The organism is Streptococcus infantis (genome assembly GCF_047463175.1).
Classification (GTDB): Bacteria; Bacillota; Bacilli; order Lactobacillales; family Streptococcaceae; genus Streptococcus; species Streptococcus infantis_AC.
Window position 1 is genome coordinate 288,080 of the sequence record NZ_JASHEJ010000001.1, and the last position, 115,343, is coordinate 403,422.

The following is a 115,343-nucleotide window of genomic DNA, read 5'->3' on the forward strand; positions in this document are numbered from 1 at the left end:
TCAAGCTATTTCCGAAACGGCTACGAAGGGGTACTTTACCTGTGAAGGCCCGCACACCCAAGATTAGCTTATTAGGATTTTCAGAAGCTTTGTTAGCCGTACGAAAAATATCCCAAATCTTATGCTGACCATCTGCGTCTGCCGTTACAACCGTTCCATAGCTATTTTGTTGTTGGATATAATCAAACGCTGTTTTAAGTGCTTGACCTTTACCTTGGTTCACTTGGTGACGGAGCACCGTAGCATATTGTTGTGCTTTATCAAAGATATTTTGACACTTTGATGAACTACCGTCGTCGATAACTAGAATACGAAAATCACTCTTTTCGTGGATTTTTTCGATGAGTTTGATAAGTTTATTATCAGGTTGATAAGCTGGAATTACTATATAGTTCATACCGGCACTCCTTTCTTAGTGATGGTATAACTATACAGAACATCGCTTAAAAATACCTTATATCAGTTTTCTTTAAGAAAAAGTTCAGAATAATTTAATGTTTCGAAAAGATTGTAAATCGTTGTTTGTAATAAATATACATAATATCCTTTAAATGCTTCAAACTTCACTTAACAAATCATTCAAATAAAAAAGTCAGCCCCAAAGGGTTGACTCATGTTAAATCTTTGACTGAGACTCACTTATTATCGTGTTTCACTTTTAATAGTGAAATTCCAAAGAATCCCATTAGAATAGCTACGATTGTATAGAATAATTGAGAATTTGACTCACCTGTATTTGGTAGCTCTGTTTGGTCCGCTACAGATTTTGACTCTGCTTCTGTTTCCTTTTCGGAACTAGAAGTCTGTGCCTGTCCAGGTTCTGAACTTGAACCAGCAGTCGGTTCTACTGTGGTTGTTTTTAGCTCTACTGTCGTTGTAGTTGTCGGATCTACTGTCGTTGTTGTTGGCTCTTCTGTCGTTGTTGTTGGCTCTACTGTCGTTGTTGTTGGCTCTTCTGTCGTTGTTGTTGGTGGTTCTTCTGTCGTTGTTAGGATTTCCTTTTCATATTCATAAGTAATATGAACTGTTCCATTTTTTAACGTTCCAGTTTCCGAATCAGAAGAAGTCGAGAGTCCAACAAGACGATATGTGATTCCATCAACCATTATTTTGTCAGGACGTTCAATGCTATTATCTCCGACTTTGTATGTAACCAACTCTCCAGTTGAATCATAAATAGGAAATTCAGAAATCTTGTTGTATGTTTCTTTTAATTTTTGGTTAGTACCTTTGATAAGATAATCTATAATTACATTACCTGTATATAACGCTGAAACATCTTGGTCAGCCATATCTTCTTTTTCAGATACATAATAAACTACTTTCTTGTTTGCTCTTAACGTAAATTTATCAACATAATTGAAAAATGTTGATTTATCTATATTGGTATCTTCAGGGATTCTTGTCCAGTCACCGTTATTTGGAGTGATATAGGTACTTGGATTTGAAACTGACTTTATAAGGTGACCATTCTTTACATGACTATCATCAATCAATGAAGGATCTCCAAAACCACCAATGTTGCCACTAACCAAGTCAACCGCTAAACGATGGTTATCATAATCTTCTAAGTTTTGAGAGCCGGTTTCATAACTCATAACACCACCTTCTTGACTAGATTTCCAAACCATTCGGGCATCAATTGGTAGGTATTTGATTTTCTTAGCTTCATCAATTGGGATTGTAACTTCTACTTTGTAAGCTTGACTATTATCAAAATTGGTAAACAAACCATAAGATTCAACTTTACCATCTGTCATATAACCATATTCGTAGTTGCTGGTATTGACTACGTAAGGTGTTCTTCCTGCTTCCAGTTCCTCAACGGTCGGAGTATTAAAGGTTTCGCGATCATATTTTTCTGTATCATCAAAGCTAATCTCTGTCATTGGCTTATTGACATTGATAGGATTGCCCTTAGCATCTCGTGTACCAACAAGAGTGAATTGTACCGTAGCATTCTTAATCTTTGGAACTCGAATCAAAAGATCATTTACTGTTTGTGCATGGTCACTAGAATGCATTCTCTGGTAAGCAACTATATAGCTATAAGTGACACTCTTCCCATCTTTAGTTATAGTAGCATTCTGTCCCTCTACGTTAACATGGCCACCTTCAGAAATAACATTATCGTTTAGTTTTGTTTCTACGTTATTTTCTTCTGTTACAGCAATAGATGATTCGAATGATTTGTTAGAGTCATCAATTTGGTTTGATGTAGAAGACTCTAGTTTTGAGATGCTATTATCACTATAACCCGAATTTTCTTGGATAGCAATAGTTTCTGTACTTATATTCTCATCAGATTTAACAATGAATTGTGTATATGAATTCAATACAAAAATTGAAAATGATGTAAGCCCTAATTTTACTAATTTATTCATTTGAAAAGACTCCTGTTAAAAATACCAACTATAAAAACAAAATCACTTGTCTAAATAACCATAATCTATTGTAAACGAAAGTTAATTAAAATGCAAGGAATTATACATTTTATATACTTTATAAACGTTTTTTTTATAATTTTTTAAAAGTAACAGAGTCATAAATATTTTTAATTAACTAGCTTAAGCCCCTTCGCTTATACTGGAACAGTATTTCTTCTTTTACTCTATTTTATCTCTTAATTTCTCGACAAAGAGATAGGCTGCGGGACAAGTTAAAGTATTTTTGATAGTCAAATTATTGATTTGATAAATCTTTTTACGGTCGGTATGTGGAAATTCTCTACAAGCCTTAGGACGAACATCGTATATAGAACATAGATTGTCACCACCGAGAAATGGACATGGCATTGACTTAAAGATCTTATCACCGTCTTCATCTACCTGTAAAAATTCATCTTCGAAGGCTGGTAATTTCATTTTAAAGTACTTGGCAATGCGTGTGATATCTGCTTCCTTAAAATCCGGTCCAAGACTCTTGCAACAGTTAGCACAGGCTGTACAATCAATTTCTTCAAACACTTCTTGGTGAATCTCCAGCGCAATCTTATCTAGGTTTTTTGGAGCTTTCTTTTTCAGATTTCCAAGGAATTTACGATGCTCTTTTTGCTTTTGTAAAGCTAATTGGTGATAGTATTCGATATCGATTTCTTTTGACATAGATTCTTTTACATCCTTTTCTGAAACTAGTATACCATAACTGAAAATAAATAAAAACTACTGCCGTTAAGGCAATAGTTTTTACAAGATTAGTTAACTTCGACCACCTCAACCAAATCTTTGCCAAGTAAGATCAAATATTTTTCAACTTGATCTATTTGGTAAGAACGAGACAAGGCTTCTGCATATAGAGATAATTGACCTCTATAACGTTCAATCAGTTGACTTGGATATTCATAATGATCTGTCTTGTAGTCAAAGAGAACAATTTTATCCTCATAAACTAGATAACCATCTAAGATTCCACGAACAACAAACTCTTCCTGACTCTTAGCATCTCTTTTTAACATAGAGAAAGGTTGTTCTCGATAAAGTTTATCTTGATTTTTTAGAATCTCTTGACCAAGAGCTGTATCAAAGAAGGACAAGATTTTTTCTAGATTAACTTTATCTTTAACAGCTGAAGTTGCCTGAACTTGCTCTAAGGCTTCTGTTAGAGTTTCTATAGTTGGCTTCTGAGAAAGGTTGATTCGCTGCATGAGTTCATGGGTGGCACTACCAATCTCAGCTCCAGTGACTTTTTCTGTCTTGGAGAAGTCTGGAAGTTCAAACTGAATCAAATTATCTTTTGGTTTAGATTGACCAGCTACTACTACACCTTCCATATCCATGACTGGTTCGTAAAACTTCTTAATCTGGCTTGGGGTCTGAACACTCGGAAGATTAATCGCAGCTCTGTGGATTTCATTATACACTTCCACTTCTTTCAGCATTTGTAAAGCTTCCTTAATGGTATCAGACTGACGGTTGCTTGCCTGAGAAAGATCTTGGAGCTGGCTTTTAGTTTCCAATTTACCGATAGCTTCTTCTGTCAGTTGTTCTTCACCCTCGAAACGAACACTAAAGTGTAAGTCCTCTTTAGAAAAAGCTTGATAGATGGCCCAAATCCAGTCCTGGAAATTTTGAGCATCTAACCTGGTTTGACGAGTTAGGAGGCCTTGTCCATTTGTCGGGTATCCTTTAGACTCCAACTTTTCCCTCGATCCCTTTCCGACTAGATAAAGTTTTTTCTCAGCACGAGTCATGGCTACATAAAGTAAACGCATCAACTCAGAATAGCTTGCTAATTGGAGCTCCTCCTCATTTTGAGTATAAGTCAAGCTTGGAATGGATAACTTAATCGTAGATGGAAGATATTCCTCTTTTGCATTTGTAGCTACTCTAGCAACATACTTAAGACCAAGGCCATTCTTACGACTTAGGATAACTTCAGACATGGAATCTTGCTTGTTAAATTGCTGATCAATATTGAGAATAAAGACATAAGGGAACTCAAGCCCCTTACTCTTATGAATACTCATAAGCTCCACAGCATCCTTAGGTGGAGCTACAGTGACACTGGCAAGGTCGTGCTTAGCTTCCAAGACTTGATCAATCATAGTTATGAAACGTGATAAGCCTTTAAAATTACTCTTTTCAAACTGGTCAGCTCGTAGTGCTAGAGCATATAAGTTGGCCTGTCTAGCCTGACCATTTGGTAAAGCACCAACATAATCATAGTAGAAACGTTCGCTATATATTTTCCAAATAAGGTCATAAAGCGAATGAGTTTTTGAGAACAAACGCCAAGAATTAACAGTTTCCAAGAAAAGGTTAAGCTTTTTATGGAGTTCAGATTTTATTAAATCCTTTTGGATACTAGTTTGTGCTTGAGCATTGACTAGTTTTTCATAAAAGTTCTCTTGAAGCTTATCCTTTGAATTTTGAAGAGCTAGACGAGCCAATTCATCTTCATCAAAGCTAAACATCGGAGACTTCATGAGAGCTACTAAAGCGAAGTCTTGCAGAGGATTATGGATGACACGAAGAGTATCCAACATAACCTGAACTTCTAAAGATTGCAAATAATTGTTTAGAGCGCCGTCAGTTTTAACTGGGATCCCATATTCCGACAAAGCAAGTAAAACCTGGTCATTCCGACTTCTGCTGGCAGTCAAGAGAGCAATGTCATTGAAAGGAACCCCTTTATCATTATGAAGATGCAATATCTCCTTAATGACCATTCGCATTTCACCAGTCAGTTTGTTGGTCGAAAACTCTTCCTCTTCCTTAGAATCACCGTCAACATCCTTATCATACAAGAGGAGTTCTGCCTTGTTTTCTGGATCAGGGTGTAAATCAGTATTTCCGAAAACAAGTTGATGCATGCCGTCATAAGAAATCTCTCCAACTTCCTCATCCATGAGATGCTTAAAGACATCATTGGTAGCATTTAGTACTTCTGAACTACTACGGAAGTTTTCCTTGAGCAGTATTAACTGACCTTCTTCACTATCTTGAGCAAAACTTTGGAATTTCTCATTGAAGATTTGGGGATCTGCCTGTCTAAAACGATAAATAGACTGCTTGATATCTCCCACCATAAAACGATTATGCCCGTTAGAGAGGAGCTCCAACATTCTTTCCTGGATATGGTTGGTATCTTGGTACTCATCGACCATGACTTCGTGGAAGCGTTCCTGATACTCTTGTCGCACCTGAGGGAAGTTTTCCAATATCTCAATGGTATAGTGGCTGATATCCGCAAATTCAAAGGCATTCTCTTCGCGTTTACGCTTTCGATAGGCGTCAACAAAATCACTCATAAAAACTTGAAAAGTCTTTGCTAAGTCCCAAGACTCTTGATGATATTTTTCCTGGAATTTCAATAAAGTAAGTTGGTCATTTAATGCAATTAACTTTTCAAACTTATCTTTTCTCTCTTGGTTGTACGCTTCTTTCAGTTCTAGGAGTTCAGCCTTGCGACTAGCATTTGTGAGAGCACGGCCACCCTTATCCTTAGAAATACTCACAACTCGCTCTAGGACTTCTTGATATTGATTAAAAGTTGATTCGATGGTTAAAGCTCCAATTTCATCAAGAACTTGTTGGACAGCTTCTAAGTAGGCTGCTTTCCCAAATTCCTTAGCATCATTCTCTAGATGGTAACGGAAGAAACTTTCCAATTCCCAGAGTCTATGCTGAATTTCTTGAGCCAGCTTTTCTTTAGAACTTGTAAAATCAGCCTTTTCGAATCCTTTTAAGAAAGATTCCTGTAGCCAGGCCTGAGGATTACTAGTGGATTGTAAGAACTCATAAATCATATAGACCTGTTTACGCAATCCACGTGCATCCTTGCTTTTACCCGCAAAGTTCTTGACCAACTGACTAAACTGTTCTTGTTCCTTACCTTGGTAGTGTTTTTCAAAAACCTGTCGAAAGACTTCGTTTTTTAAGAGGAGTTGCTCACTTTCATTCTCAAGAATCCGAAAATTTGGAGCGAGGTCAATCAGATAACCATGTTTAGCCAGGAACTTCTGAGTAAAAGAGTCCATAGTTCCAATAGCAGCGTTTGGTAAATCAGCTAATTGTCTTCCAAGATGCTTTTTTAGCTCCATATCTTGAGTCTCTTGGATTTGTTGGCTGATTTTCTTTTCCAAGCGTTCTTTTAACTCGGTTGCTGCCTTTACCGTAAAGGTTGAGATAAAGAGTTGGCGAATTTCTACTCCACGCGCTAGTTGATCAAGAATTCGTTCAGCCATGACAAAGGTTTTTCCTGAGCCAGCTGAAGCGGAGACCAAAATATTTTGACCAGAACTGTAGATAGCTTGAATTTGCTCAGCAGTTTTCTTAGGCTTCTTATCAGAATTCGCTTCTGCTACTTGCAAAGCTTTAATTTCTTCTTGGGATAAAAATTTCATCGCTCTAACTCCTCTCTTATTTTATTAAACCACGCTTCCTTATCATTGCTCTTAGCCACCTTGTCTAACAATCTAGCCTGATCTAGATGGTAATTGGCTTCAAATCCTGTAATAGCTTGATATTGTTGGACATATGGCGCAATACTTCTACCGTCTTCTGTATAAGGATTGATAGCAAATCTACCAGATAAAATCTTCTCTGCTGCCTTCTTGTAGATAAGGGCGTTATAGTCCAGCAACAACTGGAATTCCTCATCAGACAACTGATAGGTCTTGTTTTTATTATAAAGTTCCCCAAGGTTCTTAATTTCTTTTTCAAGAAAAATCCCTTGATACTTCATAGTCTTAGTCGTTTCTGCTAATGCCTTTGAAAGAGTTTTAACAGATTGTAAGGACTGAACTGGCTCCGCCATCTCTAAATACATGGCACCAAAGAAGTCTGTATTTCCTTCTTTCTTAAGCGCCGCCAGATAAGTTGGTAATTGTGAATTAAGGCCGTTATAAAAGAAAGGGAAGTTAAACTGAGTTAGAGATGATTTGTAATCGACAACACCAATCGCATCACTTGTCTTTAAGCGGTCAATGCGGTCAACTTTACCACGGACATAGACATTTCTGCCGTTTTCTAACTGAATAAAAGCTTGTTCTTTACCACCAAAGACTGCTTCTTCCTGAATTGTTTCAATTTCAGAATTATGACGAAGAATGTGCCCAGTTGCACGCGCAACATCCAAGAGGACTTCCTTAGTAAATTGAGCCTCCAAACTTTCCTGATAAATAGCTTGAAACTCACGTTCTTGACTGATTTCAGAGATTGCATGCTCTAAACGTCGATCAAAGGATTCATCGCTCGGCATTTTCAATGCCCGCTCAAAGATACGATGCAAGAAATTCCCATGGCTTCGAGCATCAGGTTTCAGACGCAATTCTTCTTGCAAGCCTAATACATAACGAAGGTAATAACTGTATTCATTACGGTAAAACTCCGTTAGTCCAGAAGTAGATAGATAGAAATCTTGATCTTCAGGATACAAGGCTTTCAAAGTTTCAGAATCTAAAGTCTTGCTCTTTGGACTTGTTGGTAAAACTGGATTTTCCAAACCTTTGCCTTCCAACTTTTTACCCATCACACGTGCCAGAACTTTTACAAAGGTTAAGTCTTGGTCACTTGTCTCCATCTCACCTTGCTGATGATAGGCAACCAGACTAGACAAAAGACTGTGATAAGAACCAATATCATCCTTTGATAGGTTTTTTCGATCGATTCTCTTTTCAATCTTCGTAAAACCAAAATCCTGCAATTCTTTTAGATAAATCGACTCTTTACTCTCATTTTCATTGAGTAAACTTGGTGCAGATAAGACCAATTGCTTCTTAGCAGAGTTTACCAAAGAAAGCATGGTATAGCGATTCTTCTTAAGATTTTCATGGCTAGCAATCAATAATTGAGAGCCATCTTCAGTACCTTGGTTTAAAACTTCTCTTTCTTCATCACTCAAAAGACTCGTATTTTGGGTGATTTTAGGTAGATGATCCTGGGTTAAGCCAAGTGCATAGATGTAATCAGAAGTTAAAGGCGAAATCAAATCATAACTTTGCACCAGAACCGTATCTACAGTTGCAGGGATTGTACGATAATTTGATAAGGACATCCCTGAATGAAGAAGAGCTAAGAAATCATCTAAAGCAACCTGAGTCCCCTCAAATACGGTCGCAAATTGCTCCATTACGTGGCAAAATGCTTTCCAGACCTCTTCTTGTCTTTCTTGCTCTGTCGCATCCATCGTTTCAGATAAGGATTGTAATTGCTTGGTCACAGATGAATCCTTCAAAAAGTTGTTCCATTTTGTAAGGATATTTTCAGTCTTTTGCTTACGACTGGATAATAAAGTTTCTAGTGGATTTAGGACACGGACACGCAGCTCATTTAATTTCTCTAAATCAAATTTTCCATGATGATTTTTTGTAAATTCTTGTTTAAAGTTTGAAAGACCATCAATACCTAAATAGCGGATATATTGTTCAAAGCTATCGATTTCTTCTTGACTAAGGTCGGTATACAATCCAGTGCGTAGGAGATTAATCAAATCTTCTTGACGGAAATAGTACCGTTTGAGACGTCCCACGGATTCTACAAATTGAGTCAAAGGATGATGAGCCATAGACTCACTTTTACCCAGATAGAAGGGAATCTGATATTGATTAAAAATTGTCTGCAAGGACAATTTATAAGACTCTACGTCACCAAGTAAGATACGAAAATTCTTATAGCTCAGTTCTGGTTCTTGGTGCAATTTCTGGCGAATACTACGAGCAACGAGCTCCAGCTCTTCTTTTTGTGTCAGACAAGACCAAATTTGCAAGTCTTCTCTATCCTTAGCATCCAGTTCTAAGCTAATTTCAGAATAATCATAAGCACTTTCCAGAAGTCTTGAGGCTTTGGAAAAAACATCAAGGTTATCATGTTCCTGACATGCATCTTCTGTCTTGGTCTGATATTTAAAAGCTAAATGACGTAGAAATTCAACACTGGCTTGATAGAGGTTCCCTTCACTAAAGGAGCTATTATAGGCTTTCTTAGTCGCATATACACCAATAATAATCTCAACACCCTTACGATGAAGCAAATCCACTAGGTGTTCCTCTTCTGCAGAAAATCGGGTAAAACCATCAATGACTAGGGCGATCTTACTAAAATCACTACTTACCTTGTTTTCTTCGATAGCATCAATCAGATAGGATAATGGACTTCCTTGTGAAACTTGACCTTGATTTAAATAAGCTGTTATCTTTTCAAAAATTAAGAGTAAATCAGAGCGTTTATCAGCATCTGTCAAACTTTCCAAGTCCAAAAAATTCATATTTGCAGTTGAAATTTCATGATAAATCTCAATCAGTTGCTGGATGAATTGCGGATCTTGTTTAATAGCCCCGTAAACACGTAAATCCTTAGCATCTATCTCAGACAGACATTTATAGAAAGCCATACCAAGACCGATATCATCGAGACTTGACCTCTCAGGAATATCATTTAAAACCAGATAACGAGCCATTTGAGCGAAGCGCGTGACTGTGATAGCAAAAGAAGCCTGCTGGCTCAAGCACTCCAGCACGGCACGTTCCTTTTCAAAAGAAAGAGAGTTAGGGGCAATGTAAAAGACTCGTTTGCCTTGGGCAACTAGTCCTTGAGCCTCCTTGGTTAGGATTTCTGTCAAAGAAGTCCGAATATCGGTATAAAGTAGTTTCATCTCTGCCTCATTTGTTTTTGTCATTACCTTTTATTATACCATTTTTTAGGGTATAAACGTTTGACTAGCCTATTCTCATAAGGAAGTAATTAATTTTTTATTGACTATACGAGGACATAAAAAACTATTCTTATTATTTTCAAGAATAGTTATTTGTTGTAACTTGGTAACATTTACTTTTTAATTATTTTACTTGCAAATGAGATTGGAAGATCGTCCCTATATTATCACTTAGAAAAATAATACAAGTAAATAAGCAAAATTAGGTTTGGTCAGCGGACAAAAGAGAGTGGGACAGAAATCGGTAATTCGTTAGAATTCGATTTCGTTGTTCCACCTCCGCACAGTTGAGTAGGGCTGTAAAAGCTGATGAAATCAGCGTAGTAGAGCCCACTCAACCACTGCGTCTTGATCGACAATCCAAAGACAATTAAGAGGCTAGGACTTTTGTCCCAGCCTCTTTTTCTAACAATTGAAATAACTCTTTACAAAAGGTAACTATTTCTTCTAAGGTTGGCAAGAATGAATTTCCGAGAGTAGGTGAGTCATGGAGTTCACATACCCCGATCCCGCATTGTTAAATGCAATTTTTAAAAGAGGAATTAGAATTTGCTTCCTAAAACACTACAGCTTCAATTACAACTACTTTCAGACGAGCAACTATCTTTGGTAAAATATCACTAGAAGCGATGTAGTATTCAACCATGATTAAAGCTTTTCTTTTTTAAGACCTAATTCCCTAACATGACTTCAGACCTCATTAATCACTTCACGACTAATGAAGTGATTGTATCTCTAGTCCAGATCCAAGAAACCTTTATGAGGCGTCATGTTAAAGAAGGTCGCAATATCTTGTAATTCTTGATCTGTAATTTCTTGTTTAATGACTCCGCCTTGAGCACCAATTTGTGAAAAAATCATAGCAGCCTTTTCAATAACTTCAATCATTCCATAAGTCTCATCTAGTGAAGTACCCGATGCAAAGAGACCATGATGAGGCCAAAGAACAGCTTGAAATTCTGCCATTTTTTCTGCAGTTGCCTTCCCAATTTCAGTCGTACCTGGAGTCATGTAAGGTATGACCCCAATCCCTTCAGGAAAGACGACAATCGATTCCGCCTGCATTTTCCAGAGAAGACGTGATAAATGACGCTCCTCTAATGGTTGAGTAAATGATAGAGCGATTAAGTTTGTTGGATGACAATGGAAAACCACACGCTGATTAGGATTTACTTTCATACGTTCCATATGACTCATTAAGTGACTTGGAAATTCTGAAGTTGGTTTTCCTCCGTCATTAAAGCCCCACACCAATTCTGCATGTTGGCCATCTTCTGTGATGCGGACTAATCCAAGATCATTTTCTGGATTTCCTGCTACATTTCTAAAGTAACGGCCAGTTCCTGTTACAAGATAATAATAGCCAGCCAAAGGAGAAGCATCGAAGCTGAGATCAAGTACTTCTTTCACTTCTGTCACATCCTCAAAAGAGGAAACTTCTTCTCCTGTCAACCGAAGTGAAACATTTCCCCCATTTCGTTCGTCCCAATAGCGCTCATAAGATTCTCTTGTCACTTCTCTCATTTTTGTTACATAAATAGATTCTACAAATTTTGTCATTGTTTTCTATTCCTTTTTAATAATTTATTTTTTAATCCACGTATATTTAAAATTCTAGTTTAATTGTCACTGATTAATTTTAACAAGTCCAATCCAAACGGAACATAGTTCATTATAGAGAAGTAACTCCAAACATCACTATATGGGAAGTTCTTCAATTCTTATGTATAAACTGATCAAGATGTGAAAAGAAAGTCCAATTCCATTTGTTTCAATTGCTGACTTAGCTCAAACAATACTTTCAAGAGACCTTTTGTTGTATTTAGAGTTCCAACTACGCAAGTAATAGTACGATGGATAAATATTCCAAAAATGTATTCCCGTTTTCTGTTAGATTTTCTTAGCAAGAAACTTATGAAAAAAATTCTCGATCACTTTCCCAGTTGATTTGTCGCGATATGTGATATATTTTTCAACAACATATAGTTTACCGTAAAAGTATCAAATGTCTACTCGATGCTACAATATCAATCGCCATATTGTAAATCATCTTCACCCTCTTTCCCAATTCCATTCTAACTTTATTTAACTATTTTTAAAAATATGTTACAATGTCTCTAAAACAGTAGAATAGTATCAAATATACAGGTAATTTCAATGCAAAATCTAACCGAGTTTCTCCAGCAAGAAACAGAGATTGAAAAACAACAAAAAAAAACTCAAACATTCGTTCAAGAATTTTCTGAAATGAACCCCCAAACTCCCCATTTGCTCAATGATCTCTTTTTTCACAATCGAGATATTTACATCAGCAAAAAAAATCGCTATGCTCCTTATCCTCTTCATTCACATCAATTTTTAGAGCTAATTTATATTCATAGTGGGTGTTGTGAGCAGATCATTAATGGTCAGGTTTATACTCTTTTTCAAGGGGATATTCTCTTATTGGATGCGGGCGTTCAACATCAATGTAAAAGTTTGAATAAAGGGGATATTGTCATCAAACTACTCATCAAAGATAGTAACATTTCCTTACATGGTTTAGAAGAGATTCAAGGAAATAATAGCCTCTTGTATCATCTACTTCTTAGTCGGTATAGCCATCTAGGAATTACAGAAAATTTTATTATTCTCCGTTCCCAAGAAATCCCAAGAGTACCTCAACTACTTAACCGTATGATGGAAGAATATTTTTTCCAGAATGATTTTTCCCAGGAAATTCTCAAGCATTCTTTGAGTATCTTACTCTTCGAATTAGCGCGTTCTATGCCAAGCGCACAAGAAAAAATCCTTCAAACTAGAAAAGAACCCTTTCTACAAGTCCTTGAATTAATTGATAAAGACTACAAAAAAATTACCTTAGCGAAAGCTGCAGATCAATTGAATTTTAATAAAAACTATTTGAGTAACCTTGTGAAGAAAAAAAGTGGCCATACCTTTACAGAGTTAGTACATCAAAAGAAATTAATGACTGCGAAATTACTAATTCAATCAACGGATTTTTCTATTGAAAATATTTGTCAAACCGTAGGATTCAGCAACAAAACTTATTTTTATAAACAATTTGCACTACTGTATGGAATTAAACCTTCAGAAATCAGAAAGAGGTAAAAGAAAATTACAAATTTTTAAGATCATCCACAAATCCCAAAATGCTAAAATGTTAATCATGATATGGAGCAAAATAGGATAATAGAGAGAATGAGTTTTTCGGTAGAGAAATGCACAAATTGCTCCACCACTTGCATAGGTGAAAAAGGCGAGTGGTGTTAAACCTGAACTGACAAGCACATAGCCAAAGACACAGGCTGATAGTAAAACATCTCCATACCAAGGTGAATCTTTCAAAAAAGTATTCATCAGAACTCCTCGATAAACCAATTCTTCTGTAATTGGTCCTAGCAGACAAGTAATAAGCAATAAATATAGTAACTCTTGTCGCCCTGTCATCTCAGTCAATTCATTTAAAGCGATTTGATTGGACGTTGCAGGGGTTAAAAAGGAAAACACAATATCTGAAAGATAACTGACTCCATAAGCAAGAAGCAAATAAACTGGATATCTCCATTTCCACTTCAACTCAAAAATTCTTCTACCTTCGAATACTAGTAAATAAAGAATAGCTAGAAGAATAACGATAAACTCTAAAAAAGCAAGAATTTGAAAAAATTCTCGACTAGCAGCTACAAATCTAGCTGTAAAGTGATTAAAAATCCACCAAAACCAAGTCTTCCTATAAATGATTACTAATAAGGCTAGTAAAATCTGTACTGTTCTTCTTTTCATAATAAGCCCTCTGCTTTTTCTTCATTATCTCTATAATCTCAACAGCATTGCAAGTTTAGTATAGCATATATTTGCCAATTATCTTCTTCAAATCTTAAATTGTCATCCAAATGTCCTAAATTGACATAGTAATCCTTATTTCCTCCAAAATATGCTATAATATAGGCAAAACACGTGAAAAGGAAATACTATGATTAAACTACTTGCCCTAGATATGGATGGTACTCTTCTCAACGAGGCCAAGGAAATACCTCAGGCTCATATTGATGCCATTCATAAGGCTATCGAAAAAGGTGTCAAACTAGTTCTCTGTACTGGACGACCTCTCTTTGGGGTTCTTCCCTACTACAAGAAACTCGGTCTTGATTTGCAAAATGAATACGTTATTGTCAATAATGGTTGTTCTACCCACCAAACCAGTGACTGGAGCCTTGTTGACTGGCGGGAACTTAGCAAATCTGACATCGAATACCTGAATGACCTGGCTGAAAAGAGTGAGGTTCAGTTAACTCTCTTTGATGAGGAACACTACTTCGTTCTCGGAGGCAAACCAAATCCTATCGTTCAATATGATGCCACACTTGTTTTTGCCGATCTGACTGAAATCTCACTGGAAGAAGCTACTAGTGGTAAATATCGTATGTTCCAGGGAATGTTTTTAGGGACAAAAGAACAGACAGATGACTTTGAACAACGATTTGCTGATGAACTTTGTCAGAGATTTAGCGGTGTTCGTTCTCAACCTGTTATCTATGAAGCAATGCCACTTGGTACAACCAAGGCTTCTGCTCTTTCTCGTTTGGCTGAGATTTTGGATATCCAACCTTCTGAAATCATGGCTATGGGTGATGCCAATAACGACATTGAGATGTTGGAGTTTGCTGGGCTGGGGATCGCCATGGGAAATGCCAGCGACCACGTCAAATCTCTCGCTGATGCCATAACTGCTAGCAATGAAGAAGATGGTGTTGCACGCGCTATTGAGAAATATATTTTGTAGAAAATAAGCCCAGTCAACTAGCGTTTCTAGCCACTGGGCTTTTATTTTTTTTTAAATTTAAAAACTTTAGAAACTCTTTAGAAATGCTTGACGATTCTTTGATATCTATGCTTTATACTAGAGTTATAAAAATAAAACATCTTATACTTTTCGAAAATCAAATTCAAACTACGTCAGCTTCACCTTGCCGTACTCAAGTACAGCCTGCGGCTCGCTTCCTAGTTTGCTCTTTGATTTTCATTGAGTATTAAAGATTAAAGGAGAAAACTATGAAAACAGTCCTCGAAATCCATGGCTTGTCCAAACAATTTGGCAAACAACCCATTCTACAAGATCTCAATCTCTCAGTTAAAGAAGGAGATATCTATGGACTTATCGGAAAGAATGGGGCTGGTAAAACAACTTTGATTAAAATCATTACCCAATTATTATCTGCTGACCATGGAACTATTTCCCTCTTTTCTAGTCAAGGGTATAAGGAGTGTACGAAAGCCCTATCTCGAGTAGGTTCAGTCATTGAATCCCCAGTAGCTCACAATCATTTAACAGCCTATCAAAATCTAAGATACTATTGTACTATTCGACATATCCCAAATGCCGATCAAGTCATTCAGGAAACATTAAAGTATGTGGGGTTAACAGATACAGGTAGAAAAGTTTTTCGAGATTTCTCTCTTGGGATGAAACAACGCTTAGGCATTGCGATTGCCCTCCTATCAAAACCAGACTTCCTGATTTTAGATGAACCTATCAATGGACTTGATCCAATCGGTATTCAAGAGTTTCGTCAAATGATACAACGTCTGAATCAAGAACTAGGAATAACAATTCTCATCTCTAGTCATATCTTGTCAGAGCTCTATCTGGTTGCCAATCGCTTTGGAATTCTTGACCAAGGGAAAATCATTCGAGAAATCAGTAAGACCGAATTTGAGACATTGAATGAAGACTATATCGTTCTAAAAACAATTGACAAAGAAAAAGCTAGTCAAATCTTAAAAGACAAAGTGCATCTTGAATTTAAAGTTGTTAATTCAGATAATGAGATTCATATTTTTAGTCATGAACAAGATATCAAACGAATTCTCAAAGAACTTACTCTAGCAGATATTGAGGTTGATGAGATTTACTATGCTCGTCAAAATCTTGAAGAATACTTCACACAATTAGTAAAATAGGAGGATAACCATGATACATACTATTCAAGCAGACTTTTACCGTCTTTTCCGTTCCAAAGGTTTTTGGATTACAGAGCTCGTTCTCTTTGTACTTATGTTACTGGGAGCTGTTTTTGGGGCTACTGGTCATCTGATGGCAATCCAGACAGAAGAACCAGATATTCCAACCCAAGGTTGGAATGGTGTACAAGCCCTGATCAACGCATCTAGTCAAGGTTCAAACCTCGTTTTTCTCTGCATCGTTCTAGCATGTCTCATTCTTGGTGTTGATTTAATCGGCAAACTCTATAAAAATAATTTAACAGTGGGTGTTTCTCGTACCGAGTTTTTCCTTGCCAAAGCCTTTGTATTGACTTGTATTGCACTTTCGCAAGTCATCATCTGTCTTGTGATTGCCTTTATTCCAGCAACTATCTTGAATGGATTTGGAACTATGCCTGATGGCTTTGTTGGCAATCTACTGGTAACCATTTCCCTTCAATTTCTTTGCCTCCTTGCTTGGCTTTCCATTGTTTCCTTCATTCTCTATGTTAGTCATTCTTATATTGCGGTATTTATTGGTTATTTTGTCAGCGCTACCTTACTTTCTATGCCAATGCTCCTTTTTCCAAATATCAAAATTTTACCATATCTATCATTGCAATTTGTCTATGCTATGACTGCTAATAGTGAGTCAATTCACTACACACTTATAGTTACTTTAGTTGTTATTGTAATCTTTAATATAATTGGACTGACAGTTTTCAAAAAGAAAAGTCTATAAAAAATGACCTCCTCTGTTCAAAAAGAGGAGGTTTCTTGTTTTATACTCAATGAAAATCAAAGAGCAAACTAGGAAGCTAGCCGCAGGCTGTACTTGAGTACGGCAAGGTGAAGCTAACGTGGTTTGAATTTGATTTTTGAAGAGTATTAAAAGAGTATTTTAACTGTAAACCAAGCACCATCTGTACTTAGTTGTAGTTCTGCACCAAGTATATGGGATAATTCTTCTGTAATATAAAGACCTAAACCAGAGGATTCTTCAGTATCTGAGAGGTTTTCAGAGTAAAATCGTTGACTGAGATTTTCAATTTTACGAATGGGTTGTTTAACCAGATTAGCAATTTCCAAACAGATATGATTGTCCACTTCCTTCAGAGAAAATTTCGCTTCATCTTTACCATGTTTTAGAACATTGCCAAGCAGATTTTGTAACATACGGTCTAATAAATCTGAATCTGTCAGTAAATACAAACCAGGTTCTATTTGCAAATCAAGGTTAATCTTTGCCGTCTGAAATGAATCATAATAGGTTAGTAATTTTTGTGTCATAAATGTCGAGACTTCTAACTCAGATAAATCAGGTTTAACTGCTCCTTCCATTAACCGACGATAGTCCAAAAGAGCCTCTAGCCGTTTTGAAACTTGATTGAGATGATGGGAAATTTTTTTCAAACTCTCAGACTCAGGATTTTCTGTTTTAAGCAATTGCTGAGTATAACCTGACGCAATCGTTAAAGGTGTTCGAATATCGTGTGCAATATTGCTAATAGCCATGTCTAAAGTCTGCTTCTCTCGCTTCATAATCAAGCGTGACTGCTCAACTTCTTGAAAGAGATGATTGATTTGCTGGTAAAGATGTAAAAAATCCTTGGAGAAAGTGGACACTCCGATTCTCTTCATACTTCCAGTCAGAATCTTGTCCTCAATTTGTTGGCTCAAGTTTACGAGTGCTAAATGATAGCGAATCAAGCCTATCGTCAATAGGATAATAACCAGCAGTAGCAAAGAAAGTAAAATATAGATCATTGCTCATCTCCTTTTAACCGAACACCAACTCCCCAGATAGTTTCAATATGCTCTTGCTCTGGATCTAGTTGGCTTAATTTTTTACGGAGATTACTTAAATGAGTGTTGAGAGTATTGTCGCCTGGTAAATAAGTATCCTCCCAGACCAATTCATAGAGTTCTTCTTTCGTGAAAATTTTCTTAGGATGTCTCAGCAAGGTTTGGAGAATCAAGCATTCTTTCTTAGCTAGGCGAATAGTTTTCTGGCAATTTTTGATTTCAAAACTATCTGGATCAAATTGAATATTTTTTAACTGTTGAATCAACTTGTCAGGATGTTCCATCTCAGCTGCTTGCTTGTCACTTTTTTGACGTAATTGTACCGTAACCCTGGCAAAAACTTCATCCAAATCAAAAGGTTTTAAAATATAATCATTAGCACCATCTAAGAGATATTGACTGATGAGCTTTTTATCGCTTAGGGCAGTTAGCATGATGACAGGAACTGAACTATCGTGTCTAATGGCTTTTAAAACCTGATCACCATTTTTTCCCGGAAGCATAATATCTAGCAGGATTAGATCAATGTCACCTTGTTCAAATCGTATCATTCCTTCAGTACCAGAAAAAGCCTGAATCACCTCATGCTCCTCAGAAAGAAGAGTTCTCAAAATTTCTTGAATCTCATTATTATCTTCAACGATAAGTATTCTAGCCATAAACACCAACCTTTCTAATAGTATTATATCATGTTTTTTTAGGAATTTCGGATAAAGAAAAACTCTCCTTCATGATTAAATATGAAGAAGAGTTCACTCTATATATTTAAATTAAAGCTGTCAATGCGGTAATAAGCCCAAAAACGATACCTGGAGCATTAGCTGCTGCCAAAGGGATATCTCGTTCTTTTTTAAAGAGATCGTAGTAAACCCATAGACTACAGTTAATTGCAGCTACTGCTAGTTGGATAAAGTTTCCTTTTTGACCCGCAAGGTTGTTCATAATTTGAGGAATATAAGAAACATACATCATAATGGACATAAAAGTTGCAATCCAACCTAAAGTTTTCATTTATTTTTCAGTCATTTTTTCTCCTTTCAAAAACAGTCTCAATTATACACTATTTTTTTAGATAGTGAAGTTTAAAAAGCTATTTGTTAAAAACTAGTAAACTATCACAATCTTGTGATAAGAGAATCAAAAAAATACCCTCTTACTATTTCAAGAGGATATTTTATTCGTTTAGAAAACCTACTTCTTCTCAATCGGTGCTACACTGGCTAGGAGTTTTTTGAGGCCAACTTCTGGGAAAGTGATTTTTAATTCCTGGGTAGCTCCACTACCTAATACTTCAAGGACAGTCCCTTCACCCCATTTTTTATGAAGAGCAATATCACCAATTGACCAATTTGTCTCACTAGAAGAAGATTTACTATTAGATGCAAATTGTCCAAATGGTAAACCACTTGATTGGATCGATGTAGGCGCAGTATTCCGTTTTCGTTCTTGAAGAGCCTGTGCCAGACTCATTCCTTGACCAAATGTAGTGTTTCCACTTGTGTAAGAAGCTTTAAAACTTGTATTAGCTGGACGAGCCAAACCTTGATAGGTCAACAAATCTGAACTAATCTCGTTGATAAAACGGGTCGGACGATTGTAACTTGTACGCCCGAAAAGCAAGCGGGAGTTAGCGTTTGTTAGATAGAGAATTTTCTCGGCGCGCGTGATTCCTACGTATGCCAAACGACGTTCCTCTTCTAATTCATCAGGATCCTCAGAGGCGCGACTAAGTGGAAAGACATTCTCCTCCATACCGATAATAAAGACAACTGGAAACTCGAGTCCTTTGGCAGCGTGTAAGGTCATTAAGGTTACTTCTGACGACTCCTGACTACCAGAGTCCGTATCTGCAATTAAGGCAAGATCATTCAAGAAACGACTAAGTTTATCTAGTCCTGTTTCCTCTTCTTGGCTTTCAGGATTGTCATCGAAGTTTTTGGTAACAGAGAGGAACTCCTCGATATTTTCAACCCGAGCTTTACTCTCCAATGTTGCTTGTGCATTTAGAATATCAACGTAACCTGTTTTTTCAAGGACAGTCTCAACCAACTCCGTAATTGTTAATTGGTCCAATTGCTCCCTCAAATCAAGAATCATATTTGTAAAGTCCCAAATAGACTGGGCTGCCTTACCCTTAATTCCTGATAACATGATATTTGCTGAAGCATCCAGCATGGACATTTCTTGCAAATTAGCAAAATCACGAATCTTCTCAACAGTACCTGGGCCAATTCCACGCTTTGGTTCATTGATGATACGCTCAAAACTGATATTATCACTTAGGTTGGCAATGAGATTGAGGTAAGCAATGATATCACGGATTTCCTTACGGCTGTAGAACTTGGTCCCACCAACCATAGTATAAGGAATATTAGACTTGAGTAGAGCTTCCTCAATAGTACGTGACTGGGCATTAGTACGGTAAAGAACTGCAAAGTCTTTGTGAAGGAAATTTTGGCTTCGACCAAGTTCATCAATGGTTTTGGCTACAAAAACAGCCTCGTCTTGTTCATCATTAGCACGATAATAGACAATTTGTTCCCCATCCACATTTTGAGTCCATAGATTCTTAGGACGGCGATTTTTATTGTTTTTGATGACATCATTAGCTGCTTGGAGAATGGTTTTGGTTGAACGGTAATTCTCCTCTAACAAGACAACCTTGGCATCTGGATAATCTTTTTCAAAATCCAAGATATTCTGCATATCAGCACCACGCCATCCGTAGATAGACTGGTCAGCATCCCCAACTACACAGATATTTTTAAAGCGAGAAGCCAACAGTTTGACCAGTTGGTACTGGGCATGGTTAGTATCTTGATACTCATCAACATGGATATATTGGAACTTTTGCTGATAGTAAGTCAAGACATCGGGATTTTGATCAAAGAGACGCAAGGTCAACATAATCAAATCATCAAAGTCAACTGACTCAGATTGACGGAGTTCCTTTTGATAGGCCTCATAACACTTAGCGACAATGTTTGTATATAAATCTCCTGCTTGTGCAGCATAAGCAACATCGTCAATCAGATCATTCTTAGCATTAGAAATGGTCCCTAAAATAGAGCGTTCATTCCACTTTTTAGGATCCAAGTTTAACTGCTTGAGAATGCGTTTCATCAGTGTTCGTTGCTCACCTGGATCGATAATGGTAAAGTTACGATTGTAACCAATATGATCCGCATCACGACGTAAGATACGAACGCACATAGAGTGAAAGGTCGCAATCAAACAGTCCTGTGTAGCTGGATTGAGCCCATAGGCACGTTCTTTCATTTCACGAGCAGCCTTATTGGTAAAGGTAATGGCTAAAATATTCCAGGGATTAACCATCTTTTCATCAATTAAGTAGGCAATACGATGGGTCAACACACGCGTCTTACCAGAACCAGCCCCCGCCATGATCAGCAGTGGACCTTCTGTTGTTTGGACCGCTTCAGCCTGTCGGTCATTCATACCGTTTAATAAAGGGTTCATTTTCTCTTCCTATTCTTCAAATCAATGTTTCTATTATATCAAAAAAGACCGAAAATAACTCTGTCAGAGACAAGCTTGCTTTTTTCCTAAAAAAAGAACACTAATAAGTGTTCTTTTTATATTAATCATGAATTGATTGTAAAAGTGTCAAGAGCGCCTGAGCGGAGCGACGGCCAGCTTCGACGATAAATTCATCAAATGAGATAGAAGCTTCGTGGTTAGCATTATCACTCATAGCACGGACAACTAAGAAAGGTAGATTAAGCACGTGAGCTGCTTGAGCGATAGCCGCTCCTTCCATCTCAACCGCAAGCACCTGAGGAAAATGTTCTTTTATAGCTTTAATCTTATCTTCACCTGCAATAAAACTATCACCGGTCGCTATCAAACCTAAATGCCATTTTTGGCTAAGTTTAGACAAACTCTCTTGAATCAAATTGACAAACTTCTTGTCAGATTCGAAATAGAGTGGTTGTTGGGCCATCTGACCGTATTCATAACCAAAGGCAGTCACATCAACATCATGATAAGCTAGCTTATCAGCAATCACTACATCTCCAACTTCGATTCCTTCAGCTAGAGCTCCAGCTGAACCAGTGTTGATAACAGCATCTACTTTAAAGTGGTCGGCTAGGATAGCTACACTCATAGCAGACATGACTTTACCAATTCCACTCTCGACCAAGACAAGCTCGACTGAACCAATTTTACTCGTATGATACTTATTTCCTAATACCGTCTCTTCTTGAGCGTTTTCTAAATGTTGAATCAGATAAACTAGCTCTTCTGGCATAGCTGCTATAATTCCAATTTTCATGACATTCCCCTTAAATAAATCTCATTGCTAAAACTAGCAAAATCAAGAGAAGAATAACAGCAAATAGAATCTTATTCAGTTTTGAGTTAAAAACATTTCTCTTAGTATTTTCAATTCGACGACTTTTATGGATTTGTGGTTCAACATCAATCGTTAGGGTATCTTGACTAAAACCATGGTCACTTGAACGTGAAGCTCTATAATGTTGAGATGAAGTCGATAATATCTTTGTTTCTTGATCATCTACTAAAGTAGGACCAGAGATATCTTCACCACGATTTGCACGCTCGATTATTTCGTCTGTTAATAAAGGTTTTCCCATAGGTTCCTCCCCTATTTTTCTTGTAATTCCCAGTACTGGATAGCCATAATAGTCTTGGCATCACAGATATCACCAGACTGGATCAGTTGTTTAGCTTCTTCAAGACTAACTTCAAGTAATTCTAAAGTTTCATCTTCATCCTGCGGACGTGGATTCTTAACCTTTGTCAAATCACTTGCCAAATAAAGTTTTAATCTCTCATTACAGAAACCAATAGAAGAATAGAAATCAAACAAAAGAGTTAGTTTTCCAGTGTAGGCAGCTTCTTCTTCCAATTCGCGAAGGGCTGCTGCTTCAGGATCAGCATTTTCTCCAATTTCTAGTTTTCCTGCAGGAATTTCAACAGAAACTTTTTCAATCGCCTTGCGATATTGCTTGACTAAAACAATCTTATTTTCTGGAGTAACTGCAAGAACACATACTGCACCATTATGGAAAATCAAATCACGTTGAGCTGTCCCTATTCCATTAGGAAGTTCAACCTGGTCTTGTACCAATTGGAAAATAGGACCTTTATAGATTTCTCTACGGCTGAGTGTTTTCTCTTCAAATTCCATGATTAGCTCCTATTTGTTTTTAGGATGGTGAGGGAGATGAGTTGCATATTCGTCTTTGTTAACTTGGCGGCCACGACCGATGGCAATAGCATCAGCAGGCACGTCTTTAGTAATGGTTGAACCTGCGCCAACAAGAGAGTTATCTCCTAGTTCAACAGGAGCAATGATGGTTGAATTCGAACCAACAAAGACACTGTTGCCAATGACTGTCTTGAATTTATTTTTCCCATCATAGTTCACTGTTATAGTACCAGCACCAAAGTTGACGTCACTGCCAACTTCACAGTTACCAATGTATGTCAAATGGCCAGCTTTTGTATTTTCTCCAATGCTAGAACCTTTCACCTCAACAAAGTTTCCAATATGAACATCTTTTGCTAGGCTAGAACCTGGACGAATATGAGCGTAAGGTCCGACTGTAACACCATCAGCAACTGTGCTCTCCTCAATCATAGAGTTGGTAATCACTGCACCTGAACCGATAGTACTATCGACAATATAAGTTCCATTCGTCAAAATAGTCTCAGCACCAATTTTACTAGAACCTTTGAGGGTTACATTAGCTTCAATTTGTACATCTGGAGCAATTTCAACATCAATATCAATATAAGTCGCTTCTGGATTTACAAAACTAACGCCATTAATCATGTGAGCTTGGTTAATACGACGACGCATAACAGCTTCGGCTGTGGCGAGCGCTACACGGTCATTTACTCCGAGACTTTCATCAAAGTCTTTAAGAGTATAGGCTCCGACTTTTTCACCAGCTTCACGGAAAATACCAATCACGTCTGTAATATAGTATTCACCTTGAGCGTTGTTGGTATTGATGTTTTTAAGAGCTTCAAAGAGACGCGCATTATCAAAAACATAAGTACCTGTATTGATTTCTTTAATTTGTTTCTCGAAATCAGTCGCATCCTTTTGTTCTACGATACGTAGCACTTCAGCATTTTCATTACGGACTATACGACCATAACCAAATGGATCTTCAGCTTCTGCAGTAAGAATTGTAGCTACGTTCTTATGATTTACGTGAAAATCAATCAAGTTCTTTAAACTCTCACCAGTGATTAGCGGTGTGTCGCCAGCAATAACCAATGTTTGTCCAGAAAGGCCCTCAAGAATTGGCTCGGCCATCATAACCGCATGACCAGTTCCTAATTGTTCGGACTGTCTCACAAAATCAGTTTGATCAGCTAAAACTTGTTCAACTAGCTCTGCCTTATGACCAATAACCGTTACTGTTTTTTCAGGCTTGATTGCCCCTACACTACGAAAAACATGCTCAAGCATAGAAATTCCTGCAACCTTGTGCATAACTTTAGGTAGATCTGATTTCATACGGGTACCCTTACCCGCTGCTAAAATAATTGCATAATTTGCCATATTTTTCTCTTTTCTATAGAAATTCTTTATTATTATACCATAATTTAGTTTACGATACACAAATTTGATGAACTCAACCTAACGCTAATGACTGTCACTACTCCGTTTTGAGTAAATTTTTTGATTTTTTTTACAAATTACGATAAACTATAGGAGTATGAGAAAAAAAATTCGCCCAGCTTTTATAGTTATTATATTTGCTGCTTTTATAGGACTCTTGATTCTCAATCGTCCACGATTCGAAGAACATCCTGTAAAAACCAAACAAAATCTAGTTCAAATAGAAACACAAGCTCTACATAACTTGGATAAGCCTATCATCGATATCTCTGGTTGGCAGAGACCATCGGAAATCAATTACGATATTTTATCTCAAAATATCTCTGGTGTCATTGTTCGAGTCCACGGAGGAAATCAGATTACCACTGAGAACGATGCATCTTATACAAACGGTATTGATAAAGCTTATAAAAGTCATATCGCTGAGTTTCAAAAGAGAAATGTTCCAGTTGCTGTATATGCCTATGTATCTGGAAAAAGTGTAGAGGAAATGGAAAAGACTGCTGAAGCATTCTACAATTCAGCTTCCCCATACAATCCAAGTTACTATTGGTTAGACGTTGAAGAAAAAACAATGTCAGATATGAACCAAGGAGTTGAGGCATTCCGTGCTAAGTTAGAATCACTTGGTGCTAAAAGTATTGGTATATACATTGGTGTGTACTTCATGAAAGAACATAGCATCAGTACAGATAAGTTTTCTGCTATTTGGATTCCATCCTACGGACTTGACTCAGGCTACTTTGAAAGTTCACCAAATACAGACCTTGACTTTGATCTTCATCAATACACCTCAAAGGGTAAATTGGTTGGATTTGAACACCATCTAGACCTAAATCTTATTTCTTTGTCAAAAGATAAGGAAGAGACGTTTAGAAAATTATTCTTAAAACCTTAAATTTATTTAGCAAGCCAGATATTACTTCTGCTTGCTTTTTTTATTTCTCTTACTTTGTGATATAATACAAGAAGAGAATTTTAGAGAATAAATACGGAGAGAGTTTATGTTATCTTGGATTTCAAAAATAATTAAAGGTATTGTTATCGCACTTGGTTTTATTTTACCAGGTATTTCTGGTGGTGTTCTAGCGGCTATTTTGGGTATCTATGAGAGAATGATTCGTTTTCTTGCCCATCCATTTAAAAACCTAAAAGAAGATAGTCTTTATTTTTTACCTGTCGCTATCGGTATGTTACTAGGTATTGGGCTATTTTCTTACCCAATTGAGTACCTCCTTGAGCATTATCAAGTTTATGTTTTATGGAGTTTTGCTGGTGCTATTATTGGTACAGTCCCAAGTCTTGTAAAGGAAGCTACACAAGATTCAGAAAGAGACAAAGTCGATCTTATCTGGTTTTGGGTGACCTTTATTGTTTCCGGAATTGGTCTTTACGCTTTAAACTTTGTGGTTGGTTCACTAAGCGCAAGTTTCACAAGTTTTATCCTAGCTGGTGCTCTTCTTGCTCTAGGTATTTTAGTTCCAGGATTAAGCCCCTCAAATCTTCTCTTGATTTTAGGTCTCTATACCCCAATGTTAACCGGATTTAAAACTTTTGATTTATTTGGTACCTTCCTTCCGATAGGAATTGGAGCTGCTGCCACTCTTATTATATTTTCAAAATTGATGGACTACGCTCTTCGAGTGTACCACTCTCGTGTTTATCACTTCATCATTGCAATCGTTCTTTCAAGTACACTCTTGATATTGATTCCAAATGCGGGTAATGCTGAAAGCATTAACTACAGTGGTTTATCTCTTGTGTCTTATGTGATTGTTGCCTTCTTTTTCGCTCTTGGCATTTGGTTAGGTATTTGGATGAGTCAGTTGGAGGATAAATACAAATAATGGCTAAGAAAGTTAAAGTAAAAAAAACCTTAGTAGAGCAAATTTTGACTAAGGCAGGTGTTGATCATCAAGGCATTCAAATCAATGCTTTAGAAGGAGAACTTCCTTCTGGTTATGATAGAAATCATATCTTTAAGACATTAGCATTATTGGGTGATAAGACTGGTCCGGTAATAGAAATTGTTCCTATCACCGAACACCTTTCTGAAAAGAAATTAGCAAAGATTTCTGGTAATAAAAAAGTGGTCATGATTCCTCAAAAGGATTTAGAAAAAACGACTGGATATATCCATGGAGCTAATAACCCTGTAGGTATCCGTCAAAAACACAACTACCCTATTTTTGTTGATGAAACAGCTTTAGAATTGAAAAAAATGATTGTCTCAGCTGGCGAGGTCGGACACAGTATCATCATCGCACCTAAAGATCTGGCAAACTTTGTAAAAGCTAGATTTGTAGATATCTTGGAGGAAAGTAACTTATGAAACTTTACTTTGTCCGTCACGGTCGAACAGTCTGGAATCTAGAAGGTCGCTTTCAGGGGGCTGGTGGAGATTCCCCTCTTCTCCCTGAATCTATTGAAACTTTAAAAGACCTGGGCCGGTATCTTAAAGATATCCCTTTTGACAAGATCTATTCGAGTGATTTACCAAGAGCGGTAAAATCAGCTGAAATTATCCAAAGTCAACTGACAAATCCATGTCCTTTAGAAAGTGTTCCTGAACTCAGAGAATGGCATCTCGGTAAACTGGAAGGTCTAAAAATTGCGACTTTAAATGCTATCTACCCTCAGCAAATTCAAGCCTTTAAAACTAACTTAGCTAAGTTTGATACTCGCATGTTTGAAGCTGAATCACTCTACACTACAACTCAGCGCACTATCCAATTTATCAAGTCCTTAAAAAATTCTAAGGCAGAGCACCTATTACTAGTCGGTCATGGAGCGAACCTTACTGCTAGTCTTCGAACGCTTATAGGCTATCAGGAAGCTCTGCTTCGTAAAGACGGAGGTTTGGCTAATGCAAGTCTAACAATTATAGAAATTGATGACTTTAAAACATTTACTCTAAAGACTTGGAACGATACTTCTTATCAAAAAATATAGAACTTGATATTAACAATCAAGTTCTTTTCAGTTTTTATAGAATATCCGTGAATTTCTTGACTATTTATGATAAAATGGAGTATCGTGAAAAATTAATTTATTATTTCAAATTTCGATTAAAATTAGGAGGAACTCATGTCAACAGAACACATGGAAGAATTGAATGACCAACAGATCGTTCGTCGCGAAAAAATGGCTGCGCTCCGTGAACAAGGAATCGATCCATTCGGTAAACGATTTGAACGCACTGCTAACTCACAAGAATTAAAAGATAAATATGCTGACCTCGATAAAGAACAATTACACGATTTAAACGAGACTGCTACTATCGCTGGACGTTTGGTAACAAAACGCGGTAAGGGTAAAGTTGGATTTGCCCACCTTCAAGACCGCGAAGGTCAAATTCAAATCTACGTTCGTAAAGATGCTGTCGGTGAAGAAAACTACGAAATCTTTAAAAAGGCTGACTTGGGAGACTTCCTTGGTGTCGAAGGTGAAGTCATGCGTACTGATATGGGAGAACTCTCTATCAAGGCGACTCACATTACACACTTATCTAAGGCGCTTCGTCCACTTCCTGAGAAATTCCATGGACTAACTGACGTTGAAACAATCTACCGTAAACGTTACCTCGATTTGATTTCTAACCGCGAAAGCTTCGAACGTTTTGTTACTCGTTCAAAAATCATCTCTGAAATCCGTCGTTACCTAGACCAAAAAGGATTCCTTGAAGTTGAAACACCAGTTCTTCACAACGAAGCTGGGGGTGCTGCTGCTCGCCCATTCATCACTCACCACAATGCTCAAAACATTGACATGGTGCTTCGTATCGCGACTGAGCTTCACTTGAAACGCCTTATCGTCGGTGGTATGGAGCGTGTGTATGAGATTGGCCGTATCTTCCGTAACGAGGGAATGGATGCTACACATAATCCTGAGTTCACTTCTATCGAAGTTTACCAAGCATACGCAGACTTCCAAGATATCATGGACTTGACTGAAGGCATTATTCAACACGTTGCTAAAGCTGTTAAAGGCGACGGTCCAGTTATCTATCAAGGAACTGAAATCAAGATCAATGAACCATTTAAACGTGTACACATGGTTGATGCAATCAAGGAAATTACAGGTGTTGATTTCTGGAAAGATATGACTTTCGAAGAAGCTAAAGCTATCGCAGTTGAAAAGAATGTTCCTGTTGAAAAACACTACACTGAAGTTGGACACATTATCAATGCCTTCTTTGAAGAATTTGTTGAAGAAACATTGATTCAACCAACATTTGTCTATGGACACCCAGTGGCTGTATCACCACTTGCTAAGAAAAATCCAGAAGATGAGCGCTTTACAGACCGCTTCGAGCTCTTCATCATGACTAAAGAATATGGTAATGCCTTTACTGAGCTTAACGACCCAATCGACCAGCTCAGCCGTTTCGAAGCTCAAGCCAAAGCCAAAGAACTTGGTGACGACGAAGCGACTGGCATTGACTACGACTACATCGAAGCCCTTGAATACGGTATGCCACCAACAGGTGGTTTGGGAATCGGTATTGACCGTCTCTGCATGCTCCTCACAGATACAACTACTATCCGTGATGTACTTCTTTTCCCAACTATGAAATAAAAACTCAAATCTCCTAGTTATCTCTAGGAGATTTTTTTAATAATAACAAAAAGACAAACTCAATGTTGAGCTTGTCTTTAAATTTTCTTATTAGAATAATCCAAGAACTGTACCATCACTTTCAACATCCATGTTGAGAGCAGCTGGTCGTTTTGGAAGTCCAGGCATGGTCATAACGTCACCAGTAAGAGCAACGATGAAGCCTGCACCCAATTTTGGTACCAATTCACGAATAGTAATTTCAAAGTTTTCAGGTGCACCAAGAGCATTTGGATTATCTGAGAAACTGTATTGAGTTTTTGCCATACAGATTGGCAATTTGTCCCAACCATTTTGAACGATTTGAGCGATTTGAGTTTGAGCTTTCTTCTCGAAGTTTACTTTGCTTCCACGATAGATTTCAGTGACAATCTTTTCAATCTTCTCTTGTACTGAAAGGTCATTGTCATACAAACGTGTATAGTTAGCTGGGTTTTCGTCAATCGTTTTGACGAGAGTTTCAGCTAGAGCCACTCCTCCTTCAGCTCCGTCAGCCCATACACTAGCTAATTCAACCGGAACATCGATTGAAGCACAAAGTTCTTTCAATGCTGCGATTTCAGCTTCTGTATCAGATACAAATTCGTTAATTGCAACAACTGCTGGAATACCAAACTTACGGATATTCTCAACGTGACGTTTCAAGTTTGCAAATCCTGCACGAACAGCTTCTACATTCTCTTCTGTCAAAGCATCTTTAGCAACCCCACCATTCATCTTAAGAGCACGAAGTGTTGCAACAATCACTACTGCATCTGGTGAAGTTGGCAAGTTTGGAGTTTTGATATCCAGGAATTTCTCAGCACCAAGATCTGCACCAAAACCTGCTTCTGTCACTGTGTAATCAGCCAAGTGAAGGGCTGTAGTTGTAGCCAAGACAGAGTTACATCCGTGTGCGATATTGGCAAATGGGCCACCATGTACAAAGGCAGGTGTTCCATAGATGGTTTGAACCAAGTTCGGTTTGATAGCATCTTTCAAAATCAATGCCAAGGCACCTTCAACATGTAGATTACCCACTAAAACAGGTGTACGATCATAACGGTAACCAATGACGATATTGGCCAAACGACGTTTCAAATCTTCAATATCAGTCGCCAAGCAAAGGATGGCCATGATCTCTGAAGCAACAGTGATATCAAATCCATCTTCACGTGGAATACCGTTAAGAGGACCACCAAGGCCAACAGTTACGTGACGAAGAGCACGGTCGTTCAAGTCAACAACACGTTTCCAGAGAATACGACGCTGGTCGATTCCTAGCTCATTTCCTTGGTGCAAGTGGTTATCAATCAAGGCAGAGAGAGCATTGTTTGCAGTTGTAATGGCATGCATATCTCCAGTAAAGTGGAGGTTGATATCTTCCATTGGTAAAACTTGAGCATAACCACCACCAGCTGCCCCACCTTTAATCCCCATGACTGGTCCAAGAGAAGGTTCGCGGATAGCAATCATGGTTTTCTTACCAATCTTATTCAAAGCATCAGCAAGTCCGATAGTGATAGTTGATTTTCCTTCACCAGCAGGTGTTGGGTTGATAGCTGTAACCAGGATTAATTTACCGACTGGATTGCTCTCAACTGCACGAATTTTATCAAAACTAAGCTTAGCCTTGTATTTTCCGTATAATTCCAAGTCATCGTAAGAGATGCCAAGTTTTTCAACAACATCAACGATTGGTTTCAATTCAATACTTTGTGCAATTTCAATATCTGTTTTCATTCAAAACTCCTCTACCTCAAATGTGTTAATTCATTATATCATAAAATAAGATTTTTAACAGTCATAAAGCTTGATAACGTTCGTAAATATCACAACACTTCAGTTTTTCTTGGCTTCTTTTTAAATTTTTATATGCCTTTATAGGTTTTAACTATAGTTGAAAGCTTAGATTTCACATAATATTTTATCGCTTTCATTTTACTTACTGTTCATTTTTTTGTACAATAGTTCTATGAAAATTTTAGTTACATCTGGTGGTACAAGCGAAGCCATTGATCGAGTTCGCTCCATTACCAACCACTCTACTGGTAGACTTGGCAAAGTTATAACTGAGACTTTACTAAAAGCTGGTCACCAAGTTTGTCTGATTACTACGCAACAAGCACTAAAACCAGAGCTAAACCAGAATTTAACCATTATTGAAATAAAAAACACTTCCGATTTACTCCAAGAGATGAAACGGATTGTCCCTGATTATCAAGTCTTGATCCATTCAATGGCTGTTTCTGACTACAGCCCTGTTTACATGACTGGTCTTGACCAAGTTCAAGCAAGCCAAGATTTAAATGAATTTTTACATAAGAAAAATATGGAATCAAAGATCTCCTCTAAGGATGAGGTGCAAGTCCTATTTCTCAAGAAAAATCCAAAGATCATCTCTCTTGTTAAAGAATGGAATCCAAGTATCCATCTCATTGGCTTTAAACTCCTTGTCGATGTTACTAAGGAGCATCTGATTCAAATCGCTAGAGAAAGTCTTGTAAAGAATCAAGCTGACTTGATTGTCGCTAATGACCTCACTCAGATTAATGCTGATCAACACCTGGCATATCTAGTAGAAGAAAAAGATTATCAGATTGCTGCTAGCAAACAAGAAATTGCTGACTTTTTAGTGAAAAAAATTCAGGGATTTGATCGTTAGAAAGGAAAATTATGGCTCGTATTACACTCGCTGTGACAGGCTCTATCGCCTCTTACAAGGCTGCTGATTTGGTAAGTGGCTTGAAGAAACAAGGGCATTCTGTTACTGTACTCATGACCCAGGCTGCGACTGCCTTTATTCAACCTTTAACCCTTCAAGTCTTATCTCAAAATACCGTACATCTCGATCTTATTCAGGAACCTTATCCTGATAAAGTCAATCATATCGAGCTAGGAAAAGAAACAGACTTGTTTATCCTTGCCCCTGCAACCGCTAATACGATTGCGAAAGTCTCGTACGGTTTTGCCGACAATATGGTGACTGCTACTGCTCTTGCCTTGCCACACTATGTTCCAAAACTAGTAGCACCTGCTATGAATACCAAAATGTATGACCATCCAGCAACTCAAACAAACTTAAAAACTTTAGAAACTTATGGTTATACAATTATTGCTCCAAAAGAGTCCCTACTGGCCTGTGGCGATGTAGGACGTGGTGCTCTTGCTGATCTTGATACTATTTTACAACAGATAAAGGATAAAATTCATGAACAAACGCTCTAATATTGCTCCAATCGCTATCTTTTTTGCCATTATGATTGTTATTCATTTACTAAGCTCGATTTTATTTAATGTACTTCCCTTTCCAATCAAACCAACCATCGTTCACATTCCAGTAATTATTGCAAGTATTATCTACGGACCAAGAATTGGCGCAACCTTAGGTTTTCTGATGGGAATGCTTAGCTTAACTGTTAATACTCTCACAATCCTGCCAACAAGCTATCTCTTCTCACCATTTGTACCAAATGGTAACTTCTATTCAGTTGTGATCGCAATTGTTCCTCGTATCTTAATCGGTTTGACACCTTATTTCGTCTATAAACTAATAAAGGGAAAAGCTGGACTCATCTTTGCAGGTGCACTTGGCTCACTCACGAATACAGTATTTGTCTTAGGTGGTATCTTCTTTCTCTTTGGTAATGTTTTTGATGGAAATATTCAAAAACTATTAGCGACTGTTATCTCAACAAATTCAATCGCAGAATTAATTATCTCAGCCCTCTTAACACTCGTCATTGTTCCGAGACTTGAAAAAATTAAACAATAAAAACTGTATCAAGAGATACAGTTTTTTTAATTATTACTGGGCTAAACGAGCCTCTTCTAAAATCTTTTCAATCTTTGTTGTCAGTAAATCAATTGCTACTGTATTTGTCACTCCTTCTGGAATAACGATATCTGCATAACGCTTTGTTGGCTCGATAAATTGATGATACATAGGTTTTACGACACCAAGGTACTGATCAATGACGCTATCCAAACTACGACCACGCTCTTCCATATCACGCTTAATACGACGGATGATACGAACATCATCATCAGTGTCCACAAAAATCTTTATATCCATCAAATCACGAAGACGTTTGTCTTCCAAAACCAAAATTCCTTCTACAATAAAGACGTCTTGAGGTTCTTGGCGATAGGTTTTCGAGCTTCTTGTATGAGCTGCATAATCATAGGTAGGAATATCAACAGGACGTCCTGCCAACAATTCTTTGATTTGCGCAATCATCAAGTCAGTATCAAAAGCAAAAGGATGGTCATAATTAGTTTTAATACGTTCTTCAAAGGTTAGATGAGATTGATCTTTATAGTAGGAATCATGCTCAATCATGGCAATTTTTTCGTTGGGAAAATGCGATAAAATTGCTTTAGAAACACTGGTTTTTCCTCCACCAGATCCCCCTGTTACTCCGATAATGATTGGTCTATTTTGCATAGTTGCCTCCGTATTTTTCCTTTGTCTATTTTACCATATTTTTAGAAAATTTTACAGGTGGACTTTTGAAATTATCGTACAAAAAACCTTGTAGTTTAGTTCTACAAGGTTTTAATGTTTTTAATCAAAGTTAACGTATTCTTTAGAAAGTTCAAGAACTTCTTCCATTGTTGAACATTCAGTAAGAGCACGGTTAGCGTATTCTTGCATCTTAGCTGTGTCAAGTTTCTTCATCAAGCTACGTGTACGAAGTACTGAAGTAGCTGACATCGAGAACTCATCCAAGCCCATTCCGACAAGAAGTGGAACAGCAGTTTGGTCACCAGCCATTTCACCACACATACCAGCCCATTTACCTTCAGCATGAGCTGCTTTGATTACGTTGTTAATCAAACGAAGGATCGATGGATTATATGGTTGGTAAAGGTATGAAACTTGTTCGTTCATACGGTCAGCAGCCATTGTATATTGGATCAAGTCGTTTGTACCAATTGAGAAGAAATCAACTTCTTTAGCAAATTGGTCTGCAAGCATAGCTGCTGCAGGAATTTCAATCATAATACCAACTTGGATGTCATCTGCAACTGCAACACCTTCAGCAACCAATTTTGCTTTTTCTTCTTCAAGAATAGCTTTAGCAGTACGGAACTCCTTCAACAAAGCAACCATTGGGAACATGATACGCAATTTACCGTGAACAGATGCACGAAGCAATGCACGCAATTGTGTACGGAACATTTGGTTACCAGTTTCAGAGATAGAGATACGCAAAGCACGGTAGCCCAAGAATGGGTTCATTTCTTTAGGAAGATCGAAGTAAGGAAGTTCTTTATCCCCACCGATATCCATTGTACGAACGACAACAGGTTTACCGTTCATACCTTCAAGAACCGCTTTGTAAGCTTCGTATTGGTCGTCTTCCGTTGGGAAATCTTGAGAATCCATGTACAAGAATTCTGTACGGTAGAGACCAACAGCTTCAGCACCATTTTCGTTCACACCTTCAACATCTTTAGGTGTACCGATATTAGCTGCCAACTCAAAGTGTTTACCATCTGCAGTAACAGTTTTAGCATCTTTCAAAAGAGCCCATTCAGCTTTTTGTTTAGCGTAAGCTTCACCAGCTGCTTTGAATTCTGCAATTTGTTCTTCAGTTGGGTTGATAACCACTTCACCTGAAATACCTGAAACAGCCAAAATGTCACCATCTTTTACAAGTTCAGTGATGTTGTTTGTACCCAATACAGCTGCAATTTCAAGTGTACGAGCCATGATAGCTGAGTGACTTGTACGTCCACCAATGTTTGTTACAAAAGCTTTTACAAAGTTTTTGTCCAATTGAGCAGTATCAGACGGAGTCAAGTCATGTGCAATCACAATCACTTCTTCATTGATTGAAGCTGGGTTTGGCAATTTCTTGCCAAGAAGATTTGCCAAAACACGTTTGGTAACGTCGCGAATATCTGCTGCACGTTCCTGCATGTATGGGTTGTCTTCCATGCCTTCAAAGATTGTGATAAACATGTCTGTAACTTCTTTCAGACCTGCTTCTGCATTTACTTTCTTAGCACGGATAGTTTCTTTGATTTGACCAATCAATTCAGGGTCAGCAAGAACCATCAAGTGAGCGTCAAATACTTGCGCCGCTTCTTCACCAAGCGTACCTACAGCCTTCTCGCGGATAAGAGAAAGCTCGTTTTGAGAAGCTTCAAGAGCAACATCCAAACGAGCCTCTTCTGCATTTGTATCTTCGACTGTAATAGTCTCGAATGATAAATCCGGTTGAACGAGTAGATATGCTTTAGCAACTGCAACACCATCAGATGCTGCGATTCCTTTAAGCATTTCTGTCATATCCTTTATGCCAATCCTTCTTTTTCCATTGTTTCTGAGATAGCAGCGATAGCGTCATCAGCGTCTGCACCTTCAGCAGTGATTGTAACATCAGCACCTTGACCAACACCAAGGCTCATAACACCCATGATAGATTTAAGGTTAACTGATTTACCTTTGTACTCAAGAGTAATATCTGAAGCAAATTTGCTAGCAGTTTGTACCAACAATGTTGCTGGACGTGCGTGAATACCTGTTTCTGCCACTACGTGGAAATCTTTAGAAGCCATAATTTGACTCTCCTTTAAATGTTTTCTTTTTGAGTTATATCTGATAACCCTTACAATTTGGTATTATATCACCTTCTAGGATTTTTTTCAAGCATTTTATGGGTTTTCTTCTTTTTCCTTTCAGATAACTTGCTGAAAATCTTCTATTTTATGTATCAAAATACATCATATAGTTTTTTATGATTTTAACATTTAGAAAACGCTGTTATTTATGGGTTTTATTTTTTTACAATCACTATATATTGTGTTTAGATAACTCTCATCTAAAAAAAATCTACAATATTTAGTTTTTCTTCGTTGACAAAGATTTTTTTTCTGATATACTTAAGAAGTAATTAAATTTTGAAAGAGGAGTTACAGAATGGTAACAGTTTATTCTAAAAACAATTGTGTTCAATGTAAAATGACCAAACGATTCTTAGATAGTAACAACATCGTATATCGCGAAATTAATCTTGATGAACAACCTGAATTTATTGAACAAGTTAAAGAGCTAGGCTTCAGTGCTGCTCCTATCATTCAAACACCAACTGAAGTTTTCTCTGGTTTCCAACCAGCAAAACTTAAAGAACTTGCTTAAGTATCAGGATTAAAAGCTTCTATGTCAATCTTAGAAGCCTTTCTTTTGTAATGAATTAAAGGAAATTTTATGGGATTAAAACAACTTGAGGATGTAACTTACTTCCGTCTAAATAATGAAATCAACCGTCCTGTTAATGGACAAATCATGCTCCACAAAGATAAAGAAGCCTTGGACGCTTTCTTTAAAGAAAATGTTGTACCAAATTCTATGGTTTTTGATTCTATCACTGATAAAATCGATTACCTTATTAAACAAGACTATATCGAAACAGCGTTTATCAAGAAATATCGTCCAGAATTCTTAGAAGAGCTTTACCAATTTATTAAGGATCAAAACTTCCAATTCAAGTCTTTCATGGCAGCATACAAGTTTTACAATCAATATGCCTTGAAAACTAATGACGGAGAGTACTATCTTGAGAGCATGGAAGACCGTGTCTTCTTTAACGCTCTTTACTTTGCTGATGGTGACGAAACTATCGCAATTGATATTGCCAATGAAATCATCCACCAGCGTTACCAGCCAGCTACACCTTCTTTCTTGAATGCGGGCCGTGCACGTCGTGGTGAACTGGTATCCTGTTTCTTGATTCAGGTAACAGATGATATGAACTCTATTGGACGTTCTATCAACTCAGCTCTTCAACTTTCACGTATCGGTGGTGGTGTCGGAATTTCCCTCAGCAACCTTCGTGAAGCTGGAACACCTATCAAAGGGTATGAAGGTGCTGCTTCTGGTGTCGTACCAGTTATGAAGCTTTTCGAAGACAGCTTCTCTTACTCTAACCAATTGGGTCAACGTCAAGGGGCTGGGGTTGTTTACCTTAACGTCTTCCACCCAGACATTATTGCTTTCCTTTCTACTAAGAAAGAAAATGCTGATGAAAAAGTTCGTGTCAAGACTCTTTCACTTGGTGTTGTGGTACCAGATAAATTCTATGAATTAGCACGTAAGAATGAGGAAATGTACCTCTTCAGTCCTTATTCTGTTGAAAAAGAGTATGGTGTACCTTTTAACTACATCGATATCACAGAAAAATACGATGAATTGGTGGCAAATCCAAACATCCGTAAGACAAAAATTAAGGCCCGTGATTTGGAAACAGAAATTTCTAAATTGCAACAAGAATCTGGCTATCCTTATGTAGTCAATATCGATACTGCTAACCGTGCAAATCCTGTCGATGGTAAGATTATTATGAGTAACTTGTGTTCAGAAATTCTTCAAGTCCAAGAGCCAAGTCTTATCAACGATGCGCAAGAATTCCTTCAAATGGGTACTGACGTTTCATGTAACCTTGGTTCAACCAACGTTGTAAATATGATGACATCACCTGACTTTGGACGTTCTATTCGTGCAATGGTTCGTGCTTTGACATTTGTAACAGATAGCTCTCACATCGTTGCTGTTCCAACTATCGACCACGGAAATAGCCAAGCTCATACATTTGGACTTGGTGCTATGGGGCTTCACAGCTATCTTGCTCAGCAATTAATCGAATATGGATCTCCTGAGTCTGTTGAATTTACAAGCATCTACTTTATGCTTTTGAATTACTGGACTTTGGTAGAATCAAACAATATTGCACGTGAACGTGGTATTACCTTCCACAACTTTGAGAAATCAGACTATGCAAATGGTTCTTATTTCGATAAGTATACGTCTGGTCAATTTGTTCCAAAATCTGATCGTGTTAAAGAACTCTTTGAAGGAATCTTTATCCCGTCTGTAGCTGATTGGGCTGAACTTCGTGATAAAGTTAAATCAGATGGACTTTACCACCAAAACCGTCTTGCTGTAGCGCCGAATGGTTCTATCAGCTACATCAATGACGTGTCTGCTTCTATCCACCCAATTACTCAACGTATTGAAGAACGTCAAGAGAAGAAAATTGGTAAGATTTACTATCCTGCTGCAGGATTATCAACTGAAACTATTCCTTACTACACTTCTGCCTATGACATGGATATGCGTAAAGTTATCGATGTCTATGCTGCTGCAACTGAGCACGTAGACCAAGGGCTCTCACTTACTCTCTTCATGCGTAGTGATATCCCAACAGGTCTTTATGAATGGAAGAAAGAGAACAAACAAACAACACGTGACCTATCTATCCTTCGTAACTACGCCTTTAACAAGGGCATTAAGTCTATCTACTACGTTCGTACCTACACAGATGACGGCGGTGAAGTTGGTGCTAACCAATGTGAAAGCTGTGTGATTTAAAATCTCACTAAAATCTTGTTTACAAAGATAAGGTAACATCAAAAAGTCGGAGTACCGACTTTTTGTGCGGTAACCCAATCACACAAGGCTAGAACATTCATCACTATTTTAATAAAATCAAAAGAAAGAGATTTGTAATGGAAACTTACTACAAAGCCATTAACTGGAATGCCATCGAAGATGTCATCGATAAATCAACATGGGAAAAACTAACCGAACAATTTTGGTTGGATACACGTATTCCCTTATCTAATGACTTAGATGACTGGAGAAAGTTATCAAATCGAGAAAAAGACTTGGTAGGAAAAGTATTTGGCGGTTTAACACTTTTGGATACCATGCAGTCTGAAACAGGGGTTCAAGCGTTACGTGCAGATATCCGTACTCCTCACGAAGAAGCTGTTTTTAACAACATCCAATTTATGGAATCTGTCCACGCTAAATCTTATTCTTCTATTTTCTCAACCTTGAATACCAAGACTGAGATTGAAGAAATCTTTGAATGGACTGATACAAACCCATATCTTCAGAAAAAGGCACAAATCATCAATGAGATTTACCTTAACGGAACCCCACTTGAAAAGAAAGTGGCTAGTGTATTCCTTGAAACCTTCCTCTTCTACTCTGGTTTCTTCACTCCACTCTACTATCTAGGAAATAACAAGTTGGCAAACGTTGCTGAAATCATCAAACTCATTATTCGTGACGAGTCAGTTCACGGAACATATATTGGTTATAAATTCCAACTTGGTTTCAACGAATTACCAGAAGAAGAGCAAGAAAAGTTAAAAGACTGGATGTACGACCTCCTCTACACTCTTTATGAAAATGAGGAAGGTTATACAGAAAGCCTTTATGATGGTGTTGGTTGGACTGAAGAAGTGAAAACATTCCTTCGCTACAATGCCAATAAAGCTCTTATGAATCTAGGACAAGATCCTCTCTTCCCTGACTCAGCTGACGATGTAAACCCTATTGTTATGAATGGAATTTCAACTGGTACATCCAACCACGACTTCTTCTCTCAAGTTGGTAATGGTTATCTACTTGGTGAAGTTGAAGCTATGCAGGACGATGATTATAACTACGGATTAGACTAATTAGACTAATTAAAAAATATAAAAACATCTGAGTTAAAAACAAACACAGATGTTTTTTGTTTTTGTTTATTTTTGTTTTATTTAAGTTGCTTAGATGTTTAAAATGTGATAAAATGATATTGGATATGGGGGTGATTCAATGCTAAAACAAGAAAAACTAGATGTGATTTTAGAGATTGTCAATACAAGAGGAACCATCACAGTCAAAGAAATAATGAATCGTTTAGATATTTCTGATATGACTGCTCGACGTTATCTGCAAGAGTTAGCTGACAAGGATCTACTTGTCCGTGTTCATGGTGGTGCTGAAAAGCTTCGTACTGGTTCTCTTCTATCTAATGAGAGATCTAACGTTGAAAAACAAGGTCTTCAAATTGCTGAAAAACAAGAAATTGCTAAATTTGCTGGCCATCTAGTTGAAGAAAGAGAAACCATATTTATTGGCCCTGGTACTACTCTCGAGTACTTCGCGCGTGAACTACCAATCGATAATATCCGTGTTGTTACCAATAGTTTACCTGTTTTTCTGATTCTAAATGAACGTAAACTTACTGATTTGATATTAATCGGTGGTAATTATCGTGAAATTACTGGAGCTTTTGTAGGAACCTTAACACTCCAGGATATTGCTAGCCTTCAATTCTCTAAAGCTTTTGTTAGTTGTAATGGAATTAAAGATCAAGATATTGCTACTTTTAGCGAATATGAAGGTGAAGTTCAAAAACTAGCACTAAAAAATGCGAATAAAAAAATTCTCTTAGCCGACCACAGTAAATTTGATAAGTTTGATTTTTACACTTTCTATAACATTGCTGATATTGATACGATTATTTCAGATTCAAAACTTAGCAAAGAAACCCAAAAAGCTTTGTCCAAGCAAACTAAAATTATTAAGTCTACATCTTAAAAAGTCTCACCAATGGTGAGACTTTTTTTATTATATTTTTTACTCGGATTTACACACGTTCAGTCCATGAAGTTGCTGTTGTTTTAAGAACTTTATTGAGTTCATCAATGTTCTCAAAACCATTTGTACGAAGCCATTCTCGAGCTGCTGCTTCACCGTCTTTGATATAAGCTTCAACTGATCCGGCCCATGTTGCACGTCCACAAAGAACTCCATTGAAGTTTGCACCTGATTCGTGCGCAAATACAAGGGTTTCTTGGAAGAGCTTAGCTGATACACCTGCACTCAAGTAGATGTATGGCAAGTTAGTAGCTTCGTCTTGAGCTTTAAAGAAGTCTGCTGCTTCTTCACGTGTATGAACGATTTCGCCATCACCAAATCCTTCAACGTATTTCACGTTAACTGGAACTTCCACTTTCAAGACATCGATGTTAAAGCGTGGGTCTGAGAAGACCTTCATAGCACCGATAACCTTGCGTGGTTTTACTTTAGCGTATTCGGCAGAACCTGCGTCCGCAATCTTTTCATCGTAAGCCAAGATTTCAAGGAAGAATGGAATGTCTTCAGCTACACACTCAGAACCAATACGTTCAATGTAGGCTTGTTTTTGTTGGTTGAGTTCGTCAGAGCTATCTACGTCATAGTAAAGCAAGAACTTAACGGCATCTGCACCTTGTTCCTTGATACGTTTTGCAGACCAAACATCCAAGCAGTCTGGCAAGCGTTTTGTACTTGTTGTATCGTATCCTGTTTTCTCATAAGCAAGGAGAAGACCAGCATTTGGATCAAGAGATTTTGTAGCTGGAAGTCCATACTCAGGGTCAAGTAGCATAGATGAAGCATATTTAGTCAATTCATCTGCCACTAATACTTTTAGTTCTTCCATTTGAGCAACTGTTGGCTCTTCTGTTTGGTATTGAGCCATGAGGCGTTTCAAAGCACCACGTTGGTCAAAAGCAAGAGCTGAGATGATACCATTCTCATCAGAGAGTTTTTGCATACAAGCACGTTTATTTTCTGTTAAAACCATTTTATACCTCTTTTACAATTAATTGGTCATATAGACCTTGATAGTTAGCCATATTGACATGGCCGATCATTTTTTCTTGATCATTAAGCATACCAAGGACATTTGCCTTGATCAACAGTTCTTGATCCGTTTCTCTATGGAAAAGACCTGAAGCAATACCTGCCACTGTTGAATCTCCAGAACCGACTGGATTTACTACTTGAATTCTTGGAATATCTACTTTACCTTTAATCAAGTCTTCATTGATATCTTTTACCATAACTGCGTCACACTGTACATCGTATCCACGACTTGAGAGTTCTTCTTCTAAAGCGCGCTTTTAATTTGGCGACTTAAGTTAACACCTGCACCACATGCAGCAAGAGTTTTAATCATTTGGATTTCCTCCGTTTTATATTTACTTTTTATTTATGAATTTAAGCGGTTGCTTCTGAGATATACTGGAACAAAGCTTCTGGTTCTGTAATCTTAGAAAGTGCTTCTAGATGACCATTACCTGTAAAGAAGTCCATCAATTGAGCAAGAATATTTGTTTGACTTGAACTGGAGTTATTGATGATAAAGAAGAGCAACGATACTTCTACTTCTTTGTCAGGAGCAATCATATTGTGGAACGTTACTGGTTTTGCTAAGCGAACAACAACAACAACATTTTCAGTTAAATTATGAATCGTATCTGTGTGAGGTATTGCTACATTTGATAAGTCCTTCCCAAGAAATTCCATATCCAAACCAGTTGGGAACATTTTTTCACGTTCAATCAATGCCGATCGATAGGTATCCGTAACAACTTTCTTTTCTTCCAATAGGGTTGCAACTTGATCAAATAGTTGCTCTTGATTATCTGCTTCTAAACAAAAAACTAAGTCTTTGCTGAAGAAATGATCTAGTCCCATGACCTTCTCCCTTCATATTTAACTTTTATGATACAAGTATAACACTATATGAAACCGTTGTCAATATTTTTTTGTTGTATTTTGTTTGATTTTTATTTTTTTTGTTTGATTTTAAACAGCAAATAATTTTAAATAGTTTTGAAAAAAGATAGAAAAAAACAGGACATACATCCTGTTTTTTTTATATTAATTTTTTTTCGTAGTCCAACTTTGTTCAATCAACGGAAGCATATCCTTTAAAACTTCAGGTGTCCCTTCTAGAGAAACGTAACTAAACTTACCATCATCTGATTTAAAGATCCAGATCACTAGATATTTACCATTTTTAGCAATACAGTTTACGACATATGCGTCATAACCACCAATTTTTGACTTAGATCCCCAAACTTTAGAGAAATCCTTGCTTTGTTGTTTAGTTTGATAAACACTAGTAGAGACTTGAACAGCATCAAGAGCAGCATATTCACTTTCACTAACACCAAGGTGCTCTGGTTTAAAAGTATTTAGGGTTACGATATTGATGTCCGTTCCATCACAGTACTGAATATCATCACCACCCCCAACTTCTCTAAAATGAATCCATGATTTTGGGACTTTTACGTAGCCATAAGCATCTGACCCAATTACCTGTGTATCTTTAATTGTTGATTCGGCTACAGTTGTTGTTTCTTGAGCTGTGGTAGTTTCCTGGACTGTTGTTGTATCTGAGGCTACTTCTTTTTTAGATTTTGAAGTATTACAAGCAGCGAGGCAAAGGCAACACACTAAAAGTGTAGATAAGCTGATGATTTTTTTCATGACCCTTCTCCTTTCACTTCTATTCTAATGAAAGAAAAGATAAGTGTCAAAAGATAACTGTATTAGGAATCAATTATTCTTCATCCATACTCAAGACACTTAGGAAGGCTTCTTGAGGAACTTCTACTGATCCAATAGCTTTCATACGCTTTTTACCAGCCTTTTGTTTTTCAAGAAGTTTACGTTTACGCGAAACATCTCCTCCATAACACTTGGCAAGAACGTTTTTACGAAGAGCTTTGATATCTGTACGAGCTACAATCTTGTGTCCAATAGCTGCTTGGATTGGAACTTCAAACTGTTGACGTGGAATGATTTTCTTGAGTTTATCAACGATGAGTTTCCCACGTTCATAAGCAAAGTCCTTGTGAACGATAAAGCTGAGAGCATCCACCTTGTCCCCATTGAGAAGGATATCCATTTTAACCAGTTTAGATGGGCGATACTCTGACAGTTCATAGTCAAAGCTTGCATAGCCACGTGTTGAAGATTTGAGCTTATCAAAGAAATCAAAGACAATCTCAGCTAGTGGAATTTGATAGATAACATTGACACGATTATCATCGATATAGTCCATCGTGACAAAGTCACCACGTTTGCGCTGAGCTAGTTCCATAACAGCTCCTACAAATTCCTGTGGTACCATGATTTGTGCTTTAACATAAGGTTCTTCAATAGTTGCAATTTTAGTAGGATCAGGAAACTCGGATGGATTCGATACATCCATAGACTCACCATCAGTCTGATTGACCTTGTAAATAACGGATGGTGCAGTCATGATCAAGTCAATGTTGAACTCACGTTCCAAACGTTCTTGAATAACATCCATATGAAGGAGACCCAAGAATCCACAACGGAAACCAAAACCAAGAGCTTGCGATGTTTCGGGTTCAAACTGAAGACTAGCATCGTTCAACTGCAATTTTTCAAGGGCTTCACGAAGGTCATTGTATTTATTTGACTCGATTGGATAAAGACCTGCGAAAACCATCGGATTCATCTGCTTATATCCAGATAGGGGTTCTGAAGCAGGGTTTGCCGCCAAGGTAACTGTATCACCGACACGAGTGTCTTGAACAGTCTTGATAGATGCTGCAATATAACCAACGTCACCTGTCGCAAGGAAGTCACGTCCTACTGCTTTGGGTGTGAATATTCCGACCTCAGTAACATCAAAGGCTTTACCGTTGCTCATGAGCTGAATCTTATCACCTGGCTTAACAACTCCATCCATGACACGTACTTGGAGGATAACGCCACGATAAGTATCGTAAACTGAGTCAAAAATCAAAGCCTTCAGTGGTGCTGATACATCACCAGTTGGTGCTGGAACTTTTTCTACAATTTGCTCTAAAATATCTTCAATTCCAATCCCAGCTTTTGCTGAAGCTAATACAGCCTCACTAGCATCCAGTCCGATGACATCTTCAATTTCTGTACGCACGCGCTCTGGATCTGCAGCAGGTAAGTCAATCTTGTTAATAACTGGAAGGATCTCCAAATCATTATCTAAGGCAAGGTAAACGTTAGCTAATGTTTGAGCCTCAATCCCTTGGGCGGCATCAACAACCAAAATTGCGCCCTCGCAGGCAGCTAGAGAACGTGATACCTCATAAGTGAAGTCCACGTGTCCTGGTGTGTCAATCAGGTGGAAAATATAGGTCTCGCCGTCTTTGGCAGTATAATTAAGCTCGATGGCATTGAGTTTGATAGTAATCCCACGTTCTCTCTCTAGGTCCATACTATCAAGAAGCTGAGCTTGCATTTCACGACTAGAAACCGTCTCTGTAGCCTCCAAAATACGGTCCGCCAATGTTGACTTCCCATGGTCAATGTGAGCGATAATGGAAAAGTTTCGGATCTTCTCCTGACGTTTTTTCAATTCTTCTAAATTCAAGATTCTCTTCCTTTCAGGGTATCTATTAATTATAAATTGTTTTTATGTTTTTGACAAGACCATAATACCCTGTAGAGAGTATTAATCTTCAGCAACAAAGCCGTCATTTTCGATGAAATAGTGGTCTGTCATACCTTGGTCAGTAAAGACAATTCCATGAAGGACACCACCATAGACAGCTCCTCCATCCATTCCAATCTTTCCATCTTCTGTCATCCAAAGCTCTGGAGCACCTGGTTTTTGATCCAAAAGTCCGTAGACTGGTGTATGCCCAAAGACAATCGTTTTTCCTGTGTAATTAGGTGCCTCGTGGAATGGTTTTCTGAGCCAGACTTTCTTGTAATCTGTAGTTTCATGCCAATCATCCAAAGTTAAATCAATTCCCGCATGAACAAAGATATACTTGTCCGTTTCAATCACGAATGGCATTTGTCGGATAAAAGCAACCAAGTCTGCTGCTTCAGTTTCTACACGCTTAGCGTCTGCTACTCCATCTACTTGTACATCCAGTGGACGCCCCAGAATAGAATTAATAGTTGTATCCCCACCATTACGACGATAGTGGTCATAGCTTTCTTCAGGGTTATCCAACCAAGTTAAAAACATGTACTCGTGATTTCCTGAAATGCAAATCGCTCCTTGATTTTCTACCAAGTCCTTGACCATTTCAAGAACACGTCGACTATCTTCTCCTCTATCAATCAAATCTCCAAGAAAGAGTAATTGAGTCTTACCATCCCATGTTTTAAGAAGATCTTCGAGCATTCCTGCTTTCCCATGGACATCTCCAATAACATAATAGTCTGTCATTTATTTCTCCTTACTTTGTAACAATTCTCTCGCTTGACTAAGTGCTGCTTCAGTCACATTCTCACCAGCCAACATTTTAGCAACTTCTTCCACCCTTTCTTCAACTGTCAACAAGCGAACTGTTGAAACAGTTGAATGGTCATTACTAATCTTTTCAATAAAGAACTGATAATCTGCAATCGCAATGACTTGAGGAAGATGAGATATAGCTAATACTTGTCCATTCTGACCAATTTTATGAATCTTTTGAGCGATAGCTTGAGCCACACGACCTGATACTCCTGTGTCCACTTCATCGAATACAATACTAGTCTTACCTTCCTTACGAGAAAAAGCAGACTTGATCGCCAACATGAGGCGAGACAATTCTCCTCCAGAAGCTACTTTAACCAATGGTTTAAAAGCTTCTCCAGGGTTGGTGGAGATGTAAAATTCAACACTTTCATTTCCTTCACGAGTAAACTTACCTTTAGCAAATTGAACCTGAAACCGAGCTTTCTCCATATAGAGGTCTTTGAGTTCTTGCTGAATCTCATTTTCTAATTGTTGAGCTAAGTTATGTCGAGCAGATGTAAGCTTAGTTGCTAAGTCAACTAGACTTACTTCCAATTTTTTGAGTTCTACTTCCATATCATCTGAAGATAAATGATTTCCAGTCAGAAGGTTGTATTCTTCTGTGATTTTAGCAAAGTACATCAATACATCGTCAACATTCCCACCATACTTACGTGTGATGGCGTGAATGAGATCCAAACGGCTTTCAATCTGCATTAGACGATTACCGTCAAAATCAAGATCTTCAATAATATCCTCTAAACGTTTGGTAACATCTTCTAGAACATAATAAGATTCAGATAAGGAAGTAGAAATTTCACGATATTCTACATCATACTCTTCTATACTTTCCATATCATTCATAGCTGAACGCACGTTAGCTAGACTTGAAAATTCTTCATTATCTAACATTGTATAAGCATTAGTCAACGTATCAGCAATATTTTTATGATTTAGAAGTTTATCTCGTTCTTGGTTTAGTTTGAGGTCTTCACCTGGCTGTAAGGATGCAGATTCAATTTCAGCCATCTGAAATTCCAACATTTCAATACGAGCCTTGTGCTCTTCTTGATTTTTCTTAATCTCAAGAAGTTGCTTGCGCATTTTACGATAAGCATCAAAGTTTGTCTGATAGGCTTGCTTCAGTTCCAGAAAATCTGTATCACCAAACCCATCAAGCATATGAATATGCAATTGTGGACGCATTAACTCTTCTTGGTCATGTTGGCCATGGATATCAACAAGATACTGTCCAATTGAGCGAAGAACAGATAGATTAACCATCTGTCCATTGACACGACTAACACTACGCCCGTTTTGTAAAATTTCACGACGGATGATGATTTCATCACCTAACTCTATTCCTTGCTCATCAAAAATCATTTGCAAAGCATGACTGTTTTCAACCGAGAAAAGACCTTCGATTTCAGCCTTAGGAGCACCATGACGAATGACGTCCGTTGTAGCTCTGGCGCCCAGCATCATATTCATAGCATCGATGATGATAGACTTCCCAGCACCGGTTTCTCCAGTCAGAACTGTCATCCCCTTCTCAAAATTAAGTGAAATAGCCTCAATGATGGCAAAGTTTTTAATTGAAATTTCAAGTAACATAAGGTCCTACCACTTTTTAACTTGCTCAACAATCTCTACAGCTGCTTCTTCAGTTCGCGCCACAATTAAAATTGAGTTATCATCTGCTAAACAGCTAAAAATCATATCCGAAAATGTTTGAGTCAATTGACTTTTAACAAAAATTGTATTCCCAGGAATAACATCTAAGTTGATGAGATTACCCATTCTTTCGAAACTTTCGATATTGTTCTCAGCTAACTGTAAACTTTTAACTACTGACTTTGGTAATTCATAGACATATGTATTGTCTTTCAAAGGAATTTTTACAATCCCTAATTCTTTGATATCACGTGAAACAGTTGCTTGAGTAGCAGAGATGCCTGCTTCTCTCAAGTGTTCAACGATTTCTTCTTGTGTACCGATTTGATAGTCAGTCACAAATCTTCTAATTTTTTCAAGTCTTTCTTTTTTATTCATCTTTAAACTCTCTATGTGCTTTTTCTACTACTTTTTCTATTTCAGAAACTACTTGGTTGCTTGCATGTTCTTCTTTACGTAAATAAGCAAGAAACTCAATATTCCCATGTCCACCTTGAATAGGAGAGAAATCCAATCCTAAGACTGAGAATCCTTCATCAACTGCCATTTTAGTAACTGATTCTAAAACATTTTGGTGAACTTTGGCATCTCTGATAATTCCATTTTTACCAATCTGTTCTCGTCCTGCTTCAAACTGTGGTTTTATGAGTGCAACAACTTCCCCTTGGTCTACCAATATTCTATGTAGAGCCGGTAAAATGAGACTCAAAGAAATAAAACTCACATCGATACTTGCGAAACTTGGCTCTTCTTCAAAGTCATTTTTTTCAGCATAACGAAAGTTAAATTGCTCCATGCTGATAACACGTGAATCTTGACGTAATTTCCAGGCTAGCTGATTGGTCCCAACATCAACGGCATAAACCAGTTTTGCACCATTTTGAAGCATGACATCCGTAAAGCCTCCTGTTGAAGCGCCAATATCAATGGTCGTTTTACCTTCAACTGATATTTCAAATTTTTCTAAAGCTTTCTCAAGTTTCAAGCCGCCTCGACTAACATACTTGAGTTTCTCACCCTTGAGTTTTAATTCAGTATCATCAGGAATTTTTTCTCCTGGTTTATCAAAACGCTCACCATTTAGGACTGCAATCACTAATCCAGCCATTACGCCCCGCTTAGCCTGTTCTCTTGTTTCAAATAAACCTTGTTTGTAGGCAAGTACATCTACTCTTTCCTTAGGCATTGATTCTCAAACTTTCTACTATTTTTACAATTGGTTCTTTATCAAAGTCAACTAATTGGCTAATCACGTCTAACTTTTCATTAGCCTGATCCAAAGTTCGGTTACAAAAAACTTTTGCCTCATCCAATCCTAACAAAGCAGGATAGGTTGATTTCTCAGCTTGCAAATCTTTTTGTGGTGTTTTACCAATTTCCTCAAAACTAGCAGTAACATCTAGGATATCATCTCTCACTTGAAAAGCAAGCCCAATCAGCTCTCCAACTGTTTTCAACTGTTTTTGAAGATTTTCATCCAATCCTGCAATAACTCCTGCCGCTTGAAAAGGGAAGGCTAAGAGTTTACCCGTTTTATTAGCATGGATGGTCTGAAGTTCTTCTAGGTTTAAATGTTTACCTTCACCTTCCATATCCAAAACTTGGCCAGCGACCATCCCCATACTTCCAGAAGAAAGAGACAAAGAAGCTATTAAATCTACCTTAATTTCGTTTGGCAAGTCTGCTTGCGCTATCAAAGCATAAGGATCTAAAAAGAGGGCATCTCCTGCTAAAATTGCTAGTGCTTCACCAAACTTCTTATGGTTGGTTAAACGACCACGACGAAAATCATCATCATCCATAGCAGGAAGATCATCATGAATTAAGCTTCCTGTGTGAATCATTTCAAGCGCTGCTGCAACCTGGGCATGAGCTTTAGTGATTGGTACCTGCAAAGACTCCAAAACTTCTAAAAGTAGGTAAGGACGAATTCGTTTCCCACCTGCATGGATAGAATAGAGAACAGCTTCTCTGAGATTAGCAGCTAATTGCTGGTCTCCATAAAACTCCTCAAGAGCTGACTCAACCAAAGCTAATTTTTCTTGCTTGTTCATAGAAGTTCGCTTTCTGTTCCATCTTCTTGCATGACTTTAAACAAGGTCTTTTCTGCTTTATCAAGTGTTGCTTGCAATTCTTTTGAAAGAACCATTCCTTTTTGAAATGCAGTAATAGCATCTTCTAAAGCAATTTCACCATTTTCTAAACTCTGAACAATAGTTTCAAGCTCTGCTAAATTATCTTCAAATTTCTTCTGTTTTGACATCTTTAACCTCTAATTCTACATGACCATCTCTCATCATCAACATCACCTGGTCATTTTCTTTCAAATCATTTGCTGAAGATACCACGGTATCCTCTTTTTTAACAATCGCATATCCCCTTGCTACAATACGACTCGTATCTAACATGAGTAAAGCTTCTGACAAGCGTTTTACTTCAGCAACCTTAGCATCATAGATCACAGCCATCTGGCTACGCATTAATTTTTGTAACTGTTGAATACGATCTTGGTAGCGCTGAATCTTGACATTTGGCGATAATTGCTCCAAACGGTGAATTTGAGCTTGAACCTTCTGTTGATTTCTAACTAACTCACCATTCAATCCCTGCTTCAGTCGAAGTACTAACTGATCCAAGCGTTGCAGATATCCATCATATAAACGCTCTGGTTGCCTGAAGATGACTGATTGACTAAGCCCTCTCAAGGCTTCTTTTTTCTTTGATAAAGTATTTTGTACAGCAGTAGCCATTCGTTTCTCTTGATTTTTAAGGTAGGTCAGTAGATCTAACTTAGTCACAGGTGTAGCTAACTCTGCTGCAGCAGTTGGTGTTGCTGCTCTCTTGTCGGCAACAAAATCAGCCAAGGTTACATCCGTTTCGTGACCAACACTTGAAATAATCGGTAAACGAGATTCAAAGATAGAACGCACTACAATTTCTTCGTTAAAAGCCCAAAGATCCTCAATTGATCCACCACCACGACCAATGATAAGAACATCCAAGTCTTCTCGTTCATTAGCTCTAGCAATGTTACGGGCAATCTCCTCTGCTGCCCCTTCGCCTTGAACCTTGGTAGGATATAAAACAATCTCAACCCCTGGGAAACGTCTGCTAACGGTAGTAATAATATCCTGTATAACAGCACCACTACGACTAGTCACAACCCCGATACGTTTTGCAAACTGAGGGATTGCTTGTTTAAAGCGTTCTTGAAAAAGGCCTTCTTCCGATAATTTCTTTTTTAATTGTTCGAACTGAATCGCAAGAGCCCCTACACCATCAGGCTCTGCCTTTTCAATGATGATAGAGTAGCTCCCACTTGGTTCATAGACTTGGACACGACCGATAACATTGATCTTCATCCCTTCTTCCAAATCAAAACCTAGTTTCTGATAAATACCTGACCAAATAGTCGCTTGGATTACAGCTCGATCATCTTTTAGAGAAAAATATTGATGAGTTGGACGCTTCCGGAAGTTAGAAACCTGACCAGTTAAATAGACCCTCTCCAAGTATGGGTCTTTATCGAATTTCATTTTCAGATACTTAGTCAAAGTTGTTACCGACAAATACTTATCCATCTCAACCTCCTTCTTTCTCTAGTTTTTCCTGGGTATTATTATACCAAAAAAACGTTTAAAAATCTCTCTTTTCACCTCTAGAATACGAAAACAAGACTGGATTTCTTTGGGCTTGTCTAATAATATACAAAAGCCCTCGGAAAAATCCAAGGGCTTTCATTAGTTCACTGAACTATTTTATTTTTTAAGGTTGTAGAATGATTTCAATCCACGGTATTCAGCTACTTCACCAAGTTGATCTTCGATGCGAAGCAATTGGTTGTATTTAGCGATACGGTCTGTACGTGAAAGTGAACCAGTCTTGATTTGTCCTGCGTTTGTTGCAACTGCGATGTCAGCGATTGTTGAATCTTCAGTTTCACCTGAACGGTGTGATACAACGGCAGTGTAACCAGCTTCTTTCGCCATTTCGATAGCGTCGAATGTTTCAGTAAGAGTACCGATTTGGTTAACTTTGATAAGGATTGAGTTAGCAGCTCCTTCTGCGATACCTTTTTCAAGGTAAGAAGTGTTTGTTACGAAGAAGTCGTCACCAACCAATTGAACTTTACCACCAAGACGTTCAGTAAGTGCTTTCCAACCGTCCCAGTCATTTTCGTCCATACCATCTTCGATAGTGATGATTGGGTATTTGTTTACCAATTCTTCAAGGTAGTCGATTTGTTCTGCCGCAGTACGGACAGCAGCTCCTTCACCTTCGAATTTAGTGTAGTCGTATACTTGACGTTCTTTATCGTAGAATTCTGATGATGCACAGTCAAATCCGATAAATACGTCTTTACCTGGAACATAACCAGCAGCTTCGATAGCAGCAAGGATTGTTTCTACACCATCTTCAGTTCCGTCGAAACGAGGAGCAAATCCACCTTCGTCACCTACGGCAGTTTCCAAACCACGTGATTTAAGGATTTTCTTAAGTGCGTGGAAGATTTCAGCACCCCAACGAAGAGCTTCTTTGAATGTAGGTGCACCAGCAGGTACGATCATGAATTCTTGGAAAGCGATTGGAGCATCTGAGTGAGATCCACCATTGATGATGTTCATCATTGGAGTTGGAAGAACTTTAGTGTTGAATCCACCAAGATAGCTGTAAAGTGGGATTTCAAGGTAGTCAGCAGCAGCGCGGGCTACAGCGATAGACACACCAAGGATTGCGTTTGCACCCAATTTACCTTTGTTAGGAGTACCGTCAAGAGCGATCATAGCACGGTCGATAGCTTGTTGGTCACGTACATCGTAGCCGATAATTGCTTCAGCAATGATGTTGTTAACGTTGTCAACAGCTTTTTGTGTACCAAGACCACCGTAACGAGATTTGTCACCGTCGCGAAGTTCAACTGCTTCGTGTTCACCAGTAGAAGCTCCTGATGGAACCATACCACGTCCGAAAGCACCTGATTCAGTGTAAACTTCTACTTCAAGTGTTGGGTTACCGCGTGAGTCTAGGACTTCGCGAGCGTAAACATCAGTAATAATTGACATTTTTTACTCTCCTTTGAGTTAAATTATTTTACACCTCTATGATACATCAAAAAGATACCTTTTTCAAGAAAAAACGTTATCTTTGTGCAAATTTTCCTTAACTTTGTTAAGTAATCGCTTTCTTTTCCGCCTTATCTATAGACTTTTATGATATACTATATTTATGACTGATATATCTAAACAAATATTAGAAAAAGCCAATGGTGGACTTAAGTTAAATCCAGACGAACAAAGACGTTTTCTTGGTACCTTTGAAGAACGTGTTCTTGGCTACGCTGAACTCGCTACTGCGAATGATGTCAAATTTCAAAAAGGTTTTTTGACTATTTTAGAGTGCTTAAAAAAAGAAACTGAACCTCTATTTGTCAAAATCTCTCCTCAAGTTGAGTTTGAAAAACAAGTTTATTATTTAAAAAATGCTAAAGATTCTGATTGCCAAGCAACCATCGTTTCTGAAGATCATAACTCTTCTCCTTTCGGACTGGTTATCCATAGCGATGTTCCGGTACAAACAAGTGAAAAAGACCTCAGAAAGGCCTTTTCAGACTTATGGCAAGAGAAAGAGACGAAAGCACCTACCTCTCTCTGGAAAAAATGGTTTGGTTAACTCTATCTCAAAGACATGATTTGTGCGATGCTTGCAGCTGTATTTTCTAGATAAACAGCTGCTTTTTTTAGACTCTCTGCTAACGGTTCGCTTTTTTCAAGTATGGAAAAAGCTGCGACTATATTCTCAAATGGTAAGGGTGGTAAATCCTCTGATAAACTACCACAAATAGCAATAACTGGAACACCATTTGGTGTTCTTTTTGCTACACCGATTGGTGCCTTACCTGCCAAACTTTGAGTATCCAACCTTCCTTCACCAACTATAACGAGATCTGCATCTGCGACCTGTTCATCAAATTTCACTAAATCCAAACAAGTTTGGATACCTGATACAATCTCTGCTCCAGCGAAGGCACACAAACCAGCTCCAATACCACCACCTGCTCCTGCACCATCTAATTTTAATATTTCGGGTCCAACTTTACTATAGAAGTCTTTAATAGCAGCATCAACTTCTTGAAATTTAGATGGATCCAATCCCTTTTGTTTCCCAAATGTAAAGGTAGCACCCCGAGGTCCACAGAGAGGATTGGACACATCCGCTAAAATTTTGATACGAACATCTGCAGGAACAGATGAGGCTTTATCTTTCGAAATATGACTAATTTCAAACAAGGACTGGCCACAAGCCTCCAGTTCAATTCCATTTTCATCATAAAATTGATATCCGAGTCCTGCAGCAATTCCAATTCCACCATCGTTACTAGCCGTGCCACCGACACCAACGTAGATATCTTTGATTCCTTGTTCTATCAAATGGAGAATAAGTTGACCAATTCCCTTTGTTTGAATCTCTAGAGGATTTCGTTTTTCAAAAGGGATTTTAGCAAGACCTACTAAATTTGCAACTTCAAATAGTGCTAATTCTCTTTTTTGAAAGTAAGACATCAAAACCTCATCACCAAAAGGTCCAGTTACCTGGACTCTTTTTTCTTCCAAACCTAGAGAACTTTTAATGGCGTCTACTGTTCCTTCACCTCCATCACCAACAGGTAAAAGTAGACATTCAGCATCTGGTATCACCCTTTTAAATCCTCTTTTTATAGCTTCTGCTACTTCGTTTGCAGGTAGACTCTCTTTGAAAGAGTCCGGTGCGATAACAACTTTCATTTTGATTCCTCTTTCTATCTAAAGGAAGTCTATCATTTCCATAACTTTCCAAAAATCTCTATCATCTACCTGAAGATTTATTTCCTTTTTTACAATATCCTTGGCACAAAAAGCTATACCAAGTCCTGCACTTTTAAGCATTTTTAAGTCATTAGCTCCATCACCGATTGCAATCGTTCTATCAAGTGGCACTTCTAATTCTTCAGCCCATCTCACGAGGGTTGCTTCTTTTACTTCTCTGCTTATAATAGGGCCAATTAGATTTCCAGTTAAATGATCATCTTTGATTTCCAGTTGATTAGCAGTAAATAATGATATTCCTAAATCTTTTGCTAATCTTTCTACAATAGTGGTAAATCCGCCTGATACTAAACCGACTTCTATCTGATTTTCTTGAAGAACTTTAATAAACCGGGCAGCTTTTTTACTAAGGTGAAGTTCATGATAAATCTTATCAAAAACATTGATAGAAAGACCTTTAAGAAGAGAAACACGTCTTTTTAAACTTGCTTCGAAGTCTAATTCTCCTCTCATAGCTTGAGCTGTTAGCAGTGCTACTTCTTCTTCGCACTCTGCCTCTTTCCCTAATAAATCAATAACCTCTTCTTCTATCAGAGTTCCATCTACATCGAGCACACAGAGACCGTTGATTGTTTTCATTTATAATCCTTACTTTATTATCTCAAAAAATCGTATGAAAGCATCATACGATTTTATTTATTTAATTTGCTAAGCTGTGATACAAATCAAGGTAAGACTGACAAGCTGTATCCCAAGAGAAGTCACATTCCATAGCTTGGACTTGAAGTTTCTTCCAAACATCTGGATGATTATAATAGACATCCAAGGCTGTTTGCAATGCCCAATTTAGCCAGTATGACGTCAAGTTGTCAAAACTAAATCCTGTACCCGTTCCTTCAATTGGATTGAATGGTTGAACAGTATCTCTCAACCCACCTACCTCATGAACAAGTGGTAATGTTCCATAACGCATAGCCATCATTTGAGAAAGTCCACATGGTTCAAAACGACTTGGCATGAGGAAAATATCACAGGCTGCATAAATTTCTTGTGCTAGCTTGACATCAAAGGTAATATTGGCAGATAGTTTATCTGGGAATACTTGACCAAACCATGAGAAGGCTTGTTCAAAACCAGGATCACCTGTACCCAAGAGAACGATTTGAACATCTTCTTGAAGCATGCGATGCAAACCTTCAACGACAACATCAAAACCTTTCTGTCTTGTCAAACGCGACACAATACCAATCATTGGAACATCGGGACGAACTGGGAGACCAACTTTTTCTTGAAGTTTAGCTTTATTCTGAGCTTTTCCTGATAGGTCTGATTTATTAAAATGATAATCCAACAAAGGATCCGTTTCTGGATTATAAAGATCCGTATCGATTCCATTTACAATACCAGAAACCTTACCAGACTCCATTCGTAAAATCTGATCCAAGCCACATCCAAACTCTGTTGTCATGATTTCATAAGCATAGCTTGGCGAAACAGTAGATACACGATCTGCATAGAGGATACCAGCCTTCATCCAGTTCAGGCAGTCATTCCAGCGAACTGTACCATCCGCATAGCGTTCAAATCCAACTCGGAACAAATCCCAAAGCATACCTTCAGAGAATTGACCTTGGAATTCCAAATTATGGATCGTTAAGACAGTCTTAATGTTTTGATAGGCTTGAATCCATCTGTATTTTTCCTTCAACAAGAAAGGAATCATAGCTGTATGATAATCATGAGCATGAAGAACATCTGGAATAAATCTAATGCGCTCCAGAGCCTCCAGAGCTGCAAGTTGGAAGAAGGCAAAACGTTCACCATCATCGAAATCACCATACACATGACCACGGAAGAAATAATACTGGTTGTCAATAAAGTAGAAGGTAACACCATTTAAAACAGTCTTCTTAATGCCACAAAATTGTCTACGCCAACCAACATATACTTCAAATTGAAGAACATCTTCAATTTGATCACCAAACTTGGATTCCACCATGTCATAGTATGGCAGGATAACAGCAACTTCATGACCAGCTTTAACTAATGATTTTGGAAGAGCCCCGATAACATCTCCCAAGCCACCTGTTTTAGAAAAAGGGGCTCCTTCGGCTGCTACAAATAAAATTTTCATGAAAGAATGTCCTCTGTTACTTTTTCACCTTTTTTGATGACAACAGGATTTTCTGCTGTACCACGAATAACAACTCCATCAGCTACTTCAGCACCCTTATCAATAATTGCATACTCAACTTGAGCACCTTCACCAATGACAACACGAGGGAAAACAATAGATTCTTTAACTAAGCTATCTTTATGAATTTGAACATTACGCGAAACAACTGAACGAACAACCTTACCTTCGACAATACTACCAGAAGCAAACTGCGAAGTATTTACTTCACAACCAGGTGCATAATAAGTTGGTTCTTCGTTTTTCACCTTTGTGTGAATCTTTTGATTTGGAGAGAATAAAGAGTAGAATTTATGCAGATCAAGCATATCAATATTGGCTTGGTAGTATGTTTCTACAGAATGAATATTTGCTAAGTAACCAGTATACTCGTATGCAAAAGCGCCTGATTCCGCTGCTAAATCACGTAGAACATAACGTAGTTTTTCTGGGTGTTCTTTCTGAGCTTCTTCTTCCAGACGTTCAATCAACCATTGAGTATCTACAACAAAGATATCCGTTGACATGTTGTAGTATTCTTGTTCAGCTTTTTTATCGAAGAGTTTGTGAGAGAGCACGTGGTCAGTTTCATCAATATCTAGGATTGCATTTACTTCTGAAATATCCTTTTTAGGTAGTTTCTTATAAACAACCGTAATAGGAGATTTTGTAGTATTATGCAAATGGAAAACCTGAGTAAGATCAATATTTACCAAAACGTCACAGTTCAAGGAAACTGTTTGGTTAGATCCAGAACGTTTTAAATAAGTCAAGAGTTGTTGATAATACTCTTTACCAACAGTACTACTTTCCACACGAGTATTGTAGATTCCAAGATAGTAGTGACTAAGAAGGGTATTCAAGCCCCATTCACGTCCTGAACGAATGTGGTCAAATACAGAGCTGATGTTATCTTGTTGGAAGATTCCAAAGACACTTCGAACACCAGCATTTGCTAAACTTGAGAGTGGGAAGTCAATCAAACGATACTTTCCTCCAAATGGCAAACTTGCCACTGGACGGTTACTTGTCAAGGTTGACATATCATGGAAACCAACGGTATTTCCTAAAATCGCTGAATATTTATCAATCTTCATCTGTTGCTACCCCCACTACTTCGTTATATCCGACTACTTGTACTTCTTCTGTACCATCAATTTCAACACCATCGGCAATAATTGCACCTTCACCGATGATTGCACGTGTAATTTTAGCACCTCTACCGATAACTGCTCCACTCATGATGACAGAATCAACAACTTCTGCTCCCTTACGAACTTGAGCAGCTGTAGAAAGAATGGAATGTTTTACAGTACCATTCACGTAACATCCATCTACTACTAGAGAGTCTTCTACTTGAGCAAATTCTCCAAGGTAGTTTGGTGGAGCGATAAGGTTACGAGAATAAATTTTCCATTGACGATTTCGGCTATCTAGAGCATTTTCTGGAGAGATGTATTCCATATTTGCTTCCCAAAGAGATTCGATTGTACCAACATCCTTCCAGTATCCATTGAACTCATAAGCATAGACACTTTCACCAGTTTCAAGATAATTTGGAATAACATTCTTTCCGAAATCAGACATATCTAGGTTAGCCTTTTCAGCAGCAACTAGCATGTTACGAAGTCGTTTCCAGTCAAAGATATAAATCCCCATTGATGCCTTGGTTGATTTTGGTTGGGCAGGTTTTTCTTCGAATTCAACAATGCGATTATTAGCATCTGTATTCATGATACCGAAACGGCTAGCTTCTTTTAGTGGTACATCCAAAACAGCTACTGTCAAGCTGGCATTGTTATCCTTGTGTGATTGGAGCATATCATCGTAGTCCATCTTGTAGATATGGTCTCCTGAAAGAATCAAAACATACTCAGGATTAATGCTATCGATATAGTCAATATTTTGGTAAATCGCATGACTTGTACCTTCAAACCAACGATTTCCTTCACTTGCAGAGTAAGGTTGAAGGATAGAAACACCTGAATCAATTACATCAAGACCCCAACTAGAACCATTACCAATGTGGCTGTTGAGAGCTAGTGGTTGATACTGTGTAATAACCCCAACATTATGGATGCCAGAGTTGGCACAGTTAGAAAGAGCAAAGTCAATGATACGATAGCGCCCACCAAATTGCACAGCAGGTTTTGCAATGCTTTGAGTGAGTTTACCGAGACGAGTTCCTTGCCCACCGGCAAGGATTAAAGCTAGCATTTCATTCTTCATTTTCTACTCCTTTTTGAGATTTATTTGATTCTTTTTTAGCGGGTTTCAAGCGACGTTTGATTTTCCAGATACTTGCCCCCATAGCTGGCAAAGTAAAGGTCAAAATCTGCTCATAATCCTTCCATAACTCTTCTTGAGTTTGAACAGTTTGATTGTGTTCTTTCCAAACACCTCCCCATTGTTCTAGCTCAGTATTCCAAATTTCTTCGTAAACGCCTGCAACTGGTAGTCCAATTGTGAAATCAGGACGTTCAACTGGTGCCATATTAAAGACACAGACTAGCATCTCGCCTTTCTTTCCTTTACGAATAAAGGAAAGAACACTCTGATCTCTATTATCTGCATCGATAATTTCAATTCCATCATAGCTTGTATCAATTTCCCAAAGACAACGGTGGTCCTTATAAAGTTGATTCAACTGAGATGTGAAGTATTTCATCTTGGCATTCATTGGATCTTCAAGGTTTGACCATTCTAATTGCTCTTCTGATTTCCACTCTAAGAATTGACCGAATTCGCTACCCATAAAGAGCAATTTCTTACCAGGATGACAAATTTGATAAGTATAAAGATTTCTAAGGCCTGCAAATTGATTGTAACGATCCCCCCACATCTTATGCATCATACTCTTCTTACCATGTACAACCTCATCATGTGAGAATGGTAGGAGATAATTTTCATTAAAGACATACATAAAACTGAAGGTTACAAGGTTAAAATCATACTTGCGGTAAATTGGATCTTCTTCGTAGAAACGTAAGATATCATTCATCCAGCCCATGTTCCACTTGTAGTCAAATCCAAGACCACCCATCTCTTTCGGACCTGTTATTTTAGTTGCCGAAGAGCTTTCTTCTGCAATCATCATGACATCAGGGTGAGCTAGCTTAATAACAGTATTTAAACGCTGAAGGAAATAATAGCCTTCGTAGTTAAGATTTCCACCGTCTTTATTTGGTGTCCAAGGTGCATTATCATAATCAAGATAAAGGATATTACTTACGGCATCTACACGGATACCATCTAAATGATAAAAATCAATCCAGAACTTAATGCTAGAAATTAGGAAAGATTGTACTTCGTTTTTCCCTAAGTCGAAGTTTAATGCCCCCCAACCATAGTTATGAGCTTTGTTATGGTCTTGATATTCAAAAGTCGGAGTTCCATCATAGTAGGCTAAGGCATCGTCATTGATTGTGAAGTGACCTGGAACCCAGTCCACGATAACACCGATATTGTTTAAGTGACACTCCTCAACAAAGTCTTGAAACTCTTCTGGTCTTCCGTAAGAATGTTCTAAACCGAAATATCCCATCAGTTGATAGCCCCAACTCAAACCTAGCGGGTGAGCCATCAAAGGCATAAACTCAATATGAGTGTAGTTCATTTCAACTAAGTAAGGGATCAACTCTTCTTTTAATTGAGCAAAACTATATGGAGTTCCATCTGGATTTCGTTTCCACGAACCAGCGTGTGCTTCGTAAATATTAACTGGCCTTTCGAAGAATCCCAAACGTTTTCTACGAGCTAACCAAAGTCCATCCTTCCATTTCTTTTCTGGAATTTCTGTTAACACTGCCCCTGTTCCTGGACGTGCTTCATACCGAACAGCTAAAGGATCAATCTTCATAAGCTGATGACCGTTAGCCCGTGTGATATGATATTTATAAATCTGACCCTCTTGGGCAAAAGTTGTAAAAACTTCCCAAACTCCAGATTCATTTCGAACCATAGGGATTTGATTTTCAACCCAATTCGTGAAATCACCGACTAGATGAACAGCCTGCGCATTCGGAGCCCAAACTCGGAATGTGTAACCCCATTCCCCGTCCTTCTCCTCACGATGTGCGCCCAAATAGTGCTGAAGATGGAAATTTTCGCCTGTTGTAAAAGTTCTTAAAGCTTCTAATGTATCCATAAATCCCCCTTTATATTGTAAGCGTTTTCTATATTTCTATTATACTATCTTTTAAGAAAACTTTCAACCAATTTCCGAATTATCATAAATATTTTTTAGAAAATCTTCAAGTAATTATCTTGACATTTCTTATATTTTCAGTATTTATTGATATTCTACCTTGATATCAGTTTTTGTATCATTAAATCACTTACATTATTTTTTTCAATGCTAATTTTGCAAAACAGATACTTTAAAAACTTAACATTATTTTCATGAATAAAACTTTTTGTTCGGATAAAGTATCTTAAGTACAATTTTATCAAATTTTCTGAAATTTTCAACTATTTTTAGTAATATTCCCATATTTTTTATTAGGACAAATTTATATAGAAAAAAAACTCAAGATTAATCTTGAGTTTTATTTTTTTAAACTAAAACATTCATAACTGCAACGCTCACATTATCAAGAGTGTTTTCTTGGTTTGAACGACTATTTGTTACCAACATTTCTAGATTTCCAGCATTTTCATAATAGAAAGATGCACCTTTGGCATTAAATACAACCAAGAAATGTTCTTTAGTTCCCTGAATCTCATAGACAATCCAGCCACTATTTTCAATAGCTGTGTGAACAAAGACGTGACGGTATACTTCCTCGTATGTAGGATATGAAAAGGCACTAGTCTTTGTTTTAAGACCTATAATCTGACGAATAAATTCAATGCTTTCTTGACGCTCATTAATTAAGTTCCAGTCTACCTGGTTAACAGCGTCTGGAGCATTGTAACTGTTCATAGCGCGTTCGCGATCATCATGAGTCAACTCACCGTTTTCACCTGTAGGAACCAGTTTAGTACGTCCAAACTCTTGACCAAGTTCCATAAAGGAGATGCCTTGCATGAGTAGATTCATTGCAGTTGCTGTTTCTACCTTTTTCATGATACTTGCTTGGTCTTCTGTTGGATGAAGTGTTGCTAATAAATCATGCAAGTTATAGTTATCATGGGCTTCTACATAGTTGACAACCTGGTTAGGGCTTAGATAAGAGCCCAGTTCACGACTACCAAGGATAGCTTTGGCAACAATTGGTTCAGTGGCAGCACCACTTACGAAGCCTGATTTGATATCACCATAAACTTCAGCACCCTTAATCGCATTACGTTGATCATCATTGAAAAAGCCAATATTAGGTAATTGATAGGCATTGTCTTTCTTAGCCTTATCATAAGGAGCAAGACCAGTTCCCATATCCCAGCCTTCTCCATAAAGGATAATTTTAGGATCAACTTCATCCATAGCCCAACGGATCATCTGCATCGTTTTAACATCATGGATTCCCATCAAGTCAAAGCGGAAACCATCAATATTAAACTCATTCACCCAATAAAGAAGTGAATCAATCATGTACTTACGGAACATTTCGTGTTCGCTAGCAGTCTCGTTTCCTACACCAGTACCATTTTGATAACTTCCATCGCGGTTCATTCGGTAATAATAGTCTGGAACGGTTGTTTGGAATGGGGCATCAACAGTTGAAAACGTATGGTTGTATACCACATCCATGATAACGCCGATTCCAGCATCATGATAAGCTTGAATCATCGTCTTCAAATCGCGGATAACTTGACCTGGATCATTTGGATTCGTAGACATGCTGGTTTCTGGTGCATTGTAGTTTTGTGGATCATAACCCCAGTTGTAGGTCACATTTCCATCTGCATCATACTCTTTGTGACGATCAGCAATTGGTTGCAGTTGAACATAGTTAACACCAAGTTCCTTGATGTAGTCAAATGCAGTAGATTGACCGAAGTGATTGACTGTTCCAGTCTGGGCAGCACCCAAGAATGTTCCTCTTAATTCTGGAGCAACACCAGAAGTTTCAGACTTGGTCAAGTCACGAATGTGCATTTCGTAAACAACCGCTTGACAAGGATTTTCCAATCGCCAAGTTGCTTCCGTTCCATTCTTAACTTCAAAACCTTCAACCTGACGTTCTTTTTCTGAAAGAATCGCTGAACGTTTGCCATCTGGACTTGTCGCAATGGTATATGGATCTCGTGTCAATGATTGATGATGTGGAAAATTAATCTGATATTGATAGGCACGACCAGCAAGACTTTCAGGAACTGTCAAATTCCAAACGCCAATTGTATTATCCTTGTGACTATATGAATAACTGTTACCACGTTGCATTTCATAAGTCTTTAGAATAGCCGCATCATTACTTGCTGATTCATAAACTACAACTTGTACAGTTGTTGCTGTTGGCGACCAAAGTTTAAAGCTTGTTTCTTCTTCGGAAACCTGGCATCCCAACTCTCCTTGGTAACCCCAGTGGTGATCAAAACTAGCACTGTTAATCGCTTTATCAAAAGCAAATGGATTTTGATCTTTATAGTGTGGACTTGCAATGGCTGGATTTTCAGAATAATAAACTGTGTCATCTCCATCTAAAATCCAAACTTCTGTTAAGAGTGGATAATGATTGAATCGGATAGGATATTCTTTGCTTACTCCATCTTTATCAACTGTAAACACCATTTGTTCAAGAGGTGTTTCACTTGATTGGGTAAATGAAAACTTCTCTCCAAAGTATTCTTGCTCTTTGATAAACTCTACTGAATCAGCTGGCCTTTTACTAAAGTTGCAACTCTGATATGCTTCATCCTTACGATGATAATGAATAAGTACAGGATAATTGTACATAGTTCTCCCTAATTTCTAATTATTAAATTTATATAGTAACATTTCTTGATTAACTTATTCGAATAGAACCAAGAAATGATAGCTGATTATTCTAAACTGTGTATACCTTACAAACTCTCAAGCCAAGCTTCATCACGAATCTCAATTCCCAACTCTTGTGCTTTTTGGAGTTTGCTGCCTGCATCTACTCCTGCCACAACAAGGTCTGTTTTTTTTGAGACACTACCAGTAACCTTGGCTCCAAGACTTTCTAGTTTATTTTTAGCTTCTGAGCGGTTTAAACGCTCCAGCTTACCTGTCAATACGACAGTTAGACCTGATAAGGCAGCATCTGCTGCAACGACCTGTCCTTTATAGTCTAGATTAACACCTGATTCTTTTAATTCTCTTAAAAGAATTTTAGAACCTTCTGTAGCAAAATAAGTCTGTAGACTTTGAGCAATAACACTTCCGAGACTTTCGATGCTTGCTACTTCTTCAGGATTTGCTTGAGCAAGTGACTCGATTGAATGGAAATGTTGTAAGAGTAACTGACTTGCCTTGCTTCCAACATGACGAATCCCTAAACCAAACAAAAGTTTTTCAGCAGAATTTTCTTTAGAAGCTTGAATAGCCTGATAAAGCTTTTGAGCTGATTTCTCCTTGATGCCGTCTAACAAGAGAAAATCTTCAACTGTCAAACGATATATATCTGCAACATCTTTAACTAAATTGGCGGCAAATAATTTTTCTACGATTGATGGACCAAGGCCAGAAATATTCATGGCGTCACGGGATGCAAAGTGAATCAACCCTTCCTTAATCTGAGCAGGACATCGAGGATTGATACAACGAAGAGCAACCTCATCTTCAAAGTGTAACAGCTTGCTCTCACAACTTGGACAATTTGTTGGAATGTCGAGTTTTTCTTCAGATATACGCTTGGATTCTACTACACGTAAAACAGCTGGAATGATATCCCCTGCCTTATAAACAATCACTGTATCATCCTTGCGGATATCCTTTTCAGCGATATAGTCTACATTATGAAGCGTTGCACGACTAACTGTTGTACCTGCCAATTGCACCGGAGTAAGATTAGCAGTCGGAGTTACGACACCAGTTCTTCCTACTGTCCAGTCAACAGAAAGCAATTTTGCTTCTTTTTCTTCTGCAGGGAACTTATAAGCGACTGCCCACTTAGGCGCTTTAACTGTAAAACCAAGTTGCTCTTGACCAGCTAGGTCGTTGACCTTAATAACAACACCATCAATATCATAAGGCAACTGATCTCTTTCTTGACCAATTTCTTGGATAAACTGCCATACCTCATCCATGCTGTGCGCTAATAGTCGTCTAGGGTTAACCACAAAGCCTAACTGTTCCAGATGATTTAAAACCTTCTCTTGGCTGTCTCTAGTTGAAGGACTTGCTTCCTGATAGAGGAAAGTTGCAAGATTACGCTTAGCTACTACTCCAGTGTCTAACTGGCGAAGGGTTCCTGCAGCTGCATTTCGTGGATTAGCAAACTCCGACTCCCCATTTTCTTGACGAGCAAGATTGACTTGATTGAAAGAAGCTCTTGGCATATAACATTCACCACGAACAGTGATATCTAATTTCTCTGTTAAGGATAAAGGAATGTCCTTGACACGTTTGAGATTTTCTGTGATATTCTCACCGACTGAACCATCACCACGAGTAGCCCCAGCAGCAAAAATTCCTTGCTCATAAGTCAAGGAAATCGATAAACCATCAATTTTCAACTCACAGATATAAGTAACATCATCCAATTCTTTACGAACACGCGCATCAAAGGCATCGAGCTCTTCACGAGAAAAAGCATCCTGCAAACTATAGAGAGGATACTGATGACTATATTTTTCAAAACCATCTAGAATCTTACCGCCAACGCGATGGGTCGGACTATCTGGCAAGATATGCTCTGGATGAGCTTTTTCCAACTCTACCAGTTCACGATAGAGACGATCATACTCACTATCAGATACAGATGGGTTATCACTTGTATAATACTCTGTCGCATAGCGATTGAGCAACTCAACGAGCTCTTTCATTCTTTCATTCATAGAACCATTTTACCATAAAAAGGACTATAGAAACAATACAGAAGCTCTAAAAAACAAAATGAGAAGGATATTTCTATCCTTCTCACTTATTTTTATTTTTTACGATTCAAAATAGCATTCAAGATAATGGCTACAGCACTCGCAATGACAATACCATTTGAGAAGAACATTTGTAATTCTGTTGGTAGAGTATTGAAGAGGTTGCTTCCGTTTAATCCCACACCAGCAGCAATAGAAATTGCTGCAATGAGGAAGTTATGTTCATTATGTTCGAAATCCACACGAGATAAGATCTGCATCCCTTGAAGTGAAACGAAACCGAACATGACGAGCATGGCTCCACCTAGAACAGGGCTAGGAATAATCTGTGCCAAGGCACCAAACTTAGGCAAGAGACCAAGTAAGATGAGGAAACCACCAGCGTAGTAAATCGGTAAACGTGTACGAATACCTGATAATTTAACCAAACCTACGTTTTGTGAGAACCCTGTATAAGGGAAGGTATTGAAAAGTCCACCAAGTAACACAGCAAGACCTTCAGCACGATAACCATTACGGAGACGAGTGCTATCGATTGGATCTTTAGTAATATCAGAAAGGGCAAGATATACACCAGTTGATTCTACCATTGATACTGTAGCGATAATACACATCATTACAATAGAAGAAATCTCAAATTGTGGAGCACCAAAGTAGAATGGAGTTGGGATATGAACAAGTGGAGCTTCTGCTACTGGAGAGAAATCGACCAAGCCCATAGTCGCAGCGATGATAGTACCTGCAATCAAACCAATCAAAATAGAAATTGACTTAATAAATCCTTTTGTAAAGATATTAACCAAGAGAATGATAAGAATAGTGATTGTTGCTAACGCTAAACTTTGTCCCGTTGGTTTTTCGACGTTATTTCCCATATTTCCGATAGCTACTGGAATCAAGGTCAATCCGATTGTTGTAATGACAGAACCCGTTACGATTGAAGGGAACAGATTAGCAATCTTAGAAAATACGCCTGCTACAAGAACGACATAAATACCAGAAGCAATCAAGGCACCAAACATAGCACCACTACCGTGACTTTGTCCAATCATAATAAGTGGAGCAACAGACTGAAAGGCCACACCCAGAACAACCGGTAAACCGACACCGAAATATTTATTTAATTGTAACTGCAATAGAGTTGCAACACCACACATAAAGATATCTGTAGAGATAAGGTATGTCAGTTGTTGAGGTGAGTAACCTAGGGCACCTGCAATCATGATTGGTACCAGGATTGAACCTGAGTACATGGCAAGTAAGTGTTGCAAGCCCAATACGGCCGCTTTTGAGTGGTTTTCTTTTTGATTCATTAGATGTCTGCCTCCTTGAAGATAACTCTTCCATTTTCAAAACGCTCTAAACGAGCAAGTGATACGACCTGATGACCTGATTTTTCTAACAGTTCACGACCATCTTGGAAAGATTTTTCAATCACAATCCCGACGGCCTCGACTGTAGCACCAGCTTGTTCGATAATCTGAATCAAACCATTAGCTGCTTGACCATTAGCTAAGAAATCATCAATAATTAATACTTTATCTCCTGGAGATAAGAACTTCCCTGCAATGGATACGGTACTAGTAACTTGTTTAGTGAAAGAAAATACTTCTGCAGTTAAAATTCCTTCATTCATGGTAATATTTTTTGCCTTCTTAGCAAAAATCATAGGTACATCTAATTGTTCTGCAACATATAGAGCTGGAGCAATTCCTGATGCTTCAATGGTTACGACTTTGGTAATACCTGCATTTTTAAAATATTCTGCAAAGGTGCGACCAATCTCGCGCATTAAGGAAAAATCCACTTGGTGAGTCAAGAATGAATCCACCTTAAGAATATTCTCACCTAGAATATTCCCATCTTTTAAAATACGTTCCTCTAGTAATTTCACAATAACCTCCGAAATAAAAAGGGACTTACATAGTAAGCCCCTTAGAAAGATTGAAACAGATATCCCTGCTTCTTTTATCTCTCTTCGACTTACTCATTGTTAGGTATTTACGGTACCTTGTAGAAACGCCACGCCAATTCGCAGCATAAATAAGTAATCATATTTTTAGTGAGCATCTCCATTCCAGATAGAGTTCTTCACAATCACATAATCTACATGTCTAAGATCAGCTACCTTTCGACCTCCAGCATAAGAAATCGAACTTTGCAAATCTTGTTCCATTTCAGTAAGGGTATCTTGTAAATGTCCTTTGGCAGGAAGAAGAATTTTCTTACCTTCGACATTCTTATAGGCACCTTTTTGGTATTCTGAAGCGGAACCATAGTATTCTTTAAATTGTTTACCATCAACTTCGACAGTTTTACCAGGGCTTTCGATATGGCCTGCAAATAAAGAACCAATCATAACCATACTTGCACCAAAGCGGATTGACTTGGCAATATCTCCGTGTGTACGGATACCACCATCGGCAATAATCGGTTTACGCGCAGCCTTAGCACACCAGCGAAGAGCAGCTAACTGCCAACCACCAGTACCAAAACCAGTTTTAACCTTAGTAATACAAACTTTACCTGGACCGATTCCGACCTTAGTAGCGTCAGCTCCAGCATTTTCAAGTTCACGAACTGCCTCGGGAGTACCAACGTTACCAGCGATGACAAAGGTATCTGGAAATTCTTTCTTAATGTGCTGAATCATTGAAATCACACTGTCGGCATGTCCATGAGCGATATCAATAGTGATGTACTCTGGAGCATCTTCCTTTAATTGACTAACAAAATCATATTCGTAATCTTTAACACCAACAGAGATAGAAGCAATCAACCCTTTTTCATGCATGCGTTTCACAAAAGGAATGCGCCCAGCTTCATCGAAGCGATGCATGATATAGAAATAACCACCTTTTGCAAGTTGTTCTGCAACATCTTCATCCAAGATAGTTTGCATATTTGAAGGAACAACTGGTAATTTAAAGGTGTACTTCCCTAGTGTCACTTGTGTGTCAGCCTCTGCTCGACTTTGAAGAACACACTTATTAGGAATTAGCTGAATATCTTCATAGTCAAAAATCGGAAATTCGTTTAACATTTCGATGTCTCGTTTCTTTTATAATGACCTACCTATGCTTGCGCATCACTACGCCTTTTCCGACGTTTCCTTTAAAGATTATAAACTAAGGTAAAGTTTTTGTCAATTATTTTGAAACCTAAAATTTATAACGTTCGGATTTTACTCGTAATTTCACAAAAAATAGAGAGTTTATAGACTCTCTAATTTTGTTTTATATTAATAATACTCACCCTGACGGTAGTCCCATGAGTTAAAGGTGTCTGACAGATGCATCATGATTTTATCAATGTCAAGTCCTTTACGAATCACAACTGGTGCTGGTGAGATTGAACGTTCTCCTCCTTGTTCTGGAATAAGCTTGCCGGCTTTATCAACCATAGATACCATCACACCTTGCTCGTAGCGAGTTTCGATTGTTTTGTCTGGTTGGATTGAAGCAACATAGTCGTCTGCTTCGATGACAAGGTCCACTGATCCTTCGATACGCTCCCCAATTCCCTCAACCTTACCACGATTTCCTTTTCCAGATGGGTTGGCTGATGAAGCGTAGACCATTTTCCCTTCTTCCCAAAGTTTGGCAGCTAATTGTTCACCAGCTTTACCAAACTTGATGACAAAACAGCTCGTTCCACGAACGTCAGTCATGAGTTCTTCACGTCCATCACCGTATGCTTTTAATTTTTCAAAAGCTTCTGGTTTCCAAGGAAGAATACAACCAAGGAGAATATCTTCGTCCCAATGTTTTTGATAGAAGGCTTCGATTTCAGGATTTAGCTGTGCTAAAGCGCGTAGTTCGTCCATGCTACCACAGAGGACAACACCTGGTTTGTTACGGTTACGTTCTTTGGCTTCAAACTTACGCTCAAGTCCTGCCTTGTCACTAGTCATGATAATGTAACCGACTTTAGTAGGACAAACGATACATCCGCCCTCACCTTTTAAAATTTCATAGCCTTCTTGTGAAAGTGTTCCGTTCCATTGAATGTGTTTTGTCATAGTTCTATTTCCTTTTCTATTTTTTCTAATCCTGCCAATAGGCTGGGCGTTGTTTTTCATAAGCAGCAATCAAGTCTTCATACTGCAAAGTAATACCGATATCATCTAAACCATTTAAGAGCTTGTGTTTCCATTCGCTATCAATTTCGAAAGTGAATTCTCCGACTAGTGAGATGATTTTCTGTTTTTCCAAGTCCACAGTTACCTGATCGCTTGGTTTCAATTGGGCTAGCTTTTCTCTAACCTCCCTAGGCTGAACAATAGGCAACATGCCATTATTGAGCTCATTATTGTAATGAATATCTCCAAAAGAACCTGCAATTACGACTTTAAAACCATAGTCTGCTAGCGCCCAAGCTGCGTGTTCCCTCGAAGAACCAGCTCCAAAGTTATCTCCCGTGACGAGGATAGTAGCTTTGCGATATTCAGGTCGGTTAAAGACAAAATCTGGATTTTCAGTGTACTTATCGTCCAGATAACGCCAAGCATACATGAGGTATTTGCCAAAACCTTTCTTGTCAATCAACTTCAGAAACTGTTTGGGAAGAATTTGGTCGGTATCGATATTGTCATTCATCAGAGGAACGGTTGTTCCTGTATAAACTGTAAATTTCTCCATATCCTCTCCTTACTGGGCTTCTGGCATTTGCCGTACATCTACGAAACGTCCTGCGATTGCTGCCGCAGCTGCCATGGCTGGACTACAGAGATGAGTCTTAGCACCAAAGCCCTGCCGATCCTCAAAGTTACGGTTGCTAGTTGAGGCACAATGAACACCATCTGGTACTTTATCAGGATTCATTCCTAGACACATAGAACACCCTGGATCTCTCCATTCGAAGCCAGCATCTAGGAATACCTTGTCCAAACCTAACTTCTCAGCAGCTCGCTTGACAGGTCGAGAACCAGGTACCACGATAGCCGTCAAATTTGGTGCAATCTTCTTCCCTTCGACAAATCGAGCTGCCAGTTGCAAATCACTGAGACGAGCGTTGGTACAAGAACCGATAAAGACATAACCTAGTTGGATATCTGCTGGTTTTTGACCTGGTTGCAAAGACATGTAATGATAGGCTCGTTCATCATTCATATCCTTAATTTCTGGGAACCTAGAATCAAAGTCAACACCCATAGCTGGATTAGTACCCCAAGTCACCATAGGAGCCAATTCTGAGACATCCAAACGAATAACCTTATCATAAACTGCATCTTCATCACTAACCAGTCTTTTCCAATCAGCTACTGCTGCAGCAAAATCCGTGGGAACACACTCTCGACCCTTCAAATAATCATAAGTCCTCTGATCTGGATTCATAATTCCCATTTTGGAACCAAATTCTATGGACATATTGCAGATAGTCATTCGCTCTTCCATGCTAAGTGCATCAATGGCCTGACCTCGATACTCCACCACGTAACCAACACCACAAGCAACACCGTATTTGGCAATCAAGGCTAGAATGAAATCTTTGGCATAAACCCCTTTTTGAGGAACTCCTGTGAATTCCACCAACATTTTTTTGGGTTTAACCTGCCAAATGGTTTGGGTTGCAAAGACATGTTCGACCTCACTGGTTCCAATACCGAAGGCAATCGCTCCAAAAGCTCCGTGGGTAGCTGTATGGCTATCTCCACAGACGATAAATTTTCCTGGTTGTGTTCTTCCTGTTTCAGGTCCAACCATATGAACAATACCTTGTTTTTCCGAACCGTGGGCAGCATGTTCGATTCCAAATTCCTCAACATTTTCTGCTAACTTATCAATCTGAGCTTTGGAGATTACATCTCGAATATCATATATATTGACCGTCGGGACATTGTGGTCAAAGGTACCAAATGTTAAATCTGGTCGTCTCAATATACGTCCTGCATCTCGCAATCCTTGAAAAGCTTGAGGACTGGTCACCTCGTGAATATAGTGCTGATCTACATACATGAGTTGAGGCTGTCCTTCTTCTCCTGTAATCACATGGAGGTCCCATAATTTATCAAAAATCGATTTTCCTGCCATCCATTACCTCCATATCAAATACAAAGCTACTAGTGTAGTCACTATTCCTAGGAACCAAACCGTTTTAAAATACCATTTTCTAGTCTTGTGATGAAAGGTAACACCTGCCAACCAAGCACCAAAACCACCACACAAGAATGCAAATGATAATAAATATTTTTCAGGGATGCGCCAAGCACCTCTTTTTACTTTTGATTTATCAATACCATAAATCATAAATACCAATAGATTCCAAATCAAAATAGCAAAAGTAATTCCTTGATTTATCTTCATAATCTTTCAATGATGGCTTCCGTCATTTCCTTGGTCGAAGCCTGTCCTCCTATATCTCTCGTTAAAATTCCGGTAGCTAAAGTTGCTTCAACTGCATCTTCAATACGCTTAGCATCCTCATATCGCCCAAAACTATCTTGCAACATCATAGAAACTGATAAAATCATAGAAATAGGGTTGGCGATTCCTAGGCCTGCTATATCAGGCGCCGAACCATGAATGGGTTCATAGAGACTTGGTCCATTCTCAGAGTGACTGGCTGATGGCATAACACCAAGTGTACCAGATAGAACACTTGATTCGTCTGAGAGGATATCTCCGAAAAGATTCTCTGTCACGATAACATCAAACTTGGCTGGATTAATAATCATGATCATAGCAGCTGAGTCGACTAGCTGGTGTTCCAAGGTTACGTCGGGATAATCTTTTGCGACTTCCTCAGCCACTCTTCGCCAAAGTTTTGATGTTGCCAAAACATTTTGCTTATCAATACTGGTAAGGATTTTTCTCCGACTTCTTGCGATTTCAAAAGCCTTACGAATAATCCGCTCTACTTCCTCATAACTATAATCATTGATATCACGCGCTTTTCGGTCTTCAAGGATATGATCACCAAAGTAAATCCCACCTGTCAACTCACGTACTACAACAAAGTCAACTCCCGCAATTCGTTCAGGTTTGAGAGGCGATAAGTGCTTAAGACTATCAAAAATTTTAACTGGACGAATATTGGCATAAAGATTAAGTTCCTTGCGGAGTGCCAAAAGCCCTTGTTCGGGTCGAACTGTAGCATTATCATACTGAGGACTACCGATAGCCGCTAGGAGGATAGCGTCCGCTTCTCTAGCAGCCTTAAGAGTTGCTTCTGGTAAAGGATGTCCTGCTGCATCAATTCCTGCACCACCAAAAGGTTGTCTGACTATCTCAAAATCAAAGTTTGTTTTTTGGGCTATAGATGCTAGAACTTCTAAACCAGCTTCCATGATTTCTGGTCCAATCCCATCACCTGCTAGGGCAACAATTTTCTTTGTCATGGTATTCTCCTTTAAAGACTAGGCATGTCGCGATAGGAAACATTTGGACCTATCTCTCCGGTATTCTCTTTTTGAACAAAAGTATTAGCATTAATGTAAGCAATAGCTGAAGCCTTCAACACATCGAAATCAATTCCGGCTGCGTTAAATATTGTTTCTGTTTCTCTATTTTCAACAGTAACCAAGACCCTTGCCTGAGCGTCTATACCATCCGTTACTGCATCTATGGTGTAGGATACCAGGCGAACAGATTGATTAAAGAACTTGTCAACAGCGTTAAAGATAGCCTCAACAGAACCTTGTCCAGTCGCATTAAAGTCGACTTTCTCACCATCCAAATTAGCCAATCTGACAGTCGCTTTAATTTCATTTTCCGCATGAGTTTGAAGTTGTAAATCATCAAAGTGAAAGCCTTCTGGGTTTTCAATCATGGTTCCAGCTACCAGAGCACGAATATCCGCGTCTGTGACTTCTTGTTTCTTATCTGCAAGTGATTTGAATTTGTCAAAGAGTGGCTTGATATCCTCTTCTGTGAAGTCTAAGGCCAGTTCTCTCAGTTTTTCTACAAAGGCATGGCGACCAGATAATTTTCCAAGCGGAAGACTATTACTCTTTACACCCACCAATTCTGGTGTAATAATTTCATAGGTAAGTGGGTTTTTAAGAACTCCGTCTTGGTGAATACCTGATTCATGAGAGAAGGCATTTCCACCGACAACTGCCTTATTTTTAGGAACTGGAATCCCTGAGAAGCGAGAGACCATTTCAGAAGTATTGATGGTTTCGTTTAGGACGATACTTGTCTCTGCTTGGTAATAATCTTGGCGAATATTGAGAGCTACTGCTATTTCTTCTAGAGCAGCATTCCCAGCTCGTTCTCCAATACCGTTAATGGTTCCCTCGACACGTCCTGCACCATTCTTAACAGCAGCGAGGCTATTTGCTACTGCCATTCCGAGGTCATCATGACAGTGAGGAGAATAGATAATCTGACGATTGGTTTGTACATTGTCAATCAGATATTTAAAGATACTTCCGTATTCCTCTGGAGTTGTAAAACCTACTGTATCAGGAATATTGATATAAGTCGCACCCGCATCGACCGCAGTTTGAACGACTTGTAGGAGAAAGTCCAGCTCAGTTCTAGTAGCATCTTCTGGAGAGAATTCTACTACTTCAAACTTACTCCGTGCATAGGAAACATGTTCACTGATCGCTTCCAAAATCTCTTCCTTACTCTTATTGAGCTTATACTTACGGTGAATCGGACTGGTAGCGATAAAGACGTGAATCTGAGGATACTTTGCATCTTTAAGTGCTTCATAGCAAGCGTCAATGTCTGATTTAACAGAACGAGCTAAGCCTGTCACGGCTGTTTTTTTCATAGCCTTAGCAATTTCTTGGACAGCTGTAAATGAATCTGGACTAGCAGCTGGAAAACCAGCTTCGATTGCTGAAATTCCCCATTTCTCAAGCTGTTTTGCTATAGCAACCTTTTCCTTTATTGAAAAATTGACACCTGGTGTCTGCTCACCATCTCGGAGACTGGTATCTAAAAACTCAACTACACGCATGAGAATGCTCCCTTCACATTTTCGATATAGAAAAAACATCTCGCTCGGAGTTCCAAGCGAGATGTTGATTTACTCCCGCTTGGTAAGCCAAACAGGACTAATGCTTTTGCACTAGTCCGAGTACCTCAACAACAAAGCAAATTGATTAAACTTAGCTGTTTTCATGTTTGGCTTTCTCCTTTGTTTGATGTCTTGTTTAGTATTCTAGCATAGGAAAAATCACTTGTCAAGAAAAAATCCAATATTTTCTGAAAATTTCTTCAATAAAGAATATTTTGCGAATTGAAAGTATTTGAAAACTCAAATATGTTTATTTATTTCTTAGAAGTCAAAAACCAACTTCTCTCAAACAATTCAAGGACCTTTTCGTCAGTTAGAGTGTCATCGAGTGGAAGACTAATCCAATAGCGTTTATTCATATGAAAGGCTGGATAAATTCCCATTTGTGAAAGCAAGTCAGCTACTTGGTCGTGTTTGAGGTTGACTACTTCCACTAGCCCTTCTCTCCCCTTATCTAGCCTATCCCAAGAAATTCTCATTAAAATAGCATACCACTTTTGATTATCTTCATGGCGCAAAACAGCCGTATCAGGCGATTTCTCCCATAGATATTCCAGCTGATTGCCATACTTTTCTTGAACAAACGCCATGATTCTCTTGGTCTGTGAACAGAGAAATTCCTGTACCTCAAAACAAGCCTTTCGAATGCCATAAAGAACTTCTAAACATGCCTCTCGAACGCTTCCGACAAAAGTACCTCTCATACTTTCCATATAAACTTGAGGATAAAGGTCACCAGTTTCTTGGTCATAAACTTGAAAACTTAAGTCCCCATCCTCAACTGTAATCTTCATAAGAAAATCACCCTGCAAGATAGTCGAACTATAGGTCCATACACCTTGATTTTCTACAAATCCATACTCTTTAGCCTTTTTACTATTAAACTGATAGGCCTTAAAAATTTCAAACATAAGCGAAAACTGCTACCAAAAGCTAGCAGTTCCTTTCTATTTTTTAAAAGACAACCTTTGTTCCATGTAATTGTGTCACGCCCAGTTGATCGATAAAGGTTTGACGGTTGTCCATGTCAATCCCCCCACCAGGTAAAATTTCAATTTTTCCTGCAGCGCGTTCTAAAATTCTGTGGTAGTGAGCAAAGCGTTTCTCTAAAGAGTCGCCAGATACACCAGCTCGAGTGAGGATACGTGTTACACCAGCCTGGTTGAGCCAATCAATGGCTTCCAACTGTTCTTCATCGCTCAAATCATCGAAAGCCATATGGAAGACAATCTCCATACCTTTAGATGCAGCAATCAACTTTTCAAGGTTAGCCTTATCCAACTTCTTATCTGCTGTTAAGGCACCAAAGACAACCCCTTGGCTACCTGCTTGAGCAGTTAGACGAATATCCTCGAGCATAATAGAAATCTCGAGGTCATTGTAAACAAAGTCACCACCACGTGGACGAATCATTGTCATGATAGTTGTATCGTAGTTTGATGCAAGTTCAACAGCTGCCTTGGTTACTCCGTAGCTTGGTGTCGTTCCACCAACTGCTAAATTATCACAGAGCTCAATACGGCGAGCTCCAGCTTGCATAGCCTTTTCAAGTAAGGTTACATTTTCAGCACAAAATTCGTAAATCATTTGATACTCCTTGAAGGTTTCTTTAATATTATTATATCATATTGTTTTAAGTAACCCCTACTTTTTATCAAGGAAAATCATTACTTTTTTAGCTATTCTTTATCTGGTATTACCTTAAAGAGATAATAGGTTATAAATACTGTTAAGCAGCCTAAAGCAATTTTTACAGGTAAGAGCGGAGCAAAATAAATGGAGATTCCCATCAAAATATAAATCGATACGATAATCTTCTTCTTTCGTTCACGCGCAATAGACTTAGTTTCTCTAAAGTCCGCCACGTAAGTCTGATAAAGTTTGGTATGATAGAGCCAATCTTCAAAACGTTTAGAAGATTTTGAAAAACAAGCAATTGACAACAAGAGAAAGGGTGTTGTCGGTAATAGCGGCAAGGCAACTCCAACGATTGCTAAAGCTAAAGAAATGAATCCAATGCAAAGATAAATAATGCGCATATCTGCTCCTAAGTAAGAATAATCTTCTTCTAGTTTCCCATAAAATGATAAGTTCTGTCAAGTTTAAATTAAAAAGAGCTGAAATTATCATTTCAGCCCTAATTATTTTTATTTAATCTTTTCTTCCTCGTAGTCACCATTGCTACATACAATCTGTTTTCCGCCACCACGGATTTTTTTCTCCATGAGGAAGTGGCCACATTTAGGACAATCACGTCCAACAGGTTTATCCCAAGAAGTAAACTCACATTCTGGATAACGATTGCATCCATAGAAAATACGATTACGTTTGGTTTTGCGTTCGATAATTTGCCCTTGATGACAATTTGGACATGTAACACCGACTTCTTTAACAATGGCTTGCGTATGTCGACAATCTGGGAAATTGCTACATGCGTAAAACTTACCGAAGCGTCCAATCTTAATTACCATAGGACTACCACAAACTTCACAGTCAAATCCAGCTGGCTCATCCTTGATTTGAATTTTTTCCATCTCTGCTTCAGCTTTAGCGACCTCTTTAGAGAATGGTTTGTAAAATTCATCAATAACCCGTTGCCACTCCTCTTTTCCGACCTCAACATCGTCCAGTTTACCTTCCATTTCAGCGGTAAATTTCACATTAACAATGTCTGGGAAATATTCGACAATCAGCTTGTTAACGACTTGACCTAGATCAGTTGGTTCAAAGCGTTTAGACGCAAGTCTTACATAGTAGCGTTTTTGGATTGTTTCAATGGTTGGAGCATAGGTAGATGGACGTCCAACTCCATTTTCTTCCAAGGTCTTAATCAAAGTAGCCTCAGAATATCGTGCCGGTGGTTGTGTGAAATGTTGTTCAGGTTTGCTATTAACCTGTTTGACCACATCTCCTACTTCCATATCAGGCAGCATCTTATTTTTATCAGAATCGTTGTAAATGGCTAAATAACCATCAAACTTAACCTGACTACCATTCGCCGCGAATTGAACACCATTTTGCGAAAGTTTAACAGCCATGGTATCAAAAATTGCACCAGTCATTTGACTCGCTACAAAGCGGTTCCAGATAAGAGTATAAAGTTTTAGCTGGTCTTTATCCAAATACTTAGCAATTTTCTCAGGTGTATTAAAGACACTTGAAGGACGAATAGCTTCGTGGGCGTCTTGAGCGCCAGAGGCATTTTTCACCTTACTACCATGTTTAGAATACTTACTACCAAAACGTTCATTGATGTAGCTAGCGGCTTCATTCTGAGCAACTGGACTGATACGAGTAGAATCCGTACGCATATAGGTGATCAAACCTTGGACACCTGTACCAATATTGATTCCTTCATAGAGTTGCTGAGCAACCATCATAGTCTTTCTAGTACGGAAGTTAATCTTGTTAGCAGCATCCATCTGCATAGAAGACGTTGTATATGGAAGAGGAGCATTGCGCTTTCTTTCCTTTTTATCTACTTGATCAACTGTAAAATCCTTGCTGTTCAAATGAGATAAAACTTTTTTGACTTCATCATTGGTAGTCAACTTCATCTTCTTGCCATTCATTCCATAAAAAGAAGCTTGGAATTGCTTGGTACCTTTTTTAAAGATACCATCAATCGTCCAATATTCTTCTGGTTGGAAGGCATTGATTTCATTTTCACGATCAATGATTAGCTTAAGAGCAACAGACTGAACACGTCCTGCTGATAAGCCTTTTTTAACCTTTTTCCAAAGAATTGGTGAAATTGAATACCCCACTAAACGGTCCAAAACACGACGGGCTTGTTGGGCATCGACCAAATCCATATTGATTTTACGAGGTTCTTTAAAGGCATTTTTTACTGCATCTTTGGTAATCTCGTTGAAAACAACACGGTTGGTATCATTCTCGTCTAGATCTAAAATATGCGCTAAATGCCATGAAATAGCCTCCCCTTCCCGGTCCGGGTCACTTGCAAGAAAGACTTTATCGGCTTTCTTAGCTTCTTTTTTCAAATCATTGATGAGAGGACCTTTCCCACGAATATTGATATATTGCGGTTCGTAATTATTTTCCACGTCAACTGACATACTTGATTTTTTCAAATCACGAATATGTCCTACGCTGGCTAAAACCTTATAATTACGTCCTAGATATTTTTCAATCGTTTTCGCCTTAGCAGGCGACTCTACGATAACAAGATTTTTTTTACTTGTTGATTTTTTCTTTTTGGTTGCCGTTACCACAGTATCACACCTTCTCAAAGTAATTAAACTTTATAAAGTGTAAACCATTTTTAAAAACCTGTCAAGACATAACACCCATATAATAGAAGAAAAGTTTGTTAAATGAAATCATTTCATTCATTAAAATTCAAATTCTGCTAGTATATCCTGCCCACATGTTGCTAGTTTTGCTCCTTCTTGGATTAAATGATGACAGCCGTCTGAGCGTCCATCTAAAATGGAACTTGGAATCGCGAAGACATCTCTACCTTCCTCCATGGCACGCTCACAAGTGATTAAGCTACCAGATCTCATTTTAGCTTCTGCAACGATGACTCCTCGACACAATCCCGCAATAATTCGATTTCTGGCAGGAAAGTGATATTTCAAGGGTTCTTCTCCTGGACCGTACTCACTTAGAAGCAAATGATGTTCTCCAATGTATTCTTGAAGGCGTTTATTGGAGCGGGGATAATAGACATCTAAACCAGTCCCAATCACTGCAATCGTTTTGCCCCCAGTTTGTAGAACAGACATATGGGCTGCTGTATCAATTCCTCTAGCAAGTCCACTCACCACAACTAATTCATTTTCCAGTTCTTCAATAACTTTACGAACTGATTTGGTTCCTATTTGACTACAAGAGCGGCTACCAACAACAGCAACCTTGGGTAATTTCAAGAGATTTAAATCTCCTTTATAAAAAAGCAATACAGGTGCATCATAAATTTCACTGAGTGAAATGGGATAAACATCATCCAAAATTGAAAATGATGGGAACTTTTCAAAATCTTTCTTCAGACGTTCCATGCTTTCAAAAGTCAGTTTATGATACCGCTCCATAAAAACTACTGTATTACGACACTCCGATGCTTCAGCGATTGTCTCTAAACTCAATTCCTGATCATAAATTTCTCCGTATTGAAGTACTTTCAGAACTTGCTGATTACTTAAACCTGCTTGCTTTAACTTATAAATCTCAAAATTATCAATCTTAATCTTCATTATTAACTCCTTGTTTCCTATCTCTATTTATATATTCGTAGAAAAAGAAAAAAACTCCCAACAATTTTACTTGTAAGGAAGTTTCTATTTATCTTTGTTATGTTAGTAATCAGGTCGAAGAACTCCGGTGACAGTCGCTTTAGTTGCTTCGTAGTCTCCATCAATAACAACCTTGATAATGCGTTTAGCATCCTCTTCAGGCGCAGGAACCAATGGGAGACGAGTTGGACCAGCTTCAAATCCCATATAGTTGAGGACTGCCTTAACAGGTGCAGGACTTGGGTATGAGAAGAGAGCATTAACCTTGGGAATAAACTTACGTTGAATAGCTGCCGCTTTCTTCATATCACTCTCTTCAATCGCAGTGAACATTTCATACATTTCATCACCATTGGTATGAGAAGCAACAGATATAACTCCGTCTGCACCAAGGTTCATAGCATGGAAAGCATCTCCATCTTCACCAGTGTAGATCAAGAATTCTTCTGGTTTGTGCTCAATCAAATAAGCCATATTGGCAAGACTGGTACATTCTTTGACACCAATGATATTTGGATGTTCCGCTAAGCGAAGCATGGTTTCTGGTGTTAACTCAACTACTACACGACCCGGAATATTATAGATAATAATTGGCAAATCAGAAGCGTCTGCAATAGCCTTAAAGTGCTGGTACATACCTTCTTGGGATGGTTTATTGTAGTAAGGAACAATTGCGAGACCAGCCGCAAAGCCTCCAAACTCCGCTACCTCTTTGACAAACTCAATAGAGTCTCGTGTATCATTAGTACCAACACCAGCTATTAAAGGAACACGGCCATTAACAACCTTCTGAACAGCTGCAAATAACTGTAACTCCTCATCGTGAGTAAGAGTCGGACTCTCAGCAGTCGTCCCCGCCAAGAGAATTCCGTCTGTATGATGTGCCAATAAATGTTCAATCAATTTTGGTATCGCGTCGAAATTTATGGAGCCATCTTCATGAAAAGGAGTAATAAAAGCAGTGATAATTTTACAATCTTTTAAATCTTGATAAGACATAGAAAAAACCTTTCTATATATAAGAAAGAGGCTGGGCTTTACTTGCCTTTGCCTCCTGTTCTGTACATAAAATAAGAGGAAAAAATCAAACTCTTCGAGTTACTGATTTCTGTTTTGCTCCCTATTTCAATTCAAATTTTAATTCAACTGTTGGGCGTACTAGACCACGTTCATGTAAAGTCTCTGCAATTTGAACTGAGTTCCAAGCAGCACCCTTGAGAAGGTTATCTGAAACCACCCACATATGAATTCCCTTTTCTGCATCCAAGTCTTTACGGATACGACCAACAAATGTGTCACGAGAACCAACCGCATTGATAGCTTGTGGATAGATTTGGTGAGCCACATCGTCTTCGAGAACTGCACCCGGGAAGGCAGCAATCGCAGCTTTGACTTCATCGATTGGTGCTACTTCTTTTGTTTCAATATAAACAGACTCAGAGTGAGCTGACAAAACTGGAATACGTACGCAAGTTGCTGAAACGGCAATGCTTTCGTCTTCCATGATTTTCTTAGTTTCGTTTGTCATCTTCATTTCTTCGTAAGTGTAATCATTATCAGTGAAGACGTCAATTTGAGGAAGGGCATTAAAAGCAATTGGATAGTGTTTCTTATCGCCACCTGATGGCAAGATTTCCGCATGCAAATCACGTGGATTTACACCATCATTCAATACTTCACGCAATTCACGTTGTGTCTCAAGAATGGCTCCCATACCTGCACCTGAAACAGCTTGATAAGTTGAAACGATGATACGATCTAAGCCCCACTTTTGACGAACTGGTTCAAGTGCTACCATCATTTGAATAGTTGAACAGTTAGGACATGCGATAATTCCGTTGTGAGCATCAAGAGCATGGGCGTTTACTTCAGGAACAACCAATGGCACATCTGGATTTTGACGGAAGTAAGAAGTGTTATCTACAACGACTGCACCTGCTTTAACAGCATATGGTGCGTATTTTGCAGAAGTTGAACCACCAGCTGAGAAGAGAGCAATATCAATCCCTTCAAAAGCTTCTTCTGTTGTTTCTTCAATCGTCACATCTTGGCCCTTGAATTGCAAGACCTTTCCTGCAGAACGTGCAGACGCAAGGTAGCGAATCTTATCGATTGGAAGAGTTGATTCTTCCAACATTTTGATCATTTGAGCACCAACGGCACCTGTAGCACCGACAACAGCAACTGTATATCCCATAACAAACCTCTTTTGGAATTTTCTAAAAATTTCTATAATAGAAACATTATACTACTTTTTGGAGGAATTGAAAAGTCTTTACCTAATCTATTTTCTGAAATTGACAAGAAAAGGCGGTGGGACAGAAATCGATAGACAAAGTCTCGATTTCGTAGTCCCAGCCCCGCGAGGATGATTAGGAGCTTTTTGGAGTCTAAAAGACGAACAAAAAGTTCAATCAGCTACCGCGTCAAAGTTTGATTGCTAATAAAAAATGAGGTCGGGCTCTTTTGTCCCAACCTCTTCTACTATTCATAAAATTGTTTATATGGCTTATTAAAAGCATCTAAAATATTTGATGGAGTATCTAAATAAGATTTTGTCTCAGTCCAATTTCCTTTAACAATAATTCTTTCAGCTGCATTAGCATCTTCACAGGTCACTAGGGTGATTTCATTAATCCCCTCATGATCCTCAATTAAATCTACTCGGTCAGGAGTAACAATTTTAACTTCATCTATCTCATACGTATAGACTTTTTCTTTATCTGTTAGATAAATTTTCATCCCTTTCTCAGCTCGAGCTAGAGGTGAAAATAATTTCTTGTCTGCATTATTACCAGTAAATATACGGTGACTAGCTAGAGAATAGTTCCCTTCTCCCATTACTTGATTAGCTTTCATTGTACCAGCACCATAAAAAAGGTTGACGTTATCGAGTCCCTTAAATATTGGAAGATTCATTTCAAGTTCTGGAATAGCAATTCCTCCAATAACCGGGAGTTGCTGAGAATTCCATTGAGCTGAAAGAACTGCCTCTGATGAAAGTGCTTTGACAGAGTCAAAATCAAAATTTCCACTAGCAGTTTTATTTTCCTCAATTTCCTCTTTTGAAACCTGACTTACTTGATATTTATTGGTATTCCAAATCATAATTACATCACGTATCTTCGAATTAAAAATCAAAGCTAGAGACAAAAGGATTAGAAATCCAGCCAAAATATTAATCAGCAGATTCTTACGCTTATTTTTTTTACTTTTTATTCTTTTTTGAGACATTATTCTTCACTTTCTGTTTCGTTTTCTGTCCCAACTTCTTCTTTCTCTGTTGCTGCAACTGTTGTAAAGGTTACAATCTTAGCATTTTCATCTAGACGCATAACTTTTACTCCCATAGTTGAACGTCCAGTCTGTGAAATATTAGCAACATTTGTTCGAATCATGACACCTGTATCTGTGATAACCATCAAGTCTTCATCGCCTTTTACTGTGAGAAGGCCTGCAAGTTGACCGTTTTTATCAGTAATATTAGCGGTTTTCATACCTTTACCAGCACGACCTTTAGTTGGATATTCAGTGGCAACTGTACGCTTACCGTATCCTTTTTCGGTTATAATGAGGACCTCATCTTGGTCAGTGATTACTCTAGCTCCAACTACAGCATCTCCTTCACGAAGATTTACCCCTTTAACACCAGTAGCACTACGACTCATGCTACGAACGGATGACTGGTTGAAACGAACTGCATAACCTAATTTAGTACCGATAATGATGTCAGTATCTTCTTGAGTAAGAAGAACATTAATCAATTCGTCCCCATCTTTCAAATTCAAGGCTTTTAGACCATTTTGACGAATGTTGGCAAATTCTTTAACGCTAGTTCTCTTAACAATACCTGCTCGAGTCGTAAAGAAGATGTATGCATCATCACTACGTTCTGATTCGACATTAATGATGGTTTGAATGCTTTCTCCCTCATCCAGTTTCAAGAGGTTAACTACTGGCAATCCCTTGGCTGTACGACCATATTCTGGGATTTCATAACCTTTCAAACGATAGACACGACCTTTGTTAGTAAAGAAGAGCAAGTGATCATGGGTGCTAGTAGAAACCAATTCACGCACAAAGTCATCGTCCTTAACTCCTGTTCCCTGTACGCCACGTCCACCACGTTTTTGAGCAGTGAACTCATCTTGGTCCAAACGTTTGATATAACCTTTATTTGATAGAGTGATAAGAACATCAGACTCTTCAATCAAGTCTTCATCTTCGAGCGTCAAAACCTCTCCCACCATCAACTCTGTGCGACGTTTATCAGCAAATTTGCGCTTCACTTCATCAAGTTCTTCTTTGATAATTTGCGCAACACGTTCTGGTTTAGCAAGAATATCTGCCAAATCAGCAATCAAAGCAATAAGGTCATCATATTCAGATTGTATCTTATCACGTTCCAAACCTGTCAAACGACGGAGACGCATGTCAAGAATTGCTTGACTTTGACGTTCAGAAAGCTTGAACTTGCTCATCAATTCTGCTTGAGCTTCTTGGTCAGTTTCGCTGGCACGGATGATACGAATGACTTCATCAATATGATCCAGAGCAATTAGCAAACCTTCCAAGATATGCGCGCGTGCCTCAGCTTTTTCTTTATCAAATTGAGTGCGACGAGTCAAAACTTCTTTTTGGTGCTCAATATAAGCATCCAAGATTTGACGAAGAGAGAGAATCTTTGGAACACCATTTTGGATGGCCAGCATATTAAAACCAAAGCTAGTCTGCATCTGAGTCATCTTGAATAAGTTGTTCAAAATAACATTAGCTGATGCGTCGCGTCTAACTTCAATAACAAAGCGAACACCCTCACGGTTAGATTCATCACGAACAGCTGTAATTCCTTCAATACGTTTCTCTTGAACCAGACGCACAATATGTTCATGTACTTTGGTTTTGTTGACCATATATGGGAATTCAGTAACAACGATACGTTCGCGACCTGTTTTAGTTTCTTCAATTTCCGTACGAGAACGAAGAACAATAGATCCCTTACCAGTCTCATACGCCTTATGAATACCTGATTTACCCATAACTAGGGCACCAGTTGGGAAGTCTGGACCAGGCAAAACTTCCATCAAATCTTTGGTTGTAACTTCAGGATTGTCCATGACGAGTTTAACAGCATCAATGGTTTCACACAAATTATGAGGTGGAATATTGGTCGCCATACCAACGGCAATACCTGTGGCACCATTGACCAAAAGATTTGGGAAACGAGCTGGTAAAACAACAGGTTCTCGTTCATTGGCATCATAGTTATCTACAAAATCAACGGTATTTTTATTGATATCACGAAGCATTTCAAGAGCAATCTTGCTCATACGTGCTTCGGTATAACGTTGCGCGGCAGCACCATCACCGTCCATAGAACCAAAGTTACCGTGCCCATCTACAAGCATGTAGCGGTAGCTCCACCATTGAGCCATACGAACCATAGCTTCATAGATAGATGAGTCCCCGTGTGGGTGGTATTTACCCATTACGTCCCCTGTAATACGGGCAGATTTCTTATGAGGTTTATCAGGCGTAACTCCTAATTCGTTCATTCCGTACAAAATACGACGATGAACAGGTTTCAACCCATCACGAACATCAGGAAGAGCACGCGATACGATTACACTCATGGCGTAGTCGATAAAGCTAGTCTTCATCTCCTTGGTCAGATTGACATTCACTAAATTTTTATCTTGCATTAACAAATGCCTCGTTTCACTATTAGTAATTACATATATTATACCATAGTTTGGACTATTTTACAGTCTAACAACACGTGTAAAACGTTTACATGTTTATCCCGAAGGTATATCCGTGACAAAGCTTAGCAAAAGTGATAGAATGAAATCAAATGGGGTTTCCCTCTTAATAAAATAAAGGAGATGTTTAGACAAATGACAGCAACTAAACAACACAAAAAAGTTATCCTCGTCGGTGACGGTGCCGTAGGTTCATCTTACGCTTTTGCCCTCGTAACACAAGGAATTGCACAAGAACTTGGTATCATTGAAATTCCTCAATTGTTTGAAAAAGCAGTTGGTGATGCTGAAGATCTTAGCCACGCGCTAGCTTTTACTTCACCTAAAAAAATCTATGCAGCTAAGTACGAAGACTGTGCGGATGCTGACCTTGTAGTTATCACTGCTGGTGCTCCTCAAAAACCAGGCGAAACTCGTCTTGATCTTGTTGGTAAAAACCTTGCTATCAACAAATCAATTGTTGAACAAGTTGTTGCATCTGGATTTGACGGTATCTTCCTTGTTGCTGCTAACCCAGTTGACATTTTAACTTACTCAACTTGGAAATTCTCAGGATTCCCTAAAGAACGTGTTATCGGTTCAGGTACTTCACTTGACTCAGCTCGTTTCCGTCAAGCACTTGCTGAAACTATCGGTGTTGATGCTCGTTCAGTTCACGCCTACATCATGGGTGAGCACGGTGACTCAGAATTTGCCGTTTGGTCACACGCTAACGTTGCCGGTGTTAAATTGGAACAATGGTTACAAGCTAACCGTGACTTGAATGAAGCAGATCTTGTTGAACTCTTCATCTCAGTTCGTGACGCTGCTTACTCAATCATCAACAAAAAAGGTGCTACATACTACGGTATCGCAGTTGCTCTTGCTCGTATCACAAAAGCTATCCTTGATGATGAAAATGCGGTTCTTCCACTTTCAGTCTTCCAAGAAGGACAATACGGAGTTGAAAACGTCTTTATCGGTCAACCAGCTATCGTTGGTGCGCACGGTATCGTTCGCCCAGTTAACATCCCATTGAACGACGCTGAAACTCAAAAAATGCAACTTTCTGCTCGTGAATTGCAAGAGATTATTGACGAAGCATGGAAAAACCCAGAATTCCAAGCTGCTTCTAAAAACTAATTCAATTTAATTTTAAAAAAAATGTCTAGACAAAACAGTCTAGACATTTTTTATAACGTTAGTCCATTTGTGCAAAAGCTGCTTCCGCGTCTGCATTACTAATGGCACCTAACTGAATCTTAGCAATTTTACCGTTTGAATCAATTAGGTATTCAGTTGGGATACTTCGAATCTGATAGGCTTGGAAGGTAGTTCCCTTAGTGTCATATAAGACAGGTATATCCTTATAGCCCTGCTCCTCAAACCATTTTGGAAATTGGTCTATCGTTTTTTCGCCTTGAAGGCCGGGTGCAATAACAGATAATATTTCAAAATCACGATCTTCTTTTGCAGCAAGCTCCATCAATTCTGGCATACTCTTACGGCAAGGCCCACACCAAGAAGCCCAGAATTTTAGATAAACTTTTTTACCTTTAAAATCAGATAGTTTGACTTCTTTTCCATCCATCGATTGTAGCGTAAAATCAGGCGCTTCTGCTCCTACAGCTATTTGCTTAACCGTTGCTTGTTGTTGTGTTTGAGTCTTTTGATTTTCTTGACTTGATTCCTTCTCTTCCTTGACACAAGCAATCAAAAGAAAGATAGATAAGAAACTAAGTCCAAAATAGATTGTTTTTTTCATAGATAACTCCTTTTATCCTAATATTCCAGATAAGACATTTAACTGTCCCAACATTAATAAAATTCCCATGAGAATAATTAGTAAACCACCAATTCTTTTCAGTAAGAGTAGGTGAGATTTAATTCTACTAAAATAAGGCATGATCAGACCTGATGCCAAGGCCAATACTAAAAATGGAAGCGACATTCCAAAAGTATAAACTAGGGTTAATAAGGCCCCTTGAAGAGCTCCATTTCCTCCTGAGGCAGCTAATGCTAAAATTGAACTTAAAACTGGACCAATACATGGAGTCCAACCAAAGCTGAAGCTAATACCTAATAGAAAGGCTGATAGATATTTACTAGACTGTTTTTGATCAAATCTTACTGTTTTTTGGAACTCTAATTTTCGTAAATGAAGGATTTCCATCTGATGTAAGCCTAGTATGATAATAATACCACCCATAACATAACGAAACCAATCAGCATAGAGTAAGTTGCCGAGAAATCCTGCTCCAAACCCTAGAATAAAGAAAATGAGAGAGATACCTGCGATAAAACAGAATGTCCGAATTAATCCTGACCACGCAACATCCTTACCTAAAAACCGAAATGTCTTTGACTGCTCTTGGTCATCTAGCAAAACACCTGCATAGACTGGTAACAAGGGAAAGATGCAGGGTGAGAAAAACGATAAAACCCCAGCTAAAAATACAGAGATAAAAAATATAATACTTTCCAATTAAGAACCTTCTTTCAAAATTTTCACTTTATATTTTACTACAAATAACATTATAAGTCTTAACTTTGCTACGCTATTATTTTATAGAAAACAAAAAGGAGCTTAGCTCCTTGAAAATCTTATTAATAAGTTCCCTCTTCACCTTGACTTGTCAAGATTACAGGGCCATCTTTGGTAATAACAAACTGATGTTCGTACTGACATGACAGACCACCGTCGATAGTTTTATGTGCCCAACCTGTCTTCATATCTGTATCGATTTCCCAATCACCTGTATTAATCATAGGTTCGATTGTCAAAACCATACCTTCACGAAGACGAAGACCACGACCAGCTACACCATAGTTAGGAACCATTGGTTCTTCATGCATAGTTGGGCCAACACCGTGTCCTACAAGATCGCGGACAACACCGTATCCACGACTTTCAGCATATTTTTGAATCGCTGCACCAATATCGCCAATTCGGTTACCAACAACAGCTTGCTCGATACCCTTATACATAGCTTCCTTGGTCACGTCCATCAAGTTTTTAACTTCTTCTGATGGTTTACCAACTGCGTATGCCCAACAAGAATCAGCCAAGCCACCCGTAAAGTTTTGAGTATATTTTTTCATCTGCTCAACGTTGTTAAAATTGAGTTTAGAAACATTGAGGTCGGACTTCGCGATTGGCCCACCAAGAACCATATCAACCTTGAGGAGGTCACCCTCTTTGAGGATATAATGACGAGGGAAGGCGTGTGCTACTTCGTCATTGAGCGAACAGCAGGTTGCATATGGATAGTCCATCATTGCTCCATCAACACCAATCTGTAGTGGAAGGAAATTCTCTTCTTTACAACGACGGCGAACATACTCTTCTACTTCCCACATATCAACACCTGGCTTAATGATATCACGCAAGCCAATGTGGATACTTGCAAGAAAATCACCGGCCTTATCCATAGCTTCGATTTCTCTAGCTGATTTTAATGTAATCATGTTTACTCCTAGATTCTAATTAATTTTTACAGTTACATTTGCTTTTGATACAATTTGATGATTGAGATAAATGTCATAATCAATAATAGCCGATCGTCTCGTATGATGAATAATTCTAGCTTGAATTCGTAGAACATCATCAATCTGAACAGCCTGTAAAAAGTAAATCAACATTTGTTCAATGATGAGGTTACGCCCGCTATTAACGACCAAGTCTTGCGTCATATGAGTCAAGATTTCTGAAAGAACACCATTAGCCAGAACACCATTTTTTTCTAACATAAAGGGTTCGACTGTAATAACAACTTCATCATGATGATAAGATAGCTTCTGTCCAATCTGTTCTGAAAAGGTTGGTAAAGTTGAGACCTGAGAACGACTCATTTTTTCCATGACATCACGTCTAGTAATGACACCAAGCAAGGTTTGATTGCTCCGTACAACAGGTACCATTTCAAAATCCTCAGCAATCATTCTCTGGCTCACGTTAGCAATGTTTGTGGCTAAACCGGTCATGTAGACCGTTCTTGTCATGACCTTATCAATGGTAGTCCCTGGTGACTTATCTCCAGCATCACGCATGGTCACGACACCCACAACAACCTTATGCTGATTGATAACAGGGAATCGACTACTTCTATTCTTACGAACTAAATCTAAGTAATCTTTAACAGTATCCGTTTCCTGTAAAAAACCATATTCATGACAAGTGCGATAGATTTTTTCAACCGTTAAAATATCTGTCTTTATTTGTACATTTGACAAAGCTCGGTTAATCATGGTCGCAACGGTAAATGTGTCATGTTTACTGCGTAACACTGGGATATTTTTCTTATTAGCAGCATCCAAAACATCTTTATGAACTTCAAATCCACCTGTTACCAAGACAGCATTTTCATTCTCAAGTGCCAATAATTGGATTCGTGTTCTGTCACCTACAATAAGTAGACCACCATCATGAAGATAAGAAAGAATGTTCTTTTCTGTCATGGCTCCAATGGAGAATTTACTGAATTCTCTCTCCAAACCAGCTTGACCAGCTAAAACTTCCGAACCAGTGACTTCTGCAATTTCTGCAAAGGTTAATCTCTCAATGGCAACTTTTTTGGACTTGACACGGACAGTTCCACTTCGAGGACGTGTTTCAACCAATCCTCTATTTTCAGCTTCTTTGATAGCACGATAAGCTGTACCATCACTCACTCCCAGACGATTTGAAATACTTCGAACACTAACCCGTTTTCCGACTGGTAATTCTTCTAAATAAGCTAAAATTTCTTGGTGTTTACTCATTTAGCTCTCCTTTTGTATAGCGAAATTCTAGATAATCCCGCATCTTACGAGTATAGCGGTCACTACCCTTGAAACGACGATATAGAACGAAGCCTGATTTTTGTGCAACCTTTTGACTAGCACTATTTTCTAAATGCGTCACAATAGAAAGTTGCTTTAATTCAAACTGGTCCATAGACAAATCGCGTAATTTAGTCACTGCTTCCGTCATATATCCCTGAGACCAATAGTTTTTCCTTAAAAAATAGCCAATTTCTGCTTCTTTACGGATTTCATCCAGCTTTTCAAACTTGATGGCTCCAATCATCATCTGTGCTTTCTTATCACAAATCGCCCAAATTCCCAAAGGTGATTTCATAAAGTAGTTAGCAAGAGCATATTGACTTTCCTCAATGCTGGCTTGCGTAGGAAAAATAAATTGGAGATTTTCAGGGTCTGATGCTAGAGCATGAAAGTCATCTACATCCGTAAAAAAGAATGGACGGAAATACAAACGTTCCGTCTCATAGAAAGAATACATTGCTAATTTTGTCCAGATATTCATTGTGTTCCTCAAAATGGCTAATCTTCGATTAGCTCAATATCTGCTCCAAGCTTACGTAATTTCTCAATAATATTTGAGTAGCCTCGTAGGATGAACTCTACACTAGTAATCTCTGTTCTACCTTCAGCCATTAATCCAGCAATAACCAAGGCTGCACCTGCACGTAAGTCAGTCGCTCTTACACTTGCACCGTGTAAAGAATTACCACCCTTATAGATAATGTGATCATTAGTCGTTGTAATATCTGCGTTCATTTTAGCTAATTCAAAGACATGGTTCACACGTTTTTCATAAATGGTATCAATCAGTGTCCCTCGTCCTTCTGCTTTCAACAAAAGTGGTGTAATCGGTTGTTGAAGGTCTGTAGCAAATCCTGGATATGGAGCAGTCTTGATATTAACAGCTTTTAGATTTTTCTGCTCTTCAACAAAGATACTATCTTCAGAAACAGTCATATGAACACCCATTTCTTCAAGTTTCGCAATGAAACCTTCTAAATGTTCATAGAGTACATTGTTAATAAGAATTCCTTGTCCCACAGCAGCAGCTAAAGAAATATAAGTACCAGCTTCGATACGATCTGGAATAACTTGATGACGTGTGCCGTGTAGAGATTCAACACCATCGATAGTAATCATATCCGTACCTGCACCACGAATATGAGCTCCCATATTATTTAACAAAGTAGCTACATCAATAATTTCAGGCTCTCGAGCAGCATTTTCAATGACTGTACGTCCTTGAGCTTTTACCGCTGCAAGTATCGTATTAATAGTTGCTCCTACACTTACAGTATCCATATAAATACTAGCACCCTGTAACTTAGAACCATTAGTTGAGAGATTCATATTGTCTCCCTCATAGGTTGTCTTAGCACCCATAGCTTCAAAAGCTTTCAAGTGCAAGTCAATAGGACGAGGTCCCAAGTCACATCCACCAGGTAAACCTACTGTTGCTTCACCAAAACGTCCAAGAAGACTACCGTAGAAATAATAGGATGCGCGAAGACTGTTAATCTTACCGTATGGCATTGGCTTATTTTGAACACCACGAGGGTCAATCTCTAAAACATCGTCATAGCGCTTAACACTCGCACCCATAATTTCCATAATATCAACCAAACTAGCAACATCAGAGATATCAGGAACACAATCCAAAATAACTACATCATCTGACAAAATAATAGCTGGAATCAGAGCTACTACACTATTTTTTGCTCCGCTAATGGTAATCTCACCCTTTAATGGACGTCCACCGTTAATGACTATTTTTTTCATTATTTTTTATATACTCTTTCACTATTTATTCATAAGGTCTCACTCTATATTATACCATATTTCCTTCTTATTATCTATCATAATAAATCAAATAAGCTCCTTAAGATTTTATTGATTTAAAACAGTTTCTCAAGTAAACTTTAAAAATAACTGATACTAATATTGTTCAAGAAAAAAAGCTTTCCAAAAATCTTGGAAAGCCTTTTTTTAATGCTTATTTAGCGATTGGGTAAACAGAAACTTGTTTCTTATCGCGACCTTTACGTTCGAAACGTACTACGCCTTCAACTTTAGCGAACAAAGTATCGTCTCCACCACGTCCAACGTTTACACCTGGGTAGATGTGTGTACCACGTTGACGGTAAAGGATTGATCCACCTGTTACAGTTTGTCCATCAGCTGCTTTAGCTCCAAGACGTTTAGCTTGTGAATCGCGTCCGTTTGATGTAGAACCTCCACCTTTTTTGTGGGCGAAAAGTTGCAAGTTGTTAAGAGTCATTTTTAACATAATGTTTTCCTCCGTGTTAGTTTTCTGTGATAACTCTGGTTTGGACGAACTCAGAAGAGTTCTCCGATAAGTTTGCCATACCTAAGAAAAATGATTCAAAGAATAATTGTGTCATTTCTCTCTGGTGAGAAGGAAGATCTTTTGGAATTTCAACCATCAGATAGCCACCTTCATCTTCGTTTAATTCTAAGATTGGTTCATAGCCTGCAAATTTCTCAATAGAATTGATAAAGTTTATGGCAAGCGTAGAAACCGATGCACACACGACATCTAGGCCGTATTCGCCACTCTCGGCGTGTCCAGTAATCTCCGCACTCCTCAGCTCGCCATCTTCGGCTCTCTCAAAGACTGCTTGTATCATGTGTTCTCCTTAAAATTAAGCGTTGATTGCGTTGATGACAACTTTAGTGTATGGTTGACGGTGACCTTGTTTACGGTGGCTACCTTTTTTAGGTTTGTACTTGTAAGTAACAACTTTCTTTTGTTTTCCTTGTTTTTCAACAGTTCCAACTACAGTAGCTCCAGCAACAAGTGGAGTTCCGACAACAGTGTTTTCACCACCAACAAGAACAACTTCGTTAAAAGTAACTTCTTGACCAGCTTCAACGTTCAATTTTTCAACGTAAACTGCTTGACCAACTTCAACTTTAACTTGTTTTCCGCCAGTTTTGATAATTGCGTATGTGCTCATTATGCACCTCCTATGATTTTTTGGGGTTTCCCCGAATTTTTGTGAAGACTCGCCTAGCATCGTGGGACGAACCACTTAAAAGAAGAGCTCTTAGTATAACAAAGAATAAACTAGGAATTAAGCCGAAGACATAACTTATGTTAGCCAAGGCGATAATGACGAAGTTTAAATTTGTTATACGACGAGCAACGATGTTCGTGCGGTTGCACAGGATCGTGCATAGTCAACTCTACAAGTATAGCATGATTCCAAATTTTTGACAAGTATTTTCATTCAAAATTCAGCCTTTTATTAGACTTTTTTCGCAAAGAAGATAAAATCATACTTAGATAAAAAATACTCATCATGATAGGGACACCTAAAATTGTTTTTTCGTTGAAGATAATCGTTAAGTAAGCTGAAAATACTACTCCTAGAATGAAACTAACAAGTAGGCTCACAAAAATCAATCCTTCCATCAAAAAGGCTGTATGCTTGGTCCGGACGTATTCGCCAAAAGCCAACATGGTGCGTTTGATATTTCCCGTCATAAAGGCATTATTATAGGCAATTCCAGAAACCTCTCCAAAAGCTGTTGTAACCAGACCCATACAAAAAGCCAGAGGAGGAATAATAAACATGTTATCAACACTCAATGGAACAAAGCCGATTATCAATGATAAAATAGCTAATGGAACAAGTGATAGAATGGGTTTTTTAACAATGCGAAGTTTTTCCTTGTAAATCGTAAGCAAAAAAACGCCTAACATGAAAGATAAAAGTGTCAATATCTTTATTTCAGCATCAGCCAAATTTCTCTGAACGATTCCGACTGATAGAAATACCACATTCCCTGTTTGCCCAGCGACTAAGGTATTCCCTCTTACAATAAACGTATAGGCATCTACATAGCCTGCACAAAAAGTCAAAAAAAGCGCCAATCTTTTTGAATGACGAGAAATTTTTCTCATAGGTAATAATCTCATACTAATCTCCTAAATATACTGTAACTATTGTACCATTTTTTCTAGAAATTTCGAAGTATCAAAGCAAAAGAATTATCTTAACTTATCTAGTTGACTCTTTCTATGATATAATGAAATCAATCATTACTTGTGGAAAAGGAGTAACTATGCTAAAACTTGGTATCATAGGAACTAGTTCAATCAGCCATCATTTTCTAGAGGTTGCCCATACTAGCGGAAAATTTCAACTGGGTGCAGTCTATTCTAGAAAAATAGAAACCGCAGAAAAGTTTGTTGAACAATATCAAGGCGTTAAGCTATTTGATCAGTTAAATGATTTCTTTAATGATTCATTCGATGTGGTATACATTGCTAGTCCGAATTCCCTGCATTTTAGCCAAGCAAAGATGGCTTTATCTGCTGGAAAACATGTTATCCTTGAAAAACCAGCCGTCACTCAACCACAAGAATGGCAGGATTTAGTTCAAACAGCTAAAGATAATAAATGTTTTATCTTTGAAGCAGCACGTAACTATCATGAAGATGCTTTTGCCACAATCAAAGGCTTTCTTGCCAACAAACAAATTCTTGGTGCAGACTTTAACTACGCTAAATACTCTTCTAAGATGCCTAACCTACTTGCTGGCGATACTCCTAATGTTTTCTCAGACCGTTTTGCAGGTGGTGCACTTATGGATCTTGGTATTTATACTCTATACGCAGCAATCCGCTTATTTGGAAAACCGACTCATGCAACCTATCAAGCTCAGAAACTAGATAATAGTATCGATTTGAACGGTGACGGCATGCTCTACTATCCTGACTATCAAGTACATATCAAAGCAGGAAAGAATATCACTTCTAATCTTCCTTGCGAAATTTATACGACAGATGGAACACTGACACTTGATACTATTGAACTTGTTAGTTCAGCTATTTTCACAGACCATCAAGGAAATGAAGTTAAACTTCCTATCCAGCAGGCTCCTCACAACATGACTGAGGAAGTTGCTGCTTTTGCAAACATGATCAAGCAAGCAGACCTGAATCTCTACCAATCTTGGATTGATGATGCGGCACACGTCCACAACCTACTTTACACCATGCGCCAGAATGCTGGCATTAGATTTGAGGCAGAAAAATGAAAACTAAACTACCTACCGAATGGCAAGAATTGATTGTTCAACTGGGCTTCCAAGAATTTACTCCCATTCAAATTCAACTTTTTGAGCCTATAACAAAAGGTGAAAATCTTCTTGGAGTCAGTCCAACTGGAACAGGAAAGACTTTAGCCTATCTCCTACCTAGTCTTCTCAAACTGCAAAAGAAAAAAGCCCAACAATTATTGATTTTAGCACCTAATACCGAGCTTGCTGGACAAATTTTTGAAGTTACTAAAACCTGGGGTGAGGCTATCGGATTAACAGCTCAGCTATTTCTATCTGGTTCGAGCCAGAAACGCCAAATTGAACGACTTAAAAAAGGACCAGAAATTCTGATTGGAACACCTGGTCGTATCTTTGAACTCGTCAAATTGAAAAAAATCAAGATGATGAATGTGGAAACAATCATTCTTGATGAATTCGACCAACTCCTTGATGATTCTCAAATTCATTTTGTTGAAAAAATTACCAACTATGCACCTCGTGACCATCAACTTATTTACATGAGTGCCACTACCAAATTTGACCAAGATAAGATTGCACCTAACACGCGCATCATTGACCTATCAGACCAAAAGTTAGACAATATCCAACACTTCTACATGCAAGTAGACCAACGTCACAGAGTAGATATGCTTCGTAAACTGGCACAGGTTGAAGATTTCCGTAGTCTTGTCTTCTTTAATAGCTTGTCTGACCTTGGAAGCGCCGAGGAAAAATTACAATATCGCGATGTTTTAGCTGTTTCACTTGCGAGCGATGTCAACGTTAAATTTAGAAAAGTTATTCTAGAAAAATTCAAAGATAATCAACTGACACTACTTCTTGCCACAGACCTTCTCGCTCGTGGTATCGACATTGATAGCTTGGAATGCGTGATTAACTTTGATGTCCCTAGAGACAAGGAAACTTACACTCACCGTGCAGGTCGTACAGGACGTATGGGTAAAGAAGGCTATGTCATCACTCTTGTCACCCATCCAGAAGAGCTTAAAAAACTGAAGAAATTTGCAAGTGTACGTGAAATCGTCCTAAAAAATCAAGAACTCTATATCAAATGAGAGTGGGACAGAAATCGGTAATTCTTTAGAATTCGATTTCGTCGTCCCACCTCCGCACAGTTGAGTAGGGCTGTAAAAGCTGATGAAATCAGCGTAGTAGAGCCCACTCAACCACTGCGTCTTGCTCGACACTCCAAAGACAATTGAGAGGCTAGGACTTTTGTCCCAGCCTCTTTTTCTTATCCCCAAGTAATTTCTAAACGGTAGTTGGCAAATGGAACTCCTTCTTTGTTTTGTAGTTGGTAGGCTAGTTCAATCTTCTCTTCACCAACTTCGTAGTGGCTTGTTTGGATGATAAACTCCTGCAGTCCCATAGGTGTTGGGATATAGGCTAAACTATCAGAATCCTTGAGAAAACGCATGATAGTCTTGGGATTTGAGAAACGTGACATGACCAGTTCCTCCCCATTAAATTTCAAAACTACTTTTTCTTGGTCTTCATTGTAAAAAAGGAGATAGGAAAAATCGCCCTTTTCCCGTAATTCAACATCATAAAGTTGGTCGATTACTTCCAATTGTTCATCGAACTTGATGGTATTTCTCATTCTAATCTTCACAACTATTCCTCTTTCTTCTCACTTATCCCTACTATTTTACCAAAAAGGCAAGGAATTTGCTATAATGGTCTTATGAATGAAAAAGTATTTCGTGACCCAGTTCACAACTATATCCACGTTAATAATCAAGTCATTTATGACCTGATCAATACCAAAGAATTTCAGCGGCTCCGTCGCATCAAACAGCTTGGGACATCTAGCTATACTTTCCACGGTGGAGAGCATAGTCGTTTTTCTCACTGTTTGGGTGTCTATGAAATTGCCCGTCAAATCACTGAGATTTTTGAGGAGAAATATCCTGAGGAATGGGATTCTAACGAATCACTATTAACCATGACTGCTGCTCTTCTACATGATCTCGGACACGGTGCTTACTCTCATACTTTTGAAAATCTCTTTGACACTGACCATGAGGCAATTACCGAGGAAATTATCCAAAGCCCTGATACAGAGATTCATCAGGTCTTGCTACAGGTGGCGCCTGACTTCCCTAAAAAGGTTGCTAGTGTCATAGACCACATCTATCCCAACAAACAAGTGGTTCAGCTCATTTCTAGTCAGATTGATGCAGACCGTATGGACTATCTCCTACGCGACTCCTACTTCACCGGTGCTTTTTATGGGCAATTTGACCTGACACGTATCCTTCGTGTTATTCGTCCTGTTGAAAATGGTATCGCCTTTCAACGGAATGGGATGCATGCCATAGAGGATTATGTACTCAGTCGTTACCAGATGTATATGCAGGTTTATTTCCACCCAGCTACACGAGCCATGGAAGTCCTTCTGCAAAATCTTCTCAAACGTGCTAAGGAGCTCTACCCTGAAAATAAGGACTTCTTTGCCCTTACATCCCCACATCTACTGCCATTTTTTGAGAAGAAGGTAACCTTATCTGACTATCTTGCACTTGACGACGGGGTTATGAATACCTATTTCCAACTCTGGATGACTAGTACAGATAAAATTCTAGCCGACCTTTCCCAACGTTTTATCAATCGTAAGGTCTTTAAATCTATTACTTTTTCTCAGAAAGATCAAGACCAGCTTGAAATCATGCGAAATTTCGTAGAAGAAATTGGTTTTGACCCCAACTATTACACAGCTATTCATAAGAATTTTGACCTTCCTTACGATATTTATCGACCAGAGTCTGAAAATCCAAGAACTCAAATCGAGATTGTCCAAAAGAATGGCGAGCTGGCAGAACTTTCTAGCCTATCTCCTATCGTTCAATCTCTTGCAGGAAGCCGTCATGGTGACAACCGTTTCTACTTCCCTAAAGAAATGCTTAAGCAAAATAGTATTTTTACAAATATCATTCAACAATTTTCCCATTTGATTGAGAATGATCATTTTACTCCAGACAAGAAATAACAGAGGAAATTTATGAGTATAAAACTAATCGCCGTCGATATAGATGGTACCCTAGTTAATAGCAAAAAAGAAATTACTCCCGAAGTTTTTGCAGCTATCCAAGATGCCAAAGCAGCTGGAGTCAAGGTTGTCATTGCAACAGGACGCCCCATCGCTGGTGTTGCTAAACTCCTTGACGACTTGCAGTTGAGAGATGAAGGTGACTATGTTGTGACCTTCAACGGTGCCCTTGTTCAAGAAACTGCTAATGGCCATGAGATTATCAGCGAATCCTTGACTTACGAGGACTATCTGGATATGGAATTTCTCAGCCGTAAACTGGGAGTCCATATGCATGCAATTACCAAGGACGGCATTTACACTGCCAATCGCAATATCGGAAAATACACCGTACACGAATCAACCCTCGTCAGCATGCCAATTTTTTACCGTACACCTGAAGAGATGGCTGATAAAGAAATCGTCAAATGTATGTTTATCGACGAACCAGAGATTCTCGATGCTGCTATTGAAAAGATTCCAGCAGAATTTTACGAGCGCTACTCTATCAACAAATCTGCTCCATTTTATCTAGAACTCCTTAAAAAGGATGTAGACAAGGGTTCAGCCATTACGCACCTAGCTGAGAAACTTGGACTAAGCAAAGATGAAACTATGGCGATCGGTGATGAAGAAAATGACCGTGCCATGCTAGCAGTCGTTGGAAACCCCGTTGTTATGGAAAACGGAAACCCAGAACTCAAAAAAATCGCCAAATACATCACCAAAACAAATGATGAATCCGGCGTTGCCCATGCTATTCGTACTTGGGTCTTGTAAACTGAATAGAATATAATAAAAGCACCCCAGAAGTTAGAGAAAAAGTCTAACTCCTGGGGTATTTTCATTACAGATTACTCTTCTGATTCCCTTTTTATTTTTGGGATTTTTTTATTATCCAGTTTAGGAATGCCCTTGTTCTCAATCTTGGGAAGGTTCTTTAGTTCATCGGCAGTAGGTACCTTCTGGTATACCTTAGCAGGCCTATAGAGTAAAGCAAACGATAAGAACAAGGCAACAACGCTCCCAACAGTTGCTATGTTTCGTTTACTCGCTTCTGTCGAAGGGACCCTGGCTCCGCTTGTACTAAGGTCCTTCCATTCAGGATGCTCTGCTTCAATCGCTTTTTTCTCTTCCCAAAGTGGAACGAGTAAAAAATGGTTAAATGGCACAACTGTAGCCATTGCTGTCGCGCCTAGTGGAATAAATCTATTGAGATTTATGATGAGCAAGATACTTAGGATAGAAAATAATACGAATAGAAGGATTACTAATACTAGTCGAATTTTATATTCTTTTTTTAGTCGAAGGTATTCTTCTTGGGACATCTAACATATTACCTCTTTCTCCAAAATTCTATACATCTGAAAAGCATTAGTCCAGTGACTCCTGTTGTAAATCTTTGATAAACTTCACAACTTGATGATTCTCAATCTTCACATAATAGCCACCGCTATTATTGACAAGTTTATCCCCTTCATATTTATCAATCTTTACAGCATAAAGACCGCTTGGAAGAGGTAGATTGTTAAAGAATTCTTTCATTTGCGATTCAAGGTCTTTAAGATAGGCATCATATAACTGATCCTTCTTGTCTTCTGGAGTGTAGTATCGAAATTGAAATTCTGGTATAAAAATATCTTTTTGGAAAAGATATTGAGCATCCATAGGATACATCCCTTGTAATGCTTGTCCTTTTCTTTGATTTTCCTCTAAGATTTCATCATAAAGATACATATTGCCAGATTTACTATTAAATTGAAAATCAATCCCATCGTATTTCAAAGCAGTCATTTTAGGATCTGTTATTGAAGTATCCAATTTTTTTAAAAATTCGCTGGTACCTGGACTAATCTCAATTCCTAGATAGGCTAATTCTGGAAAAGCCTGATAAATTTTTTTGTTTTGTTCATAATCTACTTCTGCATCCGTCTTTTTATACTTTTTGTTTTCCGAAGGACGAGTATAGTATTCAAAACGGGAATTAGCCTGATAGGTTTTACCATCTATATTTTCAGTGTAAGTACCATGGATTACAAATCCTCCTACACTTGTATAGTTTTTTTCGTATTTTTCTAACTCAAACTGACCTGTAAGACCGTAGTTCTTATAAGAACGATGTACAGCTTGCTCAAGTTCATTCCGACTGGCATGGGCAAATAGACCCCACATATCCATCATTGCAATAATAGGACTAAGTATTATGAGCATTGCAATTGGAATAACCACGGATAAGCAGCCAATTAATATGCCTTTTTTCATCTCTTTCTCCTAAACATTCTATACCTATTATAGCATAAAAAAGAGAGCGGTTTTCTTCTCCCTATATATTTTCATGGCCTCTTATGAGTTAATAAACAAAAAAACACTGAACTTCAGTGTTCTTTATGTTTCTTTATGCTTCTTATTATGCCCCCTGCATACAAACTAGCGTTAAAATAAGTTATAATAAATAACCAAAACACGATGAAATCAAGATATTATCACACGCTAGCTAGTATTGAAAATTACAAAGTTGACCAAGAGTTGACCAAATAAATTTTTAGTTTTTTGCTATAATTTCTAAGTTAAAAATTTAATAATCACAGTTTTTGATACATAGTTCGATACCGTATTCGGCACAATCGGTATATTCCAATATTCATTCACAAAACTAGTTTAAATAGCGCAGTCTTTTCAACTAGTTTTATGAATACAAAAAATCTTCCTACATATGTAAGAAGATTTTTTATTATTCTAGTTCTTTCTACGTACCGTTACAAGTCCAAATCCTCCAAGAATTGCACCGAGTACCAACATTGCAATACTCGATGATTCGCCTGTTTCTGGCAATGATTTCGCACGTTCTACCCGTGAATAAGTCGGCTTACTTGATGCCTGTTGCTGACTTGTATATGTTTGACCCTTTACGATAACATTTCCTTTGTTGTCAATAGTCACATTTTTATCACTTGTGTACGCCTGCTTTGATTTATCAGTGTTCGTTTTTGGATGTTCAACACTAATTGGTTTTGTAGCACGTACAACAACTTTTCCGTCAACAATTTCAACATCTTTACCTGAAGCAATAGCATCTTTTAGTGCTTGAATATCAATTTCAGGACGCTCTTCAGAAATCGGTATTTCTTTAGGAACAGCAACAATTGTTCCATCAGATAATCTTGTAACTATGTTGTGTTTTGCTTTTTCTTCTAAATCTTGAAGCTTATCAAACGTGTCTTGAAGCTTAGCTAGTTTTGCTTGCTCCTCAACAAGTTTTGTAGTAATAGCACTAACGTTATTCTTTGCATTTTCTTCTTTTTCTTTAACTTCAAGAAGTTTTGCTTCTTTTTCTTTAAGCTCTGCTTTTGTTCGTGCAAGCTTTTCTGAACTGTCAACATAACCTTTTAATTCTTCAGCAAGAGCTTTAGCTTCTGTAACTAAACGGTCTTTTTCTTCAACCAATTTAGCTTTTAGAGCTTGAAGATTTTCAAGTTTGCTTTGTTGTTGAGCAAGTTCAGTTTTAGCATCAGTAACAGCTTGAACTTTTTGTTCTTGAACTAATTGAGCTGATTCAAGAGCTGATTTAGCATCATCAAGAGCTTGTTTCTTAGAAGCAAGGTCAGCTGAGAAGTTATCAACTGTTTTTTGAGCTTCAGCTTGACGTTTTTGTGCACTTTCAAGAGCAAGTTTTGCAAGACGCAAGTTGTTTTCCGCAACTTGTGTTTGAATTGGCGTAGAAGTAGCGTCAGCTAATGTCTTTTCAGCTGAAGTCTTAAGTTCTAAAGCACTTGCATAGTCAGCAGATGCTTGTTTAAGAGCGTCATTTGCTTTTTCTGAAGCAGTTTGAGCTGTAGCTTTTTCAGCTTTAGCAACGTCATAAGCTTTTTGAATAGCTTCAGCATCTTTTGGATTTACAAGGTCTGTACCTTTATCACTGAAAGCAATTACTAACCAGTAGTAACCATTGATGTTTGCAACATCAAGACCAACTTTTGCTCTTGATGCAAAGTCAAGGTTAGCTTTCAAGTGTCCCCATTTTGATGGGGCATCACCGAATGATGTATGAAGTAGAGAGTCAACAACGGCTTTCTTCAAGTCATACATTGATGTGAAGTATTCTTTTGTACCTAAACCTGCAAGGTTTTCAACGCCTAGACCAATGTGACCGTGAGTTACTGGACTTTGACCACGTTCTTTGTACTCTTTAGCTCTTTCAGTAGCAAGTGCAATAGCTTCTTTTGTTGTACCTGTATTTTCTTTTGATGCAACTGAATATTTACCGTTATCTTTTAATTGTTCACGGATTTCCTTCAATCCTTGGATGTACAAATGAGAAATTTCTTCTTTTTGTGCATCTGTTAAGTTATCAAGGTCAACAGGTTCATTCTTAGAGCTTTCTGAGATTAAAGATTCTGATTTTGAATTTTCCCAGATTTTAGCACCAGTGCTAGTCATCAATTCATCGCTACCTGAAGCAATAGCTTTCTTGAATTGAGTCAAATCTGGAATTTTGACAATATCAATGCTATTTAGAGCTTTAGTAGCTTCATTAAATTTATCTTTAGCTTGAGAAAGTGTTGATGTAGCATCATTAGCTTTTGTAGTAGCTGAAGCAAGTTTGCCTTTAGCCTCATTGACGACAGTTGTTTTAGCGTCAACATCTGTTTGAGCGTTGTCAATAGCTTCTTGACGTTTTTGGTCAGCTTTCTTAGCATGAGTCAATGCTGTATCTGCAAGAGTAACATTCTTTTCAGCACCCTTAGTTTCAGCTTTAGCTTCGTCAAGTTTATCTTCAGCTTGAGCAAGTCCAGTTCCTGAGATTGCGTCTTTAGCTGATTGAACTTGTGTTTCTTTAGCTGAAACATCAGCTTTAGCTTCATCAAGAGCTTGTTCAGCGCTAGACACGTTTGTTTGAGCTTGAGTTACAGCGTCAGCCTGAGTTGCGATATTTGCATCAACAGTAGCTGTTTCTTTAGCGTTAGCTTCTTGGTCATCAAGATTAGCTTTTTGGTCTTTCTGATTAGCTTCAATATTTTGAGGTGTAGCTTTAGAAGCAAGAGCTTCAGCTTTTTCAACATCATATTGAACATCAGCTACGTCTGATTGAGCGTTAGACACTTGCTTGTTAGCGTCATCAACTTTAGCTTGAGCTTCAGTAAGTTGTTCTTTAGTTTGTTCAACAACTTTCTTTTGAGCATCAAGTGCAGGTTTTACGTCTGATGATTTTTCAACAGTTTTTGTTGTAGGTTTTTCTTGAACTGTTGATTTATTTACACTTGTTGCCGTAGATACATCAGAGTTAGCTTCTTGAGCAAATGTAGGCACAACAGCTGATGCAAGTCCAATAACTGCTGTTGTTGTTAGGGTTTTAATAGTATTTTTTGACATAACATCTCCAAAAATTCACATTAACAACTATATATAGTTGTTTTTTCTTTAATTATACCGTACTTAACCAACCTTGTAAAGTCATAAGCAATCTTTTAAGAACTAAAATATATAGTAAAAAAACTGTAGTATTAAGTTCGAGAGGTATTACATGAAACAATCATTAAGAAAATATATAGGAAAACGAATTCGCCTTCTAAGGTTAAAAAAAGGATTTACACAAGAACAAATTGAAGAAAGAGCAGACCTTGGAACAAACTATGTTTACAAACTTGAACATCTAGAAACAAATATAACAATTAATACCCTTGAAAAAGTTATGAATGCCCTTGAATGTGATATTTCATCTTTCTTTGATATTACAAAAAAAGATGAAAATCCTGAGATTGTTGAATTAATTACGAATATAAAAAATTTACCTGATAGTAAACAAAAAGAAATACTTTCTGCATTCCATACAATTCTTAATAATGTAAAATGATAATTTAGTTTAAAAAACGCATAATTCTAGACGAACATGCTAGAGCTATGCGTTTTTATTTTATATTCATCAAATCAACAGTCCACCTATTTAAACTATCCGTTAAAACTATTTCTTCTTCCAATTGTTCTTGATAATGAATTATAGATTTTATAAAAGTATCTACTGATTTAGAAAAATCAAGTTGCGGATGAAATTTAGAATCAACACCAGGTAATGAATCAATGTTCATTTCAGCAGTCAATGATAAATTTTGTAAAATTAAATTAAAAAATTCTTTTCCTCTATTAAATAGTGTACCGTTTGAAATCATATCTAATAGTTCGGTTTCAAAAAAATTAGTAATTTTTTTATCTAATTTTGTAGTATACAAATCACTAAAATAATTAGCATGTCTTTCAAAAAACTCTTCCTTATAATGATTGTATAAAAGTTGCATAGCTAATAAACTTTTTTCATTACCTTTTTCAATCTCAAAGTTTGGAAATAATAAGCTAATTCCATTACCATATCTATTTTCCAATTCTCTGATAGCCAAATCATATGCGTAAGGAACATAGTAACTCAAAGATTTTTCTATTAACCTTGTTTCTTTCTTTAAAAGATAATTCATACCTGTAAAAAATAACATCCCAAAGTAAGATTCACGTTCCATTTTATTTCCCCAAATTAAAGTATATGAATCTGTAAACTTCAAATTTTTAACAATTTCAAAAGCAAAAGCCGGTGTCAAAAGATACGGATTTTTTTTATATCTTTTATTATTGACAATATTACTAACAACATTTGGGTCACTTAACAAAATATCAATATTTTGTAACTTTTTATCTTTTTTTCTATATTTCACACGTTGACTAATCATTCTATAAATTTCTTCATCAATTTTCATATAGTTCCTCTTTTCTTTAGTTTGTAATATTAGTATAACATAATCTTGGGTGGTTTTTCAAATTTTTTATATAGAAAAACAGTCAATTCAAACCCAATAATTATAATTATAATAGATTCATGATAGTCGATAGCTATCAAAAATAATTTAACAAAGGAGGCCTATTATGGCATTTTTTAAAAAAACTAACGGCTACAGTGCTAGCCTCGCGGAACAAGCTCTTTCAGATGAAGTTGTGAAGTTAGCTGGTAAACAACTAGAAATTCAATTCGAATTTGAGAAAACTGGGGAATTTGTTAATGGTAAAGAAAAAATGAAACGTACGGATAACATTCAAAGTTATCAAGTCTACGTTGCAACTGACAATCACAATCCTTTCAAAGTCAAGTTTTTACCTGAAGATAAACCAGTCCTATCTAAGATTGATATCGGAGATGTCGTTGAATTTGAAGGGTTAGAAGCATTTGAAAATAAATACGGACAGCTTTTTTTCAGAGCATCAAGTATCAAGAAAGGAAAATAACTGATGGCTTTTCTAATGAATAAAAGTCAAAGTCATGCTACATCAGCAACTTCTGCTGATGTAGTTGAATTTGGCAAAAATAAATACGAATTAGCTCAATTCATTCTAAGAAATTTGAATAATGCACTAGATATTAATGATGAGTCATCCTATCTAAATTCATTTGACATCAAGGTTCTAAGCAACGATAAGGGGTTCTTATTTATACCTAACTTGCCTGTATCTTACTCTATTGATGCTAAATTATACTTTGAACTATATGCAATTTGTTCTGGTATTTTATATCCTTTCAAGACCTTATTGGCACAAAATAATGCTTATTTCGTTTCATATGATACAAAAAATGAAAACCAAGCACGAGCATTCTTCTTCCCTTGGATTGATGGGGTTCCAAATCGCTTAAAAATAGATAATTTACAAACTTTTATTAAAGAAAAAGTATCAGAAAAGCATATTCCTATAATGTCAAATAATGTTTCAATTGATATGACAAAAGTTGTTCATGTTGCAATAAGTGGCTCCAGCGGTTCTGGAAAAACTCATTTTGTTCAATATCTCATTTATTGTTTAAAATCAATTACAAATCAAATCGTCTGTATTGATCCTAAATTATCAGATATCTATTTATTAGCTAAAGAACTTCAACTTGAAGTTTTTTCACCTCAAAAAGGCTCTAACTTAAATAGTTTTATTACAGAAATTAATGAATTACTTGGTCGTATCATAAACAAAATATACGAACGACAAGAGTTATTACTAGAAAAACCAGATAGACAATTTGAACGTATTTATATTGTAATAGATGAATTACTAGCGTTAGTTCAAGGCAGTTCAAAACAAGCTCGTGAAGCATTTTCTCAATTATTAGGAACAATAGCTTTACTGGGTAGACAAACGAATATTAGTTTAATTTTATTAAGTCAACGCTTTGATGCGACTGCTTTTGGCGGTAATACAGCAGTACGTGAACAAATCAATTGTATTTTTATCTTGGGTGAAATAAATGCAAACACTTGCCAATTTTTGTTGCCAAATTTTAACGTAGAAAATATTGTAATACCCTCCGGAATTGGTACAGGAATCATCAAGTATACAGATAGCGAACATAGAACACAGATTATGCCACTTTTGACGCCAACATACACTATTAGAAAGGAACAAAGTACATGAGAAATTATTTCAATAAATATAATGTAATAAATTTTACAATTTTTATTTCATTAATATTCTTTATTTTTGAACGTTTAGCTACGTTTTTAATTATTCAAATTCACTTAGAAACGTTCTATTATTTTGTAATGTCTATTTGGATATTGCGTTTAATTACAGTAAGTGCATTTTCTGTCTTATTAATAACAATTGGTACAGATTTTATATCTCGAAGTGCTAATTCTGATTCTTTCATCAATGGCATCAAATCTTATTTAGCTACTAGGAAAATTCGTCGTTATTGTACTCACATCAATGTAGAGCCGTCAATGGAAGAATCTTCACGGTATTTGAATACAAAACAAGTCATTGTAAAGAAAGCCAATCGTTCATTAAAAGCATTGACTGTCACTTATTATAAAGATTGTGCAGTATTAAATGGAAGATTGCCCTTAAACAATGAAAGTGCTGATATTATTGAAAAATTATTCCCAAAAATAAAAAAGGAATTAAATTATTTAGATAAAGATTATCAATTTAACGATATTATTAGAGACCCTGAAGGTAAAAATTTTTCATCTGTTGCTAAATGTAATATTGGTGAAGTCTATCCTATTAAAAATAATGATGGTTAATAGTGCGGTGTACTGCTACTGAAGGTAAGCAAGTACACCAGCACCATAGATTTTAAGCAATTCACGTCCAATGAATAAGAATTTTATGTTGTGCTGTGTCAAGTAAATATGATGTTTGTTTGGATATGGCTACACAGTTTTCTCCGTCTGTGTAGTCATATCCAAATCAAAACAACTCCTCTCAAAATCAACACACACTCATTATTTTGTGTCAAAATCAGAAAGGATTTTTATGAAAATTAATCAAAATGATAGAAAAAGAAAATTTTTTGGTCAAATTTCATTTGACTATGAACATAATGCAAATTCAAAATTAACTGAAAAAGATTTTCGTGAATCAGTTATTCAACGTATTCATGATTATTGTAAAAATGAAGAAGATAGGTATCATATTATTTTTCACGATAAAGATTTAAAAGATGACGGAAGTTCAAAACCACTACATGCACATTTTTATATTGATTTCAAGCATGCTCATACTTACACATCAGTATTTAAGGCTCTATCAATTTCAAGAAAACAAAATTTAGAATTTGTTCGTAGTTCGATAAAAGCATGCCGATATCTTACACATCGCAACGAACGTAACATGGAAGAACATAAATTCCCCTACGAAGTCGCAGACGTTATTTCATCAGAAAATGCAAACTATATCGATGATATTATGGGAAAAATCAAAAATCACAGCAAAGAAAAAGCTGACAATGGTCTAGAAATAGACGATTATTGTTTAGAATTAAGCTATCTAATCTCAGAAGAAGGCTTACTTACAACTGAAGCAAAACAACAATTGTTTGAGCAATTCACTCAACGTATAGCACAGAAAGCGTGGAATTCAAATAAAAGACAATTTGAAGAGAACAGACAAGAATTTATTCAGAAGGAGTTTATTCGAATGAGCAAAGGGGAACGGAATCATACAGGTATTTATATTCAAGCTGAAGGGGGAACAGGAAAATCATATCTAGCACGTTTACTTGCAGAAGAACATGATAGGTTAGGAGCACATACCCCATCAATAAATAAAAAAAGATTTGATTTAGGTTCAGGTTATAAAGGAGAAAAAACAATTGTAATCAATGAATTAGATGCAAGTTGTGGTATGACTTTTCGAGAGTTATTTCAGATACTAGAACCAGATTCAGCAACTCAGTTAAGTTCACGGTTTAAAGATGCGTATATTATTAATGACTTAACAATTATCACAAATTCAGATACTTATTGGGATTGGTGTGATTCGTGGTTTGGGGAAAAAAATAAAGAATATCATCAGCTAATGCGAAGAATTAAATTTGTAATCAAAATGATTCATGATGATAAAAATAAAGGAATTAATATTGAATTATGGTACTACAATGCAAATCGGGATTTAAAAGAAAAGGCGAAAAAAGAATTCAAAAAAATACAAACGTATACACTAAGTAGCGTTAAAAATGAAGAAAAATTTCGAAAAATTGCTTCAGATATATTGGAAAGAATTAAGAAAGAAAAAAATATTGATAGTAAAAGAAAAGTTATCGCTACAAACCCAACCGACCAAAGCAAGGGTAGCGATAACTAAAACTAGTAGAAATAATTAATACTATTTCTGCTTCTATTTTATCATAGAAAGAGAAAAATTTATATGACAGATAAGATTTTAATCAAAATAGACAATTTAGAAGTAAAGTTGCCTGCCACACATATCATTGTTGAAAAAGAAGAATATCTCAACTTAAAAACACAAGCTTCAGATGGGAAATATATGAGCTTATCCGAGGTTTTAGAGATGATTTCAGTATCTCGACCGTGGTTATTAGAAAATGTTCTCTATCGTGCAGATATTCGCTCAAAAATTGATATTGATAAAAACAAGGATGGTTTTGTGAAATATCCAAATAATCAGGGTGGACGGTACTACTTCTTAGCTAGCAAAACGAAACAATTTTTTGAAGAAAATTTTGCAGAAATTTTTAGTTTATGATACGATAATCAAGATAATATCTTGTTTATCGTCTTTTAGAAAGAGGTAACATGTCAGTTTCATACAGAAAACGAGGAAAAAAGAATTTATGGGATTATAGAATTTTTGATAAAGATAAAAAAGTAGTTGCTTCTAATTCCGGATTTAAAACAAAACGAGAAGCTGAAATTGAAGCTTTAGCTCTTGAATTAAAATTAATTAATGGAGCTATTATAGATAAAAATATTACGTTTTATTCACTTTGGGAAAAATGGTTAGAATTAACAGTAAAACCACTTAGTAAAAGCGATATCACATTTTATAAACATATTTTACGAGGAAGATTCATCAAAGATTATTTTAAAGACAAACCAGCCTTAAAAATCAAAGCGAGTGAATATCAGGCTTTTATAAATAAGTACGCTGAAACAAATTGTCGTGATAATGTTAGTAGAATGAATGCGGAAATTAGAAATGTGATTGTGTTTGCAAAACGAGATAAACTTAATATAGAAGATTTTACTGAGGGTGTAATTCTTTCAGGACGACCTCCAAAGAAGCGAAAAGATGAAAAATACATTCATAGCTTTGAAGATTATCAAAAATTAGTAACATATTTAGAAAATAATCTTGATTTAGCAACTTCCATAGTACCGTATTTACTATTGATTCAACTGAAAACCGGAATGCGTGCAGGAGAGGTTGCAGGTCTTACATGGGATTGTATCTTGTGGGAAAATTCAGAAATCAAAACTTATCAACGATATGATACAGCAAGAAAACGGTGGGCAAACGCTAAAACAGAAGAGTCAATCCGTACAATTCCAATTGATAATGCTACGTTAACAATTTTAAAAAAATTAAAACAAGAGCAATCTGTATTCATTAAAAATGGGATGATTACAAATAATGAAAATATGATTTTTATTGATTTGAATTACAATGTTGTAACAAATGCAGGAGTGAACAAGCATTTAAAACAAATTTTAAAAACCTTAAAAATTCATCCTCAAACGATGACAAGTACAGGTCTGAGACACACGTACTGTTCAACAATGTTAGCAATGGGTGTTGATATTTGGGCAGTATCAAAATTGATGGGACATAAAGATATAAAACAAATAACTGAAACTTATGGACATTTAATAAAAGAAAAAGCTGATATTGAAAATAATAAAGTGCGTGCAGTATTAACTAGTTTAAATAAAAAGGATATTTTTTGACCAAACATTGACCAAAAAATAAAAAAACGTTGTTAATTCAACGTTTCTATAGTATATTATATGCCCCCTGCAGGAATCGAACCTGCAACTACTCCTTAGGAGGGAGTTGTTATATCCATTGAACTAAGGGAGCTAGAGAAAAACCCTGCCTTGCAGCAGAGTTTTGTTCATCGAATTAACGACGGATTTCTTTGATACGAGCTGCCTTACCTTGAAGAGCACGCAAGTAGTACAATTTCGCACGACGTACTTTACCGTAACGAACAACTTCGATCTTTTCAACACGTGGAGTGTGGATTGGGAAGATACGTTCAACACCTACACCGTTAGAGATTTTACGAACTGTGTAGTTTTCTGAGATGCCAGCACCTTTACGTGCAATAACAACACCTTCAAAGATCTGAACACGTTCACGGTTTCCTTCGACAACTTTCGCGTGTACACGAACAGTGTCACCAGGACGGAATGAAGGGATATCTGTACGAAGTTGACCTTCAGTCAAGCTTTGGATTAATGGATTCATTTTATTCTCCTATCTTTGTCAATCTTGAGGAAACTTCCTCAGCGGATAAACTGTATTTTTGTGCGTCCATTACACACAAGATACAGTTTATCAAATTTCCTAGAAAAAGTAAAGAAATTTAAAGCAAAATTCCCAAAAAAATTGCAAGAAAACCAAGCAAGTAGGTTAATAATAAATAACTATAAAATGCCTTCTTGTCACTTAGCAGTTTTTGTAGTTCATCGTTCAAGGTTGAGAAAGTAGTCAAACCACCACAAAAACCAGTTGCAAGAATAAGATAGACTTCTTTTGACTCCACATGGTTATAGCATAATCCAATCAAAAAACAACCTAGAAGATTAGCTATGAGTGTTCCTAGTGGTAGCACTGACACTTGATTATAACGGGAAAAGAAATAACGAACAAGAGCACCCAGTCCACAAGCAAGCGCTAGATAAAATACTACCATTTCTTCCTCCCTAGACAATAAGCAAATAAAAGTCCGCCACCGATGCTCAAAATCAAATAGGTCACTAAACTAAGGTACCGCCCTGTGTCCAGTAATTTCACAGCATCTAATAAGAGACTAGAAAATGTCGTTAAGCCGCCACAGAATCCTGTTCCAAGCGCTAGAATAGTTCCTTTACTACTTCCCTTATAAACCAGATAACCTTTTACAAGGTAGACAAGGAAAAAAATTCCTAAATAGTTGACTACTAGTGTTCCCCAAGGGAAGTCTGGACTAGATGGCAACCATCTCGAAATCTGAAAACGCACAATTCCTCCCAGCATACCAGCTAGAAAGATTCCTAGAGGGTAAAATTTTTCTTTTTTCATTTGATCGTTTTATCCTGATAATCACGTGAACGTTTGAGAATATCTGAAAAAGTCTCAACAATTGTATCTTCGTATTTTTTATTGCCTACACGACTTTTGACTTTCTCAAAGATAACTTCTTCTCTTTTAGTATCTAGAATAGGTTTTCCTGAAGCTTTTTTATAGGCAACTACTCCTTCAACTAAATGCATCCTCTCTTCTAAAAGTTGAACGATCTGGTCATCGATTTTATCGATTTCTTGTCGAATATTATCTAAATCCATAGAGTCTCCTTTTTAATTGAACTATTGTACCAAAAAAGCACTAAATAGGCTAGTAAAGTCCTAATCCTGTTTAATAAAAACTGCACTGACATCTATCATCAGTGCACTTCATGCTTATCCTACTTTAGCAGCCAATTCTTCTGCGAATTGCTCCAAGCGTTCAATATCTTCTTCCTCGGCAGAAAGGTCAACTTTAACGCACTCTGAACCCTTTTCAGCTCCAGTAGCGATAAATACTCGGTCGAAGTCATCAACAGCTTTACAGAATTCATCGTAGAAAGTATCACCTGATCCGACTACACCATAGATTTTACCGCTCAAGTTGAGGTCTGCTAGATCTTCGTAGAAGTCCATCATCTCATCTGGTAATTCACCATCTCCGTAGGTATAGGTTGCGACAATGGCGATGTCTGCTTCTAAAAAGTCAGAAGCGTCAACGGTTGTACACTCATCAACATCCACTTCTAAACCACATTCTCTTAATTTATCTGCTACAATATCAGCGATTTCTTCAGTATTACCGGTCATACTGGCAAATACAATTTTTGCTAATGCCATAAGGTCCTCCTCAATTAATCTTTCTCCATTATATCACATCTTTTTCATTTTAAAAATAAAAACTCTTGTGCTAAAATGAAATGAGAAAGAATTGAGGTTATTTATGGAAATTTGCCATCAAATTTTAGAAAAAATCAAAGCATACAATACTATTATCATCCACCGTCATATGAAACCAGATCCTGACGCTCTGGGGAGTCAGGTAGGTTTAAAAGCCTTGCTTGAGCATCATTTTCCAGAAAAAACGATAAAAGTAGTTGGTTTTAATGAGCCAACCTTAACTTGGCTTGCTAAAATGGATCAGGTAGAGGACACAGACTATCAAGGTGCACTTGCCATTATCTGTGATACAGCAAACACAGCACGTATTGATGATAAACGATATCTTAATGCTGAGACAATTATCAAAATTGACCACCATCCAAATGATGAAGTCTACGGTGATCTTGTTTGGGTAGATACTAATTCAAGCAGCGCGAGTGAGATGATTGCTCTTTTTGCTGAAGCAACTAACTTAGAATTATCCGACTACGCTGCTAAAATGCTCTGCGCTGGAATTATTGGTGATACCGGCCGTTTTCTCTACCCTTCTACTTCTGCACGTACGCTTCGTATCGCAAGTCAACTCAGAGAACATAACTTTGACTACGCTGAATTAACTCGTAAAATGGATACTATGAGCTTTAAGATTGCCAAACTCCAGGGTTATGTTTATGACCACTTAGAAGTTGATGAAAATGGTGCTGCTCGTGTTATTCTCACCCAAGAAATCTTGAAGAAATACGAAGTTACTGATGCGGAAACAGCAGCCATCGTTGGCGCTCCAGGCCGTATTGATACTGTTAGCCTTTGGGGAATCTTTGTGGAGCAAGCAGATGGTCACTACCGCGTACGTCTTCGCAGTAAATTTGTCCCAATCAATGAAGTTGCAAAAGAACATGATGGCGGTGGCCATCCTCTTGCTAGCGGAGCAAATTCATATAGTTTAGAAGAGAATGAGCTCATCTACCAAAAATTAAAAAACTTGCTGAAAAATAGATAAAAAGCTTGCCAAACTTTTCAGAATCTGATAGACTAGTATGGTAACAATCTATGGCTCGCAAAGAGACCATGGCAGAAAGGAAATATTGCAAAATGAAAAAAGATATCCATCCAGAATATCGCCCAGTTGTCTTCATGGACACAACTACTGGTTACAAATTCCTTAGCGGTTCAACAAAACGCTCTAGCGAAACTGTTGAGTTCGAAGGCGAAACTTACCCATTGATCCGTGTGGAAATTTCATCAGACTCACACCCATTCTACACTGGACGTCAAAAGTTCACTCAAGCAGATGGACGCGTGGATCGTTTCAACAAAAAATACGGTCTCAAATAATCAACCGCATCACTTGTATACGGTTAAACGAAAACAACTTCGATTCGGAGTTGTTTTTTTATTGCTTTCATGAACATCATCGATGAGTTTTTAAAATGTAGTTCGACTAGAAGTACTATTTTAACTTCCCCTACTACTTTCATGCTCCCTACAAATAAAAAAGCCTGTCACTTAATATGACAGACTTTTTATAAAATCATTATTTAACTGCTTCTTTGAGAGCTTTACCAGCTTTGAATGCTGGAACTTTAGAAGCTTTGATTTTGATTTCTTTACCAGTTTGTGGGTTGCGACCTTTACGAGCTGCACGTTTACGAACTTCGAAGTTACCAAAACCGATCAATTGAACTTTTTCACCAGCTGAAAGGAATTCAGTTACAGCTGCGAATACAGCGTCAACTGCTGCTGCTGAATCTTTCTTAGTCAATTCTGTAGCTTCTGCTACTTTAGCGATCAAATCTTGTTTGTTTGCCATGTTAATGAATCCTCCAAAATTATTTCTAATTAACACTTATAATCATAACCTAAAATTGCTTTTAGGTCAAGTCAAAAACACCTTTTATCTCAATTTTTCTTCATTTTTTTAGGAATTATAGCGAATTAAGATCGCCCAGGCGTTTTCTCCGGTGTGAGTTTGGATAATTGAGCCTGTTTCTAGAACTGAAATTGGTTTTTCAACGTAAGGTTGTAGAACAGCTTTCATCTCGTTTGCAAATTCATTTGTACCTGCATAAGAAATACCAATCTCAGCTACTGAACGATTTGAAAGAGTGGCTACTAACTCATCCAACCATTTCTTAAAGGTTTTTGAACCACGTCCTTTGACAATCGGTTGAAGCTCATTGTCTTTCATTTGCATAACTACTCGAATATTAAGTAAAGAGCTTAGCAAACCAGTAACACGGCCAATGCGACCACCTTTTACAAGATTTTCTAAAGTTGAAACACCGATGTAGAGTTCAGTGTGATTTTTTACGTCCTCTACATGGGTTAGAATAGTTTCAAGGTCTTTTCCTTCTTGAGCTAGTTTAGCAGCTTCCACAACTTGGAACTTCAAGGCCTGATCTGTGAA

General features: G+C 37.7%; 110 protein-coding genes, 1 tRNA gene, 2 pseudogenes and 1 riboswitch (2 of these 114 running past the window's edge). Of the genes and pseudogenes, 31 read left to right on the plus strand and 82 right to left on the minus strand.

The window, feature by feature from the left end:
- The 6 genes from QM859_RS01500 to rhaD all read right to left on the minus strand — a co-directional run.
- On the minus strand, positions 1-397 hold the beginning of the coding sequence (locus QM859_RS01500; protein ID WP_414261864.1) for a glycosyltransferase. The gene continues 647 nt to the left of window position 1, outside the view; only the first 397 of its 1,044 coding nucleotides appear in the window; it begins with the start codon at positions 395-397; its stop codon lies beyond the left edge, outside the window.
- A 238-nt stretch (positions 398-635) separates the two neighbouring features.
- Entirely contained in the window at positions 636-2,384 is a 1,749-nt protein-coding gene (locus QM859_RS01505; protein ID WP_414261865.1) for an LPXTG cell wall anchor domain-containing protein, read from the minus strand.
- 222 nt (positions 2,385-2,606) lie between these two features.
- Positions 2,607-3,104, minus strand: a complete 498-nt coding sequence (locus QM859_RS01510; RefSeq protein WP_006152239.1) for a YkgJ family cysteine cluster protein — start codon at positions 3,102-3,104, stop codon at positions 2,607-2,609.
- A gap of 89 nt (positions 3,105-3,193) precedes the next feature.
- On the minus strand, positions 3,194-6,844 hold the full coding sequence (gene addA, locus QM859_RS01515; RefSeq protein WP_414261866.1) for a helicase-exonuclease AddAB subunit AddA: 3,651 nt from the start codon (positions 6,842-6,844) through the stop codon (positions 3,194-3,196).
- On the minus strand, positions 6,841-10,092 hold the full coding sequence (gene rexB / locus QM859_RS01520) for an ATP-dependent nuclease subunit B (protein ID WP_414261867.1): 3,252 nt from the start codon (positions 10,090-10,092) through the stop codon (positions 6,841-6,843). The genes addA and rexB overlap by 4 nt, the downstream gene beginning before the upstream one ends.
- Before the next feature lie 795 nt (positions 10,093-10,887).
- Complete coding sequence (rhaD, locus tag QM859_RS01525) at positions 10,888-11,712, minus strand: rhamnulose-1-phosphate aldolase (protein ID WP_414261868.1); 825 nt, start codon at positions 11,710-11,712, stop codon at positions 10,888-10,890.
- Positions 11,713-12,309: 597 nt separating this feature from the next.
- Between rhaD and QM859_RS01530 the strand changes: the two genes are divergently transcribed.
- Positions 12,310-13,263: an AraC family transcriptional regulator gene (locus QM859_RS01530; RefSeq protein WP_414261869.1), complete on the plus strand. Its 954-nt coding sequence runs from the start codon at positions 12,310-12,312 to the stop codon at positions 13,261-13,263.
- Here the strand turns inward: QM859_RS01530 and QM859_RS01535 are convergent.
- On the minus strand, positions 13,243-13,938 hold the full coding sequence (locus QM859_RS01535) for a CPBP family intramembrane glutamic endopeptidase (RefSeq protein WP_414261870.1): 696 nt from the start codon (positions 13,936-13,938) through the stop codon (positions 13,243-13,245). The genes QM859_RS01530 and QM859_RS01535 overlap by 21 nt on opposite strands.
- A 190-nt stretch (positions 13,939-14,128) precedes the next feature.
- Between QM859_RS01535 and QM859_RS01540 the strand changes: the two genes are divergently transcribed.
- The 3 genes from QM859_RS01540 to QM859_RS01550 all read left to right on the plus strand — a co-directional run bounded on the left by QM859_RS01540 (position 14,129) and on the right by QM859_RS01550 (position 16,879).
- A complete protein-coding gene (locus QM859_RS01540) occupies positions 14,129-14,938 on the plus strand; it encodes a Cof-type HAD-IIB family hydrolase (RefSeq protein ID WP_414261872.1) in 810 nt (269 codons plus the stop codon).
- Between the two features lie 269 nt (positions 14,939-15,207).
- A complete protein-coding gene (locus tag QM859_RS01545) occupies positions 15,208-16,116 on the plus strand; it encodes an ATP-binding cassette domain-containing protein (protein WP_414261873.1) in 909 nt (302 codons plus the stop codon).
- Positions 16,117-16,126: 10 nt separating this feature from the next.
- Complete coding sequence (locus QM859_RS01550; protein ID WP_414257027.1) at positions 16,127-16,879, plus strand: ABC transporter permease; 753 nt, start codon at positions 16,127-16,129, stop codon at positions 16,877-16,879.
- 146 nt (positions 16,880-17,025) lie between these two features.
- Here the strand turns inward: QM859_RS01550 and QM859_RS01555 are convergent, their stop codons facing one another.
- The 8 genes from QM859_RS01555 to glmU form a co-directional block, all read right to left on the minus strand.
- Positions 17,026-17,904, minus strand: coding sequence for a sensor histidine kinase (locus QM859_RS01555; RefSeq protein ID WP_414261874.1), 879 nt, complete (start codon positions 17,902-17,904; stop codon positions 17,026-17,028).
- Positions 17,901-18,602, minus strand: a complete 702-nt coding sequence (locus QM859_RS01560; protein WP_414261875.1) for a response regulator transcription factor — start codon at positions 18,600-18,602, stop codon at positions 17,901-17,903. Before QM859_RS01560 ends, QM859_RS01555 begins: the two co-directional genes overlap by 4 nt.
- 106 nt (positions 18,603-18,708) lie before the next feature.
- Positions 18,709-18,954, minus strand: a complete 246-nt coding sequence (locus QM859_RS01565) for a SemiSWEET family transporter (protein WP_414261877.1) — start codon at positions 18,952-18,954, stop codon at positions 18,709-18,711.
- A gap of 180 nt (positions 18,955-19,134) precedes the next feature.
- Positions 19,135-21,423, minus strand: coding sequence for a DNA helicase PcrA (gene pcrA / locus QM859_RS01570; protein WP_414261879.1), 2,289 nt, complete (start codon positions 21,421-21,423; stop codon positions 19,135-19,137).
- A gap of 121 nt (positions 21,424-21,544) precedes the next feature.
- On the minus strand, positions 21,545-22,240 hold the full coding sequence (locus QM859_RS01575) for a 5'-methylthioadenosine/adenosylhomocysteine nucleosidase (RefSeq protein WP_414261881.1): 696 nt from the start codon (positions 22,238-22,240) through the stop codon (positions 21,545-21,547).
- A gap of 10 nt (positions 22,241-22,250) precedes the next feature.
- Complete coding sequence (gene macP / locus QM859_RS01580; RefSeq protein ID WP_006151759.1) at positions 22,251-22,562, minus strand: cell wall synthase accessory phosphoprotein MacP; 312 nt, start codon at positions 22,560-22,562, stop codon at positions 22,251-22,253.
- Positions 22,563-22,573: 11 nt separating this feature from the next.
- Positions 22,574-23,119, minus strand: coding sequence for an NUDIX hydrolase (locus tag QM859_RS01585; protein ID WP_414261883.1), 546 nt, complete (start codon positions 23,117-23,119; stop codon positions 22,574-22,576).
- A gap of 9 nt (positions 23,120-23,128) precedes the next feature.
- A complete protein-coding gene (gene glmU, locus QM859_RS01590) occupies positions 23,129-24,508 on the minus strand; it encodes a bifunctional UDP-N-acetylglucosamine diphosphorylase/glucosamine-1-phosphate N-acetyltransferase GlmU (protein WP_414261884.1) in 1,380 nt (459 codons plus the stop codon).
- Between the two features lie 157 nt (positions 24,509-24,665).
- Between glmU and QM859_RS01595 the strand changes: the two genes are divergently transcribed.
- The 5 genes from QM859_RS01595 to lysS all read left to right on the plus strand — a co-directional run bounded on the left by QM859_RS01595 (position 24,666) and on the right by lysS (position 29,146).
- Positions 24,666-25,466: a glycoside hydrolase family 25 protein gene (locus tag QM859_RS01595; protein WP_414261885.1), complete on the plus strand. Its 801-nt coding sequence runs from the start codon at positions 24,666-24,668 to the stop codon at positions 25,464-25,466.
- A gap of 106 nt (positions 25,467-25,572) precedes the next feature.
- The gene (locus QM859_RS01600; RefSeq protein WP_414261886.1) at positions 25,573-26,415 is read left to right on the plus strand and encodes a DUF368 domain-containing protein; all 843 of its coding nucleotides are present in this window, start codon (positions 25,573-25,575) and stop codon (positions 26,413-26,415) included.
- Entirely contained in the window at positions 26,415-26,900 is a 486-nt protein-coding gene (locus QM859_RS01605; protein WP_414261888.1) for an aminoacyl-tRNA deacylase, read from the plus strand. Before QM859_RS01600 ends, QM859_RS01605 begins: the two co-directional genes overlap by 1 nt.
- The gene (locus QM859_RS01610) at positions 26,897-27,520 is read left to right on the plus strand and encodes a histidine phosphatase family protein (protein WP_414261889.1); all 624 of its coding nucleotides are present in this window, start codon (positions 26,897-26,899) and stop codon (positions 27,518-27,520) included. Before QM859_RS01605 ends, QM859_RS01610 begins: the two co-directional genes overlap by 4 nt.
- A gap of 135 nt (positions 27,521-27,655) precedes the next feature.
- A complete protein-coding gene (gene lysS / locus QM859_RS01615; RefSeq protein WP_414261890.1) occupies positions 27,656-29,146 on the plus strand; it encodes a lysine--tRNA ligase in 1,491 nt (496 codons plus the stop codon).
- A 90-nt stretch (positions 29,147-29,236) separates the two neighbouring features.
- On the opposite strand, the gene QM859_RS01620 is transcribed toward lysS, so the two are convergent.
- Positions 29,237-30,907, minus strand: a complete 1,671-nt coding sequence (locus tag QM859_RS01620) for a formate--tetrahydrofolate ligase (RefSeq protein ID WP_414261891.1) — start codon at positions 30,905-30,907, stop codon at positions 29,237-29,239.
- 232 nt (positions 30,908-31,139) lie between these two features.
- Here QM859_RS01620 and QM859_RS01625 point away from each other — a divergent pair, with 232 nt between their 5' ends.
- Genes QM859_RS01625 through QM859_RS01635 form a run of 3 tightly spaced genes read left to right on the plus strand, consistent with a single transcriptional unit; the run spans position 31,140 to position 32,939 of the window.
- Positions 31,140-31,829, plus strand: coding sequence for a phosphopantothenate--cysteine ligase (locus QM859_RS01625; RefSeq protein WP_414261892.1), 690 nt, complete (start codon positions 31,140-31,142; stop codon positions 31,827-31,829).
- Positions 31,830-31,840: 11 nt separating this feature from the next.
- Positions 31,841-32,392, plus strand: a complete 552-nt coding sequence (gene coaC, locus QM859_RS01630; RefSeq protein ID WP_414261894.1) for a phosphopantothenoylcysteine decarboxylase — start codon at positions 31,841-31,843, stop codon at positions 32,390-32,392.
- Complete coding sequence (locus QM859_RS01635) at positions 32,376-32,939, plus strand: ECF transporter S component (RefSeq protein WP_414261895.1); 564 nt, start codon at positions 32,376-32,378, stop codon at positions 32,937-32,939. Before coaC ends, QM859_RS01635 begins: the two co-directional genes overlap by 17 nt.
- 33 nt (positions 32,940-32,972) lie before the next feature.
- On the opposite strand, the gene udk is transcribed toward QM859_RS01635, so the two are convergent.
- The 3 genes from udk to QM859_RS01650 form a co-directional block, all read right to left on the minus strand.
- On the minus strand, positions 32,973-33,611 hold the full coding sequence (udk, locus tag QM859_RS01640) for a uridine kinase (RefSeq protein ID WP_004253618.1): 639 nt from the start codon (positions 33,609-33,611) through the stop codon (positions 32,973-32,975).
- 120 nt (positions 33,612-33,731) lie between these two features.
- On the minus strand, positions 33,732-35,465 hold the full coding sequence (ptsP, locus tag QM859_RS01645; protein WP_036757512.1) for a phosphoenolpyruvate--protein phosphotransferase: 1,734 nt from the start codon (positions 35,463-35,465) through the stop codon (positions 33,732-33,734).
- A 5-nt stretch (positions 35,466-35,470) separates the two neighbouring features.
- Complete coding sequence (locus QM859_RS01650; RefSeq protein WP_000146952.1) at positions 35,471-35,734, minus strand: phosphocarrier protein HPr; 264 nt, start codon at positions 35,732-35,734, stop codon at positions 35,471-35,473.
- 361 nt (positions 35,735-36,095) lie between these two features.
- Between QM859_RS01650 and nrdH the strand changes: the two genes are divergently transcribed.
- From nrdH to QM859_RS01670, 4 genes are all read left to right on the plus strand, one after another.
- A complete protein-coding gene (nrdH, locus tag QM859_RS01655; RefSeq protein WP_414261897.1) occupies positions 36,096-36,314 on the plus strand; it encodes a glutaredoxin-like protein NrdH in 219 nt (72 codons plus the stop codon).
- 69 nt (positions 36,315-36,383) lie between these two features.
- Entirely contained in the window at positions 36,384-38,543 is a 2,160-nt protein-coding gene (gene nrdE / locus QM859_RS01660) for a class 1b ribonucleoside-diphosphate reductase subunit alpha (RefSeq protein ID WP_414261898.1), read from the plus strand.
- Positions 38,544-38,680: 137 nt separating this feature from the next.
- Complete coding sequence (nrdF, locus tag QM859_RS01665; protein ID WP_414261899.1) at positions 38,681-39,643, plus strand: class 1b ribonucleoside-diphosphate reductase subunit beta; 963 nt, start codon at positions 38,681-38,683, stop codon at positions 39,641-39,643.
- A gap of 139 nt (positions 39,644-39,782) precedes the next feature.
- Complete coding sequence (locus QM859_RS01670) at positions 39,783-40,550, plus strand: DeoR/GlpR family DNA-binding transcription regulator (protein WP_414261900.1); 768 nt, start codon at positions 39,783-39,785, stop codon at positions 40,548-40,550.
- Positions 40,551-40,599: 49 nt separating this feature from the next.
- On the opposite strand, the gene lacD is transcribed toward QM859_RS01670, so the two are convergent.
- The 14 genes and pseudogenes from lacD to eno all read right to left on the minus strand — a co-directional run bounded on the left by lacD (position 40,600) and on the right by eno (position 52,772).
- Complete coding sequence (lacD, locus tag QM859_RS01675) at positions 40,600-41,580, minus strand: tagatose-bisphosphate aldolase (protein WP_414261901.1); 981 nt, start codon at positions 41,578-41,580, stop codon at positions 40,600-40,602.
- Position 41,581: 1 nt separating this feature from the next.
- A pseudogene (locus QM859_RS01680) lies at positions 41,582-41,803 on the minus strand (PfkB family carbohydrate kinase); the annotation flags it as partial.
- A pseudogene (locus tag QM859_RS01685) lies at positions 41,804-41,955 on the minus strand (PTS sugar transporter subunit IIB); the annotation flags it as partial.
- 41 nt (positions 41,956-41,996) lie between these two features.
- Positions 41,997-42,476, minus strand: a complete 480-nt coding sequence (locus QM859_RS01690) for a PTS sugar transporter subunit IIA (protein ID WP_414261902.1) — start codon at positions 42,474-42,476, stop codon at positions 41,997-41,999.
- Positions 42,477-42,662: 186 nt separating this feature from the next.
- Positions 42,663-43,274 (minus strand): hypothetical protein, encoded by a 612-nt coding sequence (locus QM859_RS01695; RefSeq protein WP_414261903.1) that lies wholly within the window; start codon positions 43,272-43,274, stop codon positions 42,663-42,665.
- Between the two features lie 73 nt (positions 43,275-43,347).
- A complete protein-coding gene (gene lepA / locus QM859_RS01700; protein WP_414261905.1) occupies positions 43,348-45,171 on the minus strand; it encodes a translation elongation factor 4 in 1,824 nt (607 codons plus the stop codon).
- An 81-nt stretch (positions 45,172-45,252) separates the two neighbouring features.
- A complete protein-coding gene (locus QM859_RS01705) occupies positions 45,253-45,981 on the minus strand; it encodes a metallophosphoesterase family protein (protein WP_414261907.1) in 729 nt (242 codons plus the stop codon).
- Positions 45,982-47,649, minus strand: a complete 1,668-nt coding sequence (gene recN / locus QM859_RS01710) for a DNA repair protein RecN (protein WP_414261909.1) — start codon at positions 47,647-47,649, stop codon at positions 45,982-45,984. It lies immediately after the preceding gene.
- A 6-nt stretch (positions 47,650-47,655) separates the two neighbouring features.
- Complete coding sequence (locus tag QM859_RS01715) at positions 47,656-48,087, minus strand: arginine repressor (protein WP_004253525.1); 432 nt, start codon at positions 48,085-48,087, stop codon at positions 47,656-47,658.
- Positions 48,080-48,895 carry a TlyA family RNA methyltransferase gene (locus QM859_RS01720; protein WP_414261910.1) on the minus strand — a complete coding sequence of 272 codons (816 nt, stop codon included), beginning with the start codon at positions 48,893-48,895 and terminating at the stop codon, positions 48,080-48,082. The genes QM859_RS01715 and QM859_RS01720 overlap by 8 nt, the downstream gene beginning before the upstream one ends.
- Entirely contained in the window at positions 48,888-49,763 is an 876-nt protein-coding gene (locus tag QM859_RS01725) for a polyprenyl synthetase family protein (protein ID WP_414261911.1), read from the minus strand. Before QM859_RS01725 ends, QM859_RS01720 begins: the two co-directional genes overlap by 8 nt.
- Positions 49,760-49,972, minus strand: a complete 213-nt coding sequence (locus QM859_RS01730; RefSeq protein ID WP_414261912.1) for an exodeoxyribonuclease VII small subunit — start codon at positions 49,970-49,972, stop codon at positions 49,760-49,762. The genes QM859_RS01725 and QM859_RS01730 overlap by 4 nt, the downstream gene beginning before the upstream one ends.
- Positions 49,950-51,290: an exodeoxyribonuclease VII large subunit gene (gene xseA / locus QM859_RS01735; protein WP_414261913.1), complete on the minus strand. Its 1,341-nt coding sequence runs from the start codon at positions 51,288-51,290 to the stop codon at positions 49,950-49,952. The genes QM859_RS01730 and xseA overlap by 23 nt, the downstream gene beginning before the upstream one ends.
- Positions 51,291-51,467: 177 nt before the next feature.
- Positions 51,468-52,772 carry a surface-displayed alpha-enolase gene (gene eno, locus QM859_RS01740; RefSeq protein ID WP_049496425.1) on the minus strand — a complete coding sequence of 435 codons (1,305 nt, stop codon included), beginning with the start codon at positions 52,770-52,772 and terminating at the stop codon, positions 51,468-51,470.
- A 163-nt stretch (positions 52,773-52,935) separates the two neighbouring features.
- Here eno and QM859_RS01745 point away from each other — a divergent pair, with 163 nt between their 5' ends.
- A complete protein-coding gene (locus QM859_RS01745) occupies positions 52,936-53,379 on the plus strand; it encodes a DUF1694 domain-containing protein (protein ID WP_414261914.1) in 444 nt (147 codons plus the stop codon).
- 2 nt (positions 53,380-53,381) lie between these two features.
- On the opposite strand, the gene QM859_RS01750 is transcribed toward QM859_RS01745, so the two are convergent.
- The 26 genes from QM859_RS01750 to gyrA all read right to left on the minus strand — a co-directional run bounded on the left by QM859_RS01750 (position 53,382) and on the right by gyrA (position 85,561).
- Positions 53,382-54,491 (minus strand): glycerate kinase, encoded by a 1,110-nt coding sequence (locus QM859_RS01750; RefSeq protein WP_414261915.1) that lies wholly within the window; start codon positions 54,489-54,491, stop codon positions 53,382-53,384.
- A gap of 18 nt (positions 54,492-54,509) precedes the next feature.
- Positions 54,510-55,151: a phosphoserine phosphatase SerB gene (gene serB, locus QM859_RS01755; protein ID WP_414261916.1), complete on the minus strand. Its 642-nt coding sequence runs from the start codon at positions 55,149-55,151 to the stop codon at positions 54,510-54,512.
- Positions 55,152-55,212: 61 nt separating this feature from the next.
- Positions 55,213-56,646: a glycogen synthase GlgA gene (gene glgA / locus QM859_RS01760; RefSeq protein WP_414261917.1), complete on the minus strand. Its 1,434-nt coding sequence runs from the start codon at positions 56,644-56,646 to the stop codon at positions 55,213-55,215.
- The gene (glgD, locus tag QM859_RS01765; protein ID WP_004253504.1) at positions 56,643-57,782 is read right to left on the minus strand and encodes a glucose-1-phosphate adenylyltransferase subunit GlgD; all 1,140 of its coding nucleotides are present in this window, start codon (positions 57,780-57,782) and stop codon (positions 56,643-56,645) included. Before glgD ends, glgA begins: the two co-directional genes overlap by 4 nt.
- Positions 57,772-58,914: a glucose-1-phosphate adenylyltransferase gene (locus QM859_RS01770; RefSeq protein ID WP_004253502.1), complete on the minus strand. Its 1,143-nt coding sequence runs from the start codon at positions 58,912-58,914 to the stop codon at positions 57,772-57,774. The genes glgD and QM859_RS01770 overlap by 11 nt, the downstream gene beginning before the upstream one ends.
- On the minus strand, positions 58,904-60,832 hold the full coding sequence (gene glgB, locus QM859_RS01775; RefSeq protein ID WP_414261919.1) for a 1,4-alpha-glucan branching protein GlgB: 1,929 nt from the start codon (positions 60,830-60,832) through the stop codon (positions 58,904-58,906). Before glgB ends, QM859_RS01770 begins: the two co-directional genes overlap by 11 nt.
- Positions 60,833-61,240: 408 nt before the next feature.
- Positions 61,241-63,523: a type I pullulanase gene (gene pulA, locus QM859_RS01780; protein ID WP_414261921.1), complete on the minus strand. Its 2,283-nt coding sequence runs from the start codon at positions 63,521-63,523 to the stop codon at positions 61,241-61,243.
- A gap of 107 nt (positions 63,524-63,630) precedes the next feature.
- Positions 63,631-65,589 carry an NAD-dependent DNA ligase LigA gene (gene ligA / locus QM859_RS01785; RefSeq protein ID WP_414261922.1) on the minus strand — a complete coding sequence of 653 codons (1,959 nt, stop codon included), beginning with the start codon at positions 65,587-65,589 and terminating at the stop codon, positions 63,631-63,633.
- A gap of 92 nt (positions 65,590-65,681) precedes the next feature.
- Positions 65,682-66,941 carry a nucleobase:cation symporter-2 family protein gene (locus QM859_RS01790; protein ID WP_373074512.1) on the minus strand — a complete coding sequence of 420 codons (1,260 nt, stop codon included), beginning with the start codon at positions 66,939-66,941 and terminating at the stop codon, positions 65,682-65,684.
- Positions 66,941-67,522 (minus strand): xanthine phosphoribosyltransferase, encoded by a 582-nt coding sequence (locus tag QM859_RS01795; RefSeq protein ID WP_414261923.1) that lies wholly within the window; start codon positions 67,520-67,522, stop codon positions 66,941-66,943. Before QM859_RS01795 ends, QM859_RS01790 begins: the two co-directional genes overlap by 1 nt.
- A 76-nt stretch (positions 67,523-67,598) precedes the next feature.
- Positions 67,599-67,695: riboswitch (purine riboswitch) on the minus strand.
- On the minus strand, positions 67,688-68,671 hold the full coding sequence (gene guaC / locus QM859_RS01800; RefSeq protein ID WP_414261924.1) for a GMP reductase: 984 nt from the start codon (positions 68,669-68,671) through the stop codon (positions 67,688-67,690). It overlaps the preceding riboswitch by 8 nt.
- 198 nt (positions 68,672-68,869) lie before the next feature.
- Positions 68,870-69,649 carry an L-threonylcarbamoyladenylate synthase gene (locus QM859_RS01805; RefSeq protein ID WP_414261926.1) on the minus strand — a complete coding sequence of 260 codons (780 nt, stop codon included), beginning with the start codon at positions 69,647-69,649 and terminating at the stop codon, positions 68,870-68,872.
- Positions 69,650-69,674: 25 nt separating this feature from the next.
- Positions 69,675-70,268, minus strand: a complete 594-nt coding sequence (gene leuD, locus QM859_RS01810) for a 3-isopropylmalate dehydratase small subunit (protein WP_414261927.1) — start codon at positions 70,266-70,268, stop codon at positions 69,675-69,677.
- Between the two features lie 9 nt (positions 70,269-70,277).
- Entirely contained in the window at positions 70,278-71,660 is a 1,383-nt protein-coding gene (gene leuC / locus QM859_RS01815) for a 3-isopropylmalate dehydratase large subunit (protein ID WP_414261929.1), read from the minus strand.
- 3 nt (positions 71,661-71,663) lie between these two features.
- Entirely contained in the window at positions 71,664-71,933 is a 270-nt protein-coding gene (locus QM859_RS01820; RefSeq protein ID WP_414261930.1) for a DUF1294 domain-containing protein, read from the minus strand.
- Positions 71,930-72,967 carry a 3-isopropylmalate dehydrogenase gene (gene leuB, locus QM859_RS01825; protein ID WP_414261931.1) on the minus strand — a complete coding sequence of 346 codons (1,038 nt, stop codon included), beginning with the start codon at positions 72,965-72,967 and terminating at the stop codon, positions 71,930-71,932. Before leuB ends, QM859_RS01820 begins: the two co-directional genes overlap by 4 nt.
- A gap of 11 nt (positions 72,968-72,978) precedes the next feature.
- Entirely contained in the window at positions 72,979-74,541 is a 1,563-nt protein-coding gene (locus QM859_RS01830) for a 2-isopropylmalate synthase (protein ID WP_414261933.1), read from the minus strand.
- Positions 74,542-74,855: 314 nt separating this feature from the next.
- Positions 74,856-75,512, minus strand: coding sequence for an MmcQ/YjbR family DNA-binding protein (locus QM859_RS01835; RefSeq protein WP_414261934.1), 657 nt, complete (start codon positions 75,510-75,512; stop codon positions 74,856-74,858).
- Between the two features lie 43 nt (positions 75,513-75,555).
- Entirely contained in the window at positions 75,556-76,188 is a 633-nt protein-coding gene (locus tag QM859_RS01840; protein ID WP_414261935.1) for a copper homeostasis protein CutC, read from the minus strand.
- A 92-nt stretch (positions 76,189-76,280) separates the two neighbouring features.
- Positions 76,281-76,640 carry a YbaN family protein gene (locus QM859_RS01845; protein ID WP_006148621.1) on the minus strand — a complete coding sequence of 120 codons (360 nt, stop codon included), beginning with the start codon at positions 76,638-76,640 and terminating at the stop codon, positions 76,281-76,283.
- A gap of 108 nt (positions 76,641-76,748) precedes the next feature.
- The gene (topA, locus tag QM859_RS01850) at positions 76,749-78,836 is read right to left on the minus strand and encodes a type I DNA topoisomerase (RefSeq protein WP_414261936.1); all 2,088 of its coding nucleotides are present in this window, start codon (positions 78,834-78,836) and stop codon (positions 76,749-76,751) included.
- Positions 78,837-78,956: 120 nt separating this feature from the next.
- The gene (dprA, locus tag QM859_RS01855; RefSeq protein WP_414262186.1) at positions 78,957-79,814 is read right to left on the minus strand and encodes a DNA-processing protein DprA; all 858 of its coding nucleotides are present in this window, start codon (positions 79,812-79,814) and stop codon (positions 78,957-78,959) included.
- Positions 79,815-79,922: 108 nt separating this feature from the next.
- Positions 79,923-80,858, minus strand: coding sequence for a 4-hydroxy-tetrahydrodipicolinate synthase (dapA, locus tag QM859_RS01860; RefSeq protein ID WP_225750255.1), 936 nt, complete (start codon positions 80,856-80,858; stop codon positions 79,923-79,925).
- A 121-nt stretch (positions 80,859-80,979) separates the two neighbouring features.
- The gene (locus QM859_RS01865) at positions 80,980-82,056 is read right to left on the minus strand and encodes an aspartate-semialdehyde dehydrogenase (RefSeq protein WP_414261937.1); all 1,077 of its coding nucleotides are present in this window, start codon (positions 82,054-82,056) and stop codon (positions 80,980-80,982) included.
- A gap of 287 nt (positions 82,057-82,343) precedes the next feature.
- Positions 82,344-83,093, minus strand: coding sequence for a class A sortase (locus QM859_RS01870; protein WP_414261939.1), 750 nt, complete (start codon positions 83,091-83,093; stop codon positions 82,344-82,346).
- Positions 83,093-85,561, minus strand: coding sequence for a DNA gyrase subunit A (gene gyrA, locus QM859_RS01875; RefSeq protein ID WP_414261940.1), 2,469 nt, complete (start codon positions 85,559-85,561; stop codon positions 83,093-83,095). Before gyrA ends, QM859_RS01870 begins: the two co-directional genes overlap by 1 nt.
- A 195-nt stretch (positions 85,562-85,756) precedes the next feature.
- Here gyrA and QM859_RS01880 point away from each other — a divergent pair, with 195 nt between their 5' ends.
- Positions 85,757-86,743 (plus strand): L-lactate dehydrogenase, encoded by a 987-nt coding sequence (locus QM859_RS01880; protein ID WP_004253416.1) that lies wholly within the window; start codon positions 85,757-85,759, stop codon positions 86,741-86,743.
- A 58-nt stretch (positions 86,744-86,801) separates the two neighbouring features.
- Here QM859_RS01880 and sdbB read toward each other — a convergent pair whose 3' ends face one another.
- The 10 genes from sdbB to QM859_RS01930 all read right to left on the minus strand — a co-directional run bounded on the left by sdbB (position 86,802) and on the right by QM859_RS01930 (position 94,346).
- A complete protein-coding gene (gene sdbB, locus QM859_RS01885; RefSeq protein ID WP_414261941.1) occupies positions 86,802-87,365 on the minus strand; it encodes a thiol-disulfide oxidoreductase-associated lipoprotein SdbB in 564 nt (187 codons plus the stop codon).
- A gap of 12 nt (positions 87,366-87,377) precedes the next feature.
- On the minus strand, positions 87,378-88,085 hold the full coding sequence (ccdA2, locus tag QM859_RS01890; RefSeq protein ID WP_414261942.1) for a thiol-disulfide oxidoreductase-associated membrane protein CcdA2: 708 nt from the start codon (positions 88,083-88,085) through the stop codon (positions 87,378-87,380).
- A 122-nt stretch (positions 88,086-88,207) separates the two neighbouring features.
- Positions 88,208-89,068, minus strand: a complete 861-nt coding sequence (locus QM859_RS01895) for a methionyl aminopeptidase (RefSeq protein WP_414261943.1) — start codon at positions 89,066-89,068, stop codon at positions 88,208-88,210.
- 15 nt (positions 89,069-89,083) lie between these two features.
- On the minus strand, positions 89,084-90,361 hold the full coding sequence (gene spxR / locus QM859_RS01900) for a CBS-HotDog domain-containing transcription factor SpxR (RefSeq protein ID WP_006148632.1): 1,278 nt from the start codon (positions 90,359-90,361) through the stop codon (positions 89,084-89,086).
- On the minus strand, positions 90,354-90,905 hold the full coding sequence (locus QM859_RS01905) for a GNAT family N-acetyltransferase (RefSeq protein WP_414261945.1): 552 nt from the start codon (positions 90,903-90,905) through the stop codon (positions 90,354-90,356). Before QM859_RS01905 ends, spxR begins: the two co-directional genes overlap by 8 nt.
- Positions 90,906-90,922: 17 nt before the next feature.
- Positions 90,923-92,182: a UDP-N-acetylglucosamine 1-carboxyvinyltransferase gene (locus QM859_RS01910; protein WP_414261946.1), complete on the minus strand. Its 1,260-nt coding sequence runs from the start codon at positions 92,180-92,182 to the stop codon at positions 90,923-90,925.
- A 214-nt stretch (positions 92,183-92,396) separates the two neighbouring features.
- Positions 92,397-92,690, minus strand: a complete 294-nt coding sequence (gene rpmA, locus QM859_RS01915) for a 50S ribosomal protein L27 (RefSeq protein WP_000916509.1) — start codon at positions 92,688-92,690, stop codon at positions 92,397-92,399.
- Between the two features lie 16 nt (positions 92,691-92,706).
- Entirely contained in the window at positions 92,707-93,051 is a 345-nt protein-coding gene (locus tag QM859_RS01920) for a ribosomal-processing cysteine protease Prp (RefSeq protein ID WP_000613699.1), read from the minus strand.
- 15 nt (positions 93,052-93,066) lie between these two features.
- Entirely contained in the window at positions 93,067-93,381 is a 315-nt protein-coding gene (gene rplU / locus QM859_RS01925) for a 50S ribosomal protein L21 (protein ID WP_000109141.1), read from the minus strand.
- Positions 93,382-93,650: 269 nt separating this feature from the next.
- On the minus strand, positions 93,651-94,346 hold the full coding sequence (locus tag QM859_RS01930) for a YoaK family protein (protein WP_195183343.1): 696 nt from the start codon (positions 94,344-94,346) through the stop codon (positions 93,651-93,653).
- A gap of 146 nt (positions 94,347-94,492) precedes the next feature.
- Between QM859_RS01930 and QM859_RS01935 the strand changes: the two genes are divergently transcribed.
- Positions 94,493-95,470: a Gfo/Idh/MocA family protein gene (locus tag QM859_RS01935; RefSeq protein WP_195183342.1), complete on the plus strand. Its 978-nt coding sequence runs from the start codon at positions 94,493-94,495 to the stop codon at positions 95,468-95,470.
- Positions 95,467-96,549, plus strand: a complete 1,083-nt coding sequence (locus QM859_RS01940) for a DEAD/DEAH box helicase (RefSeq protein ID WP_414261948.1) — start codon at positions 95,467-95,469, stop codon at positions 96,547-96,549. Before QM859_RS01935 ends, QM859_RS01940 begins: the two co-directional genes overlap by 4 nt.
- A gap of 179 nt (positions 96,550-96,728) precedes the next feature.
- On the opposite strand, the gene QM859_RS01945 is transcribed toward QM859_RS01940, so the two are convergent.
- The gene (locus tag QM859_RS01945; RefSeq protein ID WP_254725771.1) at positions 96,729-97,106 is read right to left on the minus strand and encodes a YwiB family protein; all 378 of its coding nucleotides are present in this window, start codon (positions 97,104-97,106) and stop codon (positions 96,729-96,731) included.
- Positions 97,107-97,178: 72 nt separating this feature from the next.
- Between QM859_RS01945 and QM859_RS01950 the strand changes: the two genes are divergently transcribed.
- Together QM859_RS01950 and yidA are read left to right on the plus strand one after the other, a co-directional pair.
- A complete protein-coding gene (locus QM859_RS01950; RefSeq protein ID WP_368910118.1) occupies positions 97,179-98,483 on the plus strand; it encodes an HD domain-containing protein in 1,305 nt (434 codons plus the stop codon).
- A 12-nt stretch (positions 98,484-98,495) separates the two neighbouring features.
- Complete coding sequence (gene yidA, locus QM859_RS01955; protein WP_006152355.1) at positions 98,496-99,302, plus strand: sugar-phosphatase; 807 nt, start codon at positions 98,496-98,498, stop codon at positions 99,300-99,302.
- Positions 99,303-99,376: 74 nt separating this feature from the next.
- Here the strand turns inward: yidA and QM859_RS01960 are convergent, their stop codons facing one another.
- The 3 genes from QM859_RS01960 to QM859_RS01970 all read right to left on the minus strand — a co-directional run bounded on the left by QM859_RS01960 (position 99,377) and on the right by QM859_RS01970 (position 103,892).
- Positions 99,377-99,850 carry a hypothetical protein gene (locus QM859_RS01960; protein ID WP_414261949.1) on the minus strand — a complete coding sequence of 158 codons (474 nt, stop codon included), beginning with the start codon at positions 99,848-99,850 and terminating at the stop codon, positions 99,377-99,379.
- 46 nt (positions 99,851-99,896) lie between these two features.
- Positions 99,897-100,784, minus strand: a complete 888-nt coding sequence (locus QM859_RS01965) for a hypothetical protein (RefSeq protein ID WP_414261950.1) — start codon at positions 100,782-100,784, stop codon at positions 99,897-99,899.
- A gap of 474 nt (positions 100,785-101,258) precedes the next feature.
- Complete coding sequence (locus tag QM859_RS01970) at positions 101,259-103,892, minus strand: SEC10/PgrA surface exclusion domain-containing protein (RefSeq protein ID WP_414261952.1); 2,634 nt, start codon at positions 103,890-103,892, stop codon at positions 101,259-101,261.
- Positions 103,893-104,043: 151 nt separating this feature from the next.
- Between QM859_RS01970 and QM859_RS01975 the strand changes: the two genes are divergently transcribed.
- The gene (locus QM859_RS01975; protein ID WP_049478720.1) at positions 104,044-104,373 is read left to right on the plus strand and encodes a helix-turn-helix domain-containing protein; all 330 of its coding nucleotides are present in this window, start codon (positions 104,044-104,046) and stop codon (positions 104,371-104,373) included.
- A gap of 55 nt (positions 104,374-104,428) precedes the next feature.
- Here the strand turns inward: QM859_RS01975 and QM859_RS01980 are convergent, their stop codons facing one another.
- A complete protein-coding gene (locus QM859_RS01980) occupies positions 104,429-105,262 on the minus strand; it encodes a hypothetical protein (RefSeq protein WP_414261954.1) in 834 nt (277 codons plus the stop codon).
- A gap of 166 nt (positions 105,263-105,428) precedes the next feature.
- Between QM859_RS01980 and QM859_RS01985 the strand changes: the two genes are divergently transcribed.
- The 6 genes from QM859_RS01985 (at position 105,429) to QM859_RS02010 (ending at position 110,734) form a co-directional block, all read left to right on the plus strand.
- Entirely contained in the window at positions 105,429-105,785 is a 357-nt protein-coding gene (locus tag QM859_RS01985) for a hypothetical protein (RefSeq protein WP_178895513.1), read from the plus strand.
- A gap of 3 nt (positions 105,786-105,788) precedes the next feature.
- Complete coding sequence (locus tag QM859_RS01990; protein ID WP_414261955.1) at positions 105,789-106,955, plus strand: FtsK/SpoIIIE domain-containing protein; 1,167 nt, start codon at positions 105,789-105,791, stop codon at positions 106,953-106,955.
- The gene (locus QM859_RS01995; protein WP_414261956.1) at positions 106,952-107,569 is read left to right on the plus strand and encodes a hypothetical protein; all 618 of its coding nucleotides are present in this window, start codon (positions 106,952-106,954) and stop codon (positions 107,567-107,569) included. Before QM859_RS01990 ends, QM859_RS01995 begins: the two co-directional genes overlap by 4 nt.
- Before the next feature lie 232 nt (positions 107,570-107,801).
- On the plus strand, positions 107,802-109,130 hold the full coding sequence (locus QM859_RS02000; protein WP_414261957.1) for a hypothetical protein: 1,329 nt from the start codon (positions 107,802-107,804) through the stop codon (positions 109,128-109,130).
- A 63-nt stretch (positions 109,131-109,193) separates the two neighbouring features.
- Entirely contained in the window at positions 109,194-109,532 is a 339-nt protein-coding gene (locus QM859_RS02005; protein WP_049478726.1) for a DUF771 domain-containing protein, read from the plus strand.
- A 50-nt stretch (positions 109,533-109,582) separates the two neighbouring features.
- Entirely contained in the window at positions 109,583-110,734 is a 1,152-nt protein-coding gene (locus QM859_RS02010) for a tyrosine-type recombinase/integrase (protein ID WP_414261959.1), read from the plus strand.
- A 61-nt stretch (positions 110,735-110,795) separates the two neighbouring features.
- Here QM859_RS02010 and QM859_RS02015 read toward each other — a convergent pair.
- The 6 genes from QM859_RS02015 to QM859_RS02040 all read right to left on the minus strand — a co-directional run bounded on the left by QM859_RS02015 (position 110,796) and on the right by QM859_RS02040 (position 112,894).
- Positions 110,796-110,867: transfer RNA gene (locus tag QM859_RS02015), tRNA-Arg, on the minus strand.
- A gap of 42 nt (positions 110,868-110,909) precedes the next feature.
- Positions 110,910-111,257 carry a 50S ribosomal protein L19 gene (rplS, locus tag QM859_RS02020; protein WP_001068670.1) on the minus strand — a complete coding sequence of 116 codons (348 nt, stop codon included), beginning with the start codon at positions 111,255-111,257 and terminating at the stop codon, positions 110,910-110,912.
- 118 nt (positions 111,258-111,375) lie between these two features.
- Positions 111,376-111,705 (minus strand): fluoride efflux transporter CrcB, encoded by a 330-nt coding sequence (gene crcB, locus QM859_RS02025; protein ID WP_414261960.1) that lies wholly within the window; start codon positions 111,703-111,705, stop codon positions 111,376-111,378.
- The gene (gene crcB, locus QM859_RS02030; protein WP_414261961.1) at positions 111,699-112,073 is read right to left on the minus strand and encodes a fluoride efflux transporter CrcB; all 375 of its coding nucleotides are present in this window, start codon (positions 112,071-112,073) and stop codon (positions 111,699-111,701) included. Before crcB (QM859_RS02030) ends, crcB (QM859_RS02025) begins: the two co-directional genes overlap by 7 nt.
- Positions 112,070-112,336, minus strand: coding sequence for a chorismate mutase (locus tag QM859_RS02035; protein ID WP_006148651.1), 267 nt, complete (start codon positions 112,334-112,336; stop codon positions 112,070-112,072). The genes crcB (QM859_RS02030) and QM859_RS02035 overlap by 4 nt, the downstream gene beginning before the upstream one ends.
- Positions 112,337-112,450: 114 nt before the next feature.
- Positions 112,451-112,894: a flavodoxin gene (locus tag QM859_RS02040; protein WP_004253355.1), complete on the minus strand. Its 444-nt coding sequence runs from the start codon at positions 112,892-112,894 to the stop codon at positions 112,451-112,453.
- A 103-nt stretch (positions 112,895-112,997) separates the two neighbouring features.
- Here QM859_RS02040 and QM859_RS02045 point away from each other — a divergent pair, with 103 nt between their 5' ends.
- Together QM859_RS02045 and QM859_RS02050 are read left to right on the plus strand one after the other, a co-directional pair.
- The gene (locus QM859_RS02045; RefSeq protein ID WP_414261962.1) at positions 112,998-113,936 is read left to right on the plus strand and encodes a DHH family phosphoesterase; all 939 of its coding nucleotides are present in this window, start codon (positions 112,998-113,000) and stop codon (positions 113,934-113,936) included.
- Positions 113,937-114,028: 92 nt separating this feature from the next.
- Positions 114,029-114,271 carry a type B 50S ribosomal protein L31 gene (locus QM859_RS02050; RefSeq protein WP_004253349.1) on the plus strand — a complete coding sequence of 81 codons (243 nt, stop codon included), beginning with the start codon at positions 114,029-114,031 and terminating at the stop codon, positions 114,269-114,271.
- Positions 114,272-114,470: 199 nt separating this feature from the next.
- Here the strand turns inward: QM859_RS02050 and QM859_RS02055 are convergent, their stop codons facing one another.
- Both QM859_RS02055 and QM859_RS02060 read right to left on the minus strand, forming a co-directional pair.
- Positions 114,471-114,746 carry an HU family DNA-binding protein gene (locus tag QM859_RS02055; RefSeq protein WP_004253345.1) on the minus strand — a complete coding sequence of 92 codons (276 nt, stop codon included), beginning with the start codon at positions 114,744-114,746 and terminating at the stop codon, positions 114,471-114,473.
- A gap of 108 nt (positions 114,747-114,854) precedes the next feature.
- A protein-coding gene (locus tag QM859_RS02060; protein ID WP_006152655.1) for a DegV family protein crosses the window boundary here: on the minus strand, positions 114,855-115,343 show its 3' portion. 348 nt of this gene lie beyond the right edge of the window; the window shows 489 of its 837 coding nt (coding positions 349-837); its start codon lies beyond the right edge, outside the window; its stop codon occupies positions 114,855-114,857.

Coding starts and splice junctions, on each gene's coding strand:
- QM859_RS01595 (WP_414261885.1), top strand. CDS start 24,666: ATGAGAAAAAAAATTCGCCCAGCTTTTATAGTTATTATATTTGCTGCT.
- QM859_RS01605 (WP_414261888.1), top strand. CDS start 26,415: ATGGCTAAGAAAGTTAAAGTAAAAAAAACCTTAGTAGAGCAAATTTTG.
- QM859_RS02050 (WP_004253349.1), top strand. CDS start 114,029: ATGAAAAAAGATATCCATCCAGAATATCGCCCAGTTGTCTTCATGGAC.
- QM859_RS01835 (WP_414261934.1), bottom strand. CDS start 75,512: ATGTTTGAAATTTTTAAGGCCTATCAGTTTAATAGTAAAAAGGCTAAA.
- QM859_RS01960 (WP_414261949.1), bottom strand. CDS start 99,850: ATGTCCCAAGAAGAATACCTTCGACTAAAAAAAGAATATAAAATTCGA.
- nrdF (WP_414261899.1), top strand. CDS start 38,681: ATGGAAACTTACTACAAAGCCATTAACTGGAATGCCATCGAAGATGTC.
- rhaD (WP_414261868.1), bottom strand. CDS start 11,712: ATGACAAAATTTGTAGAATCTATTTATGTAACAAAAATGAGAGAAGTG.
- QM859_RS01910 (WP_414261946.1), bottom strand. CDS start 92,182: ATGAAAAAAATAGTCATTAACGGTGGACGTCCATTAAAGGGTGAGATT.
- QM859_RS01990 (WP_414261955.1), top strand. CDS start 105,789: ATGGCTTTTCTAATGAATAAAAGTCAAAGTCATGCTACATCAGCAACT.
- QM859_RS01555 (WP_414261874.1), bottom strand. CDS start 17,904: ATGATCTATATTTTACTTTCTTTGCTACTGCTGGTTATTATCCTATTG.
- QM859_RS01650 (WP_000146952.1), bottom strand. CDS start 35,734: ATGGCTTCTAAAGATTTCCACGTAGTGGCAGAAACAGGTATTCACGCA.
- QM859_RS01805 (WP_414261926.1), bottom strand. CDS start 69,649: ATGACAAAACACATTCAATGGAACGGAACACTTTCACAAGAAGGCTAT.
- QM859_RS01550 (WP_414257027.1), top strand. CDS start 16,127: ATGATACATACTATTCAAGCAGACTTTTACCGTCTTTTCCGTTCCAAA.
- leuD (WP_414261927.1), bottom strand. CDS start 70,268: ATGGAGAAATTTACAGTTTATACAGGAACAACCGTTCCTCTGATGAAT.
- rplU (WP_000109141.1), bottom strand. CDS start 93,381: ATGAGCACATACGCAATTATCAAAACTGGCGGAAAACAAGTTAAAGTT.
- QM859_RS01965 (WP_414261950.1), bottom strand. CDS start 100,784: ATGAAAAAAGGCATATTAATTGGCTGCTTATCCGTGGTTATTCCAATT.
- glmU (WP_414261884.1), bottom strand. CDS start 24,508: ATGGCAAATTATGCAATTATTTTAGCAGCGGGTAAGGGTACCCGTATG.
- QM859_RS01560 (WP_414261875.1), bottom strand. CDS start 18,602: ATGGCTAGAATACTTATCGTTGAAGATAATAATGAGATTCAAGAAATT.
- QM859_RS02010 (WP_414261959.1), top strand. CDS start 109,583: ATGTCAGTTTCATACAGAAAACGAGGAAAAAAGAATTTATGGGATTAT.
- rpmA (WP_000916509.1), bottom strand. CDS start 92,690: ATGTTAAAAATGACTCTTAACAACTTGCAACTTTTCGCCCACAAAAAA.
- QM859_RS01575 (WP_414261881.1), bottom strand. CDS start 22,240: ATGAAAATTGGAATTATAGCAGCTATGCCAGAAGAGCTAGTTTATCTG.
- QM859_RS01985 (WP_178895513.1), top strand. CDS start 105,429: ATGGCATTTTTTAAAAAAACTAACGGCTACAGTGCTAGCCTCGCGGAA.
- addA (WP_414261866.1), bottom strand. CDS start 6,844: ATGAAATTTTTATCCCAAGAAGAAATTAAAGCTTTGCAAGTAGCAGAA.
- glgD (WP_004253504.1), bottom strand. CDS start 57,782: ATGAAGATTGATAAATATTCAGCGATTTTAGGAAATACCGTTGGTTTC.
- QM859_RS01670 (WP_414261900.1), top strand. CDS start 39,783: ATGCTAAAACAAGAAAAACTAGATGTGATTTTAGAGATTGTCAATACA.
- spxR (WP_006148632.1), bottom strand. CDS start 90,361: ATGAGTAAACACCAAGAAATTTTAGCTTATTTAGAAGAATTACCAGTC.
- QM859_RS01865 (WP_414261937.1), bottom strand. CDS start 82,056: ATGGGATATACAGTTGCTGTTGTCGGTGCTACAGGTGCCGTTGGTGCT.
- QM859_RS01620 (WP_414261891.1), bottom strand. CDS start 30,907: ATGAAAACAGATATTGAAATTGCACAAAGTATTGAATTGAAACCAATC.
- QM859_RS02035 (WP_006148651.1), bottom strand. CDS start 112,336: ATGGATTTAGATAATATTCGACAAGAAATCGATAAAATCGATGACCAG.
- eno (WP_049496425.1), bottom strand. CDS start 52,772: ATGTCAATTATTACTGATGTTTACGCTCGCGAAGTCCTAGACTCACGC.
- recN (WP_414261909.1), bottom strand. CDS start 47,649: ATGTTACTTGAAATTTCAATTAAAAACTTTGCCATCATTGAGGCTATT.
- QM859_RS01545 (WP_414261873.1), top strand. CDS start 15,208: ATGAAAACAGTCCTCGAAATCCATGGCTTGTCCAAACAATTTGGCAAA.
- crcB (WP_414261960.1), bottom strand. CDS start 111,705: ATGGTAGTATTTTATCTAGCGCTTGCTTGTGGACTGGGTGCTCTTGTT.
- QM859_RS01750 (WP_414261915.1), bottom strand. CDS start 54,491: ATGAAAGTTGTTATCGCACCGGACTCTTTCAAAGAGAGTCTACCTGCA.
- QM859_RS01940 (WP_414261948.1), top strand. CDS start 95,467: ATGAAAACTAAACTACCTACCGAATGGCAAGAATTGATTGTTCAACTG.
- QM859_RS01830 (WP_414261933.1), bottom strand. CDS start 74,541: ATGCGTGTAGTTGAGTTTTTAGATACCAGTCTCCGAGATGGTGAGCAG.
- gyrA (WP_414261940.1), bottom strand. CDS start 85,561: ATGCAAGATAAAAATTTAGTGAATGTCAATCTGACCAAGGAGATGAAG.
- udk (WP_004253618.1), bottom strand. CDS start 33,611: ATGCAAAATAGACCAATCATTATCGGAGTAACAGGGGGATCTGGTGGA.
- QM859_RS01975 (WP_049478720.1), top strand. CDS start 104,044: ATGAAACAATCATTAAGAAAATATATAGGAAAACGAATTCGCCTTCTA.
- QM859_RS01970 (WP_414261952.1), bottom strand. CDS start 103,892: ATGTCAAAAAATACTATTAAAACCCTAACAACAACAGCAGTTATTGGA.
- QM859_RS01895 (WP_414261943.1), bottom strand. CDS start 89,068: ATGATTACATTAAAATCAGCTAGAGAAATCGAAGCTATGGATAAGGCC.
- leuB (WP_414261931.1), bottom strand. CDS start 72,967: ATGACAAAGAAAATTGTTGCCCTAGCAGGTGATGGGATTGGACCAGAA.
- QM859_RS01870 (WP_414261939.1), bottom strand. CDS start 83,093: ATGTCTCAAAAAAGAATAAAAAGTAAAAAAAATAAGCGTAAGAATCTG.
- serB (WP_414261916.1), bottom strand. CDS start 55,151: ATGAAAACAATCAACGGTCTCTGTGTGCTCGATGTAGATGGAACTCTG.
- QM859_RS01695 (WP_414261903.1), bottom strand. CDS start 43,274: ATGAAAAAAATCATCAGCTTATCTACACTTTTAGTGTGTTGCCTTTGC.
- QM859_RS02005 (WP_049478726.1), top strand. CDS start 109,194: ATGACAGATAAGATTTTAATCAAAATAGACAATTTAGAAGTAAAGTTG.
- rplS (WP_001068670.1), bottom strand. CDS start 111,257: ATGAATCCATTAATCCAAAGCTTGACTGAAGGTCAACTTCGTACAGAT.
- rexB (WP_414261867.1), bottom strand. CDS start 10,092: ATGAAACTACTTTATACCGATATTCGGACTTCTTTGACAGAAATCCTA.
- QM859_RS01565 (WP_414261877.1), bottom strand. CDS start 18,954: ATGAAAACTTTAGGTTGGATTGCAACTTTTATGTCCATTATGATGTAT.
- QM859_RS01840 (WP_414261935.1), bottom strand. CDS start 76,188: ATGATTTACGAATTTTGTGCTGAAAATGTAACCTTACTTGAAAAGGCT.
- guaC (WP_414261924.1), bottom strand. CDS start 68,671: ATGTTAAACGAATTTCCGATTTTTGACTATGAAGATATTCAGCTAATT.
- nrdE (WP_414261898.1), top strand. CDS start 36,384: ATGGGATTAAAACAACTTGAGGATGTAACTTACTTCCGTCTAAATAAT.
- sdbB (WP_414261941.1), bottom strand. CDS start 87,365: ATGAAAAAAACAATCTATTTTGGACTTAGTTTCTTATCTATCTTTCTT.
- lysS (WP_414261890.1), top strand. CDS start 27,656: ATGTCAACAGAACACATGGAAGAATTGAATGACCAACAGATCGTTCGT.
- QM859_RS01530 (WP_414261869.1), top strand. CDS start 12,310: ATGCAAAATCTAACCGAGTTTCTCCAGCAAGAAACAGAGATTGAAAAA.
- crcB (WP_414261961.1), bottom strand. CDS start 112,073: ATGAAAAAAGAAAAATTTTACCCTCTAGGAATCTTTCTAGCTGGTATG.
- coaC (WP_414261894.1), top strand. CDS start 31,841: ATGGCTCGTATTACACTCGCTGTGACAGGCTCTATCGCCTCTTACAAG.
- QM859_RS01725 (WP_414261911.1), bottom strand. CDS start 49,763: ATGAACAAGCAAGAAAAATTAGCTTTGGTTGAGTCAGCTCTTGAGGAG.
- QM859_RS02000 (WP_414261957.1), top strand. CDS start 107,802: ATGAAAATTAATCAAAATGATAGAAAAAGAAAATTTTTTGGTCAAATT.
- glgA (WP_414261917.1), bottom strand. CDS start 56,646: ATGAAAATTTTATTTGTAGCAGCCGAAGGAGCCCCTTTTTCTAAAACA.
- QM859_RS01950 (WP_368910118.1), top strand. CDS start 97,179: ATGAATGAAAAAGTATTTCGTGACCCAGTTCACAACTATATCCACGTT.
- glgB (WP_414261919.1), bottom strand. CDS start 60,832: ATGGATACATTAGAAGCTTTAAGAACTTTTACAACAGGCGAAAATTTC.
- QM859_RS01705 (WP_414261907.1), bottom strand. CDS start 45,981: ATGACAGACTATTATGTTATTGGAGATGTCCATGGGAAAGCAGGAATG.
- QM859_RS01505 (WP_414261865.1), bottom strand. CDS start 2,384: ATGAATAAATTAGTAAAATTAGGGCTTACATCATTTTCAATTTTTGTA.
- pulA (WP_414261921.1), bottom strand. CDS start 63,523: ATGTACAATTATCCTGTACTTATTCATTATCATCGTAAGGATGAAGCA.
- ptsP (WP_036757512.1), bottom strand. CDS start 35,465: ATGACAGAAATGCTTAAAGGAATCGCAGCATCTGATGGTGTTGCAGTT.
- QM859_RS01980 (WP_414261954.1), bottom strand. CDS start 105,262: ATGAAAATTGATGAAGAAATTTATAGAATGATTAGTCAACGTGTGAAA.
- QM859_RS01535 (WP_414261870.1), bottom strand. CDS start 13,938: ATGAAAAGAAGAACAGTACAGATTTTACTAGCCTTATTAGTAATCATT.
- QM859_RS02055 (WP_004253345.1), bottom strand. CDS start 114,746: ATGGCAAACAAACAAGATTTGATCGCTAAAGTAGCAGAAGCTACAGAA.
- leuC (WP_414261929.1), bottom strand. CDS start 71,660: ATGGCAGGAAAATCGATTTTTGATAAATTATGGGACCTCCATGTGATT.
- dapA (WP_225750255.1), bottom strand. CDS start 80,858: ATGTCTTATCAAGATTTAAAAGATTGTAAAATTATCACTGCTTTTATT.
- QM859_RS01790 (WP_373074512.1), bottom strand. CDS start 66,941: ATGAATCAAAAAGAAAACCACTCAAAAGCGGCCGTATTGGGCTTGCAA.
- QM859_RS01715 (WP_004253525.1), bottom strand. CDS start 48,087: ATGAATAAAAAAGAAAGACTTGAAAAAATTAGAAGATTTGTGACTGAC.
- QM859_RS01585 (WP_414261883.1), bottom strand. CDS start 23,119: ATGGAATTTGAAGAGAAAACACTCAGCCGTAGAGAAATCTATAAAGGT.
- QM859_RS01745 (WP_414261914.1), top strand. CDS start 52,936: ATGACTGATATATCTAAACAAATATTAGAAAAAGCCAATGGTGGACTT.
- QM859_RS01995 (WP_414261956.1), top strand. CDS start 106,952: ATGAGAAATTATTTCAATAAATATAATGTAATAAATTTTACAATTTTT.
- QM859_RS02040 (WP_004253355.1), bottom strand. CDS start 112,894: ATGGCATTAGCAAAAATTGTATTTGCCAGTATGACCGGTAATACTGAA.
- xseA (WP_414261913.1), bottom strand. CDS start 51,290: ATGGATAAGTATTTGTCGGTAACAACTTTGACTAAGTATCTGAAAATG.
- QM859_RS01905 (WP_414261945.1), bottom strand. CDS start 90,905: ATGAATATCTGGACAAAATTAGCAATGTATTCTTTCTATGAGACGGAA.
- yidA (WP_006152355.1), top strand. CDS start 98,496: ATGAGTATAAAACTAATCGCCGTCGATATAGATGGTACCCTAGTTAAT.
- QM859_RS01720 (WP_414261910.1), bottom strand. CDS start 48,895: ATGCCTAAGGAAAGAGTAGATGTACTTGCCTACAAACAAGGTTTATTT.
- macP (WP_006151759.1), bottom strand. CDS start 22,562: ATGGGAAAACCTTTATTAACAGACGAAATAATCGAGCGTGCAAATCGT.
- QM859_RS01880 (WP_004253416.1), top strand. CDS start 85,757: ATGACAGCAACTAAACAACACAAAAAAGTTATCCTCGTCGGTGACGGT.
- QM859_RS01510 (WP_006152239.1), bottom strand. CDS start 3,104: ATGTCAAAAGAAATCGATATCGAATACTATCACCAATTAGCTTTACAA.
- pcrA (WP_414261879.1), bottom strand. CDS start 21,423: ATGAACCCTTTATTAAACGGTATGAATGACCGACAGGCTGAAGCGGTC.
- QM859_RS01540 (WP_414261872.1), top strand. CDS start 14,129: ATGATTAAACTACTTGCCCTAGATATGGATGGTACTCTTCTCAACGAG.
- nrdH (WP_414261897.1), top strand. CDS start 36,096: ATGGTAACAGTTTATTCTAAAAACAATTGTGTTCAATGTAAAATGACC.
- QM859_RS01635 (WP_414261895.1), top strand. CDS start 32,376: ATGAACAAACGCTCTAATATTGCTCCAATCGCTATCTTTTTTGCCATT.
- QM859_RS01600 (WP_414261886.1), top strand. CDS start 25,573: ATGTTATCTTGGATTTCAAAAATAATTAAAGGTATTGTTATCGCACTT.
- ligA (WP_414261922.1), bottom strand. CDS start 65,589: ATGAATGAAAGAATGAAAGAGCTCGTTGAGTTGCTCAATCGCTATGCG.
- QM859_RS01820 (WP_414261930.1), bottom strand. CDS start 71,933: ATGAAGATAAATCAAGGAATTACTTTTGCTATTTTGATTTGGAATCTA.
- QM859_RS01935 (WP_195183342.1), top strand. CDS start 94,493: ATGCTAAAACTTGGTATCATAGGAACTAGTTCAATCAGCCATCATTTT.
- QM859_RS01845 (WP_006148621.1), bottom strand. CDS start 76,640: ATGCGCATTATTTATCTTTGCATTGGATTCATTTCTTTAGCTTTAGCA.
- QM859_RS01920 (WP_000613699.1), bottom strand. CDS start 93,051: ATGATACAAGCAGTCTTTGAGAGAGCCGAAGATGGCGAGCTGAGGAGT.
- QM859_RS01690 (WP_414261902.1), bottom strand. CDS start 42,476: ATGGGACTAGATCATTTCTTCAGCAAAGACTTAGTTTTTTGTTTAGAA.
- QM859_RS01730 (WP_414261912.1), bottom strand. CDS start 49,972: ATGTCAAAACAGAAGAAATTTGAAGATAATTTAGCAGAGCTTGAAACT.
- QM859_RS01930 (WP_195183343.1), bottom strand. CDS start 94,346: ATGAGATTATTACCTATGAGAAAAATTTCTCGTCATTCAAAAAGATTG.
- lacD (WP_414261901.1), bottom strand. CDS start 41,580: ATGGTTTTAACAGAAAATAAACGTGCTTGTATGCAAAAACTCTCTGAT.
- QM859_RS01610 (WP_414261889.1), top strand. CDS start 26,897: ATGAAACTTTACTTTGTCCGTCACGGTCGAACAGTCTGGAATCTAGAA.
- QM859_RS01625 (WP_414261892.1), top strand. CDS start 31,140: ATGAAAATTTTAGTTACATCTGGTGGTACAAGCGAAGCCATTGATCGA.
- QM859_RS02045 (WP_414261962.1), top strand. CDS start 112,998: ATGGAAATTTGCCATCAAATTTTAGAAAAAATCAAAGCATACAATACT.
- QM859_RS01770 (WP_004253502.1), bottom strand. CDS start 58,914: ATGAAGAATGAAATGCTAGCTTTAATCCTTGCCGGTGGGCAAGGAACT.